Source organism: Burkholderia sp. Bp8991 (assembly GCF_003853795.1).
GTDB lineage: Bacteria > Pseudomonadota > Gammaproteobacteria > Burkholderiales > Burkholderiaceae > Burkholderia.
On the sequence record NZ_QTQJ01000007.1, the window covers coordinates 169,107 to 266,794 of the forward strand.

At 69.1% G+C, this 97,688-nt stretch carries 85 protein-coding genes and 2 pseudogenes (1 of these 87 only partly in view); 36 read left to right on the plus strand and 51 right to left on the minus strand.

What is annotated here, in order from left to right:
- The 5 genes from DIE02_RS10590 to DIE02_RS10610 all read left to right on the plus strand — a co-directional run.
- Nucleotides 1-1,268 carry the 3' portion of a GMC family oxidoreductase gene (locus DIE02_RS10590; RefSeq protein ID WP_124487677.1) on the plus strand. 460 nt of this gene lie to the left of the window's left edge, so only the last 1,268 of its 1,728 coding nucleotides appear in the window; its start codon lies beyond the left edge, outside the window; its stop codon occupies nucleotides 1,266-1,268.
- Complete coding sequence (locus DIE02_RS10595) at nucleotides 1,255-3,732, plus strand: alpha/beta hydrolase fold domain-containing protein (RefSeq protein ID WP_124487678.1); 2,478 nt, start codon at nucleotides 1,255-1,257, stop codon at nucleotides 3,730-3,732. The genes DIE02_RS10590 and DIE02_RS10595 overlap by 14 nt, the downstream gene beginning before the upstream one ends.
- 187 nt (nucleotides 3,733-3,919) lie before the next feature.
- On the plus strand, nucleotides 3,920-4,474 hold the full coding sequence (locus DIE02_RS10600; protein WP_124487679.1) for a protein tyrosine phosphatase: 555 nt from the start codon (nucleotides 3,920-3,922) through the stop codon (nucleotides 4,472-4,474).
- Between the two features lie 358 nt (nucleotides 4,475-4,832).
- The gene (locus tag DIE02_RS10605) at nucleotides 4,833-5,165 is read left to right on the plus strand and encodes a type II toxin-antitoxin system RelE/ParE family toxin (RefSeq protein WP_044845370.1); all 333 of its coding nucleotides are present in this window, start codon (nucleotides 4,833-4,835) and stop codon (nucleotides 5,163-5,165) included.
- The gene (locus DIE02_RS10610; RefSeq protein ID WP_044845371.1) at nucleotides 5,162-5,491 is read left to right on the plus strand and encodes an addiction module antidote protein; all 330 of its coding nucleotides are present in this window, start codon (nucleotides 5,162-5,164) and stop codon (nucleotides 5,489-5,491) included. The genes DIE02_RS10605 and DIE02_RS10610 overlap by 4 nt, the downstream gene beginning before the upstream one ends.
- A gap of 15 nt (nucleotides 5,492-5,506) precedes the next feature.
- Here the strand turns inward: DIE02_RS10610 and DIE02_RS10615 are convergent, their stop codons facing one another.
- Together DIE02_RS10615 and DIE02_RS10620 are read right to left on the minus strand one after the other, a co-directional pair.
- Nucleotides 5,507-7,525 (minus strand): VTT domain-containing protein, encoded by a 2,019-nt coding sequence (locus DIE02_RS10615; protein WP_124487680.1) that lies wholly within the window; start codon nucleotides 7,523-7,525, stop codon nucleotides 5,507-5,509.
- Between the two features lie 102 nt (nucleotides 7,526-7,627).
- Entirely contained in the window at nucleotides 7,628-8,080 is a 453-nt protein-coding gene (locus DIE02_RS10620; RefSeq protein ID WP_044845373.1) for a hypothetical protein, read from the minus strand.
- A 307-nt stretch (nucleotides 8,081-8,387) separates the two neighbouring features.
- Here DIE02_RS10620 and DIE02_RS10630 point away from each other — a divergent pair, with 307 nt between their 5' ends.
- Complete coding sequence (locus tag DIE02_RS10630) at nucleotides 8,388-9,035, plus strand: response regulator transcription factor (protein ID WP_124487681.1); 648 nt, start codon at nucleotides 8,388-8,390, stop codon at nucleotides 9,033-9,035.
- On the plus strand, nucleotides 9,032-10,843 hold the full coding sequence (locus tag DIE02_RS10635) for a sensor histidine kinase (protein WP_185702618.1): 1,812 nt from the start codon (nucleotides 9,032-9,034) through the stop codon (nucleotides 10,841-10,843). The genes DIE02_RS10630 and DIE02_RS10635 overlap by 4 nt, the downstream gene beginning before the upstream one ends.
- Before the next feature lie 217 nt (nucleotides 10,844-11,060).
- Here DIE02_RS10635 and DIE02_RS10640 read toward each other — a convergent pair whose 3' ends face one another.
- From DIE02_RS10640 to DIE02_RS10650, 3 genes are all read right to left on the minus strand, one after another.
- Nucleotides 11,061-11,336 (minus strand): YlcI/YnfO family protein, encoded by a 276-nt coding sequence (locus DIE02_RS10640; RefSeq protein WP_124487682.1) that lies wholly within the window; start codon nucleotides 11,334-11,336, stop codon nucleotides 11,061-11,063.
- 98 nt (nucleotides 11,337-11,434) lie between these two features.
- Complete coding sequence (locus tag DIE02_RS10645) at nucleotides 11,435-12,745, minus strand: MFS transporter (RefSeq protein ID WP_124528948.1); 1,311 nt, start codon at nucleotides 12,743-12,745, stop codon at nucleotides 11,435-11,437.
- A 116-nt stretch (nucleotides 12,746-12,861) separates the two neighbouring features.
- Nucleotides 12,862-13,887, minus strand: a complete 1,026-nt coding sequence (locus DIE02_RS10650) for an ABC transporter substrate-binding protein (protein ID WP_124487684.1) — start codon at nucleotides 13,885-13,887, stop codon at nucleotides 12,862-12,864.
- 236 nt (nucleotides 13,888-14,123) lie between these two features.
- On the opposite strand from DIE02_RS10650, the gene DIE02_RS10655 reads away from it, so the two are divergent.
- On the plus strand, nucleotides 14,124-14,789 hold the full coding sequence (locus DIE02_RS10655; RefSeq protein WP_124487685.1) for a response regulator transcription factor: 666 nt from the start codon (nucleotides 14,124-14,126) through the stop codon (nucleotides 14,787-14,789).
- Nucleotides 14,776-16,197 (plus strand): sensor histidine kinase, encoded by a 1,422-nt coding sequence (locus tag DIE02_RS10660; protein WP_124487686.1) that lies wholly within the window; start codon nucleotides 14,776-14,778, stop codon nucleotides 16,195-16,197. Before DIE02_RS10655 ends, DIE02_RS10660 begins: the two co-directional genes overlap by 14 nt.
- A gap of 30 nt (nucleotides 16,198-16,227) precedes the next feature.
- Here the strand turns inward: DIE02_RS10660 and DIE02_RS10665 are convergent, their stop codons facing one another.
- The 4 genes from DIE02_RS10665 to DIE02_RS10680 are packed head-to-tail and all read right to left on the minus strand — an operon-like array spanning nucleotide 16,228 to nucleotide 20,903.
- Complete coding sequence (locus DIE02_RS10665; RefSeq protein WP_044845379.1) at nucleotides 16,228-16,992, minus strand: ABC transporter ATP-binding protein; 765 nt, start codon at nucleotides 16,990-16,992, stop codon at nucleotides 16,228-16,230.
- The gene (locus DIE02_RS10670) at nucleotides 16,989-17,846 is read right to left on the minus strand and encodes an ABC transporter ATP-binding protein (RefSeq protein WP_044845380.1); all 858 of its coding nucleotides are present in this window, start codon (nucleotides 17,844-17,846) and stop codon (nucleotides 16,989-16,991) included. The genes DIE02_RS10665 and DIE02_RS10670 overlap by 4 nt, the downstream gene beginning before the upstream one ends.
- 11 nt (nucleotides 17,847-17,857) lie before the next feature.
- Nucleotides 17,858-19,669, minus strand: coding sequence for an ABC transporter permease (locus DIE02_RS10675; protein WP_124487687.1), 1,812 nt, complete (start codon nucleotides 19,667-19,669; stop codon nucleotides 17,858-17,860).
- Between the two features lie 40 nt (nucleotides 19,670-19,709).
- A complete protein-coding gene (locus DIE02_RS10680) occupies nucleotides 19,710-20,903 on the minus strand; it encodes an ABC transporter substrate-binding protein (protein WP_044845382.1) in 1,194 nt (397 codons plus the stop codon).
- 355 nt (nucleotides 20,904-21,258) lie between these two features.
- Here DIE02_RS10680 and DIE02_RS10690 point away from each other — a divergent pair, with 355 nt between their 5' ends.
- The 4 genes from DIE02_RS10690 to DIE02_RS10705 are packed head-to-tail and all read left to right on the plus strand — an operon-like array spanning nucleotide 21,259 to nucleotide 24,905.
- The gene (locus tag DIE02_RS10690) at nucleotides 21,259-22,281 is read left to right on the plus strand and encodes a LysR family transcriptional regulator (RefSeq protein ID WP_124487688.1); all 1,023 of its coding nucleotides are present in this window, start codon (nucleotides 21,259-21,261) and stop codon (nucleotides 22,279-22,281) included.
- Nucleotides 22,278-23,738: an NAD(P)-binding domain-containing protein gene (locus DIE02_RS10695; RefSeq protein ID WP_124487689.1), complete on the plus strand. Its 1,461-nt coding sequence runs from the start codon at nucleotides 22,278-22,280 to the stop codon at nucleotides 23,736-23,738. Before DIE02_RS10690 ends, DIE02_RS10695 begins: the two co-directional genes overlap by 4 nt.
- 46 nt (nucleotides 23,739-23,784) lie before the next feature.
- Nucleotides 23,785-24,315, plus strand: a complete 531-nt coding sequence (locus tag DIE02_RS10700) for a CMD domain-containing protein (protein WP_124487690.1) — start codon at nucleotides 23,785-23,787, stop codon at nucleotides 24,313-24,315.
- Nucleotides 24,312-24,905, plus strand: a complete 594-nt coding sequence (locus DIE02_RS10705; RefSeq protein ID WP_124487691.1) for a peroxidase-related enzyme — start codon at nucleotides 24,312-24,314, stop codon at nucleotides 24,903-24,905. The genes DIE02_RS10700 and DIE02_RS10705 overlap by 4 nt, the downstream gene beginning before the upstream one ends.
- Nucleotides 24,906-24,959: 54 nt before the next feature.
- Here DIE02_RS10705 and DIE02_RS10710 read toward each other — a convergent pair whose 3' ends face one another.
- A complete protein-coding gene (locus DIE02_RS10710) occupies nucleotides 24,960-25,391 on the minus strand; it encodes an Lrp/AsnC family transcriptional regulator (protein ID WP_044845386.1) in 432 nt (143 codons plus the stop codon).
- Between the two features lie 296 nt (nucleotides 25,392-25,687).
- Between DIE02_RS10710 and DIE02_RS10715 the strand changes: the two genes are divergently transcribed.
- Both DIE02_RS10715 and ctlX read left to right on the plus strand, forming a co-directional pair.
- Nucleotides 25,688-26,767: an ornithine cyclodeaminase gene (locus DIE02_RS10715; RefSeq protein ID WP_044845387.1), complete on the plus strand. Its 1,080-nt coding sequence runs from the start codon at nucleotides 25,688-25,690 to the stop codon at nucleotides 26,765-26,767.
- Between the two features lie 58 nt (nucleotides 26,768-26,825).
- Nucleotides 26,826-27,803, plus strand: coding sequence for a citrulline utilization hydrolase CtlX (gene ctlX / locus DIE02_RS10720; RefSeq protein ID WP_124487692.1), 978 nt, complete (start codon nucleotides 26,826-26,828; stop codon nucleotides 27,801-27,803).
- Between the two features lie 222 nt (nucleotides 27,804-28,025).
- Here ctlX and DIE02_RS10725 read toward each other — a convergent pair whose 3' ends face one another.
- Genes DIE02_RS10725 through DIE02_RS10735 form a run of 3 tightly spaced genes read right to left on the minus strand, consistent with a single transcriptional unit; the run spans nucleotide 28,026 to nucleotide 33,234 of the window.
- A complete protein-coding gene (locus DIE02_RS10725) occupies nucleotides 28,026-30,800 on the minus strand; it encodes an Hsp70 family protein (RefSeq protein ID WP_124487693.1) in 2,775 nt (924 codons plus the stop codon).
- A gap of 5 nt (nucleotides 30,801-30,805) precedes the next feature.
- Entirely contained in the window at nucleotides 30,806-32,647 is a 1,842-nt protein-coding gene (locus DIE02_RS10730; protein WP_044845390.1) for an Hsp70 family protein, read from the minus strand.
- Nucleotides 32,644-33,234 (minus strand): DUF2760 domain-containing protein, encoded by a 591-nt coding sequence (locus DIE02_RS10735; RefSeq protein ID WP_124521975.1) that lies wholly within the window; start codon nucleotides 33,232-33,234, stop codon nucleotides 32,644-32,646. Before DIE02_RS10735 ends, DIE02_RS10730 begins: the two co-directional genes overlap by 4 nt.
- 436 nt (nucleotides 33,235-33,670) lie before the next feature.
- On the opposite strand from DIE02_RS10735, the gene DIE02_RS10740 reads away from it, so the two are divergent.
- The 4 genes from DIE02_RS10740 (at nucleotide 33,671) to DIE02_RS10755 (ending at nucleotide 37,739) form a co-directional block, all read left to right on the plus strand.
- Nucleotides 33,671-34,597 (plus strand): LysR family transcriptional regulator, encoded by a 927-nt coding sequence (locus DIE02_RS10740; protein WP_124487696.1) that lies wholly within the window; start codon nucleotides 33,671-33,673, stop codon nucleotides 34,595-34,597.
- 113 nt (nucleotides 34,598-34,710) lie between these two features.
- Entirely contained in the window at nucleotides 34,711-35,841 is a 1,131-nt protein-coding gene (locus DIE02_RS10745) for a DSD1 family PLP-dependent enzyme (protein ID WP_124487697.1), read from the plus strand.
- Nucleotides 35,842-36,015: 174 nt separating this feature from the next.
- Entirely contained in the window at nucleotides 36,016-36,987 is a 972-nt protein-coding gene (locus DIE02_RS10750) for an ornithine cyclodeaminase family protein (RefSeq protein WP_124487698.1), read from the plus strand.
- Between the two features lie 29 nt (nucleotides 36,988-37,016).
- Nucleotides 37,017-37,739, plus strand: coding sequence for an HAD family hydrolase (locus DIE02_RS10755; protein WP_124487699.1), 723 nt, complete (start codon nucleotides 37,017-37,019; stop codon nucleotides 37,737-37,739).
- 64 nt (nucleotides 37,740-37,803) lie between these two features.
- Here the strand turns inward: DIE02_RS10755 and DIE02_RS10760 are convergent, their stop codons facing one another.
- Together DIE02_RS10760 and DIE02_RS10765 are read right to left on the minus strand one after the other, a co-directional pair.
- Nucleotides 37,804-38,421, minus strand: coding sequence for a glutathione S-transferase family protein (locus tag DIE02_RS10760; protein WP_124487700.1), 618 nt, complete (start codon nucleotides 38,419-38,421; stop codon nucleotides 37,804-37,806).
- Between the two features lie 166 nt (nucleotides 38,422-38,587).
- Nucleotides 38,588-38,956: a hypothetical protein gene (locus DIE02_RS10765; RefSeq protein WP_124487701.1), complete on the minus strand. Its 369-nt coding sequence runs from the start codon at nucleotides 38,954-38,956 to the stop codon at nucleotides 38,588-38,590.
- Between the two features lie 82 nt (nucleotides 38,957-39,038).
- Here DIE02_RS10765 and DIE02_RS10770 point away from each other — a divergent pair, with 82 nt between their 5' ends.
- The gene (locus DIE02_RS10770; protein WP_124487702.1) at nucleotides 39,039-39,506 is read left to right on the plus strand and encodes a MarR family winged helix-turn-helix transcriptional regulator; all 468 of its coding nucleotides are present in this window, start codon (nucleotides 39,039-39,041) and stop codon (nucleotides 39,504-39,506) included.
- A gap of 18 nt (nucleotides 39,507-39,524) precedes the next feature.
- Here the strand turns inward: DIE02_RS10770 and DIE02_RS10775 are convergent, their stop codons facing one another.
- Together DIE02_RS10775 and DIE02_RS10780 are read right to left on the minus strand one after the other, a co-directional pair.
- Nucleotides 39,525-39,719 carry a hypothetical protein gene (locus DIE02_RS10775; protein WP_260427321.1) on the minus strand — a complete coding sequence of 65 codons (195 nt, stop codon included), beginning with the start codon at nucleotides 39,717-39,719 and terminating at the stop codon, nucleotides 39,525-39,527.
- A gap of 158 nt (nucleotides 39,720-39,877) precedes the next feature.
- Complete coding sequence (locus DIE02_RS10780) at nucleotides 39,878-41,089, minus strand: MFS transporter (RefSeq protein WP_124487703.1); 1,212 nt, start codon at nucleotides 41,087-41,089, stop codon at nucleotides 39,878-39,880.
- Nucleotides 41,090-41,159: 70 nt separating this feature from the next.
- On the opposite strand from DIE02_RS10780, the gene DIE02_RS10785 reads away from it, so the two are divergent.
- Nucleotides 41,160-42,194, plus strand: coding sequence for an AraC family transcriptional regulator (locus DIE02_RS10785; RefSeq protein WP_124487704.1), 1,035 nt, complete (start codon nucleotides 41,160-41,162; stop codon nucleotides 42,192-42,194).
- A 93-nt stretch (nucleotides 42,195-42,287) separates the two neighbouring features.
- On the opposite strand, the gene DIE02_RS35475 is transcribed toward DIE02_RS10785, so the two are convergent.
- Nucleotides 42,288-42,455, minus strand: coding sequence for a hypothetical protein (locus DIE02_RS35475; protein ID WP_185640969.1), 168 nt, complete (start codon nucleotides 42,453-42,455; stop codon nucleotides 42,288-42,290).
- Between the two features lie 76 nt (nucleotides 42,456-42,531).
- Nucleotides 42,532-44,442, minus strand: a complete 1,911-nt coding sequence (locus DIE02_RS10790; protein WP_124487705.1) for a DUF3857 and transglutaminase domain-containing protein — start codon at nucleotides 44,440-44,442, stop codon at nucleotides 42,532-42,534.
- A gap of 367 nt (nucleotides 44,443-44,809) precedes the next feature.
- Here DIE02_RS10790 and DIE02_RS10795 point away from each other — a divergent pair, with 367 nt between their 5' ends.
- A complete protein-coding gene (locus DIE02_RS10795) occupies nucleotides 44,810-45,211 on the plus strand; it encodes a hypothetical protein (protein ID WP_124487706.1) in 402 nt (133 codons plus the stop codon).
- Nucleotides 45,212-45,346: 135 nt separating this feature from the next.
- Here the strand turns inward: DIE02_RS10795 and DIE02_RS35960 are convergent, their stop codons facing one another.
- The 3 genes from DIE02_RS35960 to DIE02_RS10810 form a co-directional block, all read right to left on the minus strand.
- Nucleotides 45,347-45,472 (minus strand): hypothetical protein, encoded by a 126-nt coding sequence (locus tag DIE02_RS35960; protein ID WP_260427322.1) that lies wholly within the window; start codon nucleotides 45,470-45,472, stop codon nucleotides 45,347-45,349.
- A gap of 58 nt (nucleotides 45,473-45,530) precedes the next feature.
- Nucleotides 45,531-46,532 carry an OmpA family protein gene (locus DIE02_RS10805; protein ID WP_124487708.1) on the minus strand — a complete coding sequence of 334 codons (1,002 nt, stop codon included), beginning with the start codon at nucleotides 46,530-46,532 and terminating at the stop codon, nucleotides 45,531-45,533.
- A 168-nt stretch (nucleotides 46,533-46,700) separates the two neighbouring features.
- Complete coding sequence (locus DIE02_RS10810) at nucleotides 46,701-48,671, minus strand: APC family permease (protein WP_124528950.1); 1,971 nt, start codon at nucleotides 48,669-48,671, stop codon at nucleotides 46,701-46,703.
- Between the two features lie 159 nt (nucleotides 48,672-48,830).
- Here DIE02_RS10810 and DIE02_RS10815 point away from each other — a divergent pair, with 159 nt between their 5' ends.
- Both DIE02_RS10815 and DIE02_RS10820 read left to right on the plus strand, forming a co-directional pair.
- Complete coding sequence (locus DIE02_RS10815; protein WP_124528952.1) at nucleotides 48,831-49,064, plus strand: hypothetical protein; 234 nt, start codon at nucleotides 48,831-48,833, stop codon at nucleotides 49,062-49,064.
- Nucleotides 49,065-49,246: 182 nt separating this feature from the next.
- Nucleotides 49,247-50,110 carry a crotonase/enoyl-CoA hydratase family protein gene (locus DIE02_RS10820; RefSeq protein WP_124528954.1) on the plus strand — a complete coding sequence of 288 codons (864 nt, stop codon included), beginning with the start codon at nucleotides 49,247-49,249 and terminating at the stop codon, nucleotides 50,108-50,110.
- A 51-nt stretch (nucleotides 50,111-50,161) separates the two neighbouring features.
- Here DIE02_RS10820 and pdeR read toward each other — a convergent pair whose 3' ends face one another.
- The 4 genes from pdeR to DIE02_RS10840 all read right to left on the minus strand — a co-directional run bounded on the left by pdeR (nucleotide 50,162) and on the right by DIE02_RS10840 (nucleotide 58,894).
- Nucleotides 50,162-52,165, minus strand: a complete 2,004-nt coding sequence (pdeR, locus tag DIE02_RS10825) for a cyclic di-GMP phosphodiesterase (protein ID WP_124528956.1) — start codon at nucleotides 52,163-52,165, stop codon at nucleotides 50,162-50,164.
- Nucleotides 52,166-52,838: 673 nt separating this feature from the next.
- Nucleotides 52,839-56,477, minus strand: coding sequence for a hydantoinase B/oxoprolinase family protein (locus DIE02_RS10830; RefSeq protein WP_124528958.1), 3,639 nt, complete (start codon nucleotides 56,475-56,477; stop codon nucleotides 52,839-52,841).
- 130 nt (nucleotides 56,478-56,607) lie between these two features.
- Nucleotides 56,608-57,912, minus strand: a complete 1,305-nt coding sequence (locus tag DIE02_RS10835; protein WP_044847288.1) for an MFS transporter — start codon at nucleotides 57,910-57,912, stop codon at nucleotides 56,608-56,610.
- A 208-nt stretch (nucleotides 57,913-58,120) separates the two neighbouring features.
- A complete protein-coding gene (locus DIE02_RS10840; RefSeq protein WP_124487714.1) occupies nucleotides 58,121-58,894 on the minus strand; it encodes a putative hydro-lyase in 774 nt (257 codons plus the stop codon).
- Between the two features lie 203 nt (nucleotides 58,895-59,097).
- Here DIE02_RS10840 and DIE02_RS10845 point away from each other — a divergent pair, with 203 nt between their 5' ends.
- Complete coding sequence (locus tag DIE02_RS10845; protein ID WP_044847290.1) at nucleotides 59,098-60,030, plus strand: LysR family transcriptional regulator; 933 nt, start codon at nucleotides 59,098-59,100, stop codon at nucleotides 60,028-60,030.
- Between the two features lie 62 nt (nucleotides 60,031-60,092).
- On the opposite strand, the gene DIE02_RS10850 is transcribed toward DIE02_RS10845, so the two are convergent.
- The 7 genes and pseudogenes from DIE02_RS10850 to DIE02_RS10880 form a co-directional block, all read right to left on the minus strand.
- Nucleotides 60,093-60,419, minus strand: a complete 327-nt coding sequence (locus DIE02_RS10850; RefSeq protein WP_124487715.1) for an antibiotic biosynthesis monooxygenase — start codon at nucleotides 60,417-60,419, stop codon at nucleotides 60,093-60,095.
- A 65-nt stretch (nucleotides 60,420-60,484) separates the two neighbouring features.
- Nucleotides 60,485-61,471, minus strand: coding sequence for a YkgJ family cysteine cluster protein (locus DIE02_RS10855; RefSeq protein WP_124487716.1), 987 nt, complete (start codon nucleotides 61,469-61,471; stop codon nucleotides 60,485-60,487).
- On the minus strand, nucleotides 61,465-62,274 hold the full coding sequence (locus DIE02_RS10860) for a MetQ/NlpA family lipoprotein (protein ID WP_124487717.1): 810 nt from the start codon (nucleotides 62,272-62,274) through the stop codon (nucleotides 61,465-61,467). The genes DIE02_RS10855 and DIE02_RS10860 overlap by 7 nt, the downstream gene beginning before the upstream one ends.
- A complete protein-coding gene (locus DIE02_RS10865) occupies nucleotides 62,271-63,320 on the minus strand; it encodes a formylglycine-generating enzyme family protein (protein WP_124487718.1) in 1,050 nt (349 codons plus the stop codon). Before DIE02_RS10865 ends, DIE02_RS10860 begins: the two co-directional genes overlap by 4 nt.
- Nucleotides 63,321-63,330: 10 nt before the next feature.
- Complete coding sequence (locus DIE02_RS10870; protein WP_124487719.1) at nucleotides 63,331-65,286, minus strand: arylsulfatase; 1,956 nt, start codon at nucleotides 65,284-65,286, stop codon at nucleotides 63,331-63,333.
- A 179-nt stretch (nucleotides 65,287-65,465) separates the two neighbouring features.
- Nucleotides 65,466-65,543: pseudogene (locus tag DIE02_RS10875) on the minus strand (short-chain dehydrogenase); the annotation flags it as partial.
- 102 nt (nucleotides 65,544-65,645) lie between these two features.
- Nucleotides 65,646-66,599, minus strand: a complete 954-nt coding sequence (locus DIE02_RS10880) for a LysR family transcriptional regulator (protein WP_124528960.1) — start codon at nucleotides 66,597-66,599, stop codon at nucleotides 65,646-65,648.
- Between the two features lie 127 nt (nucleotides 66,600-66,726).
- Here DIE02_RS10880 and DIE02_RS10885 point away from each other — a divergent pair, with 127 nt between their 5' ends.
- Nucleotides 66,727-67,746, plus strand: a complete 1,020-nt coding sequence (locus tag DIE02_RS10885; RefSeq protein WP_124528962.1) for an NAD(P)-dependent alcohol dehydrogenase — start codon at nucleotides 66,727-66,729, stop codon at nucleotides 67,744-67,746.
- 268 nt (nucleotides 67,747-68,014) lie between these two features.
- Here DIE02_RS10885 and DIE02_RS10890 read toward each other — a convergent pair whose 3' ends face one another.
- The 8 genes from DIE02_RS10890 to DIE02_RS10930 form a co-directional block, all read right to left on the minus strand.
- A complete protein-coding gene (locus DIE02_RS10890; RefSeq protein ID WP_124528963.1) occupies nucleotides 68,015-70,330 on the minus strand; it encodes a TonB-dependent receptor in 2,316 nt (771 codons plus the stop codon).
- Between the two features lie 194 nt (nucleotides 70,331-70,524).
- The gene (locus DIE02_RS10900; protein WP_260441494.1) at nucleotides 70,525-71,727 is read right to left on the minus strand and encodes an MFS transporter; all 1,203 of its coding nucleotides are present in this window, start codon (nucleotides 71,725-71,727) and stop codon (nucleotides 70,525-70,527) included.
- A gap of 2 nt (nucleotides 71,728-71,729) precedes the next feature.
- Nucleotides 71,730-72,806, minus strand: coding sequence for an ABC transporter substrate-binding protein (locus DIE02_RS10905; RefSeq protein ID WP_124528969.1), 1,077 nt, complete (start codon nucleotides 72,804-72,806; stop codon nucleotides 71,730-71,732).
- A 34-nt stretch (nucleotides 72,807-72,840) separates the two neighbouring features.
- Complete coding sequence (locus DIE02_RS10910) at nucleotides 72,841-73,251, minus strand: biopolymer transporter ExbD (protein ID WP_124521955.1); 411 nt, start codon at nucleotides 73,249-73,251, stop codon at nucleotides 72,841-72,843.
- A complete protein-coding gene (locus tag DIE02_RS10915) occupies nucleotides 73,251-73,955 on the minus strand; it encodes a MotA/TolQ/ExbB proton channel family protein (RefSeq protein WP_124528971.1) in 705 nt (234 codons plus the stop codon). The genes DIE02_RS10910 and DIE02_RS10915 overlap by 1 nt, the downstream gene beginning before the upstream one ends.
- Nucleotides 73,956-73,996: 41 nt before the next feature.
- The gene (locus DIE02_RS10920; RefSeq protein ID WP_124528973.1) at nucleotides 73,997-74,800 is read right to left on the minus strand and encodes an energy transducer TonB; all 804 of its coding nucleotides are present in this window, start codon (nucleotides 74,798-74,800) and stop codon (nucleotides 73,997-73,999) included.
- A 33-nt stretch (nucleotides 74,801-74,833) separates the two neighbouring features.
- On the minus strand, nucleotides 74,834-75,880 hold the full coding sequence (locus DIE02_RS10925; protein ID WP_044847304.1) for an ABC transporter substrate-binding protein: 1,047 nt from the start codon (nucleotides 75,878-75,880) through the stop codon (nucleotides 74,834-74,836).
- A gap of 44 nt (nucleotides 75,881-75,924) precedes the next feature.
- The gene (locus DIE02_RS10930; protein WP_124528975.1) at nucleotides 75,925-77,094 is read right to left on the minus strand and encodes an LLM class flavin-dependent oxidoreductase; all 1,170 of its coding nucleotides are present in this window, start codon (nucleotides 77,092-77,094) and stop codon (nucleotides 75,925-75,927) included.
- 440 nt (nucleotides 77,095-77,534) lie between these two features.
- Here DIE02_RS10930 and DIE02_RS10935 point away from each other — a divergent pair, with 440 nt between their 5' ends.
- Genes DIE02_RS10935 through DIE02_RS10950 form a run of 4 tightly spaced genes read left to right on the plus strand, consistent with a single transcriptional unit; the run spans nucleotide 77,535 to nucleotide 81,351 of the window.
- Nucleotides 77,535-78,611 (plus strand): ABC transporter substrate-binding protein, encoded by a 1,077-nt coding sequence (locus tag DIE02_RS10935; protein ID WP_044847306.1) that lies wholly within the window; start codon nucleotides 77,535-77,537, stop codon nucleotides 78,609-78,611.
- A gap of 31 nt (nucleotides 78,612-78,642) precedes the next feature.
- Nucleotides 78,643-79,749 (plus strand): PhnD/SsuA/transferrin family substrate-binding protein, encoded by a 1,107-nt coding sequence (locus DIE02_RS10940; RefSeq protein ID WP_124528977.1) that lies wholly within the window; start codon nucleotides 78,643-78,645, stop codon nucleotides 79,747-79,749.
- Nucleotides 79,749-80,540, plus strand: a complete 792-nt coding sequence (locus DIE02_RS10945) for an ABC transporter permease (RefSeq protein ID WP_124487732.1) — start codon at nucleotides 79,749-79,751, stop codon at nucleotides 80,538-80,540. The genes DIE02_RS10940 and DIE02_RS10945 overlap by 1 nt, the downstream gene beginning before the upstream one ends.
- A gap of 22 nt (nucleotides 80,541-80,562) precedes the next feature.
- On the plus strand, nucleotides 80,563-81,351 hold the full coding sequence (locus tag DIE02_RS10950) for an ABC transporter permease (RefSeq protein WP_124487733.1): 789 nt from the start codon (nucleotides 80,563-80,565) through the stop codon (nucleotides 81,349-81,351).
- Here DIE02_RS10950 and DIE02_RS10955 read toward each other — a convergent pair.
- Both DIE02_RS10955 and DIE02_RS10960 read right to left on the minus strand, forming a co-directional pair.
- Nucleotides 81,342-82,460: a sigma-54-dependent Fis family transcriptional regulator gene (locus DIE02_RS10955; RefSeq protein ID WP_124487734.1), complete on the minus strand. Its 1,119-nt coding sequence runs from the start codon at nucleotides 82,458-82,460 to the stop codon at nucleotides 81,342-81,344. The two genes, DIE02_RS10950 and DIE02_RS10955, sit on opposite strands and share 10 nt — an antisense overlap.
- Before the next feature lie 120 nt (nucleotides 82,461-82,580).
- Complete coding sequence (locus DIE02_RS10960; protein ID WP_124487735.1) at nucleotides 82,581-83,261, minus strand: class II aldolase/adducin family protein; 681 nt, start codon at nucleotides 83,259-83,261, stop codon at nucleotides 82,581-82,583.
- A 432-nt stretch (nucleotides 83,262-83,693) separates the two neighbouring features.
- Between DIE02_RS10960 and DIE02_RS10965 the strand changes: the two genes are divergently transcribed.
- The 3 genes from DIE02_RS10965 to groL all read left to right on the plus strand — a co-directional run bounded on the left by DIE02_RS10965 (nucleotide 83,694) and on the right by groL (nucleotide 87,132).
- Complete coding sequence (locus tag DIE02_RS10965; RefSeq protein WP_044847312.1) at nucleotides 83,694-84,977, plus strand: alpha/beta fold hydrolase; 1,284 nt, start codon at nucleotides 83,694-83,696, stop codon at nucleotides 84,975-84,977.
- Between the two features lie 210 nt (nucleotides 84,978-85,187).
- Nucleotides 85,188-85,478 carry a co-chaperone GroES gene (locus DIE02_RS10970; protein ID WP_011356207.1) on the plus strand — a complete coding sequence of 97 codons (291 nt, stop codon included), beginning with the start codon at nucleotides 85,188-85,190 and terminating at the stop codon, nucleotides 85,476-85,478.
- Nucleotides 85,479-85,491: 13 nt separating this feature from the next.
- Nucleotides 85,492-87,132: a chaperonin GroEL gene (groL, locus tag DIE02_RS10975; protein WP_044847313.1), complete on the plus strand. Its 1,641-nt coding sequence runs from the start codon at nucleotides 85,492-85,494 to the stop codon at nucleotides 87,130-87,132.
- Nucleotides 87,133-87,257: 125 nt separating this feature from the next.
- On the opposite strand, the gene DIE02_RS10980 is transcribed toward groL, so the two are convergent.
- Entirely contained in the window at nucleotides 87,258-88,409 is a 1,152-nt protein-coding gene (locus DIE02_RS10980) for a porin (RefSeq protein ID WP_044847314.1), read from the minus strand.
- A gap of 259 nt (nucleotides 88,410-88,668) precedes the next feature.
- On the opposite strand from DIE02_RS10980, the gene DIE02_RS10985 reads away from it, so the two are divergent.
- Nucleotides 88,669-89,283: a LysE family translocator gene (locus DIE02_RS10985; protein ID WP_044847315.1), complete on the plus strand. Its 615-nt coding sequence runs from the start codon at nucleotides 88,669-88,671 to the stop codon at nucleotides 89,281-89,283.
- Nucleotides 89,284-89,376: 93 nt separating this feature from the next.
- On the opposite strand, the gene DIE02_RS10990 is transcribed toward DIE02_RS10985, so the two are convergent.
- From DIE02_RS10990 to DIE02_RS11010, 5 genes are all read right to left on the minus strand, one after another.
- Nucleotides 89,377-91,389 (minus strand): family 2A encapsulin nanocompartment cargo protein cysteine desulfurase, encoded by a 2,013-nt coding sequence (locus DIE02_RS10990; RefSeq protein ID WP_124487736.1) that lies wholly within the window; start codon nucleotides 91,387-91,389, stop codon nucleotides 89,377-89,379.
- Nucleotides 91,364-92,296, minus strand: coding sequence for a family 2A encapsulin nanocompartment shell protein (locus tag DIE02_RS10995; protein ID WP_034205507.1), 933 nt, complete (start codon nucleotides 92,294-92,296; stop codon nucleotides 91,364-91,366). The genes DIE02_RS10990 and DIE02_RS10995 overlap by 26 nt, the downstream gene beginning before the upstream one ends.
- Nucleotides 92,297-92,431: 135 nt before the next feature.
- Nucleotides 92,432-92,653 carry a helix-turn-helix domain-containing protein gene (locus DIE02_RS11000; RefSeq protein WP_044849007.1) on the minus strand — a complete coding sequence of 74 codons (222 nt, stop codon included), beginning with the start codon at nucleotides 92,651-92,653 and terminating at the stop codon, nucleotides 92,432-92,434.
- Nucleotides 92,650-93,609, minus strand: coding sequence for a serine O-acetyltransferase EpsC (gene epsC, locus DIE02_RS11005; RefSeq protein ID WP_044849008.1), 960 nt, complete (start codon nucleotides 93,607-93,609; stop codon nucleotides 92,650-92,652). The genes DIE02_RS11000 and epsC overlap by 4 nt, the downstream gene beginning before the upstream one ends.
- Nucleotides 93,610-93,637: 28 nt before the next feature.
- On the minus strand, nucleotides 93,638-94,108 hold the full coding sequence (locus DIE02_RS11010) for a rhodanese-like domain-containing protein (protein WP_044849009.1): 471 nt from the start codon (nucleotides 94,106-94,108) through the stop codon (nucleotides 93,638-93,640).
- Nucleotides 94,109-94,328: 220 nt separating this feature from the next.
- On the opposite strand from DIE02_RS11010, the gene DIE02_RS35480 reads away from it, so the two are divergent.
- Nucleotides 94,329-94,466, plus strand: a complete 138-nt coding sequence (locus tag DIE02_RS35480) for a hypothetical protein (protein WP_185702619.1) — start codon at nucleotides 94,329-94,331, stop codon at nucleotides 94,464-94,466.
- A gap of 168 nt (nucleotides 94,467-94,634) precedes the next feature.
- On the opposite strand, the gene DIE02_RS11015 is transcribed toward DIE02_RS35480, so the two are convergent.
- Complete coding sequence (locus DIE02_RS11015) at nucleotides 94,635-95,426, minus strand: alpha/beta fold hydrolase (RefSeq protein ID WP_044849026.1); 792 nt, start codon at nucleotides 95,424-95,426, stop codon at nucleotides 94,635-94,637.
- Nucleotides 95,427-95,509: 83 nt separating this feature from the next.
- Nucleotides 95,510-95,863: a DUF4148 domain-containing protein gene (locus tag DIE02_RS11020; protein ID WP_124487737.1), complete on the minus strand. Its 354-nt coding sequence runs from the start codon at nucleotides 95,861-95,863 to the stop codon at nucleotides 95,510-95,512.
- A 554-nt stretch (nucleotides 95,864-96,417) separates the two neighbouring features.
- On the opposite strand from DIE02_RS11020, the pseudogene DIE02_RS11025 reads away from it, so the two are divergent.
- A pseudogene (locus DIE02_RS11025) lies at nucleotides 96,418-97,688 on the plus strand (hypothetical protein); the annotation flags it as partial.

Genomic DNA, 97,688 nt, shown 5'->3' on the forward strand with positions numbered 1-97,688 from the left:
CGTTCCATGCGCGCTACCTGGAAGCGGCGCGACAGGCCGGCCTGCCGCTCACCGACGACTTCAACGGCGCGCGGCAGGAAGGCGTCGGCCTCTATCAGGTCACGCAGAAGCACGGCGAGCGGTGGAGCGCGGCGCGCGCGTACCTACTGCCGCACGTCGGCCGCCGCGACAACCTGACGGTCGAGACACACGCGCAGGTGCTGCGCATCCTGTTCGACGGCACGCGCGCGACGGGGGTCGAGGTGCGGCAGCGCGGCGAGGTTCGCACGCTGCGCGCACGGCGCGAAGTCGTACTCGCGGCCGGCGCGTTGCAGACGCCGCAGTTGCTGATGCTGTCGGGCGTCGGTCCGGCCCGCGAACTGCAGGGGCTCGGCATCCCGGTGCGGGCCGACCTGCCCGGCGTCGGCCGCAACCTGCAGGATCATCCGGACTTCATCCTCGGCTACCGCGCGCGCAGCGTCGACACGATGGGCGTGTCCGCGCGCGGCGGGCTGCGCATGCTGCGCGAGTTCGCGCACTTTCGCCGCGAGCGGCGCGGGATGCTGACGTCGAATTTCGCGGAAGGCGGCGGCTTCCTCAAGACGCGAGCCGACCTCGATGCACCCGACATCCAGCTGCACTTCGTCGTCGCGCTCGTCGACGATCATGCGCGCCGGCTGCACGCCGGCCACGGACTGTCGTGCCACGTGTGCCTGCTGCGGCCGCGCAGCCGCGGCTCGGTCACGCTGCACAGCGCCGATCCGCTCGCCGCGCCGCGCATCGACCCCGCGTTCTTCGACGATCCGCGCGATCTCGACGACATGGTCGCCGGCTTCCGCATCACGCGCCGGCTGATGGAGGCGCCGGCACTCGCCGAATGGATCACGCGCGACCTGTTCACCGCGAACGTGACGACCGACGACGAGATCCGCGACGTGCTGCGCCGGCGCACCGACACCGTGTATCACCCGGTCGGCACGTGCCGGATGGGGCGCGACGCGTTCGCGGTCGTCGATCCGCAATTGCGCGTGCATGGCGTAGCGGGGCTGCGCATCGTCGATGCGTCGATCATGCCGACGCTGATCGGCGGCAATACCAACGCGCCGACGATCATGATCGCCGAGAAGGCCATCGACCTGATCCGCGGCGTGCGGCGTGTGCCGCTACACGCCGCGGCCGACACCGAACGCGAACCGGCCGCCGTGCCGGTACATCGTGACACTGTTCCCGCGTCGTGCGCGCCGCACGATGCGATCCTGCCCGAGGAAAACCGCCATGTCGTCGCCTGAAGCATCCCGTCCCGCCGCACCGGCCGCGCCGCTGTCGGCGATCATCATCGGCGCCGGCTTCGCCGGCATCGGCATGGCCGTCGCGCTGCAGCGCGCCGGCATTCACGACTTCGTGATCGTCGAGCGCTCGCACGACGTCGGCGGCGTGTGGCGCGACAACCGCTACCCGGGCGCCGCGTGCGACGTGCCGTCGCATCTGTACTCGTTCTCGTTCGAGCCCAACCCGGACTGGTCGCGCGTGTTCGCGCCGCAGCCTGAAATCCATGCGTACCTGCAGCATTGCGCGCGCAAGTACGGCCTCGCACGCTACCTGCGCTTCGGCGCGAACGTCGAACGCGCGCAGTATGACGAGGCCCGTGCGCTGTGGCACGTCACGCTCGCCGACGGCACGACGCTCAGCGCTGCCGTGCTCGTCAGCGGCACCGGCCAGTTGAGCCGCCCCGCGATGCCGGACCTGCCCGGCATCGACACGTTTCGCGGCCGCGCCTTCCACTCCGCGCACTGGGATCACGACTATCCGCTCGCGGGCAAGCGCGTGGCGGTGGTCGGCACCGGCGCGTCGGCGATCCAGTTCGTGCCCGCGATCGCCGGCGACGTCGAGCGCCTCGTCGTGTTCCAGCGCTCGCCGGCCTACGTGATGCCGCGTCCCGACCGCGCCTATCGTCCGTGGGAGCGGGCGCTGTTCCGCCGGCTGCCGTGGGCGATGAAGCTGCATCGCGCGTCGATCTACGTGCGCTACGAGTCGCGTGCGATTGCGTTCACGCGGCTGCACGGGCTGATGGACATCGCGGTCGGCCGGCCGTTCCGCAAGCTGCTCGCGCGCGACGTGCGCGACCCGGCGTTGCGCGAACGGCTCACGCCCGACTATCCGATCGGCTGCAAGCGGATCCTGCTGTCGAGCGACTACCTCGCCGCGATCGGCCGCGACAACGTCGCGCTCGTCACGCAGCGCATCCGGCGCGTGACCGAGACCGGCATCGAGACCGACGACGGCGTGCACCATCCGGTCGACGCGATCGTCTACGGCACCGGTTTCGCGGCGACCGCGTTCCTGTCGCCGATGCGCATCACCGGCCGCGACGGGCTCGACCTGAACGACGCCTGGCGGCGCGGCGCGCAGGCGTATCTCGGGCTCACCGTGCCGGGCTTCCCCAACTTCTTCATGCTGTATGGCCCGAACACCAACCTCGGCCACAACTCGATCGTCTACATGCTCGAAAGCCAGATCGCGCACGTGATGCGCTGCGTGCGCGCGATGCGGCGCGACGGCGCGTGCGCGATCGACGTCGATCCGCGCCGCTACCGGCGCTACAACACGCATGTGCAACAGCGGCTCGAAGGCTCAGTGTGGAGCGGCTGCAAGAGCTGGTACGTCGACGCGTCGGGCCACAACAGTACGAACTGGCCCGGCTTCACGCTGACCTATCGATGGATCACGCGCTTCACGGGGCTGTCCGCGTATCGCTTCACGCAGCCGTTGCCCGGCACGGCGACACCCACATCAACCCCGACGACGACGCACGGTGCCGTCGTCGCGCCGCCCGCCGGCCGCGTGGAAGCACTCGCCGCGGCGTCGCTGCGCGGCTTTCTGCGCGTCGCGTTCCGGCCGCTGATCGGGCCGCCGTTCGGCGCGCGCATGCAGCGCCGCGTCGTCGCGCTGCTGTCGCCGCTGATGCCGGGCGCAGGCGACACGCTGCGCTACCGGACGTCCGCCGCCGGCGTGCCGGTCGAAGTGATCGCGCCGAAGCGCGGCGAGGCGGGCGGCGCGATCCTCTATCTGCACGGCGGCGCGTTCTGTCTCGGCGGCCCGCATACGCATCGCGGCGTGACGACGCGGCTCGCGACCGAAGCCGGCCTGCCGGTGTGGGTGCCCGACTACCGGCTCGCGCCCGAGCACCCGAGCCCGGCGGCGCTCGACGACGCGCTGGCCGCATACGATGCACTGCGCACGCAAGGCTACGCGCCGCACCGGATCGTGATTGCCGGCGATTCGGCCGGCGGCGCGCTCGCGCTGGCGCTCGCCATCGCGCTGCGCGAGCGCGGCGAACCCGCCGCGGCCGCGCTGCTGCTGATCTCGCCCGTGACCGACCCGACGCTCGGCGGCGACACGCTCGCATCGCGCCGCCACGACGATCCGATGATCCGTCGCGGCTGGCTCGAACAAGGGCTGCGCTGGTATCACGGCGCGGGCTCGGCTGCAGCGCCCGGCCCGCTCGACACCGACCTGCGTGGACTGCCGCCGATGCTGGTGCAGGCTGGCGACCAGGAAGTGCTGCTGTCGGACGCGCAGCGACTCGCGTCGCATGCGCTCGCCTGCGGCGTGCCGTGCCGGCTGGAGATTCATGCCGCGCGCTGGCATGTGTTTCATCTGCAGGCGTTCTATCTGCGCTCGGGGCGGGACGCGTTGCGGACGCTGGCGGGATTTGCCGCGCGGCGGGTGGCGGCGACGGCGGTCGCGACGTGACGATCCGGTGATGCCGGCGATCGAGGCTGCGGAGCGCGACTGCCTCGATCGACCCGCTTGCAACAATGCGACACCCTCTTGCCAAAACCGGCCGTTTATTTTTTTCCGGCATGCGCGGCCGGCATGATCTCCGCCAGCCTCGGCGTCGTGCCGCGGCGACGACCACCCCACCCTGGCGGAGACACCAATGAAAAAAGGCCCCATCCTCAAGACGCTTGCGCTGCTCTGTTGCCTGGGCGTCCAGTGCGCGACGTCGGCATTCGCGGAGGAACCGAAGAAGGTCGCGTTCGTCGATACGGGCAATACCGGACGCAGCGTGATGGCCGAAGCGATCGCCGGACAACTGATCGCGCAACGGCACGCGCATATCGCCGTGATCTCGCGCGCGGTCGACGAGGATCCGTATGACGAAAAGCCCGAGGAAAACGGTGTGATCCTGATGAAGCGGCGCGGAATCGACACGTCCGCGCATCGTTCGGTGCAACTGAATGCGAACGACGTCAAGCACTCCGACGTGATCCTGACGATGACCGACAAGCACAAGGAGAAGGTGCTCACGCTCTATCCGTCTGCCGCCGGCAAGGTCTTCACGCTTGCCGAATACGCGACCGGCGTGCACAAGGACGTACCCGACGCGTGGGGCAAGCCGATCGACTTCTACGAATCGGTGACCGCGCAGCTCGACACGTTCATCCCGGCCGCGCTCGACAAGGTCGCGACGGCCGCGCCGGCGAAGCAGTAACGCAGGGCCGGACTCGCCGGGTCGACCGTCGCGTCACGCGGCGGCACCGGCGGTCCGATCGTTTGAGCAGTCCCTCCCCCGCACGGCGCGTTTCCCGTACGCGCCGACGAGATCAGCCGTTCGGCCGAATCGTCATCCGACGCCCCGAATCAAAGAATGATTTTCATTCGGGCAACCGGTCTCGCCGCCCGACACCCCGAGCCACGAAGGCACTGCAGGCATTCCCGCGCAGCGTCTTCGCGTCGTGCTTCGTCTCGATTCGGCAGTCGGCCCGCGTGCGTTTCACGTCATCCGCCTCATCAGGCCAACAACGCAATCACGCCGATATCCATGCCCTTCATGTAACTTATAAGCTACAATGCTCTCCAAGTTCGAACTGCTTCGCTATCAGCGCGCCGACGGTCGCGAGCCTTTCACCGAATGGTTGAACGCCGTGCGCGACAAGGTCGCCCAGGCGCGGATTCGCGAGCGGCTGCGTCGCGTGCAGACCGGAAATTTCGGCGATTGCGAGCCCGTCGGTGAAGGTGTGATCGAACTGCGCATCCACGTCGGTGCCGGCTATCGCGTGTACTTCGGCCGGTACGGCAGTGCGCTGGTGCTGCTGTTGTACGGCGGCGACAAGCACAGCCAGTCCGACGACATCAGGCATGCGAAGGAACACTGGCTGGACTGGAAACGGAGGCAAGCATGAACAAGCTCAAAGGCGCGGTATCGCACCACGACGCGGAAGTCGCCGAACTCGGTGCCGACCGCGAGCTCGCGGTGGCCTATTTGCGCGTCGCGATGGAATCGCTCGACGACCCCGACAACCGCGCGGCCGCGCTGCTCGCGCTGCGCACGGTCGCGGAAGCGTATGGCGGGCTCGGCGCGGTCGCGGCCGACGCCGGCATCAGCCGCGAATCGCTGTATCGCACGCTGTCGCCCAACGGCAACCCGACGCTGAAAACCCTGCTCGCGGTGCTCAAGACGGTCGGCCTGCGCCTGTCCGTCGTCCCCGCGCAACCGTCGCACGCATAACGCGGCGCACGCGCTTCAAGGCTGCACCATCCACACGAGCAGCACCGCGGCCGGCGCCCCACTCGTCCCCGCCGGCGGCCGCGCGAGCGTCGGCTCGACCTGCAGCGCCTGCGCGATCGTCGCCGCATCGTCGATCGTCGTCGTGCGCACGACCGTCATCAGCCGTGCGGGCCGATGCAGCGTCTCGCGATACAGCGCGCCGTACCACAGCGGCCGCGTGCCGAGCGCATCCTGCAGCGCGTACGGATAACGCCACAGCCGCAGCACGAGGCGGCTGTCCGGACGGGCCGGATCGACACGCACGAACACGCGGCGCGTACTCTCGCCGTGCGTATAGCGCGGCAGCACGGGCAGCGCATCGGCCGGCCCCTGCGGCAGCAGCCAACGCAGCGCGGCGGCGGCCGACCACGGCGTCGCGCGCTGCCAGCCGGCCAGCGAAAGATGGCGATCGAGCGTGTCCGACGTCGCGCACCATTGCAACGGCAGATATTCCTCGCGATCGCCGCCGATCTCGGTGCGTCGCGTCGGCACGCGCGGCCACCCGCCGCGCATCCATTGATCGACGGTCATCGCGACGACGTCGCCCACGTGCGGACGCGCGGCGCGTTCGAGCTGCCATTGCGCGGGCACGGTCCAGACGCCGGTCGTCGCGAGCACGACGAGCACCGCGACGAGCGCGCCCCGCGGCTGCACATGCTCGCGCACCTGCCAGTACGCATAGGCGCCCGCCAGCACCGCGAACCACGCGAGCCCGAGGCTCCAGCCGCCGAGCAGACCCGACAACCACGTATCGCCGACGTACAGCCGCGCGAAGCCGCCGAGCACGATCCACAACACGACCGCGGTCACGACCGGAATGCGCCACAGCGCCGGCCGGTCGCGCGTGACCACCCAGCCGATGCCGCTGCTCGCGAGCATCGCGAACGCCGCGTCGGAGTCGGGCAGCGGCACGTGCGGCGCGCCGGGCGGCAGGCTCGCGGGCGTCATGCCGGGCAGGCCGGTGCCGAACGCCGGCACGAGCACGACCGCGATGCCGACTGTCGCGAGCCACCACGCGGACGTCACCCAGCAGCGATGGATCATCAGCCAGACCAGGAACGCGGCCGCGACGATCAGCCCCGTATCGTGTCCGTGCAGCACCGCGAGCGCGCGCATTGCGGCATCCACCGGCGGCGTGCGCAGGTCCTGCAGGAACGCATACACCGTGATGTCGGCGTGCATCAGCGGATCGTTCGCGACGACGTCCTGCACGATGCCGGCAAACAGCCACACGCAGCCGACGAACAGCAGCGCGAACACGGGCACCACGCCCGGCAGGCGGCGCCCCTTCTCGATCGCGTCGTGCAGCCAGCCGCCGACGCGCGGCCAGCGGCGCGCGCATGCATGCACGGCCGCGCCGGCCGCGCGGCGCAGCAACGGCCAGCCGCGCCGCAGCGCGACGCGCACGCCGATCCACACGAGCGCGACCAGCGCGGCGATCACCAGCAGGATCGCGGCGACCCGCACGCTGATCGCGGCGGCCAGCACCGCCGACGCGCCGAACAGGATGCCCGGCACGATGTGCACGGGCGCCCAGATCAGCGCCGACACGACATTGACCGGGTAGAACGACCGGCGCGGCAGCGTCGCGCAGCCGACCACGACCGGCACGACCGCGCGCACCGGCGCCAGGAAACGCGCGAGCACGATGCTCTTCGTCCCGTGGCGCAGCACGAACTGCTCGCCGCGCGCATAGGCATCCGCATAGCCCAGCCGGACCCACCCGTTTCGAATCGCGCCGCGGTAGCGGCGTCCGAGCTCGTAGCTGATCCCGTCGCCGAGGATCGCGCCGGCGGCCGCGACGCCGATCGCCGTCCAGCCGTCGAGCGCGCCCGCGCCGATCAGCGTGCCGGCCGCGAACATCACGGCACCGGCCGGCACGACCGTGCCGATCAGCGCGATCGCCTCGGCACAGGCGGCGGCGAACACGATCGCCAGCACGAGCGCCGGATGCGCGCCGATCGCACCGAGCCATGCGTGGATGGTGTCGCTCATCGCAGGCCGCGCGGCGTGGCCGCGCGGCGCGTCTGCACCGGGCCGGCGGTGGCGTGGGGAAGGTTCATCGGCGTGTGTGCGCGGTCGCGCCGGCGGGCGGCGTCAGTCGAACTCGTGCTGGCGCGCGTCGGCCTCGAGCGGCGCGTCGTGGTAGCCGACGGTCGCGATCTCGTGCAGATAGCGCGCGAGAAACGCGCCGATCGACCCGGCTTCCTCGTACTGATGCACATGGCGGAATTCGTGCGTGAGCAGGCGTCGCGTGTCGTGGCCGCGCAGCACGAACACCGCATGGCCGAGCGTGAGGCCGATCGTCCCCGGCGACAACAGGCCGGTGTCGCGCGCGATCGCGCCCAGCGCCGGCGTGTCCGGGAACGGCAGCCGGTCGGCGACCACGACGCGGATCCGCTCCGGCCGGGCGACGCCGACGGTGCGCGCGTCGTCGGCCTGCGCGGGCGTCAGCGGCACGCCCTGCGCGAGCCCGTGGGCCGCCTGCGCGTCAGCCCACGCGACGGCGTCGGGCAACGCAGACGGCAGGATGTCGGCGAGATCGATCATCGTGGCGGCTCCTCGGGTCGGGACGGTGCAATCGGGCACCAGTTTATCTCTGAATCAGGGCGGTCCGCGACGCATGCCGCCCGCACGGCGGCGACCATTCCTCGGGAATACCCGCCCCATCTGGCCCTATCGCCTGTACCATTTCACGCCGATTATTTCGCTTCAAGACAGATTCGACACTCTCGTATCTCAAAAATTTCCCGCAGGTGCACCATTTTTGGTTTCGGCGGAATATATTGGTCAGAAGAACGGCCGCGGCGGCTACCGGCGGAGCAGCCCGCGGCATCATCCCGAAGAGGACCGCTAGATGATCAGGGTAATGCTGGCTGACGATCACGCAGTCATGCGGGACGGACTGCGTCACATCCTGGAAACGGCCGGCGGTTTCGAAATCGTCGGCGAGGCGAGCGACGGCGCGGCCACGCTCGCGCTGGCCGAGCGTCGCGCCGCCGACGTGCTGCTGCTCGACCTGTCGATGCCCGCGCCGACCGGTATCGAGCTGATCCGGCTGGTCAGGACGCATGCGCCGTCGCTGCGCATGCTGGTGCTGACGATGCATGCGGAGGCGCAGTACGCGGCGCGCACGTTCAAGGCCGGCGCAACCGGCTACCTGACGAAGGACAGCGCGACCGCCGAACTCGTCGAGGCCGTCATCAAGGTCGCGGCGGGCGGCGTGTACGTGAGCCGGTCGGCAGCCGAGAGCCTCGCGCGCACGCTGCGCACGCCGGCCGACATGCTGCCGCACGAGCGGCTGTCCGCGCGCGAACTCGACGTGATGCGCCGCATCGTCGCGGGCCAGACGGTCACGCGGATCGCGGCGGAACTCACGCTGAGCGCGAAGACGGTCAGCACCTACAAGACCCGCATCCTCGAGAAGATGGAGCTGCCGCACGAAGCCGCGCTGGTGCGCTACGCGATGCGCCACGATCTCGACCTCGGCGTCGACGACGCATGATGCCCGCGTTCCGCGTCCGCTCCGCCGCCCCCGACGACGACGACGCGTCGGATCCGTCGCGCCTGTTCATGTCGTCGCTGCCGCCCGACCGGCGCGAGCGGCGGCTCGCGATCGCGACGGTGATCGTGTCGGCCGTGATCTTCGCCGCCCTCGCGCCGTTCGCGGGCGTGCCGCTCGCGCGCGTGTTGGGCTTCATTCCCGTGTACCAGTCGGCGATCGTGATCAACGACATGGTGACGGCCGGCCTGCTGCTCGGCCAGTACGCGATCCTGCGCGAGAAATCGCTGCTCGCGCTCGCGGGCGGCTACCTGTTCACGGGCTTCATGGCCGGCACGCACATGCTGACCTTTCCTGGACTGTTCTCGCCGACGGGCCTGCTCGGCGCGGGCGAACAGACCACCGCGTGGCTCTATCTGTTCTGGCACGGCGGCTTTCCGCTGACGGTCGCCGCGTACGTGCTGCTGCGCGCGGCGGCGCGCGCGCGACCGCCGTCGCTCGAGCAGCGTCGCGCGGCGATTCCGATCCTGCTTTGCATCGCGTCGGCCGCGGGCGCGACCGTCGCGCTCGCGCTGCTCGCGACCGCCGGCCACGACCTGCTGCCGCGCATCATGCAGGGCAACCGGATGGCGTCGACGATGACGCACGCGATCACGATCGTCTGGGCACTGAACCTCGCCGCGCTCGTGTTGATGTGGCGGCTGCGGCGTCGTCATTCGGTGCTCGATCTGTGGGTGATGATCGTGCTCGTCGCCTGGCTGTTCGACATCGCGCTGTCGGCGATGCTGAACCACGGTCGCTTCGACCTGGGCTTCTACGCCGGGCGGACCTACGGCCTCGTCGCATCGTGCGTCGTGCTGTTCGCGCTGCTGTTCGAGAACGGCCGGCTGCATGCGCAGACGGTGCGCGCGCTGGCCGGCGCGCGCTATCAGCACCTGCTCGTCGTGCAGAAGAGCGCGCAGCTCAACGAGGCGAACGAACGGCTCGAGCAGCGCGTCGCGGCGCGCACCGCGCAGTTGAGCGCGTCGAACCGCGACCTGCGGCGCGAAGTCGAGGAGCGCGTGCGCGCGGAGCGGGCGCTGCAGGCGTCGCGCGAGGAGCTGCGCGAGATCGCGGCGATCAGCGCGACCGCACGCGAGGCCGAACAGCGCCGCATCGCGCGCGAACTGCACGACGAACTCGCGCAGACGCTCGCGGCGCTGAAGAACGATCTCGAATGGCTGCTCGACCGCGTGCCGCAGGACGACGCGCCGCTGGCGCGCAAGATCGCGGCGATGCATGCGCTCGCGCGCGGCGCGGTGACGGCCACGCGGCGCATCGCGTCCGACCTGCGTCCGCTGATGCTCGACGACCTCGGGTTCGCGGCCGCGATGCAATGGCTCGTGGAGGATTTCCAGCGCCGTCACGGCATCGCGTGCGCGCTGCACGTCGAGCCGGGCGAATTGCTGCTCGACGAACCGTATGCGACGGCCGTGTTCCGTATCGCGCAGGAAGCGCTCGCGAACGTCGCGCGGCACGCGGCCGCGTCGAGCGCGACCGTGGCGCTCGTCTACCGTGACGAGACGATCGCGCTGACGATTCGCGACGACGGTGCGGGCTTCGATCCCGGTGCGCCGCGCAAGTCGGGATCGTTCGGGCTGGTCGGCCTGCGCGAGCGCGCGTATCTCGTCGGCGGCACGCTGCGGATCGATACGACGCTCGGCGAAGGAACGACGGTGGAAGTGGATATTCCGGTGGCGTCGGCGCATGTGGCGATCGCGCATGACGGACGGGGGACGTCACGGACGGAAGAGGTAAGGGCGAAGCAGTAGCGGCGCTGTGCTGCCATGGGGGTCAGTGGTAGTCCTCTTCCCGCTGATGCCGAACGGTGAGGATCGTGACTTGTTCGACCGTGCCCGTCGATCGCCACCACTCGTCTAATCAGTTGCCAACGCTACACGTGCGGCTTTCAGCATCGTCACAGGTCAGGTCTGGACTTCTGCGGCATCGACGTATTCACCGACCATGCCCGTCGCTCACCCCGCTCGTCTAACCGGTTGTCGTCGCTGCACGCGCGGCATTCAGCATCGTCCCAAGGCTGGCCTGGACTTCTGCGGCATCGACGTATTCACCGGTACGCCGCGCCTCATCGGCCGACGCAAGGCCGCGCGCGACAAACTCGCGCTGCGTTCGTCGGCGTGCGACGGCAGCGCGCAGCGTCGATTCGACGAACGCGGACAGCGTCTCGTTTTCCTCCAACACGCTTTCCGCTGCCTCGAGCAACTTGCGATCGACTCGAAGCACGGACATCGCCGTCGTTTTCATTTCGCTCTCCATGCATGCGGAACGCATGCACGGTAGCACATCGGCCCGATCGGCAGCAGGGACTGCGCGATACCGCAGCCCCCGGCCGCCGCCGCCCATCACACCCGCGCCGCCACCATCCCCCGCTCCGAGCGCGTCCACGCGACGAGCGCGCCGATCCCGAGCAGCGCGAGGCACACGATCGGCACGATCATCGGCCCGAACGCCGTGCCCGTCACCTTGCCCGCGAACGGCATCAGGTTCTGGCTGAAGAAGCCGCCGAGGTTGCCGATCGAGTTGATCGCCGCGACGCTCGCCGCCGCACGCGCGCCGGTGAAGTAGCGCGGCGGCATCGACCAGAAGCACGGATACAGCAGCGGGATGCACGCCCCGCCCAGCACGAGCGCGACGAAGCGCAGCGGCGTCGACGGCAGCACGAGGCTCAGCAGGAAGCCGAGCGCGCCGAGCGCCGCGACGATCGCGATCGTGCGCAGGATGCTCTTCGCGCGACGCAGCTTCGACGGCAGCCACACCAGCAGCACCACCGCGAGCGCCCACGGCAGCATGCTCAGCAAACCGTTCGTACTGCTCGACACACCGAACGATTTCACGAGCGTCGGCAGCCAGTACGTGACGCCGTACAGCGACGTCGACATCAGCATGTAGGTCGCCGCGAACAGCATCACGCGCGGATCGAGCAGCGCCTTCCACGGCTGCGCATGCTCGGCCTGCGCCGGCTTCTCGCGCTCCAGCGCGGCCGCGACGATCTGCTTCTCGCGTTCGTCGAGGAACGGCGCCTCGAGGAACGACGCCGGCAGCACGCGGAACACGACGATCGCGACGATCACGGCCGGGATGCCCGTCGCCACGAACACCCACTGCCAGCCCGCGAGCCCCCACACGCCGTTCAGGCTCAGCAGCACGCCGCCGACCAGCGAGCCGAGCATGTTCGCGAGCGCGCTGCCGAGCGTGAAGATGCCGAGCACCTTCGCGCGATAGCTCTGCGGGAACCACAGCGTCAGGTAATAGATCACGCCCGGATAGAAGCCGGCCTCGGCGATCCCGAGCAGGAAGCGCAGCGAACAGAACGCGGGCATCGACGTCGTGAAGCCCATCAGCACGGTGATGAGGCCCCACGTCAGCATGATCCGCGCGAGCCACACGCGTGCGCCGTAGCGATGCAGCGCGAGCGTGCTCGGCACCTCGAACAGCAGGTAGCCGATGAAGAACAGCGACGACGCGAGACCGAACGCGGCCTCGGTCATCCCGAGGCTGTGCACCATCTGCAGTTTCGCGAAGCCGACGTTCTGCCGGTCGATGAACGCGATCAGGAACATCACGACGAGGATGGGCATCAGGCGCCGCGCCATCTTCGACATGATGCGCTGCTCTTCGGCGGACGCGGGGTCCAGGGTTTCGGTGGCATTCACTGCGGGCTCCTCCGTGAAGCGGTTGCTTGTCGGTTGAATCGGCGCCGCGCGCGATCAATGCGCGGGCGCGGTGGGGTTCGATGAAATCGGGATCCGGAAACGGATGGCCGCCGTCGTCAGCCGGTCCGGTAGTCGTCGAGCATCGGCGCGAACATCTCGTGCCACGCGCGCGGCTTCGCCTTGATCGTGCCGGCGAGATACAGGAATTCGACGTAGTCCATCAGCTGATTCGGCCGCACCGAGAAACGCGTGTCAGGCGCGGCGAGCATCTGCATCACGTCGTCGTGCGACACGGCGACGCCCGACGACGCCGCATACAGCGCGGCCGCCGCGCGCGGGTCCTGCGCGATCAGGCGGTTCGCTTCGTCGAGCGCGCCGAGAAACGCCGCGGCCAGCGCGGGCTCCGTATCGACGAGCCGCTTCGGCGCGAACACGACGTCGAGCGTCAGCGGGCCGAGCACGTCGACCGAATTCACGACGCGATGAATGCCCGGCTGCCGCAATTCGAGGGTCGAGAACGGCGGCGACGTGAAGTGTGCGGTGACGCCGTTCTCGCGGCGGATCAGCGCCTGCATCGCCTGCGGATGCGGCAGGTTCACGGTGATCGAGTCGAGCTGCGCGAAATGCCGCGCGCCGAGTTGCCGGCTCGCGACCATCTGCAGCACGACCGCCGACAGCGACGTGCGGATGCCCGGCACCGCGATCCGGTCGGACGGCGTGAAGTCGCGCAGCGACGTCAGGCCCGGACGGTTTGCATTGAGCGACAGCGAGGTCGTGGACAATCCGCTGATGCCGATCACCTCGACGTTCGGAATCCCGCGCGCCCGCGCCCACAGCTCGATGAAGCCCGGCGCGCCGGCACCCGCGAAATCGAGCGTGCCGGCCATCATCGCGTCGTTGACGGAATTGCCGCCGTCGAGCAGCACCCAGTCGACCGCGACGTCGCGCAGGCCGTGCCGCGCCGCATGCCGCTCGAACAGGCGCTGCTTCTCCATCACGAGCAGCGGCAGGTACAACACGCCATAGCCTTTCGAGATCCGCACCGTGCGCGGCTTCGCGCGCACCGGCGACGGTGCCCCGAGCGCGCCCAGCATGCCGAGGCCGGCGGCGAGCAACGCGCGGCGGCGCGGCGACGTCTTCATGCGCATGCCTCCATGCGGCGCGCGACCAGCGGCAACGTGGCAGCCGGCGTCAGGCTACGCCGTGCATCCGGCCGCGCCTTCGTCGTGCCCGTGACATGCTGCATGTTGCCGTCTCCTCTGGTATTAATGCCGTCGTCGCTTGCTCCGGCTGAACACAGGTTATCGAGCGAGTCTGAGAAAATACTGACATCCCGCCCCCGGGAAAACCCCTAACCCCTCACCCTGCAAACGGCACCATGCGCATTCTCGTCGTGGAGGACGATGCCGAAATCGGCGCGGCGATCCGCAGCCGCCTCGCGCGGCTCGGCCATGCCGTCGATCTCGAAACCGACGGCTCGACCGCGAACGGCCTGCTGCGCGTCGAGCGCTTCGACCTCGTCGTGCTCGATGCGAACCTGCCCGGCCTCGACGGCTTCGCGGTGCTGCGCAACCTGCGCGCGTCGGGCAGCACGACGCCGGTGCTGCTCGTCACCGCGCGCTCGGCGATCGATGACCGCGTGAGCGGCCTCGGCCTCGGCGCCGACGACTATCTCGTGAAGCCGTTCGACTACCGCGAGCTCGATGCGCGCGTGCAGGCGCTGCTGCGCCGCAACAGCGGCCATGCGAACGACGTGCTGACGCTCGGCGGCCTCGTGATCGACCGCAGCAGCCGGCTTGCCGAACTCGACGGCCAGCCGCTGTCGCTGTCGCGCCAGGAATTCGCGCTGCTGGAGATCCTCGCGAGCCGTCCGCACCGGATCTTCTCGAAGGACGAACTGCTGAACCAGCTGTTCAGCTTCGGCAACGAGCCGACCGCGAACGCGGTCGAGCAATACGTGACGCGCGTGCGCAGGAAGCTGCAGGGCAGCTCGGTCGAGATCCGCACCGCGCGCGGGATGGGGTATCAGATTGCCGCGCACTGACTGGTTCCCGAAGACGCTGTTCGGGCGCACGCTGCTGTTCATCGCGCTCGTCGTCGCGACCGGTGCGCTCGCGCTGGCCGCGATCGCGCGCTACTACGCGGGCGTCGCGGCCGAGCGCGCGTACGACCAGCTGCTCGCCGGCGCGTCGATCCAGGTCGCGGAGAACCTGTACGTGCAAGGCGGCGTACTCGCGCTGAACCCGCCCGTCGCCGCGCTGTCGACGCTGTCGCGCTACGACCTCGTCTACTACAAGGTGGTCGATTCGCGCGGCGTCGTCGTGGCCGGCTACAACGATCTCGCGAGCCCCGCGACGCTCGCGGCCGCGAAACAGGGCCCGTCGTTCGCGAACGCCGTCTACCAGGGTCACCGGATCCGCACCGCGACCATCGCGCGCTACATGCCGGAGGAAAGCACGCCGGGCTGGGCGCTCGTGACGGTTGCGCAGACAACCAATGCGCGGCAACAGCTGACGAACGACATGAGCATCAAGGTGTGGACGCTGATCCTGCTGATGAGCGTGCTCGCGATCGGCGCGAGCGGCCTCGCGATCCGGCGCGGGCTGCGCCCGCTCGCGCAGATCGGCGCGATCATCGCCGCGCGCGACCCGGCCGACCTGCGGCCGGTGGCCGTCGACACGCCGAGCGAGATCGACGCGATCATCGGGTCGATCAACGGGCTGATGCGGCGGCTCGCCGAGCGGATCAACGCGATGCAGCGCTTCATCGCCGACGCCGCGCACCAGATGCGCACGCCGCTCGCGCGGCTCGACGCGCAGATCGAACTGCTCGACGGCGAAGCCGATCCCGCGCGTCATGCGGCGCGGCTCGATGCGTTGCGCGCGACCTGCTCGGATGTCGGGCGGCTCACCGGGCAGTTGCTCAATCATGCGATGGTGATTCATCGCACCGAGGTGGTGCCGCTGCAGCCCGTCGATCTCGTCGCGCTCGCGAAGGACGTGCTCGGCCGCACGATTCCGCTCGCGGACGCGCGCGACGTGGCCGTCGCGTTCGCGAGCGACGCGCCGCATGCGTGGATCGACGGCGATGCAATCAGTCTGCAGGAGGCATTGTCGAACGTGCTGCACAACGCGCTGCTGCACGGGCATGCGGACGATATCGTCGTGTCGGTCGCCACCGCGGGCAACGCGGATCGGTCGGTGACGCTGACCGTCACCGACAACGGGCGCGGCATTCCGCGCGAGCATTGGGACGCGGCATTGCAGCCGTTCGTGCGGATCGCGCCGGACGGCAGCGAACGCCGCACCGGGTCGGGGCTCGGGCTCGCGATCGTGCAGGAAGTGATGAAGGCGCACGGCGGGCGCGTCGGGTTCGCGTTTCCCGATGCGGGCGGGTTCGCGGTGGTGCTGACGTTTCCGCGGCCGGCAACGGCGCACGCCGGTCACGCATGAATCGGCGGGATGCGGCGCCCCTTCCGTCGACTACGCCGCCACCGCCTCCCCGCCGAGATACGCATCGCGCACGCGTTCGTCGTCGAGCAGCGTTTTCGCGGGCCCTTCGAGCACGACGCGCCCCGTCTGCAGCACGTATCCGTAATGCGCGATCTCCAGCGCGAGGCTCGCGTTCTGCTCGACCATGAACACCGTCACGCCCTGCCGGTTGATCGTGTCGATCAGTTCCAGCACCTTGTCGACGTAGAGCGGCGACAACCCCATCGTCGGCTCGTCCATGCAGATCAGCTTCGGCCGCGCCATCAGCGCGCGCGCCATCGCGAGCATCTGCTGCTCGCCGCCCGACAGCGTGCCCGCGCGCTGCGCGAGCCGCTCGCGCACGCGCGGAAACAGTTCGAGCACGCGCGCGTAGTCGTCGGCCACCGCCGTACGATCGCCGCGCGTATAGGCGCCCATCAGCAGGTTCTCGCGCACGCTCATGTCGCCGAACAGCCGCCGCGCCTCGGGCACGGCCGCGATCCCGCGCCGCACGCGCTGCGGCGTCGCGAGCGCGGTCACGTCGTCGCCGTCGAAACGCACGACGCCGCGACGCGGCCGCATCAGCCCGAGAATCAGCTTCATCGTCGTGGACTTGCCGCTCGCGTTGCCGCCGAGCAGGCTGACGATCTGCCCGCGACCGACTTCGACGTTCACGTCGAAATGCACCTGCACCGGGCCGTAGAACGTGTCGAGGTGTTCGAGTTTCAGCAGTGCGTCGGTCATGGTCGTGTCGGGTCCGGAAGAAGGTGCGCTCATGCGGCCGCCTGCACGGTGCGCTCGGCCGTCGTGCCGCCTGCATGGCGGCGACCGAGATAAGCCTCGATCACGCGCGGATCGTGCCGCACGTCGCGTGGCGCGCCTTCGGCGATCTTCACGCCGTTGTCGAGCACCATCACGCGGTCGGACACGCGCATCACGAGTTCGAGCTTGTGCTCGATTAGCAGGATCGTCAGGCCGCGCGTCTTCAGCGACTGGATCAGTTGCAGCATCTCGGCGGTCTCGGTCTCGTTCATCCCGGCGGTCGGCTCGTCGAGCAGCAGCAGGCGCGGATGCAGCGCGAGCGCGCGGCCGATCTCCACGCGCCGCCGGTTCGCATACGACAGGCTGTGCGCCGGATGATCGATGCGCGGCGTGAGCCGCTCGCCGAACCCGGCGATGATGTCGCGCGCCTCGTCGCGCAGCGCCGCTTCCTCGCGCCGCACCGACGCGGGCCGCACGAGCGCGCGCCACACCTCGGCCGCCGCGCCGAGCGCCGGCCAGCCCGGCCGCGCCGCGCGCAACCGCGCGTGCGCGCCGATCAGCACGTTGTCGAGCACGCTCAGGTTGCCGAACACGCGGCCGTGCTGGAACGTGCGCGCGATGCCGAGCGCCGCGAGCCGTTCCGGCGGCGTGCCGGTGATGTCGCGGCCGTCGAACGTCACGCGGCCGGCATCGGGGCGGTCCGCGCCCGCGATCAGGTTGAACAGCGTCGACTTGCCCGCGCCGTTCGGGCCGATCACGCTCAGCAGCTCGCCGTCGGCGAGCGTCAGGCTTGCCGCGTCGAGCGCGGTCACGCCGTCGAAGCGGCGCGTCAAACCCCGTACGTCGAGCAAGGGTCGAGTGGTGGTCATCGCATTCCTCCTCACACCGTGCCGAGCAGGCCCTGCGGCCGGAACCGGACGAGCAGCAGCAGCACGAGGCCGTAGATCAGCATCCGGTAGTCGGCCGCCCAGCGGAACAGCTCGGGCAGCCCGATCAGCGCGATCGCGCCGACGACGCCGCCGAGCACGTTGCCGAGCCCGCCGAGGATCACCATCGTCAGCGCGAGGATCGACACCTGCGAATCGAAGGTCTGGTGATTGATGTAGCTGTACAGGTGCGCGGCGATGCCGCCGCTCACGCCGGCCGCGACGCCGCCGACCGCGAACGCGATCGCCTTGTAGCGGTTCGGCGCGATGCCGTGCGCGCGCGCGGCGACGTCGTCCTCGCGCACCGCGCGCAGCGTGCGGCCGAGATGCGAGCGCAGCAGCCGCAACTGCACGAGCGCGAACGCGACGAGCACCGCGAGCGTGAACCAGTACGCGGCGCGCGCGGTCGTCGCCCACGGCAGCGGCGCGATGCCGGTGATGCCGAGCGGGCCGCGCGTGAGACCGTCCCAGTTCAGGATCACGAGGCTCACCACTTCGCCGATCCCGAGTGTCGCGATCGATACGTAGTGCCCGCGCAGCCGGAACGCCGGATAGACGAGCAGCGTGCCGAGCACGGCGGTGATCGCGCCCGCGCACGGAATCGTCACGGCCGGCGACCAGCCGAGATCCGACGACAGCAGCGCCGACGCATACGCGCCGATCACGAGCAGCGCGGCGTGGCCGAGCGAGATCTGCCCGACCGTGCCCGCGACGAGCGTGAGGCTCAGCGCGAGCAGCCCGTACAGCCACGCGTTGGTCAGCGTCTGCAGCACATAAGGTGATGCACCGAGCCACGGCAGCACGGCCGCCGCCACGATCAGCACGACGAGCACCGGGCGCGGCACGCGCACGGCTTGCGCGGCCGCGAGGAAGGTGCCCGTCATCGGCTCCGGCGGCAGCGCGCGCTTCCCGCTGAACAGGCCGTTCGGCCGCCACACGAGGAACACGATCAGCAGCCCGAACGCGAACAGGTCGCGATAGCTGGTGCCGAACAGCGCGACGCCATAGCTTTCGACGAGGCCGAGCAGCAGGCTGCCGCCGATCGCGCCGGGCACGTTGCCGAGCCCGCCGATCAGCAGCGCGACCACGCCCTTCAGCGTCGCCTGGAAGCCCATCGCCGGATCGATGCTGTTGTAGTACATGCCGACCAGCAGCCCGCTGACACCGCCGAGCGCGCACGCGATCGCGAACACCGTCTGGTTCACGCGATCGACGTCCACGCCCATCTGCAGCGCCGCGTCGCGATCCTGCGCGGTCGCGCGCACGGCCCAGCCGAGCCGCGTGAAGCGCAGGAAGCCGTACAGCAGCGCGGCCGCCGCGAGGCCGATGCCGGCGATCAGCAGGTCGAGCGCGCCGAGCGTCGCGCCGGCGATGCGCAGGTGCCAGTCGGGCAGCGGCGTCGGCACCGCACGCGGGTCCGCGCCGAACGCGAGCTGCGCGAGCTGGTCGAGGATGAAGCTGATGCCGATCGTCGCGAGCAGCGGCGCGATGCGCGCGGCGTGACGCAACGGCCGCAGCCCGATCCGCTCGATCGCGATGCCGAGCGCGCCGCAGCCGACGACGACCGCCGCGAGCGCGGCCGGCAGCGGCAACCCGAAGCGCGTCAGGCACAGCCAGCCGATGAAGGCGCCGACCATGTAGACCGAGCCGTGCGCGAAGTTGATCAGGTGCGACACGCCGAAGATCAGCGCGAGCCCCACCGCGAGCAGCGCGTAGATGTTGCCGACGATGAGGCCGTTGAGCGTGTAGTCGAGCCAGGAAGCCATCACGATGCGTCCGTCATTTGCATGCGGTTCCGGGTCGGGGTCAGCGCGCCGCGAGCTGCGGCTTCGCGCCGTCCCACAGCGCCCACTGCCCCTGCTTCACGACGAGATACACGGTGCGTGCGCCCGCGACGCGGCGCGTCTGCGGATCGAAGCGCACCTTGCCGAAGATCACGCTCGGTACGTCGCTCACTTTCTCGAAGCCGTCGTGCGCGGCCTGGCGCGTCACGCCGTAGCGGCGCAGCACCTCGGCCGACAGGATCAGCGCATCGTATGCACGCGCGACGAACGAATCGGGATCGGCATGGAATTTCGCGCGATAGCGCTGCACGAACGCCTGCACCTCCGGTCGCGGTTCGGCCGGGAAGAAGTTCGATTCCGTATAGACGCCTTCGACGGCCGTGCCGCCGAGTTCGAGGAACTTCGGCGAATACACGGAGCCGACTGCCGCGATCGGCAGCGTGAGCCCCGACGTGCGCGCCTGCCGCACGATCTGCGCGCCGTCCGCGTAGTAGGAAATCAGCACGATGGAATCGGGCTTCGACGCACCGATCCGCACGAGCGTCGAGCGGAAATCCTTCTCCGCCGGCTGGTAGCCTTCGGCCGCGACGACCTGCGCGCCGAGCCCCGTCACCGCCTTCGCGAAGATGTCCTTGCTGGTGCGGCCCCAGTCGGTGTTCAGGTACAGCACCGCGATCCGCTTGAAGCCGAGCTCCTTCACCGCGTAGCGCGCGAGCAGCGGCTGCTCCTCGGCCTGGCTCAGCGCGGTGCTCCACAGGTAGTCGCCGCCCTTCGTGAAATCCGGATGGGAGTTCGTGAAGCCGAACTGGATCAGCTGCCCGCGCTGGTAGATCGGCGACGCGGCCATCGACGTCGCGCTGGAAAAGTCGCCGAGCTCGATCACGATGCGCGGGTCCGCGACGAATTTCTGCGCGATCGCCACCGCCTGGCGCGGATCGCTGCGGCTGTCCTGGAAGTCGACCGCGAGCGGCCGGCCGTGGATGCCGCCGCCGCCGTTGATCTCGTCGAGCGCGAGATCGAAGCCGCGCTTCCATTGTTCGCCGTATTGCGCGTCCTGCCCGGTGAGCGGCCCGCTCACGCCGATCACCACCGGCTCGCCGGACACGCCCGCCGCGAGCGCGCCGCCCGTCGACAAGCCCCATGCGGCAGCCAGTGCCGCCACCGTGCCCAGCACGCGCCGCCATGCGCCGCGTGCGTCGTTCCCCGAAACGTTCATGCGTCCCCCCAGCTTCAGTCAGTCGAAAAGAGTGAGGGCATGTAACCATCCGGTTCAGGGCGTTCCAACGAAGTTTTGCGCATATCGATATCGTGCGCGGCGCGAAGCGCAACATCACTGCCACGGTCTCCTGCACGGCGCGCCTCGCGCGACGCATCGGCATGCGCTGCAGCGCATTGATTCGATTGACGTTTGCCGTCGTGCAGCGCTGCCGGCCGACGCGCGTGCATGCACGGCTCGTCGTCCCGGCGCGCGTGCCCTTCGCATGTTTGGCACTGTCGATAGCAAAAATCATTATATGAATCGTGCATGCTCGCACTCCTACAATGCGCAAATCGCATCATCGGAACGCGTCATGGAGTTGCATCAACTCGAAGCCTTTTCCGCGGTCATGTCGGCCGGCAGCGTGACCGGCGCGGGCGAACTGCTCGGCCGCTCGCAGCCGGCCGTCACGCGACAGATCCAGGAGCTCGAAGCCGATCTCGGCTATGCGCTGTTCGACCGGCACGGCCCGCGCGTCACGCCGACGCGCCGTGCATTCCTGCTCTACGAGGAAGTCGAACGCTCGCTCGTCGGCCTGCGCGCGATCGAAGCGCGGGCGCGCGCACTCGGCGACGAAACCGCCGAACCCGTGCGCATCGCGGCCACGCCTTCACTCGCGGCCACGCTCGTGCCGGCCGCGCTCGCCGCACTGCCCGACGGCGCGCACGCGCCGCACTACCAGTTGCGCAGCGAGTCGGCCGAACACGTCGTGCACGAAATGCTCGCCGGCACGGCCGATATCGGCGTCGTCACGCTGCCGATGGCGCATGCGGGGCTCGACATGCACTGGATCGCGCAAACGCCCTGCGTCGCCGTGCTGCCGGCCGACGATCCGCTCGCGGGCAAGCCGCGCATCGCGCTGCGCGATCTCGCGGGCCGCCGCATCGTGACGGTCGCGAACCGGCACCGGCTGCGCCAGCGGATCGATGCGGCATTCGCGGCCGCACGCGTCGACGCGCACGTGTTCATCGAAACCAATGCATCGCTGAACGCGGTGATGGCCGCGCGCGCAGGCGTCGGGATCGGCATCGTCGACCCGGCGACCGGCGTGGCACTGCCGGTGGACGGCGTCGTCGCACGACCGCTCGATGTCGACATCCCGTTCGCGTTCGGTGTCGCGACGCCCGCCGGCAAGACGCGCACGGCCGCCGTCGCGGCGCTGCTCGACGCGCTGCAGAACACGACGTGCGCGCTGCTCGACGACGTGACCTTTCACGATGCATCCGTGCACGACGCGTTGTTGCGAGGCGACCGGTTGCGCATCGATCGCCCGCCTCGCGTGACACGCGCCACACGAACCGCACGCACACGCGGTACCCGCCCGGAGGCCGCATGACGGCGACGCCCGACACACCCGACACACCCGACGCACCCGACACGCTCGACGCACTCGAAGCCCGCCTCGCCCAGGACCTGCGCTGGCTCGACCTGCCCGCGCCGTCGTGGGTGCCGCCGCGCGACGTCGACGGCACGCGCGTGCTCGACGTCGCGATCGTCGGCGGCGGAATGGCGGGGCTCGCGGCATCCGCCGAACTGCGCCTGCTCGGCATCGACAACCAGTGCGTGATCGACCGTGCACCGGCCGGCTACGAAGGCCCGTGGATCACGTTTGCGCGGATGGAGACGCTGCGCTCGCCGAAGCAACTCACCGGCCCCGCGCTCGGCCTGCCCGCGCTGACGTTCCGCGCGTGGTTCGAAGCACGATACGGCCGCGACGCGTGGGATGCGCTCTACAAGATTCCGCGCACGCAATGGATGGAATACCTGCGCTGGTATCGCCGCGTGCTCGACCTGCCGGTGCGCAACGACACCGCGCTCGTGGCACTGCGTCCGCGCGACGACGGCCTGCTCGCGCTCGACCTGCGCGCGAACGGCCAGGCGCAGACCGTGCTCGCGCGACACGTCGTGCTGGCGACCGGCCGCGACGGGCTCGGCGGCCCGTACGTGCCGCCCGTCGCGCAACGCGCGCCGCGCTCGCGTTGGGCCCATTCGTCCGAGCCGATCGATTTCGCTTCGCTCGCCGGCAAGCGCGTCGGCGTGGTCGGCGCGGGCGCGTCAGCGTTCGACAATGCGGGCACCGCGCTCGAAGCGGGCGCCGCGCGCGTCGACCTGTTCTTCCGTCGCGCGGACATTCCGCGCATCAACAAGCTGACGGGCATCGGCAGCCCGGGCCTCGTGCACGGTTATGCCGATCTCGACGATGCGACGAAGTGGCGCTTCATGCACTACGCGCTGACGTCGCAGACACCGCCGCCGCGCGACAGCGTGCTGCGCGTGTCGCGGCATGCTCACGCACACTTCCATGCAGCCAGCCCGATCGAAACGCTGGTCGAACACGCGGACGGCCTCGACGTCGTCACGCCGCGCGGCCGCTACACGGTCGACTTCCTGATCTTCGCGACGGGCTTTCATTCCGACTGGACGACACGCGCGGAATTCGCGTCGTTCGGGCCGCATGTGCGGCGCTGGAAGGATCGCTATCAACCGGAACCGGGCACATGGCTCGACGAGCTCGCCGAGTCGCCCGATCTCGGCCCCGCGTTCGCGTTCCAGGAACGCGAGCGCGGCGCCTGCCCGGCCGTCACGCGCATCCATTGCTTCAACCATGCGGCGAGCCTGAGCCACGGCAAGCTGTCGGGCGACATCCCCGCGATCAGCGCGGGCGCCGGGCGGCTCGCACGCGGCATCGCGAGCCGGCTGTTCGACGCCGATCGCGACCGCCACTACGACGCGCTCGTCGCGTTCGCGACCGCGGAGCTGCAGGGCGACGAATGGCGCGACGCCGACGCATGAGCGCCGCCGCGATCCACGCTACTCACGACGACTGGAATCCATCACGATGACCGAACCCATCCCGCCGGCCGCCGCGCCGGATACGATCGACGCCGTCGCCGGCCTGCGCGAAGGCGATGCCGTGGCCACGCTGCGTCGCGCACGCGACAAGGTGCTGCTCCATACGCGGCTCAGCGAAGCCGCGCTGTTCGACACCGCTCTGCCCGATCTTTCGTTGATCGAACGATTGCATGCGGCGCGGTACGTCGCGCAGCGCTCGAATGCGCACGCACTGGCCGCAACCTATCGCGCACGGCTGATCGACGCAGGCGGCACGCCCGACGACATCGCCCGCGCGGATGCCGATGCATTCGACGCGCTGCCTCGACGCCTCGGCGCGCTCCTCGTGCATGCGCGGCGCCTGACGCGCTCGCCCGCCGACGCACGCCCGTCCGATCTCGACGCACTGAAGTCGGCCGGGTTCACGACACCCGCGATCGTCGCGCTGTCGCAGCTCGTCGCCTTCGTCTCGTATCAGCTGCGTGTCGCGGCAGCGGCGCAAGCGTTGCAGGCGCGTGCCGCCCGGGAGGCCGCATGACGATGGCCACGCACGGTTTCACGTCCGCCACGCTCGGCTGGCGTACATGGCTCGACACGGTGCCGCTCGAGCGCGCCACGGCCGACCAGCTCGCGGTGCTCGAAGCGAGCCATCCGCAAGCGAAAACGTCGGACTACTACCTGCTGCTCGTCCACCTGCCCGACATCCTGCGGCAGCGTTCCGGCGTGTTCAACGCGATCATGTATGGTCCCGGCGGACTGTCGCGCGCGGAACGCGAGCTGGCAAGCACGGCCGTGTCGCGCGTGAACGGCTGCGTGTATTGCGCATCGGTGCACGCACAACGCTTCGCGCAGCTCGCGAAACGCACCGATGCGATCGACCAGGTGTTCGACGATCCGTCGACAGCCGGCACGACCGCGCGCGAACGCGCGATCATCCGCTATGCGGTCGCGCTGACCGAACGGCCCGACACGGTGGACGAACGCGACATCGCCGCGCTCGAAGCCGAAGGGCTCACCCACGAAGAAATTCTCGACCTGTCGCACGCCGTCGCGATCTTCGCGTGGGCGAACCGGCTGATGCTGACGCTGGGCGAACCGGTGTTTCCCGAATCCGCAGCGGGCGACTGACACGCCGCCGCGCTGGCGCAGGCGAGCACGCCGGCCGACGCGCGCCACCGCGCGTCACGCCTTGTGCGTCGACAACAGAATGCTCGTCTCCGTATTCGCGATCCCGTCGATCAACCGGATCGCGCCGAGCACGCGATCGAAATGCTCGAGCGAATCGGCGTGCAGCTCGGCGACCAGATCCCAGCGCCCGTTGGTACTGTGGATCGACGCGACGTTCGGATGCCCGCGCAGCACCTTCACCACTTCCGCGCCGCGATTGCCCTGCACCGCGATCGACATCAGCGCGCGGATCCGGTGCCGCTCGGCGGCCGGCTTGAGCCGCACCGTATAGCCGACGATCACGCCGTTCTTCTCCAGCCGCGTCAGCCGGTTCTGCACGGTCGCGCGCGCGACGCGCAAGGCCTTCGCAAGGGCGACGACGGGCATCCGCGCGTTGTCGCGCAGCAAAGCGATGAGCTGCCGGTCGACGTCGTCGAGCGTAATCATGAACGGACCTTCCTGTTGAACGTGACACGGCCGCCAGCGTGCCGGACGGCACGCATTTCGACCAGCATGATTTGAACAAACTGCCATATCCGGCCAGCAATCTGCCAAGTCTATCGAGAAATCTGCCATTTTTGCCGTCTTTTTGTTGGCTCGACTCACGGAAATAATGACTCCATCGACCGGCCGCATGGGCCGCGACGCCGCTTTTGATGGAGCCGGGGCCCGGGCCGACACGCCCGCCCCGGTCGACCAGAACGCCTGGACACCCGTCCGGGCAACAAAATGGAGACAGACCGATGACCCGCTTCCTCGACGTTCCCGCCACCGCCCGACTGATCGCCCAGACCGGCGTCACGCCGTTCCTGCGCGCGCTCGTCGACACGCTGCGCGCCGATTACCTGCACTGGGCCGACTTCGACAAGTCGCCGCGCGTCGCCTGCCACTCGCGCGACGGCGTGATCGAGCTGATGCCCGTCGCGAACGCGTCGCTGTTCGCGTTCAAGTACGTGAACGGCCACCCCGTCAACGCCGCGCGCGGGATGCACACCGTGATGGCGTTCGGCGCGCTCGCCGAAGTCGACACCGGCTACCCGCTGCTGCTCGCCGAACTCACGCTGACCACCGCGTTGCGCACCGCCGCGACGTCGGTGCTGGCCGCGCAAGCGCTCGCGCGCCCCGACGCGCGCACGATGGCGCTGATCGGCAACGGCGCACAGAGCGAATTCCAGGCGATCGCATTCCATACGCTGCTCGGCATCGACGAGATCCGCGTGTTCGACGTCGATCCGCTCGCGACCGACAAGCTCGTGAAGAACCTCGCCGCTTACCCTGAATTGCGCGTCGTGCGCGCCGCGTCGACCGCCGACGCCGTGCGTGGCGCCGACATCGTGACGACCGTCACCGCCGACAAGGCGTACGCGACGATCGTCACGGCCGACATGATCGAGCCCGGCATGCACCTGAACGCGGTCGGCGGCGATTGCCCGGGCAAGACCGAGCTCGACGCGGGCGTGCTGCAGGCGGGCCGCGTGTTCGTCGAATTCGAGCCGCAGTCGCGCATCGAGGGCGAGATCCAGCAGATGCCGGCCGACTTCCCGGTGACCGAACTGTGGCGCGTGCTGCAGGGCGAGACGACCGGCCGCGAGCGCGCAGATGAAGTCACGGTGTTCGACTCGGTCGGCTTCGCGCTCGAGGACTACTCGGCGCTGCGCTACCTGTATGCGCTCGCGCAGCAGCACAACGCGGGCGTCGAGATCGCGCTGATTCCGCCGGCCGTCGATCCGAAGAACCTGTTCGCGCTGATCGACGATCCGGCCGCGATCGCGCAGGGTCATGCGGCGTTCGTGACCGAAGCCGTCGCCGCGTTCGCACGCTGATCGTCATCCCGGGCGGCCGGCGCGCCGCCCGATTCTCCGCCTGTCTCTTCAAACGTTCATGAATCTCGTATCGATCCAGGCACCGGCCGCCGTCGTGATGATCCGGCCGCACCGCTTCCTGCCGAATCCGCAGACCGCGGCCGACAACGCGTTCCAGCGCACGGCCGTCGGCGGCGCGCACGACACGCTGTCGGTGTCGGCCGCCGCGCGCGACGAAGTCACGGCCGCCGCGCGCACACTCGCCGATGCAGGCGTGCGCGTGCACGTGTTCGACGATCACGGCGAGCGCGACACGCCCGACTCCGTGTTCCCGAACAACTGGTTCTCGACTCATCCGGGCGGGCATATCGCGCTGTTTCCGATGCATAGCCCGAACCGCCGCCGCGAGCGGCGCGCGGACATCGTCGAGATGCTGAAAGCGGAATACCGCGTGCAGGACGTGATCGACTACTCGGGGCTCGAATACGACGACGTGTTCCTGGAAGGCACCGGCGCGATGGTGCTCGACCACGTCGCACGCATCGCGTACACCGCGCGTTCGCGCCGCGCCGATCCGGTCGCGCTTGAACGCTTCTGCACGCACTTCAACTTCGAGCCGATCTGCTTCGATACGGCCGATGCGAACGGCAACCCGATCTATCACACGAACGTGATGATGAGCGTCGCCACCGAGTTCGCGATGATCGGCCTCGACCTGATCGCCGACCGCCGGCGCCGCGACGAAATCGCGCAACGCCTGACCGAAACGGGCCGCACCGTGATCGCGCTCGATCATGCGCAGATCGCGAATTTCGCGGGCAATACGCTTGAGTTGTCGGGCAAGGACGGGCGCGTGCTCGCGCTGTCGCGGCGCGCGTTCGACTGCCTCACCGGCGGCCAGCGCGCGACGATCGAACGCTCCGCGCGGCTGCTGCCGCTCGACGTGCCGACGATCGAACTGGCAGGCGGCTCGGTGCGCTGCATGCTCGCGGGCATTCATCTCGCGCGGCGGGCCGCAGCACATGACGTGAAGGAAATGGAATCGGCGGCGCGGTAACGCGAACCGGTGCCGCACGCCTGAGCGGACATCCTGCGGCGGATAGCCCGAAAGCGCCGCCGGACGACGCTTCGGCCTGAACGGACATCCTGCGCGGATAGCCCGATGGCGCCGCCGGACGATGCTTCGGCCTGAGCGGACATCCTGCGCGAATAGCCCGATGGCGTCGCCGGACGATGCTTCGATCTGCGAATCAGATCGAAGCATCGTCCCGCCCGTTCATCACCCCGCCAGCAGCTTCAACCCGGCCGGCAACGTTTCGCCGAACACACGTGCGGTGTCGGCTTCATCGAACGCAATCGCCTCGCGCACCATGTCGATCCACGCGGCCGACACATTCGCGGAAGACAGACGCTTGATCACCGCCTCGCGCGTTTCATCCGGCAAATCGCGTTCGCGGTCGCCCGTCATCCGCGCGATCTGCGCGACCGCGAACGCCGCGGGTTCGACCTGCTTCCAGTCCAGCGCGAACAGCGCGTCGAGCCAGCGGTTCGCGACGTCGGCCGGCACCACGCTGTGCGCGCTGCCGTAGAACGGCCGGCGCGCACCGATCCGCCCGAGCGCCCACGCGCACAGCGTGCGCTCGGCCGGCTTCTGCAATTGCACGATCAACCGCTCGGCCAGTTCCACCTTGCGCTCGACCGGCAGTCGTTCGAGCGACGCGGACAGGCGCGTCATGTCGGCCGGGCCGACCTTGGCCGGGTCGAACGGCAGCTTGCGGCGCTTGTCGTCGGACGGTTCGAGGAACGCGATCGCATCGCGCACCTGCGTCTGCGCGTCGTCGTCGAGGCCGCCGGCCACGCGCCGCCACAACGTCCACCACTCGGACCACACCTGCGCGTCGTTCACGTACTGGATCCCGTCGTCGAACAGCGGCCACAGCTGCTCGATGCGCCACGCATCGAGCGGATGGCCGAAGCCCGGGCGCAGGCAATAGCCGGCGAGGTTCAGCCACGCGCGTTCGTGATCGGCCGAGCGCCGCCGGCGACGCGCGCGCGCAAGCAACGCGTCGAACAGCTCGCGCGCGAGCGCGACGTCCCACTCGTCGCGCGGGCCGAGCACCTGTTCAAGTTGCGCGCGCAACCGTCGCGTGTCCTTCGGCGTGACATCCGCGGCCTTGCTGCCGAACGAGCGGTCGATCAGCTCGATCGCGTGATCGACGCGCGGATGGCGCGCGAACGCGGCATCGTCGCCTTGCGCGGGCGCATCGCCGCGCAACTGGAATTCGAGCCGCCAGCGGCGCGCTGCATCGTCGGTCGCGATGCAATGCATTTCGAGCGTGCCGACCTCGGTCAGCGACGCGGTGAGTTTCACCGGCGTTTCGCGCGCATCGCTACCGGCCTTCGCGTCGACGACCGTCGCGATCGGCGGCAGCCGCACGAAGTCGCCGCCGTCCAGCTCGACCAGATCGCCCGGCTGGTACGCGGTGTCGGCGACCGTCGACGCGAGGTGGAAACGCACCGGCTGCCCGAGCTGCAGCGCGAACGTGCGTTCCTCGAGCCGGATCTCGCGGCCCTCCTCGGCACCGCGCGGCAGCAGGCAGACACCGCGCGCCGCCGTGGCGCCCTCGCCATCGTCGAGCACGAGGAAATAACTGCGCGCGGAACCGCCGCCGATGCGCGGCGCATGCCCCGCCCGCGCCAGGCCATAAGCCACCGCGCCGCGCGCGACCGCCACGTCCGGATGCGCGTTGTGCAGCACGTCGAGCGGCGCGCCGCGCCACGCGCCGAGCGTCTGCGCGAGACGGCCGGCCAGCGCACCCGCGCGGAACACGCCGCCGTTGAGCAGCAGCGTGTCGGGCAGCGGGCCTTCCGCATGACGATTCAGGAACGCGGCGACGTGGCGCGTGACGGCCGGGTCGCTCGCATACGGCAAGCCGAATTCGACGATCGCGGCCCGCGCGCGGCGCGGCAGCTCGCCGGCCTCGACCTGCGGAAAGAAGCCGTCGACGACGATCTGCTCGACTTCCTGACGCGTCAGCTCGGCCGAGCGCGCGCCGCCGACGAGCTTGCTGCCCGCGCCGAGCAGCGTCACGGTGACGGAGGCCGGCGCGTCGTCGCCGAGCAGCCGCTCCTTCGCCGCGCGACAGCGTTCGACGAGTTGCGACAGGCTCGCGGCCGACAGCCGCGTGCCGGGCTCGGTCAGCCGCGTCTCGACCAGGCGCGCGAGCGCGAGGTCCATGTTGTCGCCGCCGAGCATCAGGTGATTGCCGACGCCGACGCGCGTGAAGGCCGGTTCGCCATCGTCTCCCGGCGCGACGTCGACCAGCGTGAGGTCGGTCGTGCCGCCGCCGACATCGCAAATCAGCACGCGGCGCGGCGCGGCGAAGGTGTCGCGCAACGTCGCGCGCTGGCCGTACAACCAGTCGTAGAACGCGGCCTGCGGTTCTTCCAGCAAGCGCAGCGCCGGCAGTTTCGCGCGTTTGGCCGCCTCGACCGTCAACGCGCGGGCGCCGTCGTCGAACGACGCCGGCACCGTCAGAATGACGTCCTGCTTCGCGAGCGGCGCATCGGGAAAACGCGCATCCCACGCGGCCCGCACGTGCGCGAGATAGCTCGCGCTCGCGTCGACCGGCGACACCTTGTCGACGCCGTCGGCCGCGCCCCACGGCAGGATCGCCGCAAGCCGGTCGACCGATGCGTGCGACAGCCAGCTCTTCGCGCTGGTGACGAGCCGCCCCGGCACTTGCGCGCCGAGCGTGCGCGCATACCGGCCGATCACGGCCGGCGGTGCGCCGGCCGCATTCGCGTTGGCCTTCGGATCAGCCTTCGCGCCGGCCTTCGAATCGGCCGCCCACGGCAACCGCAGCGCGTCCGGCGGCAGTTCACCCGCCGCCGGGTGATAACGCACCGACGGCAGCAGCGGCTGCGCGGCCACCGCGCCGGGGCCGACCAGCTGCTCGACGTCGAACACGCGGATCGCGTCGGAGCCGGCCTCGACGTATGCGACGACCGTGTTGCTCGTGCCGAGGTCGATGCCGACCGTATAGCGCTTCATCGCGCTCAGGCGGCGCCGCGCACGTCGAACTCGACCTTCCAGCGCTCGTTCGTGCCGCTCGGGATCGCCTCGAGTTCGAGCGTGCCGGCTTCGGTCACGCGCGCATGCAGCTTCACCGGCACGACTTCGCCGACCGTGCGCCCTTCGGCGGGCAGCGTGGCCTGGATTTCCTCGAGTTCCTGCAGCTCTTCAGGCGACCAGTAGTCGAGCAGCGTGCCGACCTGGTCCTGGCGACGCACCGACGACCCGAAGAAGCGGAACTGCACCGGCTCGCCGACGACGAGGCCGAACTCCTGCGGCGGCAACGCCGCATCCGAGCCTTCCTCCATCCCGAACGGCGCGACGCAGAGCGCCTGCACCGGCGGCTCCAGCCCCGGCACCGCGGGCATCGCCGACTCGATCGCGACGTAGTACGCACGCGCCGTGCCGCCGCGAATGCGCACGCCGCGGCCGCGCTTCACGTAGCCGTAATACGCCGCGCCGCGCGCGACCGCCAGATCGAGGTCCGCGCCTTCGAGCAGGCGCGCGGCCGGCGCGCCTTCGGCGGCGAGCCAGCTATTGAGCGTATCGAGCACGCGCTGCGTGAGCAGCGGCGACTTGAACACGCCGCCGTTGAACAGCACCGCGGTCGGATGCAGGAACGTCGCACCTTGCGGCAGCGTGCGCTGCACGCCTTCGAGCGCGTCGAGCGCCGCGACCTGGCGGCCGAGGAACGCCGCGAGGTGGCGCGTGATGCCCGCGTCCTGCGCATACGGCAGGCCGAGCTGCGTCAGGCCGACGCGCGCGCGGCTCACCGGGCGCGCGGCCGCGTCGACTTGCGGGAAGAAACCTTCGAGAATCGTCTGCGTGAGTTCCGCGCGCGTCAGTTCCGTGCGGATCGAGCCGCCGATCAGCTTCGAGCCGCGGCTCGGCACGACGAGCGGCACCGCGTCGGTCGTCGGGTCGGACAGCAGCGTTTCCTTCGCCGAGCGGCACGCGTAGGTCAGCGCGCGCAATTGCCACGGATCGGCTTGCGTGCCCTGCTGCGCGAGCTTGCGCGCGACCACGTGCGCGAGCGCGAGGTCCATGTTGTCGCCGCCGAGCAGGATGTGCTCGCCGACCGCCACGCGATGCAGTTCGAGATTGCCGTCGCGCTCGACCACCGCGATCAGCGACAGGTCGGTGGTGCCGCCGCCGACGTCCACGCACAGGATCAGGTCGCCGACCTGCACCTGCTTGCGCCAGCCGCCTTCGCTCTTCTGGATCCAGCTGTAGAGCGCGGCCTGCGGCTCCTCGAGCAACGTCATCCGCGAATAGCCGGCGGCGCGTGCGGCCTCGGCCGTCAGCTCGCGCGCGGCCGGATCGAACGACGCGGGAATCGTGACCGTCACATCCTGGTCGGCGAACGGCGCGTCGGGATGCGCGTGGTCCCACGCTTCGCGCAGGTGCGTCAGGTAGCGGATCGAGCTTTCCAGCGGCGACACGCGCGCCACTTCGGGCGGCGCATCGCTCGGCAGGATCGCCGCGCGGCGATCGACGCCCGGGTGGCACAGCCAGCTCTTCGCGCTCGACACGAGGCGAATCGGCGTGCCGGCGCCACGCGTGCGCGCCATCTCGCCGACCGCGAATGCGCGCGAGGCCGTCCACGGCAGCGTCAGGTCGCCCTGCGTCAGCTCGCTTTCATGCGGAAGATAGAGGAACGACGGCAGCAGGTCGCGCGACTCCAGCGCGCCGGGCGCGGTCAGCTGCGCGATCGGCAGCACCTGCTGCGTGATCGTTTCGCCGTCGCTCGCGGCGCTGTCGACGTACGACAGCGCGCAGTGGGTCGTACCGAGGTCGATACCGATCGAATAGCGCGGATCGTTCACAGTTCCACCTCCGCCGGTGCGACCACCGAGGCGTCGTGGCTGCCGGTCAGCTTCGGCAGGCGCACGTCGGCCACGCGCCAGCCGCGGTGGCTGACCGTGCCCGTGAACGGCGCGGCGCCGACCACGTTGCCCGTCACGCGCACGGCCGTCGCGTCGAAGCCGGCCGGCAGCGTCACGCGGCTGCCTTCGGCTTCGTCGCGCACCGGCACGATCGTGAAATGCTCGCGCAGCGCGGCGCGGCAGCCGTCGTGCACGAGGCGTGCGGCGGCGCCGATGTCGGCGTCCGCGTAGCCGGCGATGTCTTCCTCGACGAAGTCGATGAAGCGCGCATCGCGCTGCAGCAGGCCCAGCAGTTGCAGCGCGGCTTGCGGGCTCGCTTCGCGCAGCTCGGGGGCCGGCGCCTTCACGGGCGCGGGCGCCGGGGCCGCCGCGGGGGCCGGCGCAACCGGCGCCGGCGCGACCGGTGCCGGGGCGCCGTCGCGCACGCGCAGCACGCCGGCCGCGAACTCGCGGTTGCCGATCACGGAGAAGAACGTGCCGACGGCCAGCGACAGCCGGCCGAAGAAGGACAGGTTGGATTCGGGCATGGGGTCTGGACTCCTGTGGGCTCGCGACACGGCGAGCAGCTTGCCTGGGCGCCCGGCGGCGGCGTGCGAATGCGCACTGCCGCCGCCCGGCGCGTGATTCGGGCGCGCCCTCTCGGGTGCGGAAAACCCGTATTTTGCCCTGTGGCGGGCGAACCGGGCAGAAGTTGGGGGACAGAACACAACGGCGCGCGGGTTTTGCGCGGCGCCGGATTACATCGGACTGCCGGCTATCGGGTGTCGGCCGGGTGTCGGCCGCGATGTTGCGGCGCGTCAGCGCGGCTTGCGGCGGCGTACCGCCTTCACCCGAAAATCGCGCGAATTCGGGTGCGCGACGTGAAACGCATGCCCCCGCATGGGGACCGCGGCGGCGTAGCGCTACATGCTTCATGCAATGTGATGTTTAATGCCCGGCAACGCCAGCATTAAAGGACACGCAATGCTCGACCTCGACGACCTTCGACTCGTGCGCGCGATCGGCGCGTCGCGTTCATTGGCATCCGCCGCGCGCCTGCTCGACCTCACCCCGCCCGCGGTCACGATCCGCCTGCAGCGGATGGAGGCGCGGCTGGACGTCCGGCTCGCCGTGCGGCAGCCGAAAGGGATCGAGTTGACCGACGAAGGTCAGCGGCTTTATCAGGAAGCCGTGGAGATTCTCGAGCGCGTGGACGCGCTGCCGGGCAACATCGCGGGCGATCGCGGCGACGTGCAGGGCACGCTGCGCGTCGTCGCGCCGTTCGGCTTCGGACGCAAGTACGTCGCGCGGATCGTGCGCGACGTGCAACGCGCGCATCCGAAGCTCGAAATCTCGCTGCACCTGTCGGAGAGTCCGCTGACCAGCGCGTCGGGGGCCGACGTGGTCATCCATGTCGGCAGCCTGAAGTCGTCGTCGTGGATCGGCTATCCGCTCGCGCCCAACGAGCGCTTCCTGTGCGCGAGCCCCGGTTACGCGCGGCGCATCAAGCAACTGGACCATCCGTCCGACCTCGCGCGCTACGACTGCCTGTGCCTGCGCGAGAACGACGAGGACGTGCCGCGCTGGCGCTTCTCGCAAGCCGGCGACGGCAAGGGCGAATCCAGACGATCGGCGGTGATTCGCGTCACGGGCGCGCTGTCGTCGAACGACGGCACCGTCATTACCGACTGGGCACTGGCCGGGCTCGGCATCGTCGAGCGCTCCGAGTGGGACGTCGCGCCGCTGCTGGCGAACGGCAAGCTGGTCAGGCTGCTGCCCGACTGGCATTTGCCGCCCGCGCCCGTGACCGCGCTGCTGCCGTCACGCACGGGCCGCTCCGCGCGGCAGCGGGTTTTCCTCGAAGCCGCGACGCAATTCCTCGCTCCGCCGCCGTGGCGCGGCAAGGCATGAGCACGGTCCCGGGATTAAATGCTGCTTAAGGCTCGATTTGGCATGCGTTAAACACGCTGCGCGCCAAACGCCCTACTGTGTTCGCTGTCGGCAATCCACCGAGGCAACGCATCATGGGCATTCCCCTCCTTCTCAGCACCCCCGCCGCATTGATCGACGTCGGCCGCATGCGTAACAACATCGCGCGCATGCAGGCGCGTCTGGACGCGCTCGGCGTCAGGTTCCGGCCGCACGTGAAGACGACCAAGTGCCAGCACGTCGTCGACGCGCAGGTTGCGGCCGGCGCGCAAGGCATCACGGTATCGACGCTGAAGGAAGCCGAGCAGTTCTTCGCGGGCGGCGTGCGCGACATCGTCTACGCGGTCGGCATGATTCCCGCGAAGCTCGGCCAGGCGCTCGCGTTGCGCCGGCATGGCTGCGACCTGAAGATCGTCGCCGACAGCCTGCAGGCCGCGAATGCGATCGCAGCGTTCGGGCGCGAGCACGGCGAGCGCTTCGAAGTCTGGATCGAGGTCGATGTCGACGGCCATCGCTCGGGGATCGCCCCCGACGACCTGCTGATCGACGTCGGCCGCGCGCTGGTCGACGGCGGCATGACGCTCGGCGGCGTGCTCGCGCACGCCGGCTCCAGCTACGAATACGACACCCGCGACGCGCTGGTCGCGATCGCCGAACAGGAGCGCAGCCGGACCGTGCACGCCGCGGAGCGCCTCAGGGCCGCCGGGCTGCCCTGCCCGGTCGTCAGCATCGGTTCGACGCCGACCGCGCTGTCCGCGGAGCGTCTCGACGGCGTGACCGAAGTCCGCGCGGGCGTGTACGTGCTGTTCGACCTCGTGATGCACAACGTCGGCGTGTGCGCGCTGTCCGACATCGCGCTGTCGGTGCTGACCACCGTCATCGGGCACCAGGAAGAAAAAGGCTGGGCCATCGTCGACGCGGGCTGGATGGCGATGAGCCGCGATCGCGGCACGCAGCGGCAGGCGCGGGATTTCGGCTACGGGCAGGTGTGTAGCGAAGACGGTGACGTGCTCGGCGAGTACGTGATGAGCGCGGCCAATCAGGAGCACGGCATCGTGTCCCGCATCGGGACGCCGGACACGGATATCGCGAAGCGGTTTCCGATCGGGACCCGTTTGCGGATTCTGCCGAACCACGCGTGCGCGACCGGCGCGCAACATCCGGAATACCACGCGCTGGGCGACGACGGCATCGTGCAGAGCTGGCCGCGCTTCTATGGGTGGTAAGCAGAGGCGGCGCGGTGGCGTTCGCCGGTGCGGCGAACTGATACGCCGACGTCCGGCGACGCAACCGGCCGCCGCGCGCGACCGACTGACCGCCCTCCCGACATTGACTATTTGTCCAATTCTATACAAACTATAAAACCGCGTTTCACATTGCATCCGACAGGCTCCCCCACCATGCCGACACACGCCCACCTCCTTCTTCTCGACCGGGATGTCGTCGAACCGGCCCTTCAAGCCGAACACGTGATGGCGGCGGTCCGCGAAGCCTTCGTGCTGCACAGCCAACGCGCGGGGCGCGTGTTCCCGGTCGTGCGCGAGAAGCTGAATACCGGCGGCGTGTTCGGCATCAAGTCGGGCGACGTCGCGAGCCAGGATCTGCTCGGCTGCAAGGCGGCCGGATTCTGGCCCGGTAATCGCAGCCTGGGCGGCGAGCCGCACCAGGCGACGATCGCGCTGTTCGATCCGGCAACCGGCCGCCCGCTCTGCATCATGGATGGCAACGCGATCACCACCGCCCGGACCGGCGCGGCCGGCGGCCTGGGCCTGCAGGCGCTGGCCCGCCGCGACAGTACGCGCATCTGCGTGTTCGGCACCGGTGTGCAGGCGCGCGTCCAGCTCGACCATGCGCTCACGCTGCTGCCGCAACGGTGCACGGTGCAGTACGTGAACGCGCGCGGCGAAGCGGACGCGGTGTTCGAATCGGCATTCCGCGAACGCTGCGACATCCGCGTCGCACGCGACCGAAACGATGCGGTGGCCGGCGGCGACGTGGTCATCACGGCCACGCCGGGCGGCGGCCCGCTGTTCGATGCGGACGCGGTTCAGCCCGGCACCCACCTGACCTGCGTCGGCGCGGACACCGCGGGCAAGCGCGAGCTTCCCGAAGGCGTGCTGCAGCGCGCGCGCATTTTCGTGGACGATCACGAGCAGGCGCGCGGCATCGGCGAGTGCCAATGGGCGCCCGATCTGCCGCGCACCGAAATCGGCGACGTGCTCGCCGGGACCGTGCCGGTCGATCGCTCGCCGGGCGAGATCACCGTATTCGACATGACGGGGCTCGCGCTGCAGGACCTGACCGTGGCGCGCTTCCTGTATCGGCAGGCCGTCGAGCGCGGCACGGGACGCTCGATCCCGTGGCCGTGGTGAACGGCAACGGCGTGATATCTTCCATCGCCATGCGTCTATCCAAAGTTTCCGCCATCTCGTTCGATCTCGACGACACGCTATGGCCGTTCGGCCCTTCCGTCGCACGGGCCGAGGCGTCGCTGCATGCGTGGCTGATCGCGCACGCACCCGATACCGCGAGCGTGCTGCCGACGTCGCAGACGCTGGCCCAACTGCGCGATGAATACGAACGCTCGCGGCCGGATCTCGTCGGCGACTATCGCGCGTTGCGCATCGGATCGATCCGGCTGGCGTTGCAGCGCGCGAACGAAGACGTCTCACTGACCGACCGCGCCTACGACGTGTTCTATTCGGCGCGAAACCAGGTCGAGTTCTTCGACGATGCATTGCCGGCGCTCGCGTGGCTGAGCGCGCGGTTTCCGCTGATCGCGGTGACGAACGGCAATGCGGACCTTCAACTGACCGGCGGCGGCGAGTTCTTCCGTGAAACGCTCAGCGCGCGTGCGTTCGGGTTCGCGAAGCCCGAGCCGGAAATCTTCCATGCGGCCGCCGCGACGCTCGGCGTGCCGGCGGCGGAGCTGCTGCACGTCGGCGACGACTTTCACCTCGATATCGTCGGCGCGTTGAATGCGGGGCTTCAGGCAGCGTGGGTCGTGCGTCACGCAGGGGCGCAAGCGGAGCATGCTGCGCATCGTGCCCCGTCGCCGCATCTGACCGTTCGTGACTTGTCGGTGCTGTGTCGCGCGCTGGGTGCGCCTGACGCGGTGTCGTAACCGCAAGCCCGCAAGATCGCGCGGCCGCGGTCGATCACGCCCGTCGACATGACCGACCGCCGCTTCACGCCGCCTTGCGTGCGTCCGCGATCCGTTGCGGCGCCTTCGGCCGCGCATAAAGCCGCTCGAGGTACGCACGCAATTGCGGGAACGGTTCGATCAGGTGGCATTCGCTCGCCCAGTCGATCAGGTAGACCGTCACGCAATCGGCCACCGTCAGCGTGTCGCCGACGATGAATTCGCGCCCTTCGAGATGCCTGTCGAGGATCGCGGCCATCGTCGCGAAATCCTCGCGTGCCAGCTCGATATCGGCCGGCGAGCGCTTTTCCGGCGGATAGAGGAACGAATGGCGCGTAATCCGCCACAGCGGCTGTTCAAGCTCCGTCACCGCGAACATGACCCATCGATAGGCCTGCGCGCGCAAAGCGAGATCGACGGGCAGCAGCGCCTTCTCCGGGTACTTGTCCGCGAGATACAGCACGATCGCGGCCGACTCGGGAATCACGAGGTCGCCGTCCACCAGCACGGGCACCTTGCCGGCCGGATTGAGGCGCAGGAATTCGGGCCGCTTGTGCTCGCCTTTTAGCAGGTTGACCGACACGAACTCGAAATCCGCGTCCAGTTCCTTGAGCCCCCAGAGCGCGCGTTGCGTGCGCGTGCCGGCGAATCCGTAAAGCTTCATCGCAATGTCTCCATCGATAATGTCGGGAAAAATCGCCGCGCGCAGGCGACGGCCAATCGGCCGCTTCGAATGCTTCGAGTGCTTCGAGTGCTTCGAATGATGTGAATGCTTCGAACGCTTCGATCACTTCGGCCGCTTCGCCCGCGCATGCAGCGCCTGTCGCCGCTCACATGCCGGGTACCGGGAGCACCGGCATCACGTCGATCGCATCGCCCGGGAACAGCGTGAAATGCGGATGGCCCTCGAATAGCGCGGCGGCCGCGTCGTGCGATGCGGCACGCACGACCGTGAAGCCGCTCATCGCATTGGCGGTGTCCGTCACGCCGCCCTTGCCGATCGTCTTGGTCTTGCCGAGCGGCCCGCCGGGCTCGACGATCGCGTCGCGATGCCGCTCGACCCACGCATGCCACGCGGCGATCCCTTCGCGCTCCCGCGTGCGCCGCTCGTCCTCCGGCAACGCCATCCACGCCTTCATGCCCGGGCTATCCTTGCTGCCGAGGAATACCGCGAGATACAACTGCTGTTGAGCACTCATGCTTCCTCCGTCCGATGGCGGGCACGGCGGGCTGCCGCACCTCGCCCTTGACACAGTAGGTTGATATCAACACAATTGCAACATGGCACGCAAAGAAAAGCTCCCTTTCGAAACGACGCTGATGGTGCGCGATTGCTGCCTGTGCCTGCACATGCAGCGCGCGGCGCGCAATCTCGCGCGCATCTTCGACGATGTGCTGCGTCCGCTGGATCTCACCAACGGCCAGTTCTCGCTGCTGATGTCGCTGAACCGGCCGCAGCCGGCCGCGATGAAATCGGTCGCGTCATTGCTCGCGATGGATCGCACCACGCTGACCGCCGCGCTCAAGCCGCTCGAGCGGCGCGGGCTGCTCACGATCACGGTGGATCCGGACGACAAGCGCAGCCGCCTGCTCGAACTCACGCCGGCCGGTCATCAGTTGCTGGCCGAAGCGTTCCCGCTCTGGCAGCAGACCCATACCGAGATCGAACGGCCGTTCGCGCCGGAAGCAGTCGATGTGTTGCGCGGCCAGTTGCGCGCGCTGTCGGAGGATCCGGCTACGCGCGGCTGAAGCGGCGCGTCACGTCATTCACTTCCGGCCCTTCTTCGGCATCAGCAGTTGCGCGCATTCCTGCAGGAAGTGCACGGGCCCGTGCGCATGCAGTGCCTGCCCGCTGCTGAGCGCGCCGTCGAGGACGGTCGCGAGCCGCAGCGCGTAGGTTTCCGGCGGTTTCGTCGACAGCGAGCAGATGCCGAAAGCACGCTTCGGGCGTCGCGCCGCCATGCCGGCGGCGCACATCGCCCAGGCGGCGTCCTGTCCCGCTATCCGCCGGACGCGACCGACTCGGCAACGCCACGCCGCATAACTCGGGCCGGCTAGTGCGCGACCTCGCCGCGCCACTAGCCGATGCGCGATCGCGCGCATCGGCGTGCCGCAATCCGTCAGTCGGCCAGCGCCGGCGCCACGCCGACCCGCTTCGGCACGCCGGTCACGATCGTCGCGACCGCGACGGCCAGCACCGCGGCCGCGCCCAGGAATACGCCGCCCGCGCCGTTCGCGTCGAACACGACGCCGCCGGCCGCCGCGCCCGTCGCGATCGCGAGCTGGATCGCCGCGACGATCAGCCCGCCCGCGCTCTCGGCTTCGTCGGGCACGGTGCGCGTGACCCACGTCGACCACGCGACCGGCACGCCGCCGAACGCCATCCCCCACAACGCGACGAGCACCGCGTCGATCATCGGCGCGCGGCCGAGCGCGACGAGCGCGACGCCGAGCACGACCATCAGCGCGGGCATCCCGATCAGCATCGGCCGCAGCCGGTGCTCGAGCACGCGCCCGGCGAGCGACGTGCCGACGAAGTTCGCGATCCCGTAGCCGAGCAGGATCGCCGACAGCCCGTTCACGCCGACACCGGCCACCTGCTCGAGGAACGGCCGCAGGTACGTGAAGAACGCGAAATGCCCGGTGAACACGAGGATCGTCGCGAACATCCCGAGGCCGACGGTCGGCCGGCGCAGCACGTCGACGAGCGTGCGCAGCCGCGTGGTGCCGCTCGGCGGCATCGACGGCAGCGTCATGACCTGCGACACGAACGCGAGCGCGCCGAGCCCGGCCGCGATCAGGAACACGTTGCGCCAGCCGATCAGGTGCCCGAAATAACTGCCCATCGGCGCGGACGCGATCGTCGCGACCGCCACGCCGCTGAAGATGATCGACAGCGCACGCGGCACCATCGCGGTCGGCACGAGCCGCATCGCGGTGGCCGTCGCCATCGTCCAGAAGCCGCCGAGCGCGACGCCGAGCACGACGCGGCCGATCAGCAGCGTCGTCAGGCCGGGCGCGAACGCGACCGCGAGATTCGACGCGACGAGCAGCACCGAGAACGCGAGCAGCACGCGCCGGCGGTCGATCGTGCGCGTCAGCGCCGAGATCAGCAGGCTCGTGACGAGCGCGACCGTCGCGGTGGCCGTGACGGCCTGCCCGGCCACGCCTTCGGTCACGCCGAGGCTGTCGGCCATCGGCGTCAGCAGGCTCGCCGGCAGGAATTCGGCGGTGACGAGCCCGAACACGCCGAGCGTCATCGCGAACACCGCGCCCCAGGCCGGTTCGCGGGGGGCCGCCGTCGAGGCGGCCGAGGAGATTCCGGGATTCATGCGGGGTTCCGTGTCGGTTAGGGAAAGTACTGATGAGGGCGTATCGTAAGGAACAGCGGCAGGACGGTCTATGACATACAATCCGTTCTTGTTGATCGATCGTCCGAATCTCGCGATGTCCGAGCCCTTGCTTCCCCCCGTGCCCGACGTACACGACCTCGTCAGCGAGTTGCTGCTGGGGATGCGCCTGAGCGGCGTGCAGTACCGCCGGATCCAGGTGCCGCGGCCGTTCGGGCTGAGCTTCGGCCATGCGCCGGGCCGCGCGCAGTTCCATTTCGTCGGGCGCGGGCCCGTGCTGCTGCGCGACGCGGACGGCACGACGGTGCGGCTCGAGGCCGGCGACGCGATCCTGCTGCCGCACGGCCGCACGCATGCGCTGGTGTCCGATCCGGACGCGCCGTGCCGCGAGATCGGCGGCTTCGCGGCCGCGAAGATCTGCGACACGGTCGCGTCGGTGGGCGCGACGACGTGCGCCGCGACGGAGCCGGCCGCCGGCGATGCGCTGATCTTCAGCGCGTGCATGGAGCTCGATCTCGGCGGCATGCAGCCGCTCGTCGGGACGATGCCGGCATTCATGCACGTCGGCACGCTGCTCGCGCGCTACCCGGAAATCCGCCCGATGCTCGACGCGATGGAGCGCGAATCGTGCGCCGCGCGCGCGGGTTTCGCGGGCATCCTCGCGCGGCTCGCGGACGTGGTCGCCGCGTTCATCGTGCGCGGCTGGGTCGAGTGCGGATGCGGCGACGCGACGGGCTGGGTGCAGGCGTTGCGCGAGCCGAAGCTCGGCCGCGCGATCGTCGCGCTGCATCGCGATCCGGGGCGCAACTGGAGCGTCGCGGAACTGGCCGCCGAAGCGGGCGTGTCGCGCTCGGTATTCGCCGAGCGCTTTCTCGCGGCCACCGGGATGACGCCGGTGCGTTACCTGACCGAGTTGCGGATGCGGCTCGCCGCGCAGTGGATCGCCCGCGAGGGCGAGACGATCGAAGCGGTGGCGTACCGGCTCGGCTACGGGTCGCTCGCCGCGTTCAGCCGCGCGTTCAAGCGCGTGGTCGGCAGGCCGCCGGGCGCGGTGCGTGCCGAAGGCGACACGCACGCCGATGCGTGACGTGTAACGCGTCACGCGCAACGCACGGCGCAGCGAACGCCTGCCGGGTCGCCCCGGCATCGCACGATCGGCCGCCGCGCGTGACGATTCCGTTCAGCCGCTGCGCGCGTCGAGCGCGTCAATCAGCGCCGTCGCGCACTTCACGGCCAGCGCCGCACACTGTTGCGCATCCACCGGCGCGCCGTTCGTCACCGCACCCTGCACGATCCGGCCCAGCAATTCCTTCGACAGGTCGGCGATCTCGTGTTCCCGTTCCGTCATGTTCCTCTCCTGCGCGCCGGCCGGCTTCGGCCGCACGCGCGATTGCACCGGGCGCCGCGTGCGCCGCGCCCGACCTTCAACGTTGCCTGGCCCGCACGACGATCTGCGCCTGCGTGTCGCGTTCGATGCGTTCGAGCGACGCGCGCAGCGCGGTGAACTCGTCGGGCGTGCAGACCTGGCGGCCGAATTCGGCCTTCATCCTCCGCGTGACCTGCACGACGTGCGCAGCCGCATCGAATACGTAATGCGACGTGAACTCGACGAAACGGTCGTGCACGGCCGTATCGGCCGGCAGGTCGGTCACCGCGACGTCGGCCGGCAGCGCGACCTGGCCGGTCTCGTCGAACGTGCCGCCGATGCATGCCCACGGCTGCGTGCGCACGGGCTCGGCCAGCCAGCCCTCGACCTGCGTCGCGATGCCGCCCGTGAGACTCGACAGCGCGGGCACGGCGGTCGTGCCGTCCGGCCACACGAAGTGATCGAGCGTGCCGGCATACGTGACGTCGAACGGCCCGTCCGTCGCACGGCGATCGCTCGTCGCGATCTGCGCGCGGCCGCGCAGCCCGCTTTGCCGCAGGCGTTCGTTCGCGAGCTGCCGGATGCGGTCGGGCGCCGCCCGGCGAAACAGCGTGCGTTCGAGTTCCGCGGTCCAGCCGTCGTCCTCGACGCGCGCATGAAACCGCGCGGCGCCCGGTTGGGCGGCATCGATCTCCACGCGCGCGGCGCGGTGCTTCGGCTGCGTGGCCGGCGTGCGCGACAGCACGCCGGTGTCGACGAGCAGCGCCGGCCGGTCCATCACGATCGGCGGCAGGTAGCCGAACGCGATGCCGGCCGTCGTGGTGTCCGCGTAGACGCCGAGATCGGGCAGCCACGTGATCGCGTGATTGATCGCGCCGCCGCCGTAACCGGGCACCGACGGCAGCGTGTACACGGAGCCGAGATTGATCAGCACCGCTTCGCTGCGGATGCCGGCCGCCGCGAGCAACGCGCCGAACAGCGCGACGTGGTCCTTGCAGTCGCCGTAGCGGTTGCGCAGGATGTCGGTCACGCGGTGCGGCGCGGCGGCCGTCTCGCCGAGAAAAAGCGCGACGTAACGCACGTTCGCCTGCACCCAGTCGTACAGGACGCGCGCGCGATCGCGCGGATCGGCGGTGCCGGCGGTGAGCGCGCGCGCCAGTTGCACGACGGCCGGATCGTTTGCGCCCGGGTCGACGGCCGCGTTGCGGTAGCGCGCGGCGAACGCCGCGTAGTCGGGCAGCGTGGACACCACGAGCCGGTCGCCGTAGGTCGGATAGCCGACCGAGCCGTTCTCGATCCGGTCGTACGTGCCGTGCCGGTATTCGAATGCGTAGCGCGTGCGGCCGTCCGCGGTCACCGGCGGCAGCGCGACGTAACCGCGCGCGTCCGCATGCAGCGGCATGTCGGCCGGCACGTCGAAGATCAGCCGCTGGTTCTCCACCGGCTCACGCGACGGTTCGACGTAGTAGCCGAAGTAACCTGCGTTGACCGGCTTCGTGCGCGACTTGCGGAATGCGATGCGCGTGCTCGATCCGGCTTCGACGCCGGGAAACACGACGGTGCGCAGCAGCCCGTCCTGGAACGTCGGCGCGCCGGCCGAGCGCGGCTCCTGCACATCGCGGATGCCTTCCGGACCGACCGGATGCGCGACGCCGTCGCGATCGATCGTCTCGGCCGCGACCAGGTCGACCTTCTCGAGGTTCTTGTCGAACCACACGTAACGCTGCGCGATCGCATCGATCCCGTTCGCATCGTTCGCGCGCAGTGTCGAATCGTCGTCCTCGTCGAGCGAGCCGTCGTGCTGGATCACGAATACATGGACGTCGCTGACGAGCGTGACGGGCGCGGCGTCGCCCGCGTCGGCGAACGCGGGACGCACGAACGCCAGCGCGATCGCGGTCACGGCAACCGCGAGCGCTGCGGCGCGACCCGGCGGCCTGCCGGTCGATCGGAACGGAAAACGCACCACGTCGAAGCTCTCCGCGCGTTCGTGTTCAGGTCGGGACGCAACGGGCACGCATTGGCGCGCGCCGCGCCCCGTCGTTCAACCCAGTGTGGGTGACGTGCCCGCGAGCGTCAAGCCACGGGGCGGCGGCCCCCGCCGCCATGCAGCGGGCGCACGAGGAAGCGCGCATGCGTCACGCCGGCAGACTGTCGCACTTTCGCGCCCTGCTGGCTGCGCGATCGCCATTTATGTCATGTCGCGACATATTATTTGGGCGCGTAACGCGCGCGTGCGAGGTCGCCGAAACGCATGACGATCGGGTGAATTCGACACGCCGACATGGGGATGGAGACATCGTGCCGATCGACACGAATTCGAAACCGGTTATCTCGTGATCGCGTTCGCGCTGCCGGGCGTGATCCCGATCGGTGCGCTGCATCTCGAACGGTGGCATCCTGAACGTGTCGGCGCCGCGATCGGCGCGCGGCTCGGAATCGCGCTGATCGAAGCGATGCCGATGCTGACGCGAACGCGGCCTGGCCCTCGTTCTTGCCCCCCGTTTCTGCTGCGCCGTGTGCGCGTTCGCGGCCCGGGGTCGGAACGACCGGCACCGGCCCTACCTGCCGGAGGCGACATGGAAAACGCTATCGTCGCGATCATCCTGATGCTCGCGGTCCTCGTGTTCGCGGTGCTGTTCTTCGCGGAACGGCGCAGCCGCGACCGCACGCGCGACCGGCTGCTGCACCGCTCGTCGCAGCGCTCGGCACGCTCGCATACGCATCACCATTCGTAAGCGGAAAGCGCGCCGCGCACGTCGAGCCTCTTCAAGCGTACAGCCCCGGAATGGCGGCACATGTTTCTCGAGGACATCAACGGGCGCAGAAGGGCGCTCGCGGTCCGGCTGCTTGCGCGTCGAGCGTCGTTGCGTTCAATGGCAATCGCCGCCGCGCTTGCCGCGCCACGTCCACGCGAGCGTGTATGCGCCGGCCTGTGCATGCTGCCCGCGCAATTGCCCCTTGAGGTCGTAGCGCGTCGGCGTCACATCGCCCGTCACGGTCGCGTTGCCGCGGCCCTGTTCGTTCGCGCAGCGCGTGCGCCCGGTCCGGCGTGCGTTATTGCTGCACGAGTTCGACGCGGCGGTTCTGCGCGCGGCCTGCGTCGTCGCCGTTGGACGCAACCGGCGACAGCGACCCGACACCCTTCGCGACGAGCCGCGCCGGCGCGATCTTGTAGGTCGTCGCCAGTGCCTGCGCGACGGCCTCCGCACGCTTTTGCGACAGGTCGGCGTTGTGCGCGAACTGCCCTTGATTGTCGGTATGGCCGACGATGTACACCTTCAGCGTTTGGTTCGCCGTCAGCAGCTTCGCCATCTCGTCGAGCTGCGGCTTCGACTCGGGCTTCACCTGCGCCTTGTCGGTGTCGAAGTAGATGCCGTACAGCGCGATCTTGCCCGTCGCGGCGAGGCCCTTCTGCAGCGCACCGGAATCGAGCACCTTGACTTGCCCGGTCTGCATCGGCTTCACTTCGACGACTTCCTCGTAGACGAGCGTGCGCTTGTTCGATGCCGAATTGTCCATGATGTGCAGGAACACATACGCATCGCCGGACGCTCGCGGCAGCTTCGCGAGGATCGTGCGGTGCTTGTCGCCGAAGTTCGCGTCGCCGCCGCCCGCCTGCCGCAGCCGGCCGGAATTGATCACGACGCTCTGGAAGTCGTTGCCGCCGCTCTTTCCGCACTGCTCCGCCGTGCAGCGGAACAGAATCTGGAAGCCGCCCTTCTGCAGCGCGTCGAGATAGTTGCGCTCGACTTCCAGCGTCGACCGGCCGCCGTCGATCGCGTACGAGATCCGCGTGATCTTGCCTTCGAGATTCAGGCCCTTGGCGGTCCTCTCGTCGTCGATCGGCTGGTTCGGCAGGAACGCCTCGTCGAACGGCGTCTGCGAATATGCGGTGATGGTCGCGCCGGCGAAACGCGTGAGCAACGGATGATCTTTCGCACCCGGCTTGTCGCCGCCAGCGCTCGCCAGCGACGAAAGCGACAGCAGCGCGGCGGCGAACAGTGCGTTGCGGCCACGGCGCGCGACATGGAATACGGACGATGCTGCGTTCTTCATTGAGCCCCTCGGAAAGGATTTGTCGTTCTGTTGATGGCGTCGAAGCGCGCGCATCTTATCAAATCTTTCCGGGAAAACGGGCAATAGCTTTCGGATACTGAACGTTCTGACGCGCCACGTCATGTTGAATCGTTTCCAGGCGTGCGCGGGCGTCTCCCGCGTGCATCGCTACCCGACGTTCATCGGCAACAACACCATCTGCCGCCCCTCGACGTGCAGCCGCGCCTGCAGCTCGACGGGCGTCTGGTTGTGCAGCCACGCGGTCAGGAAATTCACGCGCCTGAAGATCAGCTTGCTCGCGAAGCACACCGCGTTCGGATAGGCATCGAGCGTCGACGACGCGAGGTTCATGAATTCGACGACCGGGTTCGTGCCGAACGCGATCCGGTAGTCGGCCGCGATGCCGTTGCGGCGGCAGTGCGCGACGTAATAGTCGAGCGCTTCGGTGATCGTGTGACGCAGCCGCTCGAGATGCTCGTGCCCGTCGTACGCCTTCGCATCGACCTCGCCCACCGCGAGAAAGATCACGTTGCGAAAGTGCCCGGGAAACAGCCGGTTCACCCACAGCAGCGCGTGCATGCTCGCGCCGCGATGCTTGCCGACCAGCAGCACCGCGGTCGGCTGCGACGGGTCGGGCTTGCCCGGCGCCATCGCCTCGTCGACTGCAGGCGGCGGCCCCGAGAACAGCGCGTCTTCCTTCGCGAGCTGCGCGCGCGTGTACGCGTAGTGGCGGTTGATCATGACGCACAGCGCGATCACCGCGCTCGTCACGAGCACCGTGAGCCAGCCGCCGGCCGTGAACTTCTCGATCAGCGTGATGACGAGCACCGTCGACGTCACGCTGAACCCGAGCGCCGACAGGAAGAAGTGCTTGAACCAGCCGCGCTCGCTGCGATGGCGCCACCAGTACGTGCACAGCCCCAGCAGCGACATGCTGAACGTGAGGAACACGTTGATGCTGTACAGCACGACGAGCACGTCGACGCTGCCGTGCGTCCACAGCAGGATCAGCAGGCCCGACAGGCCGACGACGATGATGCCGTTCTGCCGCACGAGGCGCGTCGACAGGTCGCGGAAATGGCGCGGCACCCACGAGTCCGACGCCATGTTCGACAGCACCGCCGGCCCGTCGAGAAAACCCGTCTGCGCGCCGACCAGCAGCAGCCCTGCCTCGAACGCGAGCACCGCCGCGAGCAGCGCGTGGCGCGCGAACGCGGAGCCGAGCCCGAGATGATCGATCACGCTGCCGAACACGACCGCGTTGAGCGTCTCGCCTTCGACGGGCCGTGCGTGCCACAGCATGTACAGCAGGATGATGCCGCCGGCCGTGAACGCGAGCGACGTCGACATGTACCACATCGTCGCCTTGCCGTTCGGCACGCGCGGATCCGCGAGCATGTTCACGTTGTTCGACACGGCCTCGAGGCCCGTATAGGTGCCGCCGCCGAGCGAGAACGCGCGCATCAGCAATGCGAGCATCACGAACACGCCGAGCGATTGCGACATCCCGTGCGCCTCGTGCACCGCGTCGGGCACGATCGTCGCCAGCGCGCTGCCGTGCACCGCGACGCCGTACACGATCAGCCCGAAATGCAGCACGACGAAGCCGATGAAGATCGGCAGCAGCACCATGATCGATTCGCGCATCCCGCGGAAGTTGAGCCCGGTCATCAGCAGGATCAGCACGATCTCGGTCGTGAGCTTGAACGCCTGCGCACTGACCGGCAGCAGGCTGAAGAACGCGTCGACACCGCTCGCGAGCGACGTCGCGACGGTCAGCACGTAGTCGACCAGCAGCGCCGCGCCCGACACGAGCCCCGGCTTCGACCCGAGCAGCGAGGTCGCGACGCGATAGCCGCCGCCGCCAGTCGGGAACAGCTCGATCACCTGGTTGTAGCCGAGCGCGATGATGAACACGGTCGCCGCGGTGGCGCAGGCGAGGAACAGCGCAAGCGGCGTGTGGTGCGCGAGCGCGAGGAACGCTTCCTCCGGGCCGTAGCACGACGACGACAGGCCGTCCGCGCCGAGTCCGACCCAGGCCAGCAACGGCGTCACCGCGATCGCATGGCGCGTGCGCGGATCGAGCGGGTCCAGCGGCTTCCCGACGAGCAGCTGCCACATCTTCTGGAATGCGGTCACGGTCCCCTCCCGGGACGCCGGGCGCGGCGGCGTCATCTTCTAAAGCTAGCCGACGCCCGGCCGCTGCACCAGTCCGCACAATCCATGAGACGCGGTCGGCGGCACGGCGTCGCTTTCACCGCGTAAGCGGCCGGCACGCCGCGCGTCGGCCGAAGCGGCGTGCCCGTACCGCCCGCCGCCCGCCGGCCGATCGCGCGGATCGCGCGGATCGCGCGGATCGCGCGGATCGCGCACGGCATCGTCATCGCGGCCGCCCTCACCGCCCTCACCGCCTTCGCTGCCTTCGCTGCCTTCACCGCCCCTGACGACCACCGGCCCGATCCCGCCCACCTCTCATCACGGTTCTCCCGCCGGGCGATCACATCGACCACATCGTTCGCATCACCCGCATGACCCGCACGGTTCGCGCCGGACGCGATACCCGCCCGCGCCCCCGTCATGCGTTGTTCCCCGCAATTCGACATTTGTGCGCGCGCAACAATGGCGGTGCCTCGCGGCCGGCGCCGTGCGGGGGCAGGTTTCCACGTCGCCGGCCGCGTCGGTCTCTGAAAAACCACATCTCTCGAGGACATACCATGCAACTCCAATCCCATCCGGCGTGCCGTCCGTTTTACGAAGCAGGCGAACTCACGCAACTGACCGCGTTCTACGAAGAAGGCCGCAACGTCATGTGGATGATGCTGCGATCGGAGCCGCGGCCGTGCTTCAACCAGCAACTCGTCACCGACATCATCCATCTCGCGCGCGTCGCACGCGACTCGGGCCTGCCGTTCGACTTCTGGGTGACGGGCTCGCTCGTCCCCGAGCTGTTCAACGTCGGCGGCGACCTGAGCTTCTTCGTCGACGCGATCCGCAGCGGCCGCCGCGACCAGCTGATGGCCTACGCGCGCTCGTGCATCGACGGCGTATACAAGATCTACACGGGCTTCGGCACCGGGGCGATCTCGATCGCGATGGTCGAGGGCAGCGCGCTGGGCGGCGGCTTCGAGGCCGCCCTCGCGCACCACTACATGCTCGCGCAGAAGGGCGTGAAGCTCGGCTTCCCCGAGATCGCGTTCAACCTGTTCCCGGGCATGGGCGGCTATTCGCTGGTCGCGCGCAAGGCGGACCGCGGGCTCGCGGAAGCGCTGATCTCGTCCGGCGAGGCGCATGCTGCCGAGTGGTACGAGGATCGCGGGCTGATCGACCAGACGTTCGACGCGGGCGACGCATATCTCGCGACACGCACCTTCATCGACGTGATGAAGCCGAAGCTGAACGGCATCCGCGCGATGCTGCGCGCCCGCGAACGCGTGTTCCATCTCACGCGTTCCGAGCTGATGGACATCACCGAGGAATGGGTGCACGCAGCGTTCACGATCGAGCCGAAGGATCTCGCGTACATGGAACGCCTGGTGATGCTGCAGAACCGGCGCGTGTCGAAGCTGCGCACGGTGTGACGTGAGCGGCGCGCCGCCGCGCAAGCAGCGGCGCCCGTCATGCGGGGAGGCTCAGGCGATCAGCCTGAGCTTTCTGGTTTCCGCGAGCCAGGCCTCGAAGGCCTGGGCCGGCATCGGCCGCGCGAAGTAGAAACCCTGCGCGTGGTCGACGTTGATCTGCTTCAGGAATTCGGCTTCCGCGTGCGTCTCGACGCCCTCGGCGACCACCGAGAAACCCAGCGCCCGCGCGAGCGACACGACCGAGCGCACCAGCGCCTGCGAGCGCGGGTTGCGGTCGATGCCCGTGATGAAGCTGCGATCGAGCTTGATCGAATCGAGCGGCAGCCGCGACAGTTGCGACAGCGACGAATAGCCGGTGCCGAAATCGTCGAGGTGAACCTCCGCGCCGAGCTGGCGGAACTGCTTCATCAGCTCGTGCGCCGCTTCTTCGTCCTCGATGAAGCTGCTTTCGGTGAGCTCGATGTCGACGAGGCTCGGCTTCAACCCGGCGCTGTCGAGGATCGACGCGAACTGATCGACGATGTTCATGTCCTGCAACTGCCGCGCGGACACGTTCACCGCGATCCGCACGTCGAGCCCCTTCGCCTTCCACGCGGCGGCCTGCGCGGCCGCGGTGCGCATCACCCAGCGCCCGAGCGGCGCGATCAGCCCCGATTCCTCGGCGAAGCGGATGAACTCGATCGGCGCGACGAGCCCGCGATCCGGCGACTGCCAGCGGATCAGCGCCTCGACGGCGTGCACGTCGCCGGTCGCGATGTCGACGACCGGCTGGTAGTGCAGCACGAACTGCTCTTCCTCGAGCGCCTTGCGCAGGTTCGTGTCGAGCCACATGTACTTCGCGACCTTCTGGTTCATCTCCAGCGAGAACACGCGGTACGTATGCTTGCCCTCTTCCTTCGCGACGTACATCGCGGTGTCGGCGCTGCGGATCAGCGTTTCGAGCGAATCGCCGTGCTGCGGATACATCGCGATGCCGATCGAGCAGCTCGTGTAGACCTCCACCAGCCCGAGGTGGATCGGCGTACGCAGCCGCTCGAGGATGATCTGCGCGGTCGCCTCGAGCAGCGGCCGCGTGCCGTGCTCGAACAGCACCAGGAATTCGTCGCCGCCGAGCCGCGCGAGCGTCGCGCCGGACGGCAGGCAGCCGCCGATGACCGCGGACACGTCCTGCAGCAGGCGGTCGCCGGTGATGTGCCCGTAGTGGTCGTTGACGCGCTTGAAGTTGTCGAGATCGAGGAACAGGATGCCGACCTGGCCGCGCACGTCGGTGCGGTCCGCGGCCAGCGCGACGCGGATGCGCTCGCTGATTGCATGACGGTTCGGCAAGCCGGTCAGCACGTCGGAATTCGCGAGTTCGCTGAGCCGCTGCTGCGCGTTGCGCTCCTCGGTGACGTCGACGCCCGAGCAGATCAGGAACTGCTCGTCGGCGCCGCTGCCGCTCTGCACGAACTTGTTGCGGAACTGGAACAGGCGCGGGCCGTTGACCGTGTTGATGTAGCGCTCGACCTCGAACGCCCGGTTGCTCGCGAAAAAGCCGGTGATGTTGCTGCGCGACTGCGCACCCTGGTCGGGGCTCATGAACAGCTCGAACGCGCTGCGGCCGATCACGTCGACCTCGCGCTTGCCGGTCACTTCCTCGCACAGGCGGTTGAAGCGCTGCACCATGCCGTTGCGGTCGAGGATCACGACGAGCGAATTCACCTCGGACACGACCTGCTCGGCGAACGCGAGCCCGTGCGCGAGGTCGCCCGCGACGGACGCGGTATCGGAATAGGCGGAGGCCGTGCCGGCCCAATTGGCGGTGTCGACCTTCCTGCCGACCAGATGGAGGCTGACCGGATCGCCGAACAGCGCGAGTTCGAGCACGAGGTGCGACGTGACGCCGGTGAGCGCGCGGATTCGCGCGGCCTGCTCGCCGGTCAGCGCCACCGCGACATTGGTCAGGCCGCGAACGGCGGCCAGCTCGAGTGCATTGCTGTCGCTGCCGAGCCGCCAGCACGGGCTATGCGTACCGAGATGCGCTTCGAGCACGGCGCGATCGTTTTCGTCATCCATGGACACGCCCCGATCCAGAAAAAACGCACAGTGTAGACGGAGGCGAGCCGGCCGCCCCCGATCCCCGGGCGCGCAGTGCGCGTACCTGGTGGGGCAGTCGTGATGACCGTGCCAGTGGCCCTCGTTCCGTACTTGTTTCCAACCAATGCGAACCGGCGTTCGCGCATCTCGCGCGCAGGTTTTCCAAACGAATGATGGAACCCATCTTATCAAATGACGAAGAAGATTGGCACTCACATTTGGAACGGGGTGTCAAGGAATCGGAACTCGGTTGGCATGACGGATTTTTCGTGATCGGCGGGAGGCACGAAGCCGGTCGCGAACGCGTCGAACCCGGCCGGTGGAATCGCCGGAGCGCCCCGCCGGACGGCGGTTTGCGGGAAATCGAGGCATCCCGGCAGCGATGTGTCGGCACGGCGCTGCGGCGGGGTCGGATCGCGTTGCGCCGCGCGCGGAATCGGGGATTCGCGTTGCCCGTTCGTGCGTGAATGCGCGCCCTTATTCCCAGCGCCGTTGCAACATCGCGTCGATCGGCGCGAGCGAATAGATCGCCGGACCGCGCGGCCGATGCAGCGGCATGAATGGAACCGGTGCGATCGCCGCCCGGAACGCGCGAAAGCGGTACGGCGGGCGCCCCGCCGCACCGCTTTCCGCGTGCGTCACACCCCGTCGCTCAGCCCGCCGCGCCGTACCCCCCGCCGCCCGGCGTTTCGACGACGAACACGTCGCCCGGCGCCATCTGCGCGCGGCCGATATGCTCGAGCGTCTCGACCGTGCCGTCCGCCCGCTCGATCGTGTTGCGACCGAGCGCGCCGGCCTCGCCGCCCGCCGCGCCGAAGGGCGCGTGGATCCGGTTGTTCGACAGGATCGACGCGGTCATCGGCTCGAGGAAGCGGATCCGCCGCACCGCGCCGTCGCCGCCGCGCCAGCGCCCGGCGCCGCCGGAACCCGCGCGCAGTCGATGCGAGTCGAGCCGCACCGGATAGCGCCATTCGAGCACCTCCGGGTCGGTCAGCCGCGAGTTCGTCATGTGCGTCTGCACCGCGCCGACGCCCGCGAAGCCGTCGCCCGCGCCGCTGCCGCCGGCGATGGTCTCGTAGTACTGGTAGCGATCATTGCCGAACGTGAAGTTGTTCATCGTCCCCTGGCTCGATGCGACGCAGCCGAGCGCGCCGTACAGCGCGTTGGTGATCGCCGACGACGTCTCGACGTTGCCCGATACCACGGCCGCCGGATACTCGGGGTTCAGCATCGAGCGCGCCGGCACGATCACCGTCAGCGGCTTCAGGCAGCCGGCGTTCAGCGGGATGTCGTCGCCGACCAGCGTGCGGAACACGTACAGCACCGCGGCCATGCAGACGGCCTTCGGCGCGTTGAAGTTGTTGTCGAGCTGCGCGGACGTGCCGGTGAAGTCGATCTCCGCGCGCCGCGCCGCGCGGTCCACGCGGATCGCGACGCGAATCTCGGCGCCGTTGTCGAGCGGATAACGATACGCGCCGTCCTGCAGCGCGCCGATCACGCGCCGCACCGCTTCTTCCGCGTTGTCCTGCACGTGCCCCATGAACGCGAGCACGACGTCGCGGCCGAACTGCCCGACCATCCGCCGCAGCTCATCGACGCCCTTCTGGTTCGCCGCGACCTGCGCGCGCAGGTCCGCCATGTTCTGCTCGACGTTGCGCGCCGGATAGCGGCCCGACGCGAGCAGCGCGCGCGTGTCGGCATCGCGCAGCACGCCCGCCGACACGAGCTGCCAGTTGTCGATCAGCACGCCTTCTTCGTCGATGTGCGTCGAATCGGGCGGCATCGAGCCCGGCGTCGTGCCGCCGATGTCCGCATGGTGGCCGCGCGAGCCGACGTAGAACAGCGGCGTGTCCGAGCCGTCCGCGAACACCGGCGTGATGACGGTGACGTCCGGCAGGTGCGTGCCGCCGTGATACGGGTCGTTCAGCATGAACACGTCGCCGTCGCGCATGCGGCCGCGGTTGCGCTCGATCACCGTGCGGATGCTCTCGCCCATCGAGCCGAGATGCACCGGCATGTGCGGCGCGTTCGCGATCAGGTTGCCGTCGCCGTCGAAGATCGCGCACGAGAAGTCGAGCCGCTCCTTGATGTTCACCGAATACGCGGTGTTCTGCAGCCGCAGCCCCATCTGCTCGGCGATCGACATGAACAGGTTGTTGAAGATCTCGAGCCGCACCGGATCGGCATCGGTGCCGAGCGAGCGGCGCGTCGGCAGCGGCGTCGTGCGCGTCAGCACGAGGTTGCCTTGCGCGGTCATCTGCGCGCGCCAGCCGGGTTCGACGACGGTCGTGCCGTTCTTCTCCGCGACGATCGCCGGGCCGTCGATCGCGTCGCCGGCCAGCAGCGCGTCGCGCACGTACAGCGCCGCATCGTGCCATTGGCCGCCGGAATGGAAACGCACGGCGCTGTGCGCGCGTGGCGCCGCGCCCGTGTCGCGCGGCACGAGCGGCGCGATCTCGACCGGCGCATCCGAGCGGCCGATCGCCTCGACCGATGCCAGCTCGGCGACCAGCGGCGTGCCGGGCATCAGGAACGCATAGCGCTGCCGGTACGCGGCCTCGAACGCCTGCTGCATCGCGGCGACGCTGCCGGCCGGCACGTCGAGCGCGGAATCGGTGCCCTGGTAGCGCAGGTGCACGCGCCGCTCGGTCGCGATGCGCTCCGGCGCCACGCCCTGTTCGAGCAGCGCGCCGACCGCGTCGTCGGCCAGCCGGTCGAGCGCCGCGTTCAGCGCCGGCAACGATTCATCGGACAACACGGCTTCCACCGCGCGCTCGCGCATCGCGGTCTGGTCGGCGAGCCCCATCCCGTAAGCGGACAGCACGCCCGCGAGCGGATGCGCGAACACCTGCGTCATCCCGAGCGCGTCGGCCACGCCGCAGGCGTGCTGGCCGCCCGCGCCGCCGAACGTCGTCAGCACGTAGCGCGACACGTCGTGGCCGCGCTGCACCGAGATCTTCTTGATCGCGTTCGCCATGCTGCCGATCGCGATTTCCAGGAACCCTTCGGCCAGCGCCTCGGGCGTGTCGCGCCGCCCGGTCGCCGCGTGAATCTCGTCGGCGAGCGCCGCGAATTTCGCGGCCACGCCGTCGCGGTCGAGCGGCTGATCCGCATGCGGGCCGAACACGCGCGGGAAGTGATCGGGCTGGATCTTGCCGAGCATCACGTTGCAGTCGGTCACCGTCAGCGGGCCGCCGCGCCGGTAGGCGGCCGGCCCCGGGTTCGCGCCGGCCGATTCGGGCCCGACGCGCAGCCGCGCGCCGTCGAAGCCGAGCACCGAACCGCCGCCGGCCGCGACCGTGTGGATGCTCATCATCGGCGCGCGCATCCGCACGCCGGCCACCTGCGTCTCGAACACGCGCTCGAATTCGCCGTTGTAGTGCGACACGTCGGTCGACGTGCCGCCCATGTCGAAGCCGATCACGCGCTCGAAGCCGGCCGCGCGCGCGGCGCGCACCATCCCGACGATGCCGCCGGCCGGGCCGGACAGGATCGCGTCCTTGCCCTGGAACGCGTCGGCGCGTGTCAGGCCGCCGCTGCTCTGCATGAACTGCAGGTTCACGCCGGGCATCTCGTGCGCGACCTGCTCGACGTAGCGGCGCAGGATCGGCGACAGGTAGGCGTCGACCACGGTCGTATCGCCGCGCGACACCATCTTCATCAGCGGCGACACCTCGTGCGACACCGACACCTGCGTGAAGCCGATCCGGCGCGCGAGATCCGCCAGCGCGCGCTCGTGCGCGGTGTAGCGATAGCCGTGGATCAGCACGATGGCCAGCGCCTGCACGCCCGATTCGAACACGCGGCGCAACGCCGCTTCCGCGCGTTGCACGTCGAGCGGCACGACGACGTCGCCGTGCGCGCCGATCCGCTCGTCGACCTCGACGACCGTCTCGTACAGCGCATCGGGCAGCACGATGTCGAGATCGAACAGGCGCGGCCGGTTCTGGTACGCGATGCGCAGCACGTCGCGAAAGCCGCGCGTCGTCGCGAGCGCGGTGCGTTCGCCCTTGCGTTCGAGCAGCGCGTTGGTCGCGACCGTCGTGCCCATCTTCACCATGTCGACGCGCTCGGGCGTGATCGGCTCGCCGTCGGCGAGGCCGAGCAGGTGGCGGATGCCGGCCACGGCCGCATCGCGATACTGCTCGGGATTCTCCGACAGCAGCTTGTGCGTGACGAGCGAGCCGTCGGGCCGGCGCGCGACGATGTCGGTGAAGGTGCCGCCGCGGTCGATCCAGAATTGCCAGCGCGCGGCGTCGGAGGAAGCGGGGAAAGTGTGTCGGTCAGTCATGGCGATGAACTCGATGCGTCGTTGAACGAAGGACGAGCGCCGCCGCACGGCGCGCGTCGCGCGCCGCGTGAGCGCTTCGATGAAAAGGGAGCAGTCGAAAGGCGGCGGGCGGGCGCCCGCCCATGCGGCGTTATGCGGCGTCGAGTTCGCGGCCGCGCGTCTCGGGCAGCGTCAGCGCGGCGACGATCAACACGCCGTAGGCGGCGACCGCGAAGATCCCGATGCTCGCGCCGAGCCCGTAGTGCTTCGACAGCGCGCCGATCAGGAACGGGAACAGGGCGCCGATCGCGCGGCCCACGTTGTAGCAGAAGCCCTGGCCCGAGCCGCGCACCCGCGTCGGGAACAGCTCGGTGAGGAACGCCCCCATCCCGGAGAAGATGCCCGATGCGAAGAAGCCGAGCGGGAAGCCGAGCCACAGCATCGACGCGTTCGTGAGGTGCAGCACCGGCGACGTGTAGGCGAACGCGATCACCATCGAGCCGAGCGCGAACAGGATGAAGTTCGGCTTGCGGCCGAGCCGGTCGGTCAGGTACGCGCTCGTCAGGTAGCCGACCCACGAGCCGAAGATGATCATCGCGAGATAGCCGCCGGTGCCCATCACGGTCAGGTGCCGCTCGGTCTTCAGGAAGGTCGGCAGCCAGGTCGTGATCGCGTAGTAGCCGCCCTGCGCGCCGGTGGTCAGCAGCGCCGCGCGCAGCGTCGTCGACAGCAGTTTCGGCGCGAAGATTTCGGTGAGGCGCGGCGCGTCGGCCACCTTCGCCTGCGTGGCCTTCTCCTTCTCGTAGACGTCCGGCTCCTTCACGTAGCGGCGGATCACGACCACCAGCAGCGCCGGCGCGAGGCCGACGAGGAACAGCGCGCGCCAGGCCTGTTCGGCCGGCAGCACCGAGAACAGCAGCGCATACAGCAGCGCCGACAGCCCCCAGCCGATCGCCCAGCCCGACTGCACGAGGCCGACCGCCTTGCCGCGATCGCGGGCGCGGATCACTTCGCCGATCAGCACCGCGCCGGCCGTCCATTCGCCGCCGAAGCCGAAGCCCATCAGCGCGCGCGCCGCGAGCAGCTGGTGATAGTTCTGCGCGAGCCCGCACAGCGCGGTGAACACGGCGAACCACAGCACCGTCAGCTGCAGCGTGCGCACGCGGCCGATCCGGTCGGACAGGATGCCCGCGATCCAGCCGCCGAGCGCCGACGCGAGCAGCGTCATCGTGCCGATGAAGCCGGCGTCCGCGAGCGAGATGCCCCAGGTCGCGACGAGCGTCGGGATCACGAACGACAGCATCTGCGTATCCATCCCGTCGAGCATGTAGCCGACCTTGCAGCTCCAGAACGCGCGGCGTTCGCGCGGCTGCGCGTCCGCATACCATCCGAACAGGCCGTTGCGTGCGGGGCCCGCGGGGTCGGCGGCGGGCGCCGCGAGGGTCTTGCTTTCCATGGTGAAGCTCCTGTCGAAATATGCGGTCGAAACCTTGCGTGTGGTGCGTGTGGTGCGTGTGGTGCGTGTGGTGCGTGTCGTGCGTGCATCGCACTCGTCGGGCCACGGGTGCGCGCCGCCCTCCGGGCGGGCGGATCGTCTGTGGTCGCGGCATGCCGCCGCGTCGGGGCCGGACCGGCGCCCGTGCGGGCCGCCGGCGTCGGTCGGGTCAGAACACGGCCAGCGACGCGTTCGTGATGTCGGTCATCAGCATGTAGCCGGGCGTATGCGCGATCGCGAGCGGCAGCTTCGCGTCCATCAGCGCGGTTTGCGGCGTCACGCCGCACGCCCAGAACACCGGCAGTTCGCCGTCGCGCACCGTCACCGCGTCGCCGAAATCGGGCGCGCCGAGATCGGCGATGCCCAGTTCCTGCGGATGGCCGATATGGACCGGCGCGCCGTGCACGCCCGGGAACCGGCTCGTGATCTGCACCGCGCGGATCGCGTCGGCGCCGCGCAGCGGCCGCATCGACACGACCAGCTGGCCGCCGAAGATTCCCGCGCGCCGGTTCGGAATCGTCGTACGGTACATCGGCACGTTGCGACCCTCCTCGATGTGGCGCAGCCCGATCCCTTCGCGCGCCAGCATGTCCTCGAACGAGAACGAGCAGCCGATCGCGAACACGACGAAATCGTCGCGCCACAGCGCTTCGAGCGATTCGACCCGCTCCGTCAGGCGCCCGTCGCGGTAGACGTTGTAGCTCGGCACGTCGGTGCGGATGTCGAGATCCTCGCCGAGCACGTCGAGCCGGAACGCGCCGGGTTCGCCCACGCCCAGCAGCGGGCACGCTTTCGGGTTCGCCTGGCAGAAGCGCAGGAAATCGTGCGCGTACGCGTTCGGCAGGATCGCGAGATTGGCTTGCGCGAACGGGCCGCACTGGCCGGCCGTCGGGCTGCGGAACGTGCCGTTGCGCACGGACTGGCGGAATTCGGTAGGCGTCATGATGGTCGCGGGCAGATCGATATGTCGTCGGAATGACGGTTGCGTCAGCGGATACGGCGAAGAATAGAAAAGAAAAAAATTTGTCGCCAACGAGTTTTTTTGCGTCGCGTGTATAGAATTTCTTTACACGAAGCCGGGTTTTCCCCAGTCCCGTTCATTTTTTCAGCGGGGCAAGCTGCGCGCCCAACGCCTTGCCGACCGCCATGAACACGCGTTTCCTCGAAACCTTCGTCACGCTCGCGAAGCTGCGCAACTTCCGCACGACGGCCGCCGCGCTGCATGCGACGCCGGCCGCGATCTCGCAGCGCCTGAAGGCGCTCGAGGACGAATTGCAGACCGTGCTCGTCGATCGCGACAGCCGCGAATTCCGGCTCACGCCGAACGGCGAGTACCTGCTCGGCTATGCGAAGGCCGTCGTCGAGGCGACGCACGAGCTGCAGGCCGCCGCGGCCGGCGAAAGCGCGCTGCGCGGCAAGTTGCGGCTCGGCGTGATCGAGACGGTCGTGCACAGCTGGCTGCCGCATTACCTGCGCCGCCTCGCCGCCGACTATCCGCAACTGGAGATCGACCTGACCGTCGACGTCAGCGTCGTGCTGCAGCGCCGGCTGATGGCCGGCGAACTGGACCTGATCATTCGCGTGGAGGGAAGCGACGAGGCGTCGGTCGTCTGTGACGCGCTCGCGAACTATCCGGTGCGCTGGATCGCGCGCGCGGGGCTGCTGCCGACTGCGCGCACCGGCCTCGCGCGGCAGGTGCTGCGCCAGCCGATCCTGACCTACGGGCGCGGTACCGCGCCGCACCGCGCGCTCGAGGACATCGTGCGCACGCTCGCGCACGCGCATGGCGTGCCGCTGTCGGAGACGCGCATCACCGGCTCGCCGTCGATCTCGGTGATCGTGCAGCTCGTGCGCGACGGCTTCGGCGTCGCCGCGATTCCGGTGCTGTTCGTGGATGCGCTGATCGCGAGCGGCGAGGTCGTCGAGCTGCCGCTGCAGCCCTCGCCGCCGTCGATCGTCGTGTCGATGTCACGGCGGGCGGACGCGCCGAAGTTCGTGCATGGCGCGTCGATCGCGGCACGCGCCGCGTGTCACGAGTATTGCGAGAAGAGCAACCGGCTGCTGGTCGAGGCGCTTTGATGTCGTGTGGCGATGCCGGGCGGATCACGCACGGCGCCTGAATCGCCCGTTCGGCGATCGGCTTACGCCGGCTGCCGCGCATGCGGCTGCGCGAGCTTGCCGTCGCCGTACTCGCGCAGCACCTGCGAGATCACCACGCGATAGCCGTCCAGCCAGCGCGCCTGCTTCGCCTTCGCTTCCAGATGCGCGGGATGCTGCATCAACTGCCGCAGCGCCGCCTCCGATTCCCAGTAGTAGACGTTCTGGATCAGCCTCGCCTCGGCGTTCTCCCACGTCTCCTCGCCGAGGTAGCCGGGCGTCGCGCGCGCCATGTCGGCGATCTGCCGGTCGAGGCGGTGGAATTCGTCGTCGTATTGCCCTGCGCGGAAAATGAAGGTCGATGCGTACATGCGCGCCCCATCGGAGACGGTTGAAAGAGCGCCAAGTGTAAGGCACGCGCGGCGTGCCGCCGGTGTCACGCGGTGAGCGCGATGGAAGCGTGCCGATCGTCGAGCCACGCATCGATGCGCGGGGCGTCGGTGCGCGTGCCCGCCGTGGCGGCCGGCATGGCGGCGAGTGCGTGCCCAGCACGTTCGAGTGCCTGCGCAAAGCCGCGCAATTCGGCCGTCGCCGGCCGGTCGTCGAGACGACGGCGTGCGAGTGCCGCCTCGATACGTGCGTCGATCAACGCGCGCTGCGCGTCGATGAAGTCGATGCACAACGCGCGGCAATGTGCGGACACCGATGCGACCGCCAGCAGCACCGGCACGATCGACATCGTCAGGTAACCGCCGGGCGCAAGCCGCGCCAACGCCGCGCGCACCTGCGGTCCGCCGTCGATCAGCGATGCGAACACCGCGTCGCGCCATACCGCACGCTCGAACGCGAGCGCATCGCGAAACGTGTCGAGCGCCGCGCGGTCCGCGACCTGCCCTGCCGTCACGAGCGGCAGCGCCGACGCCATATCGACGGAAGCCGTGCCGCCGTCCGCGCCGACGATGCAATTCGCACCGAGCCACGCCGTCTCGTCGCGCCGCCCGGCGAGCACGCGGGATTGCAGGCGGTCCGGCAGCATCGGATCGAGCGGCACGGCGCCGCAGATCGAAGGCTTGTCCGCATGCACGCTGCAGCGGCCGTCGTCGGCCAATGCTGGACAGCGCCCGAGCGACGGATAGTCGTAGCCCTGGAGCGTCAGCGCAATCCATTCGTCGTTCGCGCCGCGTGCGCGGTGGAACAACGCGTTCGCGAGCGCATCGCAGGCGGCAATGTCGTCCGCGTCGAGCGCATGCTCGCGTCCGCCCGCGCGCGTTCGTTCACCGATGCGCCGCTTCGGCACACGGTGGATCGTCAGCGCGCCGACGAAGCGGTGCCGATGCCGGAACAGTTCGCGCAACGACAGCGTCGGCGCGCTGTTGCAGCAGCGGCCGCACGCATTGCACGCAAGGCGGTAGTCGTCTACCACGGCCGCCGCACCGAGTCCCGATAGCGCGTCAGGATGAAATGCGCGACGTCGTCCGAGTGATACGCGGCGACGAGCTGCGCGACCCACGGCTTCGTGCGGTCGGCGTCGCGCACGGTCAGCACGTTCGCATACGGCGAGCGCGCATCCTCGAGATTGATGCTGTCGCGCGCCGGCTGCAGCCCCGCGCGCGCGGCGTCCTCGTAGTCGATCGCGACGAACGCGGCCGAGTCGAGCGCCGCATGCAGCCGGTCGCGGCGCAGCGCGACGAGCTTCAGCGCGAGCCGGTTGCCCGTCACGTCGCACAGCGTCGCGTGCAGGCCGGCCTGGTCGCGCAGCGTCACCAGCGTGTCGTTCTGCAGCAGCACGAGCGCGCGAGCCATCCCGCGCGGATCGGCCGGGATCGCGACCGTCGCGCCGGGCTGCAGTTCGTTCAGACTCCTGATCTTTCGCGAATAGAGCGCCATCGGCAGCGTGACAGTCGGCGCGACGGCGTTCAGTGCATGACCTTTCGCCGTGCGCGTCGCGGCAAGGCGCTGCGCGTCCTCGAAGCTCGCCGCGTCGATCCTGCCGTCGGCGAGCGCGGTATCGATGCGCGACGCGTCGTCGAATTCGACGACGTCGACATTCAGCCCGCGCGTGGCGGCGACACGCTTCACCTCGTCCAGGATGTCCGCATGCACGCCGTGCGTCACGCCGACGCGGATCGTCGACGTGACGGTTTCGGCCGCAACGATCCAGCCCGAATGGGCGACACCGCACGCAACGATCAGCGACGCGGCAACGCAATGCATCACCCGCTTCATGACGCATCCCTCAGAATCGTGCGGAACCCGATATGCGATGCACCGAGATCCGCTTCCTGCTGCTCGCGCGACGACGCGCGATAGCGCACGCAGTAATCGCGCGAGCACAGGAACGAGCCGCCCTTGATCACCATCGGCGTGTCGTGCCGGCGCGTCGGCGGTGCGACGGCCGCCGTGTCGCCGTTCGTGTGCGACTGATGCTGGCCCGTGTATGTGTCCTTCGTCCATTCCCACGCGTTGCCGATCATGTCGTACAGATGGAAACCGTTCGCCGCATAACAGCCGACCGGTGCGAGGCCCGCGTGGCCGTCCTCGGCCGTATCGAGCACCGGGAACGCGCCCTGCCAGTAGTTCGCGGCCGGCTTGCCCTGCGCGTCGCGCGGCGCCGCATCGAGCGACGCGTCGTCGCGACCGGCCTTGCCCGCGTATTCCCATTCGGCTTCGGTCGGCAGATCGCGGCCGAGCCAGCGCGCATACGCGAGCGCGTCGCGCTGCGTGACGAGCGTGACGGGCAGGTTGCCGAGCCCGTCGACGCTGCTGCCGGGGCCGCGCGGCTGCCGCCACGATGCGCCCTTCACCCAGGTCCACCATGCGAGGTCGCGCGCGTTCAGCTCGTCGCGCGTCGGCACGTGAAACACGGCCGCGCCGCCCTGCTGCTCGGCCTCGGTCACGTAGCCGGTCGCCTGCACGAACGCGGCGAACTGCGCGATCGTCACGTCGGTCTGGTCGATCCAGAAGCCGCCGACGCGCGTCTTGCCGTCGCCCGCCGGACGCTCGTCCGCATAGCCGCGTGTGCTGCCGAACACGAACGCGCCGCCGCTCAGGTGCACCATCCCGGCCTTCGGGTCGTCGCGCCACTTCGCGGGCACGCCCGAGTAGCGCTCGCACTGCCGCTCCGAGCCGAGCGGCACGAGCGGGCGGCCGCGATTCGCGTCGTCGAAGGCGCCGGCGGGCGACGCCGACGGGCTCGCGTAGCCGACGGCGAACGCAGCCGCGAACAGCGTGGCCGCGAGCGCCGCGCCGAGTGTCCGGAAGCGGAACCGCATCGTGCCGTCCTCAGTAGTAGCCGCGCGGACGCAGCGGTTCCACCCCGCCGACGTTGCTCATGTACGTCTTCCACTGATCGACGAGCGTGCTGATCACCGACGGGTTCTGCGCCGACACGTCGGTCGTCTCGCCGCGATCCGCCGCAAGGTCGTACAGCTGCCAGTGGCCATCGAGCGGCCCGAGCGGCGGTTCGGTCCACAACGCCTTCCAGCGGCCGTCGGCGCTGCGCAGGTATGCGCGGCCGTACGCTTCGTCGCCGAACGGCGTGGTATGCACCTCGCCCGTCGCCGAGCCGGTGAGCACCGGCAGCAGCGACTGGCCCGTCGGCGGATAGACGTAGCGGTTGTTGTAGACGACCTTGCCCTTGTTCTGGTCGACGCCCGTCAGCGTGTTCACGAGCGGCGGCGCCGGTTGCGACGGCGGCGTGACGCCCGCGACCGCGAGGAAGGTCGCCGTGTTGTCGGTCACGTGCGTGAACGCGCGCAGCGTCGGCAACTGGCGTGTCTGCCCCGGCAGCCGCACGATCGTCGGCGTCGACACGCCGCCTTCGGCCGAATAACCCTTCGTGAGCCGGAACGGCGTCGCGCTCACTTCGGCCCAGCGCAGCCCGTACTGCAGCCGTTGCGCGTTCTGCTTGCCGTTGTCGGTGCCGAGCGTCGAATAGACCGGCTCCTGCCCGTTCGCGGTGTCGGTCGCCGTCGGGTCCGCGCCGGAGTCGATCGGCCAGCCTTCCGCGCCGTTGTCCGACTGGAACATGATGAACGTGTTGTCGTATTCGCCGATGTCCTTCAGGTGCTGGATCAGGAGGCCGATGTTGTAGTCGAGATTCTCGACCATCCCCGCATAGATCTCCATGTAGCGCGCCTGCGCGCGGCGCTCGGCCGGGCTCAGGCTCGCCCACAGCTTGTCGACCTTGCCGATGCCGTAGTCGCTGTAGCCGTCGGCGGCGGAATGCACGGCGCTGATGTACTTCGCGTTCGTGGTGCCGTTGTTCGCCGTTGCCGGCGACGCGGCCGTCGTTTCGGGCAGGCCGTCGAACGGCTTGAAGTCGGCGGGGATCAGGCCGAGCGCCTTCTGCCGCGCGATCCGCGCGTTGCGGATCGCATCGTAGCCGGCGTCGTATACGCCCGCGTACTTGTGCAGCCACGGGTCCGGCACCTGCAGCGGCCAGTGCGGCGACGTGTAGGCCGCGTACGCGAAGAACGGCTTGCCGTCCTGCCTGTTCGCATCGATGTACGAGATCAGCTTCTGCGTATAGAAGTCGGTCGAGTAGAACACGGCCGGATTGCCGCCGGCGCCGCCCGGCTGTCCGGGCTGGCCCGGCTGCACGTAGCTGCCGTCTTCCGTGTAGTTCGACGAGCCGGCCGGCTCGTGCGCGAAATGGTTCGTCGCCGCGCCGCCGAGCAGCACGTAGCTGCGCTCGAAACCCCACTGGTCGGGCGTCTGTCCGCTGCCCGTCGCACTGCCGACGATCCCCGAGCCGATGTGCCACTTGCCGGCGATGTACGTGTGATAGCCGGCGTCCTTCAGTAGTTGTGCGAACGACAGCGCGCGATCGTTCAGGTAGCCCTCGTAGCCGGGCAGCCCGCGCCGCTCGTCGGTCGGCACGCCCATCGTGCCTTCGCCGACGAGGTGGTGGTCGGTGCCGGAAATCAGCATCGCGCGCGTGATCGCGCAGACGGTGCCCGTGTGGTGGTTCGACAGGATGCGGCCCGACGCGACGAGCGCGTCGAGGTTCGGCGTGTTGATCTCGCCGCCGAATGCATGGATGTCGGAGTAGCCGAGATCGTCGGCCATGATGTACAGGATGTTCGGGCGCTTCGCGGCCTGCGGCGGTGTCGCGGCCGACTGCGACGGCGCATCGCTGTCGACGCCCCCGCACGATGCGAGCGACAACACGCCGGCAATCGCGGCGCAGACGACACGGAAACGGAAGGCATGCAACGGCGACGCGGACTTTTTCATTTTGTCGAACGCTCGATTACGGATCGGCGATCTTAGCGGCGCCCGCGCGGCGGCCAAAGTCGGATTCGTCACATGCTAACGGGGAGCAGGAATATGCACGGCGCCCGTTGATCGACGACTCGCGCCGTCATGCACGCGTTGCGTCAGTTGCGTCCGCCGAGGGTACCGCCGCCGTCCACCGCGAGCGCGTTGACCGTCACGCCGTGTCCGGCGAGTTCCAGCGCCCACGTGCGCGTGCAACCGACGAGCGCGCTCGCGCGCGGCGCATGCACGACCCGCACCGATTGTCCGTCAGGCGCAGAAAACGCGTGTGGTCGCCGTCGTCCGCGTCTTCCGCATCGCCCGATCCTGCGTCGTCGCTACGTAGCGTGAACGCTGCGCCGCGGCACGCGCTCGCCGTCTGCGTCGTCCGACGCCAGCATGCGCGGAATCTCGTCGACGAACGCATCGATGACGACGCGCACCTTCGACGGCACGTTGCGCGACGCCGGCCGCACCGCGAACACTTCGGCGCCCGACACGCTGTCGCTGTCCATCACGAGCGCGAGACGCCCGTCGCGCACGTACGGCGCCATCAGCCAGCACGGCAGCCACGCGAGGCCCGCGCCGGCTGCGGCCGCGTCCGCGATCGCCAGCAGGTCGTCGAACCGCAGGCGGCCGGCCGGGCGATGGTCGTGCACCGCGCCGTCCGGGCCGATGATCCGCCACGGCGTCGGCTGCCCGCCGCGCGAATACGCGATGCCGACGTGCGACGCGAGCTCGTCGGATCCCGTCGGCCGGCCGTGACGTTCGAGATACGCCGGCGATGCGCAAATGCCCATCCTCTGTACGCCAAGCCGCCGCCCGACGAGCGTGCTCGTATCCGCAAGCTCGCCGATGCGCACCGCGATGTCGAAGCCATCGTTGACCAGGTCGGCCAGGCGATCGCTGAACGACACGTCGATTTCAAGCCGCGGATAACGCTCGATGATGCGCCGCACGACGGGCGCCACACATTGCCGGCCGAACAGCACGGGCACGCTGATCCGCACGCGCCCGGTCGGCTCGCGCCGGCCCGCGTCGAGCGCGGCCTCCGTCTCGCCGAGTTCGGCCAGCAACCGCCGGCACTGCTCGTAATAGACGAGCCCTTCGTCGGTCAAGCCGAGCTGGCGCGTCGTGCGCTGCAAGAGCCGCGCGCCGAGCCGTTGTTCGAGACGCGCGACGATCTTCGCCACGGCCGAGCGCGTCATGCCGAGGCGCAGCGCCGCCGCGGCGAAGCTGCCCGACTCCACGACGTCGACAAATTCGGCGATGCCTCTCAGCCGCTCGTCCATGCAGTTCCACTCCGATGGGATGACAGGTTTGTATCCGTGCCGGCGACAATCATTGGCCGAATAATCGCCAATGCGTCCGGACGCGCAACACTATGATAGCCCGGTCTATCTCGAAAAAGGAGTCGACATGCACGCATGGCAAATCAGACCGGGGGACGGCATCGCCGCGCTCCGGCGCATCGACGCGACGCGTCGCCCCGTCGGGCCGACCGACGTCGTCGTGAAAATCCACTCGGCAGGACTGAACTACCGCGACCTGATGTTCGCGCGCGGCGACTATCTCGGCATCGGCAAGGACGCGCTGATTCCTGTCGCCGACGGCGCCGGCGAGGTCGTCGAAACCGGCCGCGACGTCACGCGCTTCAAGCCGGGCGATCGCGTGATCAACACGTACTTCCCGCGCTGGATCGACGGGCCGCCCACGCCGCAGAAAGTCTCCGGTTCGCCCGGCGCGCAATTCGACGGCGTGCTCGCCGAGCACTTCGTGTCCGACGAAGCGGCGCTGGTCGCGATTCCCGCGCATCTCGACTACGACGAAGCGGCGACGCTGTCGTGCGCGGGCATCACCGCATGGAACGCGCTGTTCGCCGACGGCGGCGCAGGGCCGGGCTCGACCGTCGTGCTGCTCGGCACGGGCGGCGTCTCGATCGTCGCACTGCAGCTCGCGCACGCGGCGGGCCTGCGCACGATCGTCACGTCGTCGAGCGACGCGAAACTCGAACGCGCCCGCGCACTCGGTGCGGATGCAACGATCAACTATCGCGCGACGCCCGAGTGGCAGCACGAAGTGCTGCGGCTCACCGGCGGTGCGGGCGCGGATCTCGTCGTGGAAGTCGGCGGACACGACACGCTGCCGCGCTCGGTCGCCGCGACGAGGCTGGGCGGCATCGTGTCGGTGATCGGCGGCGTCAGCGGGTTCGGCGGCCCCGAACTCGGGCTGCTGTCGCTGATCGGCGGCATTCGGAAACTGCACGGGATCATGGTCGGCAGCCGCGCGATGCTCGACGACGTCGTGCGGCTCGTCGATGCGAAGCGGATCAGGCCGGTGGTCGATCGCGTGTTCGGCTTCGACGAGGCGCCGCAAGCGTATGCGTACCTGCAGTCGGGCCAGCATTTCGGCAAGGTCGTGATTCGCGTCGCTTCGTAACGGATGGATGAAGGCGGCCGCCGCCGCCTTCTTTCCGGCACACCCGGAACCCGTGCCGGATCCCCGTACGCCCCCGGATCGCCGGCTTCGCGACGCCGGTCGTCGCGTCGACGCGTCGACGCGTCGTCGCGCACCGTCGTGTACACGTATCGCGCGCCGACGAACGACGCAGGCATGAACCGAACCTTGCCGTTCACTTCGACGTTCCGATACCTGATCGACGTTACCGTCGCGCCGTTCGTCGAACGGACGCGGCATGCGCCGCGCGTCAGATCTTCGCGGTCAGCGTGATCCCGACCGTGCGAGGATCGCCGTACAGCACCGGATACGCGCCATACGACGGCAGCAGCTCGAGCTTCCTGTAAACCTTGTTCGTCAGGTTCGTCACGTAGCCCGTCACGATGTATTTCTGGTTCGGCGTCGTGCACGACACATGCGCGTTCAGCACCGTATAGCCGCCTTGCCAGAGCTGCGGCATCGTCTGCCGCGTCGCGCTGAAGTATTCGCGGCTGCGGTAGTTCACGTCGCCCCCGGCCGTCAACGTGCCGAACGACACCGGCACGCGATAGTCGAAGCCCGCGTTCAGCGTCGTATGCGGCGAACGCGCGAACGAGTTGCCGACGGCCGTCGGCACGTAGCGGAACTCCGTGAAGCGCGTGTTCAGCATCCCGAGGTTCGCGAACAGGTACAGGCTGTTGACGGGCTGCGCCTTCAGCTCGAGTTCGAAGCCGTCCGCGCGCCCCTGCCCCGCATTCGACAACGTCGACACCGGCGGCCCGCCGAACGGGTTCGGCGCGAGCGCGAATACCTGGATGTCGCGATAGTCGTAGTGGAACACGCTCGCGTTGACGATCAGCCGCTTGTCGAACCACTCGCTCTTGATGCCGATCTCGTAGTCGGTCAGGTACTCCGGCGACACGGTGGACACCGTGCTCTGCGTATACGCGTTGCCGTTGTAGCCGCCCGAGCGGAAACCGCGTGCATAGCGGAAATACGCGCGCACGTTGTTGCTGAGCGCATATTCCGGCGTGAGATCCCAGGTCGGCGCACGCCACGTGTTCGTCTGGTTCTGCTGCGCGCTGACCGCGAGCGGCGACGACACCGACGACGGCGACCACCAGCTGTTCGGATCGCTGAACGTCACGCTGCCCGTGCCCTGCAGCCCCGTCAGATTGATGGTCTTGCGCTCGATCGTGTAACGCAGCCCGCCCGTCACGTTGAAACGGTCGGTGAAACGGTACTTGACGCTGCCGAAGATCGCCGCGCTCTGCGTGTGCTGCGTGAGGTCGGTCTGGTGGTAGAACGCGGGCGACGGCGCGCCCGGCAGGCCGCCGCCGGCGCCCTGCTCGGCCAGTTGCTCGGTAAACAGGTGCGTACCGACCAGCCAGCTCAGCCGCTCGCTCTGCGGCGATTCGAGCCGGAACTCCTGCGAGAACTGGCGGCTCGACAGGCGGTCATGCGAGCGTGCCGCATCGAACGGCGAATAGTCCTCGTCGTCCTGATACCAGCGGTGCAGCCCTTCGAACGCCGTGATCGACGTCAGCGACACCGCCGGGTTGATGCGCCAGTGCGCGGTGAGCGACGTACCCCAAGTCGAGATGTGATCGCTCGACGGCGCATTGAGCGACACCGTGTACGGATCGGTCGACCCGACGAAGCCGAACTGGTTCGCGCCGCCGCGACCCGCGCCCTCCGCGTGCCATGCATCGCCGCCGCCCGTGTAGTTGCGGCCGTGGATGTTGAACAGGAAATCGGTGTCGGACGTCGGCACGGCCAGCACCTGGAAGCGCACGGCGTTGTCGTGGAATCCGCCGAAGCGCCCTTGCTGCACGGTGTTCGTGTAGAAACTGTCGGCATTCTCGTGATACACCGACACGCGCGCGGCCAGCACGTCGTTCTTGCCGATCGGACCGCCGATCGCGGCTTCCGCGAGCCGGCTGTTGTACTGGCCGAGGCCGAGCTTGCCGTAGCCGCTCACGTCGAAGGTCGGCTTCTGCGACGTGATGCTGAGCGCGCCGCCGACGGTATTCTTGCCCCACAGCGTGCCCTGCGGCCCGCGCAGCACCTCGATGCGATCGAGGTCGAACAGCGGAAAGCCCTGCCCGAACACGCTGTTGATGTATACGTCGTCGAAGTACACGCCGATCGGGCTCAGCGAAAGGTCCGAAGGATCGTTGCTGCCGACGCCGCGCAGGAACCAGCGCGGCCGTTCGCGGCCCTCGGTCGATTGCCCGTTGAAGTTCGGCACGTACTTCGTCACGTCGTTGATCACGCGCAACTCGTTGTTCTTGATCGCGTCGCCGCTCAGCGCACTCACCGCGACCGGCACGTCCTGAATGCGCTCCTTGCGCCGGCGCGCGGTCACGGTCACCGTGCCGAGATTCGCTTCGCGTACGGTCGACCCGCGATTCGCGCCGGTGGTCTTCGGCGCTGCCGCGGTCGCGTCGTCCGACGCCTGTTGCGCCGGCTTCGCGTCCGGCGCCCCCGCGGTCGCCGCGCCATCCTCTGCCCATGCGGGCAACGATACGGTGCCGCCCGTCAGCAGTCCCCCCAGCGCGGTGACGATTAGTTTTTTCCTGAACATCGATGAGTCATCCTGTTTGATCGGTTGAACGCACGTGCGTGCGCGACGCACGGGTTCTGTATTGCAATTCGGATGCCAGCATCGAGAAGCCCGTCGCACGGGGCTGCCGGCACGCGCACGGTTTCGGCGTTGCTGCATACGCATCTGTGGAAGAAAGCAAACTGCTGGTCTCGCAACACCGGCAGCCAAGATCGTCAGGACAGCTTTGCAGGCAGCGGCTGCGCCGCACCGCGACGGCTCCCGGCGAACCGCAGCGCGAACGCCACCAGCACGACCACCGGCAGCCAGCACAGAAACACGGCCTGCAATCCGACGACCGGCACGAGCGCACTGCCGGCCAGCGGGCCGCAGAACGCGCCGGCCATCGACGCGAGGTTGTACAGGCTCGACACCTGGCTCTTGTCGGCCGGGTGGCGGCCCAGATGCTGCATGTTGACGAGATGCAGCAGCGATGACCCGGCGCACAGCGCGGCGAGCCCTGCGCCGACGATCCACGCGTCGCGCGCGAGGCCGAGCGCGAGCAGCCCGGCGATGCCGCCTGCGAGACCGAGCGCATGGCAACGGCGCCCGGTCATCCGCTGGGCGACATTGCCGAGCCCGAACAACGCGATCACCGCAACGGCACCCTGCAAGGTGAGCAGCGCGACGGCGCGCGTCTGCGACAGTCCGAGCGACTGAATCGCGAGCACCACCGTATACGTGCCGACGAGCGAGCGTGTCGCGCTGTTCACGGCCTCCAGCACGAGCTGCTCGCGCACGTCGTGGCTCCACGCGAGCGCGAGCAGCGTGCCCGTTTCATGCCGTGCGCGGCGCGGCGGCTGCTCGGCGTCGCCAAGCAGCATCCGGCTGAACAACGCCATGCCCGCGAAGCTCGCCGACGCTGCACAGAACGTCGCGACCGCGCCGTGCGCGCCGATCAGCCAGCTCGCGAGCCACGGCCCCGCCATGCCGGTTCCGACCGACATGGCCGCGCGATACCAGCCCGCGCGCGCGAGGCCGATCTGCGCGAGACGCGCAAGGAATACGCCGTTGATCGACACGATCCGGAACGGGATGCATAGCCCGATCAGCCCCTGCGTGAGCGCGATCAGCGGCCACGCGCCGGTAAACGGCACGACGAGATTGAGCAGCATCGGCCCCATGCTCGCGGCGAAGTACACGCGCCGCGCGCCGTAGCGCGCGACGAGCAGCCCGGCAGGCAGGGTCATCAGTGCAATGCCGAGGGGCTCCATCGCGGCGATGATGCCGAGCCGCGCGCTGTCGACGCCGAGTGCCAGCGCATACAACGTCGTCGCGAGCTGCGCCATGCTGATCGTCGTGCCGCTCGCGAGCGCGAGCAGCATGAAGCCGCCGGTGAAGCGCTCGCGCCGCCATGCGCCGGCGACGCGTGCCGGCACGCTCACCGCGCGGGGTCGCGAAACGATGCCGCGATGCCGTCGAGCGCACGCCGGTCGATCCACGCGTGCACGTCGAAGTCGGCGGGCAGGAACCGCCAGTCGACCAGGAAACGCTTGAAATCGTCGAGCGCGGCGATCGATGCTTCGTCGAGATCCGTGCGCAGCCGCCGGTGGACGTCCGCGCCATAAGCCAGCCGCAGCCAGTCGTGGCCCGACCCCGTCTCGCGGCCGAGATAGCCGAGCACTTCCTCTTCGTGCTCGCGCGCCCAGCCCTCGACATCCGTCACGCGCGCGAGGAAGCGGCTGACGATGTCGGGATGGCGCTCGAGCGTCGCTGCGTTGACGGTCAGCGGCCGCGGCGAACCGTTGTTGATGCGAATCTGCGGATCGGGATGAAAGCCGATGTCGACGACCGGCTGCGCGCCGATCAGGTGCGCGGTTTCGAGCCCGAGCGAGCCTTTCACGTAGATCGCATCGACCTCGCCGCGCACCAGCGCGGCCGCTTCGGCTGCATAGAGCCGCCGGCTCGACAGGCTCGCCGGATGGCTGAATGCCGCGTCGCGGGTCGCGGGGGTCGACACCGGCGCGCGCAGGTTCGACGCCGGTACGTCGACCCATTCGACGTCGCCGGGGCCGAGCCCGTCGAGCGACAGCGCACTGACGAAGCCGCGCAGCGCCGCCGCGCGGAAGATGTCGATGCGCTCGCCGTCGCGGCGCGGCAGGCCGATGCGGCGCCCGCGCAGGTCTTTCGGCCGCGTCAGGCCGGCTTCCGGCAGCGCGACGATCGCCTGGGCCTCGTCGACCCAGGTCAGCGCGACCACACGCGTGTCGGCGCCGGACGCGCGCGCCCACAGCGCCGGAATGCTGCCGCCCTGCCGGAACGCGTTGTCGAGCGAATGATCGACGTGCGCGTGATGCAGCGCCGCGTGCTGGCTTTCCTGCAATGCGCGTACGGTGATGCCGTCGCCGGCGAATTCGCTGTCGAGCCAGCCGAGATGCGCGGCAATGCCGAGCGGCGTCGGTACCGGACAGCGCGTGTACCAGATCGACTGGACGTTGTGTGAAGCCGTGGTGCTCATGGATGCGTTCGCAAAGGAAGTCTTGAAAGGCGCGTCAGCCGCGCGGCGCGGTGAGCACCGACAGCCGCGTGATGCCCGCGTGCTCGATCGCGGCCATCAGCTTCGCGACGGTGCCGTACGGCACGTGCTCGTCGGCCTGCAGGTCGAGCGCGACGTCGGGGCGGCCGGCCTTCAGCGCGGCCAGCTCGGCCGGCACCGTGTCGAGCGCGACCGCGCGCTTGTCGAGATACACGATGCCCTTGGCGTCGACGCTCACGGTGACGTTCGGCTTGCGGTCGGCCGGCGCGGTAGCGACGGTATTCGGGAGATTCACGTGCACCGCGTTGTTGAGCAGCGGCGCGGTGACGATGAAGGCGACGAGCAGCACGAGCATCACGTCGACGAGCGGCGTGATGTTGATTTCGCTGAGCACGTCGTCGTTGTCGGAAGAGGACGAGAAGGCCATTATGCGAACGCCTCCTGGCGGGTGTCGTCGGAACGGCGTGCCGGCGCGGCGGCCGGCACGCGGAAGCCGGCCTTCTGCGCGAGCGTGACGAAGTCGGTCGCGAACGCATCGAGGTCGGCCGACGCGGCCTTCACGCGACGCACGAAGAAGTTGTACGCGAGCACGGCCGGCACGGCGACCGCGATGCCGATCCCGGTCGCGACGAGCGCCTCGCCGATCGGCCCGGCAACGACGTCGATGCTCGCCGACGCGCTGTGCGTGATCGCGGTGAGCGCATGGATGATGCCGAACACGGTGCCGAACAGGCCGACGAACGGCGCGGTGCTGCCGATCGACGCGAGCACCGCGAGCCCCGCTTCCTCGCGTCGGCGCGCATTGTGGATCTGCTGGCGCAGATGGCGTTCGAGCAGGTCGTGGCGGCTCCAGCTGTGTTCCAGATCGTGCGCGCTGCTCTCGTCGGCACGCCGCAGCGCGTCGAAGCCCGTCGCGGCGAGTTCGCCGACCGGGCTGTTCGCCCCGTCGAGCGCGGCCGCGTCGTGGAAGCTGTTCGCCGCCCAGAATGCACTGACGTAACGCCGGTTGCGCGCGCTCGACCGCAGGCTCTGGATCGCCTTGACGACGATCAGCGTCCACGTGACGACGGAGAAGACGACGAGCAGCCAGAGCGCGCCCTGGACGATGAAGGTGGTCGGGATACCGGTCATGATGTGAGTTCCTTGAAAAATGTGGCGAGCCGCCCGGCGGGTCAGCCCAGCTTGAAATCGATCGGCACGTTGACCCAGCCGTCGACCGCTTCGTCGCCGCGCTTCGCGGGCACGAACGTCCAGCGCTTCACGGCGGCCACCGCCGCGTTGTCGAGCACGCGGCGGCCACTGCTCGTGCGGACCTCGACGGAATCGGGCGTGCCGTTCGCGAGCACGTGCACGCGCAGCACGACGCGCCCTTCCCAGCCCTGGTCCTGCGCGAACGCCGGATAGTCGGGTGCCGGGTTGCGCAGGTATGCCGCATCGCCGATCGGCGCGGATTCGCGCACGGGTGCGGCCGGCGCGGCGGAGACGGGCGCCGGGTTCGGGATGGCAGGCGCTGCGGCGACCTGTGCCGGTGCAGCAGTCGATGCGTCGCGCGCCATCGCTGGCACGACAGCCGGAGCGGCCGCCTGATACGCAGCGGCCGCACGCGGCTTCGGCGGGGTCGGCGCCTGCTTCAACGGCTTCGGCGTCACGACCGGCGGCGGCGGATGTGCGGCCTGCGGCAACGGTTCGGGCGGCCGCGTCAACTCGACCGTCATCGGCAGCGGCCTCGGCGGTTGCACGCGCGGCTCGGCGGGCGCACGCGCCGCCAATAGCGCGATGCCCGCGTGCAGCGCCGCGACGGCGAGCGCAATCGCGCCCGCACCGCGCCAGCCGCCCGGCTGCGCGGGCCGCACATCCTTGCGCGCAGGCGGCACCGCCGGCGGCAGCCGTATCGCAGGCACCGCAACCGCGGCGGCCGTGCGCGCCGCGTGCCGGCGCGCCGGCGGCACGCCGTATTCGATCAGCAGTCCTGTCATGTTCGGCTCCTTGCAATGACGCGCCGCGGCGCACTACGCGACCCACGCATGGCGATGCCGGTCGATCTGCGTGAACGGCGCCGGATCGATCCATGCGCGCGCATCGAAATCGCGTTCGAGAAAGCCCCATTCGACGAGGAAATCCTTGAATGCAACCAGTCCGTCGATCGACGTCGGCGCGAGCCCCGTTTCCAGATGCCGGTGCACGTCCGCGCCGTACGCGTAGCGCACCCACTCGTCGGACGCGCGCGTTTCGCGGCCGATATAGGCGACCGTCTCCGCCGGATGGCGCGCGGCCCAGTCGCCCGCGCCGACCACGACCGAGAGGAAGCGGCTCACGAGATCGGGGCGCGCATCGATCAATGCGCGATCGACGGTCAGCGTGCGCGGCGTTCCGTTGCCGATCCGCACCAGCGGATCGGGGTGCGCGCCGAGATCGATGACGACCTGCGCGTCGATCAGGTGCACGGTTTCGAGCCCTTCGACACCTTTCACGAACACCGCGTCGACCTCGCCGCGCACGAGTGCCGCGATCTCGAGCCCGTACTCGTGCGGGCCGCGCGTGAACGACGCAGGCCCGGTGCGGCGCTCGTGCGTGTCGGGCAGGTCGACCCATTCGGCGTCGCCGTGGCCGAGCCCTTCCAGTTCGAGCGCGCTCAGGAACCCCTTCAACGCGGCCGCGCGCCAGAAGTCGATGCTGATCGGATGGCGCGGCAACCCGAGCCGCCGGCCGCGCAGATCGCGCGCGGTGCGGATGCCGCGCTCGGGCAGCGTGACGATCGCCTGGAATTCGTTGGTCCACGACAGGCCGATCACGCGCGTATCGGCGCCGCGAGCCCGCGCCCACAGCGCGGGAATGTTGCCGCCCTGCCGGAACGAGTGCGGCAGGCTGTGATCGAAATGCGATTCGCGCTTGTCGGCGTCGGCCGTCTCCTGCAGCGAGTGCAGCGCGATGCCGTCCGGCCCGAACTCCTCGTCGAACCAGCCGCGATGCACGGCGATGCCGAGCGCGGTCGGCACCGGGCAGCGCGTGTACCAGAGTGCGTCGCAAGCCGTGGCCTGCGCAGCGAGTGTCGTCATGGTGAGTGTCCTTGTCGTTTGAATGTGCAGGCCTGCCGCCGCGCTCAGGCGCCGGCCACGCGCAGCGCCGCCTGCGTGCCGCGTGCGTTCAGCGCGCCGTCGACGAGCGGCAGCACTTCCTCGCCCACGCGGTACGCCTCTTCCAGATGCGGGTTGCTCGCGAGGATGAACGTCGAGACGCCGATGTCGACGTATTCCGCCAGCCGCTCGGCTACCTGCTCGTGGCTGCCGACGATCACGCAACCGGGGCCGCCGCGGATCTGCGACATCCCGGCCCACAGGTTCGGGCCGACGATCAGGTCGTCGAAGTGCTGCGTGTTGCCCTGGTGCAGCGCGAACTGACGTTTCGCGCCGACCGATTCCGACTCGCCGCGCCCGCCGAAGCCGTTGTGCGTCGACGCACTCACGGTCGCGAACATCTGCCGCAGCTCGGCCCACGCCTGCTCCTCGGTCTCGCGCGCCAGGATGTCGATGCGCATGCCGAAGCGCAGGTCGCGCTCGGCGTTCTGGCGGTCGAGCGCGCGGCGCGCCGCATCGATCACCTCCTTCTGCTTCGCGAGCGGCTCGCCCCAGCTCAGGTGCACGTCGCCGTGCTTCGCGGCGACCGCGAGCGCGGCATCGCTCGCGCCGGCCAGATAGATCCGCGGCGGTGTCTGGCCGCTCAGCGGCGGCAGCAGCCCGCCGGCTTCGACGCGATAGAAGCGGCCGTCGAATGTGAACGGCGCGCCGGCCGCGACGCCCTTCACGACGTCGAGAAATTCGTCGGTGCGCGCATAGCGGCTGTCGTGATCGATAAAGTCCCCGTACGCGCGCTGGTCGGGACCGCCGCCGCCCGTGACGACGTTCCACTCGACGCGGCCGCGGCTGATCCGCTGCAGGCTCGCGGCCATCTGCGCCGCATAGACGGGATGCACGAAATGCGGCTGCAGCGCGATCAGCAGTCGGAGCCGGCGCGTCTCGCGCGCCAGCGCGGCCGCGACGACCCACGGCTCCTCGGTAAAGCGGAAGATCGGAATCAGCGCGCCGTGAAAGCCGGCGATATCGGCCGCACGCGCGACTTGCGACAGGTAGTCGATGTAGCCGAAATCGTCGTCGTCGACTTTGGGCGCAACGCGCGATGCGCGCTGGCGGTTCCACTCGCCGCGCGTATGCAGGTCGTGTGCGCGCCGGCCGTCGCCGTGCATCGGCAGGCGCCACAGAAATTCAACAGCCATCGGGATTCTCCTTGTCGGCCCGTTCGGATTGCGTGCGGCACCGGCGTGCCGCGCGTATGCAGCGCTGTTAAGCACGCGGTGTGCCAACGCGCGCGCTCGCCGACCTGCGAAGCGACCGACGAGCGCGCGCGACGCCTTGCGGGCCGGGCGTCGGCGGCAAACGGCAGGAACGCGCCCGAGGTTCCCGGCATCGCGAACACGAGCCGGCGCGGTGCTGCTGCACCGGCCGCACCGGTGCTGCATGCGCAACAGCGCTCGATGCGACTGTTGCTCACGCAACAGGCGATGCGCCGGCCGACGCGCCACGCATCGCGCGCGATGCCCGCTGCGCTTGCCGCACGGCCGTTTCCGTTCACTGGCCCGGAACTTGCAATGTGGAACGGCCCGCGCGTGCGACACCGCGCCTCGACCACGCTTACCCAGACAGGGGAATCTCACACATGACAGACAGGCCCGATTCGTCATCGGACAAGCAGCAGACGTTCTGGTACGCCCGATCGCCGGTACCGACGCCGCTCGGCATCGCCGTGCATCTCGGCTGGCTCAACGGCGAGACGTCGGCCGACGGCGTCGCGATCCGCTCGCCGCGCGGCGCCACGCGGCACGACGTGTCGTCGATCAGCGACCACACGCTCGCGCAGTCGTTTCGCCAGGGCGGCAGCATCCCCGCGATGTGGGCGCGCTCGAACGACGCGAATACGCGCGTGATCGGGTTGTCGTGGGTCGACGAATCGCAGCTGATCCTCGCGCGCCCCGAGTCGGGCATCCGCTCCGTGAAGGCGTTGCGCGGGCGCCGGATCGCGATTCCGAGCCGCCCCGACGATCGCATCGACATCTTTCGCGCGTCGGCGCTGCGCGGCTTCGTCAATGCGCTGAGCCTCGACGGATTGACCACGCGCGACGTCGAACTCGTCGACGTGCGCGCACGCACGCTGCAGGCCGTCGGGCCGGCGCGCGCGGCGAACCTGTTCGCGTCGCCGCAAGGCTTCTCGAGCCGCGCGCTCTATGCGGCCGAAGCCGGTGCGCTGCTGCGCGGCGAAGTCGACGCGATCTACGTGAAAGGCTCGACGGGCCTCGAGATCGCGCAACTGATCGGCGCGCACGTCGTGATCGACATCGGCTTCCATCCGGAGCGCTCGATCCGCAACAACAACGGCACGCCGCGCCCGCTGACCGTCAACGCGGACGTGCTCGCGAACCATCCGGACATCGTCGCCGGCTTCCTGAAGCTCGTGGTCGCCGCCGGCGAGTGGGCGAGCGCGCATCCCGACGAAACCGCGCACTACGTGGCCGGCGAAACCGCGTCGTCGATCGACTGGGTGCGCGCCGCGTACGGCAACCAGCTGCACCGCCATCTCGGCGTCAATCTCGACGACGAATCGATCGCCGCGCTCGACGAGTTCAAGACGTTCCTGCATGCCCACGGCTTTCTGGAAGCGGACTTCGATGTCGCCGACTGGATCGACCCGCGCCCGCTTGCCGACGTGCTGCGGCCGTCGCTGCAGAAGCGCGCATGAGCCCCTTTACCGTTCACTGTCCGGGACCATCATGAAACACACGCTCTCCCTCGCTTCGCTGCGCCGCCCGCTACGCGCGCTGCTCGCCGCGCTGCCGCTGGCCGCGGCGGCGCTCGCGGCACCGGCCGCGCATGCGGAAGACGCCCCCAAGGTCGTGCGCATCGCCGTCGTCGCGTATTCGAGCGGCGGCAAGACGCAATACGCGGGCGCCTCCGCACTGATCGACACCGACAAGTCGCTTGAAAAAGCGCTGGCAGCACGGCACGTGAAGCTGCAATGGGTGCCCGTGTCGACCGCGGCGGTCGGCACGCTCGTCAACGAGGCATTCACGAACGGCAGCATCGATTTCGCCGGCTACGGCGATTTGCCGTCGGTCGTCGTCAACGCATCGGGCACGCACACGCGCCTGATCGTGCCCGGCGGCGGCGGCAGCAACACGTATCTCGTCGTACCGGCCGGCTCGACCGCGAAATCGATCGTCGACCTCAAGGGCAAGCGCATCGCGCTCAACCGCGGCCGGCCGTGGGAAGTCACGTTCGGCAAGCTGCTCGCCGAGAACGGGCTGAAGCTGTCCGACTTCAAGATCTACAACCTCGATCCGCAGGCCGGCGCGGCGGCCGTCGCGGCCGGCCGCGTCGACGGCCTGTTCACGCTGTCCGACGCGTATTCGCTCGTCGACAAGCAGGTCGGCAAGATCATCTGGTCGACCAAGACCGCGCCCGACGACTGGAAGATGCGCGCGGAACTGTGGGCGTCCGACGATTTCGTGCGGCGCTACCCCGACATCACGCAGCTCGTCGCGACGGCCTACGTCCGTGCCGCGCACTGGATCTCGCAGCCGCAGAACCGCGACGCGTACGTGAAGATCCTGAGCGCGTCCGGCCAGCCGGAAAGCATCGTCCGCCGCGAATACGCGGACGATGCGACGCCGTGGAAGGAGCAATGGACGCCGCTCTTCACGCCGGCGCTGACCGGCCACTATCGCGACGTGATCGCATACAGCCGCCAGGCCGGCCTGACTTCCGTGCCGGTCGACGTGAACGCGCTGCTCGCGCCGACCTTCGTGTCGACCGCGCTCAAGCAGCTCGGCCTCGACGGCTACTGGCGCGCCGACGCCGCGCGCGTCGCGAGCCGCTGATGCCGATGCGCGCCATCCGCCTGCCCGGCATCGCGCGGCTCGGCGAACATGCGCTGTGGTGGATCACGCCCGTCGCGTTCGCCGCGCTGTGGTGGCTCGCGAGCGCGCAGCGCTGGTTTCCGCCGCAGCTCGTCGTGCCGCCCGAGCGCCTCGCGGCGACGCTGCGCACGCTGCTCGACACAGGCGAGCTGCGCGACAACCTGCTGATCACGCTGCATCGCCTCGCGCTCGGCTTCGCGATCGGCGCGACGGGCGGCGCCGCGTTCGGCATCCTGCTCGCGCGCAGCCGACTGTTCTCCGACTATCTGCGGCCGACGTTCGACCTGCTGCGGCAGGTGCCGACGCTCACGCTGATTCCGCTGCTGATCCTGCTGATCGGCGTCGACGAACCGCTGAAGCTCGTCGTGGTCGGCAAGGCCGTGTTCTTCCCGGTTGCGCTGGCCGCATACACGGGCGTGCACGACGCGCCGCGCGATCTCGTCGAGATGGCGCGCCACTACGGGCTCGGCCGCTTCGCGCTGCTGCGCGACGTGCTGCTGCCGGCCGCGCTGCCGCCGCTGCTGACCGGCGTGCGAATCGCGCTGGCGCGCGCGTGGCTCGCGCTCGTTGCGGTCGAACTGCTCAGCGCCGACAGCGGGATCGGCCAGATGATGGAACTTGCCCGGCAGATGCTGCGGCTCGACGTGGTGCTCGTCGACGTCGCGGCGATCGGGCTGATCGGCTTCGCGCTCGACCGATCGATCGCGCTCGTGCAGCGCTACGCATTGCGCTGGCAGACGCCCGCACGCTGACCCTGACTGGATACGCTTCGGCATGACCTTCGCGACCCGCGCTTTCTCGTTCTCCCCGCTGCGCCGCCGCGCACGCGGCTTCGTCGTGCCGGCCCTGCTGGTTGCCGCATGGCAATACGCGTCGTCCGGCGACGCGGCTCATCAATACGCGTTCGTGCCGTTGCAGCAGGTCGGCGCCGCGCTGGTCGAACTCGCACGCAGCGGTGAACTCGCGACCGATCTCGGCGCGAGCCTGCGCCGCACGACGCTCGGGCTCGGAGTCGGCGTCGCGTTCGGGCTCGTGTTCGGTGCGTCGATGGCGCGTTCGCCGCTCGCGCGCAAGCTCGCCGAGCCGGCCTTCCAGGCACTGCGCTACGTGCCGCTGCTCGGACTGATTCCGCTGCTGAGCCTGTGGGCCGGCACCGGCGAATTCGCGAAGGTGTTCATCATCGCGCTCGCCGCGTTCTACCCGATGACCACCGCCAGCTTCGACGGGCTGCGCCGCGTCGATCCGCGCTACGTCGAACTCGCGCGGTCGTATCGCCTGAGCCGGATCGGCTTGTGGCGCGACGTGCTGATTCCGGGCGCATTGCCCGACCTGTTCGCGGGCGTGCTGCAGGCCGTGCCGTTCGCGTGGATCACCGCGACCAGCAGCGAGCTGCTGTTCAACACGGGGGCCGGCGTCGGCAGCCTGATGCAGAACGCGCAGGCCGGTGCGCGCGCCGACGTGCTGCTGGTGTGCGTGCTGGGCGTGACGGCGCTGGCCGTCGGGATGAGCGCGTTATGCGAGCGGGTCGCACAGCGCGCGCTGCGCTGGCGCGATCACGCCTGACGGCGCAGGCGCGCGTCGGCGTCGCCCGCGTCGCGCGGCTTCAGGATGCCGAGTTGCGCGAGCCGTGCGCGCACGATGTTGCGCGACTGATCGAGCAGGCGCGACATGCGCAGCTGGTTGTGCTCGCTGTAGTCGAACACGCTGCGGTAGACGGTGTCCTCGATGTGCTGCCACAGCGCCGGCGTGCCGAGATCCAGCAATTCGACCACCGCGTGGCGCAGCGCCTCGGTCGCTTCCGCCACATCGCGTGCGCGGCGCGGCGGCGCGGCTGTTGCGCCGTGCGCGTCGGCCGTATCCGGCGCAAGCGACAGCGCGGAGAACTGCAGGTCGCCGACGTCGATCGCGCCGCCCGCGCAGATCAGCACCGCATGATGGATCACGTTCTCGAGTTCGCGGATGTTGCCGGGCCACGCGTGCGTGTGCAGCCGTGCGCGCGCGGCGTCCGTCAGCGTCGGCGCGGTCACACGCAGCCGCTTCGCATAGGTGTCGATGAAGTGTTCGATCAGCGGCGCGATGTCGCCGGGCCGCTCGCGTAGCGGCAACAGGCTCAGCTTCACGACGTTGAGCCGGTAGTACAGGTCCTCGCGGAAATTGCCGGCGCGCACCGCGGCTTCGAGATTCACGTTGGTGGCCGCGACGAGCCGCACGTCGATCTTCACGGTCTTGCGCGAGCCGACCGGCGTCACCTCGCGCTCCTGCAGCACGCGCAGCAGCTTGACCTGCGCGGACAGCGGCAGGTCGCCCACTTCATCGAGAAAGAGCGTGCCGCGATTCGCTGATTCGAACCAGCCGGGCTGGCTGTTGATCGCGCCGGTGAACGCGCCGCGTTCGTGGCCGAACAGCTCGCTTTCGATCAGCGTCTCGGAGAACGCACCGCAGTTGACCGCGACGAACGGGCCGTCGCGGCGCTCGCTCAGCGAATGCACGAGGCGCGCGATCAGCTCCTTGCCGGTGCCGCTCTCGCCGGTGACGAGCACCGTCGCATCGCTCGGCGCGACGAGCTGGATGCGTTCGAGCAGCACCCGCGATTTGGGATCGTCGAACGTCAGTGCCTTCGCACGGATCGTGATCGCATGCGAAGTCGGGTCCGGCAAGCTGAAGATGGCCATGGCACGACCGGCGTGTTGAACGGGAGAGGTTCGACGATAGCAAGGCGCGCGCCGGCCAGGAACCAATTCATCGAGCTATCGGTATGACGGCGGCCGGATTGCGCCGCCCGCGGCGCGGCGTCACGCGAGGCCGGTCATCTTCCATTGCTGCTCGAGCGCGCCCGGGCCGAATTCGAGCGAGCCGCCGAGCGGTTCCGCGAGCGCCTGGAAATACGCGGCTTCCTCGAGGATCAGGATGTACTTCGACACGTCGAGAATCGACTTGCCCCAGAACGTCGCGCCGCCGTTCGCCTCGATGATCGCCGGGACTTCGGGGTCGCGCCGGATCGTGTCGACGATGAAGCGCGGTTCGCCGGGACGGCGATCGACGTAGACCGGAATCTCGCGGGCCCTCGTGTAGCGCGCGGCCGGCGCATAGCGGATCGGCAGCGGACGATGCGCGCTCGCCCACGCGCCGAGGTACGGGCCGTGCACGTGAATCACGACGTCGACTTCCGCTACCTCGCGGAATACGCCCGCATAACGCGGCCCGTTGGCGCCAGCGCGCGCATCGCCGTGCAGCACGTCGCCGTCGAGCGTCACGACGACCGGCTGGATCTCCTGAGACGCGGCCCACGGGCTCGGCGCCGACAGCGCGACGACGAGTTCCGTGCCCGGCACGCGTTGAAACGCCTGGAACGTGTTGGTGGCGGACAGCGTGCGCGTTTCCTTCAGCACGCGCGCGGCCTGCGCGAATTCGCGCGTGGCGCGCTCGACGAATGCCACGAGTTCGCCGCTGTCGATGGCTTGGGTGACGGACATGAGTACGGTTTCCTTGATCGGGTGGACGGATGGGCTCGCGTCGCAACGCCGCGACGCACGGCAACCGGATCAGCAGCAATCGTGCCAGCCGGGCACGCGAGCGTCGCATGCGTGCGCCACCGCGCGGGCGTGCCATGTGCGCGCCGTGGACGAACCGCGCGGCGCGATACGTGTGTCGGCATCTGTTGCGGGAGCAACAACCGGCGAGCCCGGATTGCTGCGCGAGACGCAGCCGGCGCCTGCGCGCGCCGCGCGCCGCGCGCCGCGCGCGGGCGTTTCCCCGTCGTGCCGCACGCCGCGCGTGCCGCTCCCGCGCTGCACTCGCGCTGCGCCCGCGCTGCCCCCGCGCTGGTTCAAAACTTGCGTCGTGGTCGGCCCGCGCCGGGCACTGCCCGGCGTGTCCGATCCGATCTCACCGACCTCCATCCGACCATGACGCTCCTCCCCCTGCGCGGCTTCGCTGCGCGCACGCTGCTGGTTTCGGCGCTCGCCGTGCCGTCCCTCGTTTCGCATGCGGCTTCGCCCGGCCGCGTTCCCGCGCCCGATCCGTTGCAGGGCGACGGTCGCGTATCCGCGTTCTACACGTGGGACCGCGACGTTCCGGCGACGCCCGGCGTGCTGCTGCGCACCGAAGCACTGCCCGCGACGCTCGGGCTCGCGAGCGCCGGACGGCAACTGCGCATCCTGTATGCGTCGACCGACGGCGTCGGCGGCCGCGCGCCGATCGCCGTATCGGGCGCGCTGTTCGTGCCGCGCGGTACGCCGCCGGCCGGCGGCTGGCCGATCGTCGCGTGGGCACACGGCACATTCGGGATGGCCGACATCTGCGCGCCGTCGTGGTTCGGCCGCTCGTATCGCGACGTGCGCTACCTGAACGCATGGCTTCAACAAGGATTCGCGGTCGTCGCGACCGACTATCAGGGGCTCGGCACACCCGGCCCGAATCCGCAGCTCAACAACCGCTCGAACAGCTACACGCTGCTCGACAGCGTGCGTGCGGTGCTGGGCGGCGTGCCGGGCCTCGCGAACGAAGTCGTGCTCGTCGGCCAGTCGCAGGGCGGCTCGGCCGTATTCGCGGCGGCCGGCTACGCACCCGTCTATGCACCGGAGCTCGCGATCCGCGCGACCGTCGCGACCGGGACGATCTACAACGCGTCGCGCGCTACGCTCGCGTCGCTCCCGAAGTTCGAAACCGCATACCGGCGCGATCCCGAGCGCGTCGATCCTACGCTCGCGTACCAGTTCTACTCGGTGCTGTCCGCGCAGCAGATCGACCCGTCGCTGCGCGCGGACGAAGTGCTGACCGACACCGCGCTGCCGATCCTCGAACAGGCGCGCATCGGTTGCCTGGCGTCGCTCGAGGACGATGCGGCGCTCGCGCACCTCACCCACGCGAACGCCGTGAAGCCGGGCGGCGATGCGCGTCTGAAGGCGTGGTGGGACGAATACCTGAAATATCCGACGCTGAAGATCGCCACGCCCGTCTTCATCGGCGCGGGCGCGGACGACGGGCTCGCACCGCTCGAGCTCGCGCTTGCGAAGGATGCGTGCGCGGCGGGCACGACGGTCGAGGCGCACCTGTATGCGGGCCGCGAACACAACGGCACCGTCAACGCATCGCTTGCCGACTCGATTCCGTTCGTGAAGCGCGTGCTCGCCGGCGCGACGATCCGCCCGGTTTGCACGCCAGCCGCGCAGCAGGCCGACGCGCAATAGCCGGCGGCACGTGCTTTGCATGACGGCGCGAATGCTTTCCCGGAATCGACGCATGTGCTGCATCGTCGCGGCAAGCGCGTCCATAGCGCCTGCACGCAAATGCATTTCGGAATCCGTTATTGGATCGCGCCGCCACGCGTTTTTATACTCGTCAGCACTCTCTGCTAAAGAGTGCCAGCCAATTTCGACACAACAGAACAGGACGAACAGATGAGCCTACGCCCCTTGCACGACCGGGTCATCGTGAAGCGACTCGACCAGGAAACCACCACCGCCTCGGGCATCGTGATCCCCGACAGCGCCGCGGAAAAGCCCGACCAGGGCGAAGTGATCGCCGTCGGCCCCGGCCGCAAGGACGCGGACGGCCAGCGCATCGTGCCCGACCTGCAGGTCGGCGAACGCGTGCTGTTCGGCAAGTACGCGGGCCAGGCGGTCAAGGTGGACGGCAATGAATTCCTCGTGCTGCGCGAGGAAGACATCGTCGCGGTCGTCAATCAATAACGGAGTGCAAATCATGGCAGCGAAGGAAATCATTTTCAGCGACGTCGCACGTGCGAAGCTGACCGAAGGCGTCAACATTCTCGCGAACGCGGTGAAGGTCACGCTCGGGCCGAAGGGCCGCAACGTCGTGCTCGAACGCAGCTTCGGCGCGCCCGTCGTCACCAAGGACGGCGTGTCGGTCGCGAAGGAAATCGAACTCGCGGACAAGCTGCAGAACATCGGCGCGCAACTCGTGAAGGAAGTCGCGTCGCGCACCAGCGACGCCGCCGGCGACGGCACGACGACGGCCACCGTGCTCGCACAGGCGATCGTGCGTGAAGGCCAGAAATACGTCGCGGCCGGGCTCAACCCGCTCGACCTGAAGCGCGGCATCGACAAGGCGGTGGCAGCGGCCGTCGACGAGCTGAAGAAGATCAGCAAGCCGACCACCACCAGCAAGGAAATCGCGCAGGTCGCGACGATCTCCGCGAACGGCGAGGAATCGATCGGCCAGCGCATCGCCGAGGCGATCGATCGCGTCGGCAAGGAAGGCGTGATCACCGTCGAGGACGGCAAGTCGCTCGCCGACGAGCTCGACGTCGTCGAAGGGCTGCAGTTCGACCGCGGCTACCTGTCGCCGTACTTCATCAACAACGCCGACAAGCAGATCGCCGAGATCGAGAACCCGTACATCCTGCTGCACGACAAGAAGATCTCGAACATCCGCGACCTGCTGCCGGTGCTGGAGCAGGTCGCGAAGTCGGGCCGGCCGCTGCTGATCATCGCGGAAGACGTCGAAGGCGAAGCGCTCGCGACGCTGGTCGTGAACAACATCCGCGGCATCCTGAAGACGGTCGCGGTCAAGGCGCCGGGCTTCGGCGATCGCCGCAAGGCGCTGCTGGAAGACATCGCGATCCTGACCGGCGGCCAGGTCGTCGCCGAGGAAACGGGCCTCACGCTCGAGAAGGCGACGCTCGCCGAACTCGGCCAGGCCAAGCGCATCGAGGTCGGCAAGGAAAACACGACCGTGATCGACGGCGCGGGCGACGCGAAGAACATCGAGGCCCGCGTGAAGCAGATCCGCGTGCAGATCGAGGAAGCGACCTCCGACTACGATCGTGAAAAGCTGCAGGAACGCGTGGCCAAGCTCGCGGGCGGCGTCGCCGTGATCAAGGTCGGCGGCGCGACCGAGATCGAAGTGAAGGAGAAGAAGGACCGCGTCGACGACGCGCTGCACGCGACGCGCGCGGCCGTCGAGGAAGGCATCGTGCCGGGCGGCGGCGTCGCGCTGATCCGCGTGCGGCAGGCGATCCGCGCACTCAAGGGCGCGAACGCCGACCAGGATGCGGGCGTCAAGATCGTGCTGCGCGCGCTCGAGGAACCGCTGCGCCAGATCGTCACGAACGCGGGCGAGGAAGCGAGCGTGGTCGTCGCGAAGGTCGCGGAAGGCACGGGCAACTTCGGCTACAACGCGCAGACGGGCGAATACGGCGACCTCGTCGAGTCGGGCGTGCTCGATCCGACCAAGGTCACGCGCACGGCGCTGCAGAACGCGGCATCGGTCGCGGGGCTGCTGCTGACGACCGACGCGACCGTGTTCGAAGCGCCGAAGGATGCGGCGCCGGCCGCGGTGCCGGGCGGGCCGGGTGCGGGCGGGCCCGGGTTCGATTTCTGACATCGCTGTGCGCGGCCGCCCGAACCGGGCAACCGCGTTTCGATCCACGACGCGTGGCGGCACCGGTCGCCACGCGTTTTTTCATGCGTGAACGCCGCGCGCGCCGTCCGCCGCGCGCGCCGTCGTCAGAACATCTGGCGCAGGCCGATCGCGGCCCCGACGTTGTTGGTCCTGCCGATCTGGTCGACCTTGCCGGTGAGCCGGTTGGTGGCGCCCGGATAGTCGGCCGCGAACGCGCCGTTGCCGCGCGCGAAATCGACCGTGCCGTATACCTCGGTGTGCTTCGACAGCGCATATTCGGCCAGCACGGTCGCCGAGTAGTTGATCCCGGAGCCGAGCGTGCCGTCGAGCCGCTCCGCATTGCGCGCGTGGCCGTAATAGCCGGCCACCGTGATCAGCAGCGGCGCGGTAGCCTGCCAGTTCGCGCCGACGTAGAACGTATCGTCGATACGATTCGGGCTGCCGCCACCGAGCGTGGGCGCGCCGGCCTGCTGCATGTTGAAGTCGGTCGTACCCGTCTTGTCCTGCCCGTGCAGCCAGCCGGCCAGCAGGCGCACGGACGGCGTGACCTGGTACGCACCGCTCACGTGCAGGAAGTTCACCTTCGCGCCGTTGACCGCGCTGCCGTTCACGGACGACACCGAGGTCTGCTGGAAGCCGGCGTTGATCGACGCGGGCCCTTGCGCGTAGGTCAGCTCGACACCGTACGTGCTGTCGAGACCCATTGCACCGGCATGATTGCCGAACCCGTAGATCGCATCGACGCTGAAGCCGTTGGTCGAGAACTTGTACTTCACCGAGTTCGCCACCGTCAGGTAGTTGCCGATGCCGTTGTACGCCCAGCTGTCCTGCCAGTAGTCGCCGACGGTCATCGGGTCGAACACGTCGCCCATCGTGTCGTACAGCGGCGCGTACTGGTTGCCGAAGGTCAGCGAGCCGTACCGGTCGCTCGCCAGGCCGACGTATGCCTGCCGGCTGAACAGCGTGTTCGCGACGTGCAGTCTGCCGTCGCCGAGCTCGAAGCCGTTCTCGAGACGGAAGATCGCCGCAAGGCCGCCGCCGAGATCCTCGCTGCCACGCAAGCCCCAGCGGCTGTGCGTTTCCGGGCCGACCGTCATGCCGACCAGGTCCCGGCCGTCGGGGCCGGCGTTCGTCTGATAGCGGATCGCCGTATCGACGAGGCCATACAACGTGACGGAACTCTGCGCAAAGGCGGGTGATGCCGCTGCTACGGCGAACACCGCGCCGACACCACCGGATACGACGATGCGGTTCATGAAAGGCCTCCCTGAGCGATTGATTTTGTAAGCAGTCCGACAGCATTTGCGGCTGGCGGACGGTACTGCGCTCGGGAGAATAATCGGTCATATTCGCGACACCTATTGCCGATTCCGGATTGCACCTTTCCAACGCGCTCAACAATGGCGGCGGCGTGCGGCGCACGCCCGCCGGCCGGTGCCGAAGCGACCGCGCGGCGCCATCGACGGCACGCCGGGGTAAGATGAACGCTCCTTCCGCCGCTTCGCCGCCCGCGCCATGTCGACCACCATCAACACCCTGCTGCCGCTCGCCGGCGTCCTGCTGCTCAGCGTGGCCAGCCCCGGCCCGAACTTCGTGATCGTCACGTCCACCGCGCTCGCGCAGCGCCGCGCCGGCGTGATGACCGGGCTCGGCCTCGCCGCCGCATCGGGCACCTGGGCCGCGATCGCGATTGCCGGCCTCGGCCTGCTCGTGACCCACGTCGCCTGGGTGCACACCGCGCTGCGACTGGCAGGCGCCACGTACCTGATCTGGCTCGGCCTGAAGATGGTGCTGAGCGCACGCAAGCCGCTCGCCGTGTCCGCGCCGCCCGCGTCCTCCGGCTGGCAGGCCGCGAAGAAGGGCTACGTGGTCAGCATGACGAACCCGAAATCCGTCGCGTTCTACGGCAGCATCTTCGCGTTGATGGTGCCGGCGCATACGCCGGTGTGGCTCGATCTCACGGTCGTCGTGCTGTCGATCGGGATTTCGGGCGCGTGGTACTGCGCGATGGCGCTGCTCGCATCGCATCCGTCGGTGCGCCGGCTGCTGATCCGGCGCAAGGCCGTGCTCGACACGACGGCCGGGCTGCTGCTGATGGGGCTCGGCGGGCGCATGCTGGCCGGGCGCTGAGCGCCGTCGCGCTGCCGCATCGCCACGAAAAAAGGCCGCTTGCGACGCCCCGTTGCCGGGAGTCGCAAGCGGCCTTTCCGCATGCCGCGCGCCTCAGCGCCGTGCCGCCAGCCTTCTCACGACACTCACGAGCGCATCGACCTCATCGCACGTGTTGTAGAACGCCAGCGACGGCCGCACCGTCGCCTCGAGCCCGAAGCGCCGCAGGATCGGCTGCGCGCAGTGATGCCCCGAGCGCACCGCGATGCCCTCTTCGTTCAGCGCCTGCCCGACTTCCTCGGTCTCATAGCCCTTCAGCACGAACGACAGCACGCTCGCCTTGTCGCGCGCGGTGCCGACGAGCCGCACGCCCGGCACCGGCGCGAGCACGCTCGTCGCATACGCGAGCAGGTCGTGCTCGTAACGCGCGATGTTCTCGATGCCGACGCGGTTCACATAGTCGAGCGCCGCGCCGAGCCCCACCGCGTCCGCGATGTTGCCGGTGCCGGCCTCGAAGCGGTTCGGCGGCGGCTGGAACACCGTGCGCTCGAACGTCACGTCCGCGATCATGTTGCCGCCGCCCTGCCAGGGCGGCATGTCGTCGAGGATCGCGCGCTTGCCGTACACGACGCCGATGCCGGTCGGCCCGTAGATCTTGTGCCCGGAGAACACGAAGAAATCCGCATCGAGCGCCTGCACGTCGACGCGCATGTGCGAGATCGACTGCGCACCGTCCACCAGCGCCTTCGCGCCCGCGCGATGCGCGAGTTCGACGATCTCCTTCACCGGCACGACCGTGCCGAGCGCGTTCGACACCTGCGTGACTGACACGATCCTGGTGCGGTCGTTGAGCAGCTTCCGGTATTCGTCGAGCAGCACCTGCCCCGAATCGTCGACCGGAATCACGCGCAGCTTCGCGCCCTTGAGCGCCGCGAGTTGCTGCCACGGCACGATGTTCGCGTGATGCTCGAGGTTCGACACGATGATCTCGTCGCCTTCGCCGACGTTCTGCACGCCCCACGACTTCGCGATCAGGTTGATCGCCTCGGTGGTGCCGCGCACGAACACGATCTCGTCCGGCGACGACGCTCCGATGAAGCGCTGCACCGTTTCCCGCGCATGCTCGTACGCATCCGTCGCACGGCCGGCCAATGCATGTGCCGCCCGGTGAATGTTCGAGTTCTCGTGCGCATAGAAATACGCGAGTCGGTCGATCACGGCCTGCGGCTTGTGCGTCGTCGCCGCGTTGTCGAACCAGACGAGCTGCTTGCCGTTCACGCGCTCCTGCAGGATCGGGAAGTCGCGGCGGATCGCGTTCACGTCGAACGGCGGGTGTGCGCCGCGATACAACTGACCTTGCGGCTCGGCCGCGCGCGTATCGTCGATGAAGTAACGCGGCACCTCGCCGCCCGATGCGCGCGACACCGGCACGTCGCGCTGCACGGCGAGCAGTTCGCGCAGCGCATCGTCCCCCGGCAGCCCGAACGCTTCCGGCGACGCGAGGCCGTTCGACGGCACGACGATGTCCTGCGGCGTCGCCTGCCAGCCCTGCCGCGAGCCGTCAGTGAAGTAAAACGGCGACGCGGCCGGCGCGGCCTGCACCGCGCCCTCCGACACCGCCGCCTGCGCCTGCGGCACGCCGAGCGCCGCGCCGCCGACGCGCGGCTCGAACGCGCGCGCGATCGACACCGCGTTGTCGGGCAGCCCGTTCTGCGCGGCCGCCTGCGGCGCGAGCGCGGGCACGCGATTGCCGAGCGACAGCACGTGCGTCGGCGCGGACGGCGCGAGGTTCGTGCCGGGCGCCTTGCCTTGCGGCAGCGCGAGGCCCGGCACGCCGGTGCCCGTGCCGCCCGGCCCCGCGAGCGGCGAGCCGCCCGGCGCCGGATTGCTCACCGACGCGAGGATCGGCGCGGCAGCCGGCAGCGCCGACGGCACGCCGCCGACCGCCCCGCTGCCCGCCGACAGCCCGGGCGCGGTGGCCTGCCCGGGCGGCGTCGCGAAGAACTCGGACGCGAGCCGCGCGAGCGCCGCCGGATCGGGCAGGCCGGCCGGCAGCGGCGCGTGCGGCAACGCGAGCGCGTCGCTGCCGGCCGAGCCGGGATTAACGGTAGGTGTCGGGATAGTCATGGTACTTGGCGATTTCGACGTCATCGAGGACAGCCAGCGCATCCGGCGAATGGACCGCGAGCGAGCAGTACAGCGAGATCAGGTACGACGCGATCGCCTGGTTGTTGATCCCCATGAAGCGCACCGACAGGCCCGGCCCCTGCTCGCCCGCGACGCCCGGCTGATAGAGGCCGACCACGCCCTGGCGCTTGTCGCCGACACGCAGCAGCAGGATCTTGGTCTTGCCGTCCGCGACCGGCACCTTGTCCGACGGGATCAGCGGAATGCCGCGCCACGTGAGGAACTGCGAGCCGAACAGGCTGACCGTCGGCGGCGGCACGCCGCGCCGCGTGCATTCGCGGCCGAACGCGGCAATCGCGAGCGGGTGCGTGAGGAAGAACGCCGGTTCCTTCCATACCTTGGTCAGCAGTTCGTCGAGGTCGTCCGGCGTCGGCGCGCCCGTCAGCGGGAAAATACGCTGTTCGTCGGTCACGTTCGCGAGCAGCCCGTAGTCCGGGTTGTTGATCAGCTGGCTTTCCTGCAGTTCCTTGATCGTCTCGATCGTCAGGCGCAGCTGTTCCTTGATCTGGTCATGAGGACTACTATAGAGATCGGAGATCCGCGTATGCACGTCGAGCACCGTGCTCACCGCGTTCAGGAAATACTCGCGCGGCTGCTCCTCGTACGGCACGAAGGTCTGCGGCAGCACGCTTTCGTCCTCGAGCTGCGTGCACGCGGCGCGCACGGCTTCCGGGTTCTTCACCTGGTTCAGGCGGTAGATGCCGGCCTCGACCGGCACCCACTGCAGCAGATGGGTCAGCCAGCGCGGCGTAATCGTGGAAAGCTGCGGGACGGTCTTGGTAGCGTTCGCTAGTTGGCGGGCGGCGTGATCGCTCAGCGCGGCCGTGCCGCTTGCAACGGTCGACATGTGTGGCTCCGGGTTCTTAAGATGAAAAACGGGATTGCTTATGACGCTGGGTGATTATCGGAAGCACGCACCTGCCGGCTCAACATGCTATAGCCGTCACGCGGCACCACCGAATGGGAAAGGAAGCGGAATGCGTCAGGCGACGGACACGCCGGGCAACAGCGTCGAGATCGACACGTCGAACGCGCGCGCGATCTTGTCGGCGGTGACGATCGAGGCAATCGCCTCGCCGCGCTCGATCTCGCCGACGTACGAACGGTTCAGCCCCGCGTGTTCGGCGAGCTGCTCCTGCGACCACGTGCGCGCCTCGCGCAGCTTGCGCACGTTGGCGCCGAAGTGCTGGATCAGGTCGCTCATGTCGTCACCTGTGCGTCGGGCACCGGCTCGGCCGGCTCGCTCCGCGCGCGCGGCGCGGCATTCGCCTCGCTGCGCAGCACGGCCTGCGTGATGTTCGCGCCCGCCGGCACGTCCTGCGTGAGCCACACGTTGCCGCCGATCACCGCGCCGCGGCCGATCGTCACGCGCCCGAGGATCGTTGCGCCCGCATAGATCACCACGTCGTCCTCGACGATCGGGTGACGCGCGAGCCCCTTCTCCAGATGACCGGCCGCATCGCGCGGGAAGCGCTTCGCGCCGAGCGTGACCGCCTGGTACACGCGCACGCGCTCGCCGATGATCGCGGTCTCGCCGATCACGACACCCGTGCCGTGGTCGATGAAGAAGCCGCCGCCGATCCGCGCGCCCGGGTGAATGTCGATGCCGGTTTCCGCATGCGCCTGCTCGGCGATGATCCGCGCGAGCAGCGGCAGCCCGAGCCGGTACAGCTCGTGCGCGAGCCGGTGGTGGATCATCGCGAGAATGCCGGGATAGCACAGCAGCACTTCGTCGACGCTGCCCGCCGCCGGATCGCCGTGGAACGCGGCCAGCACGTCGCTGTCGAGCAGCCGGCGGATGTCGGGCAGGCGTGCCGCGAAGGCCTGCACGGCGGTGGCGGCCGCTTCGTCGATCTGCGCGTCGGCGTTGCGTTGCCGCGCCGCGTAGCGCAGCTCGAGCGTCACCTGCGCAAGCAGCGCGTTCAGCGCCGCGTCGAGCGCGTGGGCCACATAGAAGTTCTCGCTCTCCTGCCGCAGGTCGGGCGGCCCGAGCCGCATCGGGAACAGCACGCCCTTGAGCGCGCCGATGATCTGTGCGAGCGCCTCGCGCGCCGGCAGGTCGCGCCCGCCCGGTTCGAGCGAGCGCCGCTGCTTCTCGCGCCACGCGCGGCGCACGGTCTGGAGCGACTGAACGATGTCGTCGATATCGAATGCGGCCATGCTGACTTCTCCCCGTAACGGCCGTGACTCAGTCCTGCGCCCACGGCAGGCCGCGATGGCGCCAGCCGTTGCTGCCGCCGCGATGCTGCTGTTCGTCGAGGTCGCCCTCGAACCCTTCGAGCACGTTGAATACCTGCGTGAAGCCGCCTTTGGCCGCGGCCTCGGCTGCCTGCGCGGAGCGGTTGCCGCTGCGGCAGAGCAACAGCACGACCGCGTCCTTGCCGGTCTTCGCTTCCAGTTCGCGCACGAAGCGCGGGTTGCGCGTCAGGCTCGTGCCGGTCGCCCACGGCACGTGCAGCGACTCCGGCACGTGGCCGACGAATTTCCGTTCTTCCGCGGTGCGCACGTCGACCAGCAACGCGTCGCCGGCGGAAAAGAGCGCCCACGCGGCTTCCGGCGCCACGCCGCCCGCGTACGGCGTGCCCGCCGCTGCGGCCGCCGCGCGGGCGTCTTCGAGCGCCTGCTGGGCGGCGGTTCGTTCTTCCAATGCAAACGTCATCACGCTTCCTTGTTCTCGCAGATTCGTATGATCAAACATGCCGGGAATGCGGCCGGTGCAGCTTGCGTGCTGTCTATAGCCGTCAGCCCCACTATGCGAGCGCGCTCGGGGAAGCAGAACCAATAAAAATTCATTTCCTAATCAGCAGCGCGTGAAATGCAATAGCAGACGCGCGCAATTGGGGCGGATTCGTGCGGAGGACGGGGAGCATGGCCGTTCGATGTCGCGCATCGAAGGCTTTTTGAAAGGATCGGCGGCGGCGAAGCCGGGAACGATGCCGCATGCGACGCGCGCCGCACGTCGTGATGGAATCCTGAATGGAATCGTGCGCCGGGTCGAACGGCGCACGCTTCGATGAATCGGCGAACGGCAGGCGGCCGGCGCGGTGCATCGCCGACGCACCACGCCCGTCACCGCATCAGCGGCCCGGATCGTCGCCGCGGGCAATCGCGCGATCCACCTCGTCGGCCTGCCGGCGCACGTCGTCGGGGCGATGCTCGACCACCGCGTTGATCGCCGCCTTCACTCACTGCGCATCCTGCTTCGCACGTTCCGCGGCCGCGATGATCGCGTCGGCCACGGCTTTCGGCTGGCTCAGCATCGCGACGTGGCTGCCGTTCACACGCGTGACCGTCGCGCCGATCCGCTTCGCCATCGCCTCCTGCAGCTTCGGATCGATCATCCGGTCCTGCGTCGCGACGACGAACGACGACGGCTTCGCATGCCACGCGGCCTGCGCGACCTTCTCCGAAATGCAGCCACCGTACCACGGCCCCTGCGTCGCCGCGACGACGCGCTGCTGCGCGGGCGGCAGGTCCGGCGCGAAATCCTGTGCGATCGCCTTGTCCGACAGCGTCGCGAAACCGCCCGCATCGTTGCGCAACTCGCCGGCCCACGACGGTGCCGGCAGCCCCTGCGTGACGTCGGCGATCGACTGGCCGTTGTCCGGCGCGAACGCGGCGACGTAGACGAGCGACTTCACCTTGTCGTCGTTGCCCGCATCGCTGATCACGACACCGGCCCACGAATGGCCGACCAGCACGACGGGCCCCTTCTGCTCGTCGATCGCGCGCTTCGTCGCGGCGGCGTCGGCGGCGAGCGAGCTCAGCGGGTTCTGCACCGATACGACATGCAGGCCGCGCGCTTCGAGCAGCGGAATCACGCGGTTCCAGCTCGATCCGTCGGCGAACGCGCCGTGCACCAGCACGACGTTCGTGCCCTTCAGGTCTTCCTTGGGTGCCGCCTGCGCCGAGACCGCACCGAACAGCCCGCCGAGCACCGCCGCGGACACCAGAACCCGTTTCGTCAAACCGACCATCGTCATGCTCCTTTTCATCGTGTTGTGCATCTGAAGTGTTTCCGATGCGGCCGCGCCGCTCGTCTCACGGGCGCGGCCGCGGATCACGAGTGCGCGTACAGATCGTCAGCGTCCGTGCGCGCGTTCCGTGCGGCGCGCTGGTCGGCCGCGGCGTAGCGGGAGGCCGGCGCCGACGCGGCAGCCACGTTGTCGTCCTGCGACTTCGACGGGCCATTCTGGTCGGAGCGCGCGACCTGCTGCGCTGCGATGACGTTCTGTGCGGCGGCGATATCGTCCGGGTAACGCGCGTCGCTGCCGGCCGGGTTGTAGCCGGCCTGCTCGAGCCGGACGAGGTCGGCGCGCACATCGGCGCGCGTGAGGCCGTGGCCGGCATCGGCGAACGACAAGACGGGGATCGAAGCGAGTACGGCAACTGCGAGGATTCGAGCGGCTTTCATGAGATTTCTCCTGGAAGGAAGGTGGGGTATCGATCACTCGGCATCCGGTGCGAACGCTTGGCACCGAACGTTTTCTGCATGTCGACAGTAGAACCCGCTCACGTATCCGGGATGTTTCCAAAACTCGCCTTCAGTGCAATCCGATGTTTCCGGAGCCTCGATAGATACAGTGCGATACAAATTCGCCAGCATCGCCACGTACATACGGACGATAGCGATTCGAGCGCTTCCAAGTACGGACGCGATGTCATGCGCAGCTGTGTCATGAGGCCGATTCGCCGGATGGTCGCCTGTCGGACGACAGCGAATTGCAAGGCCACGCTCTACGTCAGCAGCGAAGCCATGCGACCGATTCGGGCCTGAAACACATTCTGACAATCCGTGTCCGTTATCACGGGCTCCGCGCGGAGTTTTCGGGCGGCCGCGTCTTTCATGCGCGCCGATTCAGTATGCTCGCCGCCTGATCACGTTTCCCTCTTGCTTCGGACACTTATCTTTTCAGTCCGTGTCGGTCCGATGGCGGTGGAACGCATCCCGCATGTTGAGGAGTCTGGATGACCGATTCAATTTTCGATCCTCGATCGGAAGCAAACACGCGCAATGACGAACCCGTCGCGCACGCGGCTGCACCTGACGCGCCCGCATCTCGGCCGGCACCGCCGCCGATCGTCGTCGGCCGCGTCGAAGGCGTGACGATGTTTGCGAAGAACACGCCGCTCATCTGTCTCAAGCAGATGCCCTTGCCCGGTATCGTGATCTTCGTTCATGGGGTGAACTCGGAGGGCGAATGGTTCGAGGCGTCGGAGGAAGGGCTGTGCAAAGGCCTGAACCGCAGGCTCGGGCGTCTGGACGATCAGATGATGTATCACGGTATCGATGCGGGGCAATTGACGCCCGCGAAGTACACGGAGAGTGTGACGCCGGATGGGTTTCTGAACCCTGATTTGCTGGCAGACAATTACATCAAGCCCGAGCCGTCGTTCTCGCCCGTCATTCATTTCCGCTGGGGCTATCGCGCGACTGCTGCGGAATTGAAGGAGTACGGCGACAAGATCTTCCTGAACGAGAAGGACTATTGGGGCGGCGGCCCGTTCACGAACGGCTGTGCCAGTCTGCCCGATCTTTGGCACGGCGGTCTGGATGATCGAACGATGGGCTGGATGACCGTGCAAGGCATCAATCCGACCAACCGGCCGCTGTATCGCGCGCCGCCTCGAGCGTATGGCGTACTCGCCGCGTTGCGCCTTGCCAGGCTGATCGAGTCGATTCGCCGAATGCAGGCCGATGTCCCGATTACCGTCGTATGCCACAGCCAAGGAAATATCGTGGGCCTCACGGCGGCGTTCTTCGGCGACGCATTCCCCGATGTCGAAGATCCGTGGGGGCGCACGGGCCACTGCGTGGCGGACGCCTACGTGCTGGCGAACGCACCGTACAGTCTCGCCAATGCTGACGGCCCGAACAAGTCCGACACATTCATGGATACCTGGTCGCAACGCGCGACGAAAGACGGCAGCGGCCGGCGTGGACGACAAACCTACGCCGCGCGCACGAAGACATTCGGCACATTCCTGTCGATCATCGGCGCTCGAAAAGCTTACGAACAGCCTGCCGACAAAATCGACGAGGACATGGAAAACGAGCGGGTATCGCCGACGAGCAAGCGGTCTTATGCGGCACAAGAGGATCGCGCGAGGCACGGGCTGAATGAATCGACGTATGGCCGCGTCACCGCATATTGCTGTCCTCACGATCAGGTGATTTCGGCGGTGACGGTGCAAGGGATCGGCTGGCGCGGCATCAGCAAGCACGAACTCGACGATAT

Coding starts and splice junctions, on each gene's coding strand:
- DIE02_RS10905 (WP_124528969.1), bottom strand. CDS start 72,806: ATGAGCACCACGGCTTCACACAACGTCCAGTCGATCTGGTACACGCGC.
- DIE02_RS10960 (WP_124487735.1), bottom strand. CDS start 83,261: ATGTCCGTCACCCAAGCCATCGACAGCGGCGAACTCGTGGCATTCGTC.
- DIE02_RS10840 (WP_124487714.1), bottom strand. CDS start 58,894: ATGACGCCTACCGAATTCCGCCAGTCCGTGCGCAACGGCACGTTCCGC.
- DIE02_RS10600 (WP_124487679.1), top strand. CDS start 3,920: ATGAAAAAAGGCCCCATCCTCAAGACGCTTGCGCTGCTCTGTTGCCTG.
- DIE02_RS10750 (WP_124487698.1), top strand. CDS start 36,016: ATGCCGACACACGCCCACCTCCTTCTTCTCGACCGGGATGTCGTCGAA.
- DIE02_RS10995 (WP_034205507.1), bottom strand. CDS start 92,296: ATGTCGACCGTTGCAAGCGGCACGGCCGCGCTGAGCGATCACGCCGCC.
- DIE02_RS10640 (WP_124487682.1), bottom strand. CDS start 11,336: ATGAAAACGACGGCGATGTCCGTGCTTCGAGTCGATCGCAAGTTGCTC.
- DIE02_RS10665 (WP_044845379.1), bottom strand. CDS start 16,992: ATGAGCGCACCTTCTTCCGGACCCGACACGACCATGACCGACGCACTG.
- DIE02_RS10985 (WP_044847315.1), top strand. CDS start 88,669: ATGTCGACCACCATCAACACCCTGCTGCCGCTCGCCGGCGTCCTGCTG.
- DIE02_RS10830 (WP_124528958.1), bottom strand. CDS start 56,477: ATGACTGACCGACACACTTTCCCCGCTTCCTCCGACGCCGCGCGCTGG.
- DIE02_RS10725 (WP_124487693.1), bottom strand. CDS start 30,800: ATGAAGCGCTATACGGTCGGCATCGACCTCGGCACGAGCAACACGGTC.
- DIE02_RS11010 (WP_044849009.1), bottom strand. CDS start 94,108: ATGACGTTTGCATTGGAAGAACGAACCGCCGCCCAGCAGGCGCTCGAA.
- DIE02_RS10650 (WP_124487684.1), bottom strand. CDS start 13,887: ATGAAGACGTCGCCGCGCCGCCGCGCGTTGCTCGCCGCCGGCCTCGGC.
- DIE02_RS10615 (WP_124487680.1), bottom strand. CDS start 7,525: ATGAGCGACACCATCCACGCATGGCTCGGTGCGATCGGCGCGCATCCG.
- DIE02_RS10670 (WP_044845380.1), bottom strand. CDS start 17,846: ATGACCACCACTCGACCCTTGCTCGACGTACGGGGTTTGACGCGCCGC.
- DIE02_RS11015 (WP_044849026.1), bottom strand. CDS start 95,426: ATGGTCGGTTTGACGAAACGGGTTCTGGTGTCCGCGGCGGTGCTCGGC.
- DIE02_RS10965 (WP_044847312.1), top strand. CDS start 83,694: ATGACGCTCCTCCCCCTGCGCGGCTTCGCTGCGCGCACGCTGCTGGTT.
- DIE02_RS10695 (WP_124487689.1), top strand. CDS start 22,278: ATGACGGCGACGCCCGACACACCCGACACACCCGACGCACCCGACACG.
- DIE02_RS10700 (WP_124487690.1), top strand. CDS start 23,785: ATGACCGAACCCATCCCGCCGGCCGCCGCGCCGGATACGATCGACGCC.
- DIE02_RS10690 (WP_124487688.1), top strand. CDS start 21,259: ATGGAGTTGCATCAACTCGAAGCCTTTTCCGCGGTCATGTCGGCCGGC.
- DIE02_RS10770 (WP_124487702.1), top strand. CDS start 39,039: ATGGCACGCAAAGAAAAGCTCCCTTTCGAAACGACGCTGATGGTGCGC.
- DIE02_RS10850 (WP_124487715.1), bottom strand. CDS start 60,419: ATGTACGCATCGACCTTCATTTTCCGCGCAGGGCAATACGACGACGAA.
- DIE02_RS10620 (WP_044845373.1), bottom strand. CDS start 8,080: ATGATCGATCTCGCCGACATCCTGCCGTCTGCGTTGCCCGACGCCGTC.
- DIE02_RS10860 (WP_124487717.1), bottom strand. CDS start 62,274: ATGAAGCGGGTGATGCATTGCGTTGCCGCGTCGCTGATCGTTGCGTGC.
- DIE02_RS10595 (WP_124487678.1), top strand. CDS start 1,255: ATGTCGTCGCCTGAAGCATCCCGTCCCGCCGCACCGGCCGCGCCGCTG.
- DIE02_RS10970 (WP_011356207.1), top strand. CDS start 85,188: ATGAGCCTACGCCCCTTGCACGACCGGGTCATCGTGAAGCGACTCGAC.
- DIE02_RS10870 (WP_124487719.1), bottom strand. CDS start 65,286: ATGAAAAAGTCCGCGTCGCCGTTGCATGCCTTCCGTTTCCGTGTCGTC.
- DIE02_RS10820 (WP_124528954.1), top strand. CDS start 49,247: ATGCAACTCCAATCCCATCCGGCGTGCCGTCCGTTTTACGAAGCAGGC.
- DIE02_RS10955 (WP_124487734.1), bottom strand. CDS start 82,460: ATGGCCATCTTCAGCTTGCCGGACCCGACTTCGCATGCGATCACGATC.
- DIE02_RS10745 (WP_124487697.1), top strand. CDS start 34,711: ATGGGCATTCCCCTCCTTCTCAGCACCCCCGCCGCATTGATCGACGTC.
- pdeR (WP_124528956.1), bottom strand. CDS start 52,165: ATGGATGACGAAAACGATCGCGCCGTGCTCGAAGCGCATCTCGGTACG.
- DIE02_RS10920 (WP_124528973.1), bottom strand. CDS start 74,800: ATGACAGGACTGCTGATCGAATACGGCGTGCCGCCGGCGCGCCGGCAC.
- DIE02_RS10715 (WP_044845387.1), top strand. CDS start 25,688: ATGACCCGCTTCCTCGACGTTCCCGCCACCGCCCGACTGATCGCCCAG.
- DIE02_RS10890 (WP_124528963.1), bottom strand. CDS start 70,330: ATGTTCAGGAAAAAACTAATCGTCACCGCGCTGGGGGGACTGCTGACG.
- DIE02_RS10710 (WP_044845386.1), bottom strand. CDS start 25,391: ATGATTACGCTCGACGACGTCGACCGGCAGCTCATCGCTTTGCTGCGC.
- DIE02_RS10765 (WP_124487701.1), bottom strand. CDS start 38,956: ATGAGTGCTCAACAGCAGTTGTATCTCGCGGTATTCCTCGGCAGCAAG.
- DIE02_RS10980 (WP_044847314.1), bottom strand. CDS start 88,409: ATGAACCGCATCGTCGTATCCGGTGGTGTCGGCGCGGTGTTCGCCGTA.
- DIE02_RS10610 (WP_044845371.1), top strand. CDS start 5,162: ATGAACAAGCTCAAAGGCGCGGTATCGCACCACGACGCGGAAGTCGCC.
- DIE02_RS10915 (WP_124528971.1), bottom strand. CDS start 73,955: ATGACCGGTATCCCGACCACCTTCATCGTCCAGGGCGCGCTCTGGCTG.
- DIE02_RS10925 (WP_044847304.1), bottom strand. CDS start 75,880: ATGACGACACTCGCTGCGCAGGCCACGGCTTGCGACGCACTCTGGTAC.
- DIE02_RS10935 (WP_044847306.1), top strand. CDS start 77,535: ATGACAGACAGGCCCGATTCGTCATCGGACAAGCAGCAGACGTTCTGG.
- DIE02_RS10630 (WP_124487681.1), top strand. CDS start 8,388: ATGATCAGGGTAATGCTGGCTGACGATCACGCAGTCATGCGGGACGGA.
- DIE02_RS10940 (WP_124528977.1), top strand. CDS start 78,643: ATGAAACACACGCTCTCCCTCGCTTCGCTGCGCCGCCCGCTACGCGCG.
- DIE02_RS11000 (WP_044849007.1), bottom strand. CDS start 92,653: ATGAGCGACCTGATCCAGCACTTCGGCGCCAACGTGCGCAAGCTGCGC.
- DIE02_RS10605 (WP_044845370.1), top strand. CDS start 4,833: ATGCTCTCCAAGTTCGAACTGCTTCGCTATCAGCGCGCCGACGGTCGC.
- DIE02_RS10760 (WP_124487700.1), bottom strand. CDS start 38,421: ATGAAGCTTTACGGATTCGCCGGCACGCGCACGCAACGCGCGCTCTGG.
- DIE02_RS10990 (WP_124487736.1), bottom strand. CDS start 91,389: ATGACTATCCCGACACCTACCGTTAATCCCGGCTCGGCCGGCAGCGAC.
- DIE02_RS10835 (WP_044847288.1), bottom strand. CDS start 57,912: ATGGAAAGCAAGACCCTCGCGGCGCCCGCCGCCGACCCCGCGGGCCCC.
- DIE02_RS10635 (WP_185702618.1), top strand. CDS start 9,032: ATGATGCCCGCGTTCCGCGTCCGCTCCGCCGCCCCCGACGACGACGAC.
- DIE02_RS11020 (WP_124487737.1), bottom strand. CDS start 95,863: ATGAAAGCCGCTCGAATCCTCGCAGTTGCCGTACTCGCTTCGATCCCC.
- DIE02_RS10805 (WP_124487708.1), bottom strand. CDS start 46,532: ATGAAGAACGCAGCATCGTCCGTATTCCATGTCGCGCGCCGTGGCCGC.
- DIE02_RS10655 (WP_124487685.1), top strand. CDS start 14,124: ATGCGCATTCTCGTCGTGGAGGACGATGCCGAAATCGGCGCGGCGATC.
- groL (WP_044847313.1), top strand. CDS start 85,492: ATGGCAGCGAAGGAAATCATTTTCAGCGACGTCGCACGTGCGAAGCTG.
- DIE02_RS10740 (WP_124487696.1), top strand. CDS start 33,671: ATGCTCGACCTCGACGACCTTCGACTCGTGCGCGCGATCGGCGCGTCG.
- DIE02_RS10880 (WP_124528960.1), bottom strand. CDS start 66,599: ATGGACGAGCGGCTGAGAGGCATCGCCGAATTTGTCGACGTCGTGGAG.
- DIE02_RS35475 (WP_185640969.1), bottom strand. CDS start 42,455: ATGACGGAACGGGAACACGAGATCGCCGACCTGTCGAAGGAATTGCTG.
- DIE02_RS10950 (WP_124487733.1), top strand. CDS start 80,563: ATGACCTTCGCGACCCGCGCTTTCTCGTTCTCCCCGCTGCGCCGCCGC.
- DIE02_RS10845 (WP_044847290.1), top strand. CDS start 59,098: ATGAACACGCGTTTCCTCGAAACCTTCGTCACGCTCGCGAAGCTGCGC.
- DIE02_RS10785 (WP_124487704.1), top strand. CDS start 41,160: ATGACATACAATCCGTTCTTGTTGATCGATCGTCCGAATCTCGCGATG.
- DIE02_RS10865 (WP_124487718.1), bottom strand. CDS start 63,320: ATGCGGTTCCGCTTCCGGACACTCGGCGCGGCGCTCGCGGCCACGCTG.
- epsC (WP_044849008.1), bottom strand. CDS start 93,609: ATGGCCGCATTCGATATCGACGACATCGTTCAGTCGCTCCAGACCGTG.
- DIE02_RS10780 (WP_124487703.1), bottom strand. CDS start 41,089: ATGAATCCCGGAATCTCCTCGGCCGCCTCGACGGCGGCCCCCCGCGAA.
- DIE02_RS10930 (WP_124528975.1), bottom strand. CDS start 77,094: ATGGCTGTTGAATTTCTGTGGCGCCTGCCGATGCACGGCGACGGCCGG.
- ctlX (WP_124487692.1), top strand. CDS start 26,826: ATGAATCTCGTATCGATCCAGGCACCGGCCGCCGTCGTGATGATCCGG.
- DIE02_RS10705 (WP_124487691.1), top strand. CDS start 24,312: ATGACGATGGCCACGCACGGTTTCACGTCCGCCACGCTCGGCTGGCGT.
- DIE02_RS10885 (WP_124528962.1), top strand. CDS start 66,727: ATGCACGCATGGCAAATCAGACCGGGGGACGGCATCGCCGCGCTCCGG.
- DIE02_RS10680 (WP_044845382.1), bottom strand. CDS start 20,903: ATGAACGTTTCGGGGAACGACGCACGCGGCGCATGGCGGCGCGTGCTG.
- DIE02_RS35480 (WP_185702619.1), top strand. CDS start 94,329: ATGTCGCGCATCGAAGGCTTTTTGAAAGGATCGGCGGCGGCGAAGCCG.
- DIE02_RS10675 (WP_124487687.1), bottom strand. CDS start 19,669: ATGGCTTCCTGGCTCGACTACACGCTCAACGGCCTCATCGTCGGCAAC.
- DIE02_RS10945 (WP_124487732.1), top strand. CDS start 79,749: ATGCCGATGCGCGCCATCCGCCTGCCCGGCATCGCGCGGCTCGGCGAA.
- DIE02_RS10735 (WP_124521975.1), bottom strand. CDS start 33,234: ATGCCCGAATCCAACCTGTCCTTCTTCGGCCGGCTGTCGCTGGCCGTC.
- DIE02_RS10755 (WP_124487699.1), top strand. CDS start 37,017: ATGCGTCTATCCAAAGTTTCCGCCATCTCGTTCGATCTCGACGACACG.
- DIE02_RS10910 (WP_124521955.1), bottom strand. CDS start 73,251: ATGGCCTTCTCGTCCTCTTCCGACAACGACGACGTGCTCAGCGAAATC.
- DIE02_RS10775 (WP_260427321.1), bottom strand. CDS start 39,719: ATGGCGGCGCGACGCCCGAAGCGTGCTTTCGGCATCTGCTCGCTGTCG.